Annotated in this window: 97 protein-coding genes and 4 tRNA genes (1 of these 101 running past the window's edge); 71 read left to right on the top strand and 30 right to left on the bottom strand. The window is 63.7% G+C overall.

Going from position 1 to position 113,584, the window contains the following annotated elements:
* The first annotated feature begins 139 nt into the window (after positions 1-139).
* The 3 genes from DSM100688_RS08445 to DSM100688_RS12225 all read left to right on the top strand — a co-directional run bounded on the left by DSM100688_RS08445 (position 140) and on the right by DSM100688_RS12225 (position 2,817).
* Positions 140-703 (top strand): MFS transporter, encoded by a 564-nt coding sequence (locus tag DSM100688_RS08445; protein ID WP_152358642.1) that lies wholly within the window; start codon positions 140-142, stop codon positions 701-703.
* 53 nt (positions 704-756) lie between these two features.
* Positions 757-1,845, top strand: a complete 1,089-nt coding sequence (locus DSM100688_RS08440; RefSeq protein WP_152358641.1) for a glycerol dehydrogenase — start codon at positions 757-759, stop codon at positions 1,843-1,845.
* 339 nt (positions 1,846-2,184) lie between these two features.
* Positions 2,185-2,817, top strand: coding sequence for a sugar O-acetyltransferase (locus tag DSM100688_RS12225; RefSeq protein WP_275575914.1), 633 nt, complete (start codon positions 2,185-2,187; stop codon positions 2,815-2,817).
* Here the strand turns inward: DSM100688_RS12225 and DSM100688_RS08430 are convergent.
* Together DSM100688_RS08430 and DSM100688_RS08425 are read right to left on the bottom strand one after the other, a co-directional pair.
* The gene (locus DSM100688_RS08430; RefSeq protein ID WP_163146905.1) at positions 2,774-3,532 is read right to left on the bottom strand and encodes a MurR/RpiR family transcriptional regulator; all 759 of its coding nucleotides are present in this window, start codon (positions 3,530-3,532) and stop codon (positions 2,774-2,776) included. The genes DSM100688_RS12225 and DSM100688_RS08430 overlap by 44 nt on opposite strands.
* Positions 3,533-3,622: 90 nt before the next feature.
* The gene (locus tag DSM100688_RS08425; protein WP_163146904.1) at positions 3,623-5,134 is read right to left on the bottom strand and encodes an MFS transporter; all 1,512 of its coding nucleotides are present in this window, start codon (positions 5,132-5,134) and stop codon (positions 3,623-3,625) included.
* Positions 5,135-5,281: 147 nt separating this feature from the next.
* Here DSM100688_RS08425 and DSM100688_RS08420 point away from each other — a divergent pair, with 147 nt between their 5' ends.
* From DSM100688_RS08420 to DSM100688_RS08370, 11 genes are all read left to right on the top strand, one after another.
* On the top strand, positions 5,282-5,902 hold the full coding sequence (locus DSM100688_RS08420) for a TetR/AcrR family transcriptional regulator (protein ID WP_152358638.1): 621 nt from the start codon (positions 5,282-5,284) through the stop codon (positions 5,900-5,902).
* A 137-nt stretch (positions 5,903-6,039) separates the two neighbouring features.
* On the top strand, positions 6,040-7,359 hold the full coding sequence (locus DSM100688_RS08415) for an MFS transporter (RefSeq protein WP_204316702.1): 1,320 nt from the start codon (positions 6,040-6,042) through the stop codon (positions 7,357-7,359).
* A gap of 58 nt (positions 7,360-7,417) precedes the next feature.
* The gene (gene dtd, locus DSM100688_RS08410; protein ID WP_152358637.1) at positions 7,418-7,903 is read left to right on the top strand and encodes a D-aminoacyl-tRNA deacylase; all 486 of its coding nucleotides are present in this window, start codon (positions 7,418-7,420) and stop codon (positions 7,901-7,903) included.
* A gap of 112 nt (positions 7,904-8,015) precedes the next feature.
* The gene (locus DSM100688_RS08405) at positions 8,016-9,617 is read left to right on the top strand and encodes a S10 family peptidase (protein ID WP_152358636.1); all 1,602 of its coding nucleotides are present in this window, start codon (positions 8,016-8,018) and stop codon (positions 9,615-9,617) included.
* 127 nt (positions 9,618-9,744) lie between these two features.
* Positions 9,745-10,062: a hypothetical protein gene (locus tag DSM100688_RS08400; protein WP_152358635.1), complete on the top strand. Its 318-nt coding sequence runs from the start codon at positions 9,745-9,747 to the stop codon at positions 10,060-10,062.
* A gap of 122 nt (positions 10,063-10,184) precedes the next feature.
* The gene (locus DSM100688_RS08395) at positions 10,185-10,832 is read left to right on the top strand and encodes an alpha/beta hydrolase (RefSeq protein ID WP_152358634.1); all 648 of its coding nucleotides are present in this window, start codon (positions 10,185-10,187) and stop codon (positions 10,830-10,832) included.
* Between the two features lie 70 nt (positions 10,833-10,902).
* Positions 10,903-11,976: a glycosyltransferase family 2 protein gene (locus tag DSM100688_RS08390; protein WP_152358662.1), complete on the top strand. Its 1,074-nt coding sequence runs from the start codon at positions 10,903-10,905 to the stop codon at positions 11,974-11,976.
* Positions 11,973-12,608: a haloacid dehalogenase-like hydrolase gene (locus tag DSM100688_RS08385; protein ID WP_152358633.1), complete on the top strand. Its 636-nt coding sequence runs from the start codon at positions 11,973-11,975 to the stop codon at positions 12,606-12,608. Before DSM100688_RS08390 ends, DSM100688_RS08385 begins: the two co-directional genes overlap by 4 nt.
* Positions 12,609-12,650: 42 nt before the next feature.
* Complete coding sequence (locus tag DSM100688_RS08380) at positions 12,651-13,400, top strand: helix-turn-helix domain-containing protein (RefSeq protein ID WP_152358632.1); 750 nt, start codon at positions 12,651-12,653, stop codon at positions 13,398-13,400.
* Positions 13,401-13,572: 172 nt separating this feature from the next.
* Positions 13,573-14,385, top strand: a complete 813-nt coding sequence (locus DSM100688_RS08375; RefSeq protein ID WP_152358631.1) for a histidine phosphatase family protein — start codon at positions 13,573-13,575, stop codon at positions 14,383-14,385.
* A gap of 116 nt (positions 14,386-14,501) precedes the next feature.
* A complete protein-coding gene (locus DSM100688_RS08370; protein ID WP_152358630.1) occupies positions 14,502-15,791 on the top strand; it encodes a uracil-xanthine permease family protein in 1,290 nt (429 codons plus the stop codon).
* 120 nt (positions 15,792-15,911) lie between these two features.
* Here DSM100688_RS08370 and DSM100688_RS08365 read toward each other — a convergent pair whose 3' ends face one another.
* Entirely contained in the window at positions 15,912-16,829 is a 918-nt protein-coding gene (locus DSM100688_RS08365; RefSeq protein ID WP_163146903.1) for an AraC family transcriptional regulator, read from the bottom strand.
* Positions 16,830-17,048: 219 nt separating this feature from the next.
* Between DSM100688_RS08365 and DSM100688_RS08360 the strand changes: the two genes are divergently transcribed.
* From DSM100688_RS08360 to DSM100688_RS08340, 5 genes are all read left to right on the top strand, one after another.
* The gene (locus tag DSM100688_RS08360; RefSeq protein WP_152358628.1) at positions 17,049-17,228 is read left to right on the top strand and encodes a hypothetical protein; all 180 of its coding nucleotides are present in this window, start codon (positions 17,049-17,051) and stop codon (positions 17,226-17,228) included.
* Between the two features lie 151 nt (positions 17,229-17,379).
* On the top strand, positions 17,380-18,090 hold the full coding sequence (locus DSM100688_RS08355) for an SDR family oxidoreductase (protein WP_152358627.1): 711 nt from the start codon (positions 17,380-17,382) through the stop codon (positions 18,088-18,090).
* A gap of 149 nt (positions 18,091-18,239) precedes the next feature.
* Positions 18,240-20,384: a DEAD/DEAH box helicase gene (locus DSM100688_RS08350; RefSeq protein ID WP_152358661.1), complete on the top strand. Its 2,145-nt coding sequence runs from the start codon at positions 18,240-18,242 to the stop codon at positions 20,382-20,384.
* Positions 20,385-20,679: 295 nt separating this feature from the next.
* Positions 20,680-21,501, top strand: a complete 822-nt coding sequence (locus DSM100688_RS08345; RefSeq protein WP_152358660.1) for an AzlC family ABC transporter permease — start codon at positions 20,680-20,682, stop codon at positions 21,499-21,501.
* Positions 21,498-21,833 (top strand): branched-chain amino acid transporter permease, encoded by a 336-nt coding sequence (locus DSM100688_RS08340; protein ID WP_152358626.1) that lies wholly within the window; start codon positions 21,498-21,500, stop codon positions 21,831-21,833. Before DSM100688_RS08345 ends, DSM100688_RS08340 begins: the two co-directional genes overlap by 4 nt.
* A gap of 317 nt (positions 21,834-22,150) precedes the next feature.
* Here the strand turns inward: DSM100688_RS08340 and DSM100688_RS08335 are convergent, their stop codons facing one another.
* Entirely contained in the window at positions 22,151-23,419 is a 1,269-nt protein-coding gene (locus DSM100688_RS08335) for a glycoside hydrolase family 3 N-terminal domain-containing protein (protein WP_240811851.1), read from the bottom strand.
* 175 nt (positions 23,420-23,594) lie between these two features.
* On the opposite strand from DSM100688_RS08335, the gene DSM100688_RS08330 reads away from it, so the two are divergent.
* Positions 23,595-26,852 (top strand): UPF0182 family membrane protein, encoded by a 3,258-nt coding sequence (locus DSM100688_RS08330; protein WP_152358625.1) that lies wholly within the window; start codon positions 23,595-23,597, stop codon positions 26,850-26,852.
* A gap of 139 nt (positions 26,853-26,991) precedes the next feature.
* Here the strand turns inward: DSM100688_RS08330 and DSM100688_RS08325 are convergent, their stop codons facing one another.
* Positions 26,992-27,792, bottom strand: a complete 801-nt coding sequence (locus tag DSM100688_RS08325) for an ABC transporter permease (protein ID WP_152358658.1) — start codon at positions 27,790-27,792, stop codon at positions 26,992-26,994.
* Positions 27,793-28,198: 406 nt separating this feature from the next.
* Here DSM100688_RS08325 and DSM100688_RS08320 point away from each other — a divergent pair, with 406 nt between their 5' ends.
* From DSM100688_RS08320 to DSM100688_RS08285, 8 genes are all read left to right on the top strand, one after another.
* Positions 28,199-29,272 carry an ABC transporter substrate-binding protein gene (locus tag DSM100688_RS08320; RefSeq protein WP_152358657.1) on the top strand — a complete coding sequence of 358 codons (1,074 nt, stop codon included), beginning with the start codon at positions 28,199-28,201 and terminating at the stop codon, positions 29,270-29,272.
* Positions 29,273-29,274: 2 nt separating this feature from the next.
* Positions 29,275-30,444 (top strand): nucleoside hydrolase, encoded by a 1,170-nt coding sequence (locus DSM100688_RS08315; RefSeq protein ID WP_152358624.1) that lies wholly within the window; start codon positions 29,275-29,277, stop codon positions 30,442-30,444.
* A gap of 84 nt (positions 30,445-30,528) precedes the next feature.
* Positions 30,529-31,053 carry a GNAT family N-acetyltransferase gene (locus tag DSM100688_RS08310; protein WP_163146902.1) on the top strand — a complete coding sequence of 175 codons (525 nt, stop codon included), beginning with the start codon at positions 30,529-30,531 and terminating at the stop codon, positions 31,051-31,053.
* Between the two features lie 507 nt (positions 31,054-31,560).
* Positions 31,561-32,160, top strand: a complete 600-nt coding sequence (pth, locus tag DSM100688_RS08305) for an aminoacyl-tRNA hydrolase (RefSeq protein ID WP_152358623.1) — start codon at positions 31,561-31,563, stop codon at positions 32,158-32,160.
* On the top strand, positions 32,150-35,728 hold the full coding sequence (mfd, locus tag DSM100688_RS08300) for a transcription-repair coupling factor (RefSeq protein WP_152358622.1): 3,579 nt from the start codon (positions 32,150-32,152) through the stop codon (positions 35,726-35,728). The genes pth and mfd overlap by 11 nt, the downstream gene beginning before the upstream one ends.
* 91 nt (positions 35,729-35,819) lie before the next feature.
* Positions 35,820-38,924, top strand: coding sequence for a type I restriction endonuclease subunit R (locus tag DSM100688_RS08295; protein ID WP_152358621.1), 3,105 nt, complete (start codon positions 35,820-35,822; stop codon positions 38,922-38,924).
* A 3-nt stretch (positions 38,925-38,927) separates the two neighbouring features.
* Entirely contained in the window at positions 38,928-40,433 is a 1,506-nt protein-coding gene (locus DSM100688_RS08290; protein WP_152358620.1) for a class I SAM-dependent DNA methyltransferase, read from the top strand.
* Positions 40,423-41,004: a restriction endonuclease subunit S gene (locus DSM100688_RS08285; RefSeq protein ID WP_152358619.1), complete on the top strand. Its 582-nt coding sequence runs from the start codon at positions 40,423-40,425 to the stop codon at positions 41,002-41,004. The genes DSM100688_RS08290 and DSM100688_RS08285 overlap by 11 nt, the downstream gene beginning before the upstream one ends.
* On the opposite strand, the gene DSM100688_RS08280 is transcribed toward DSM100688_RS08285, so the two are convergent.
* The 5 genes from DSM100688_RS08280 to xerA all read right to left on the bottom strand — a co-directional run bounded on the left by DSM100688_RS08280 (position 40,946) and on the right by xerA (position 43,964).
* Complete coding sequence (locus DSM100688_RS08280) at positions 40,946-42,076, bottom strand: restriction endonuclease subunit S (protein WP_170286284.1); 1,131 nt, start codon at positions 42,074-42,076, stop codon at positions 40,946-40,948. The genes DSM100688_RS08285 and DSM100688_RS08280 overlap by 59 nt on opposite strands.
* A gap of 49 nt (positions 42,077-42,125) precedes the next feature.
* Entirely contained in the window at positions 42,126-42,407 is a 282-nt protein-coding gene (locus DSM100688_RS08275; RefSeq protein ID WP_152358617.1) for a DUF4160 domain-containing protein, read from the bottom strand.
* On the bottom strand, positions 42,400-42,633 hold the full coding sequence (locus tag DSM100688_RS08270; RefSeq protein WP_152358616.1) for a DUF7723 family protein: 234 nt from the start codon (positions 42,631-42,633) through the stop codon (positions 42,400-42,402). The genes DSM100688_RS08275 and DSM100688_RS08270 overlap by 8 nt, the downstream gene beginning before the upstream one ends.
* A complete protein-coding gene (locus DSM100688_RS08265) occupies positions 42,626-42,928 on the bottom strand; it encodes a DUF7724 family protein (RefSeq protein ID WP_152358615.1) in 303 nt (100 codons plus the stop codon). The genes DSM100688_RS08270 and DSM100688_RS08265 overlap by 8 nt, the downstream gene beginning before the upstream one ends.
* Before the next feature lie 67 nt (positions 42,929-42,995).
* On the bottom strand, positions 42,996-43,964 hold the full coding sequence (gene xerA / locus DSM100688_RS08260) for a site-specific tyrosine recombinase/integron integrase (RefSeq protein WP_420837496.1): 969 nt from the start codon (positions 43,962-43,964) through the stop codon (positions 42,996-42,998).
* Between the two features lie 92 nt (positions 43,965-44,056).
* Between xerA and DSM100688_RS08255 the strand changes: the two genes are divergently transcribed.
* Genes DSM100688_RS08255 through DSM100688_RS08245 form a run of 3 tightly spaced genes read left to right on the top strand, consistent with a single transcriptional unit; the run spans position 44,057 to position 47,955 of the window.
* Positions 44,057-44,851, top strand: coding sequence for a restriction endonuclease subunit S domain-containing protein (locus DSM100688_RS08255; RefSeq protein ID WP_240811850.1), 795 nt, complete (start codon positions 44,057-44,059; stop codon positions 44,849-44,851).
* Between the two features lie 47 nt (positions 44,852-44,898).
* The gene (locus DSM100688_RS08250) at positions 44,899-47,373 is read left to right on the top strand and encodes an alkaline phosphatase family protein (RefSeq protein ID WP_204316701.1); all 2,475 of its coding nucleotides are present in this window, start codon (positions 44,899-44,901) and stop codon (positions 47,371-47,373) included.
* Between the two features lie 6 nt (positions 47,374-47,379).
* The gene (locus DSM100688_RS08245; protein WP_152358613.1) at positions 47,380-47,955 is read left to right on the top strand and encodes a hypothetical protein; all 576 of its coding nucleotides are present in this window, start codon (positions 47,380-47,382) and stop codon (positions 47,953-47,955) included.
* 88 nt (positions 47,956-48,043) lie between these two features.
* Here DSM100688_RS08245 and DSM100688_RS08240 read toward each other — a convergent pair whose 3' ends face one another.
* A complete protein-coding gene (locus DSM100688_RS08240; RefSeq protein ID WP_152358612.1) occupies positions 48,044-49,096 on the bottom strand; it encodes a hypothetical protein in 1,053 nt (350 codons plus the stop codon).
* 209 nt (positions 49,097-49,305) lie between these two features.
* On the opposite strand from DSM100688_RS08240, the gene DSM100688_RS08235 reads away from it, so the two are divergent.
* The 9 genes from DSM100688_RS08235 (at position 49,306) to DSM100688_RS08195 (ending at position 55,662) form a co-directional block, all read left to right on the top strand.
* Entirely contained in the window at positions 49,306-49,779 is a 474-nt protein-coding gene (locus DSM100688_RS08235; RefSeq protein ID WP_152358653.1) for a GNAT family N-acetyltransferase, read from the top strand.
* A 241-nt stretch (positions 49,780-50,020) separates the two neighbouring features.
* Positions 50,021-51,319 (top strand): phosphopyruvate hydratase, encoded by a 1,299-nt coding sequence (gene eno, locus DSM100688_RS08230; RefSeq protein ID WP_125979307.1) that lies wholly within the window; start codon positions 50,021-50,023, stop codon positions 51,317-51,319.
* A 103-nt stretch (positions 51,320-51,422) separates the two neighbouring features.
* Positions 51,423-52,121, top strand: a complete 699-nt coding sequence (locus DSM100688_RS08225) for an FtsB family cell division protein (protein WP_239519399.1) — start codon at positions 51,423-51,425, stop codon at positions 52,119-52,121.
* Positions 52,122-52,195: 74 nt separating this feature from the next.
* On the top strand, positions 52,196-52,765 hold the full coding sequence (locus tag DSM100688_RS08220; protein ID WP_152358651.1) for a DUF501 domain-containing protein: 570 nt from the start codon (positions 52,196-52,198) through the stop codon (positions 52,763-52,765).
* Between the two features lie 47 nt (positions 52,766-52,812).
* Positions 52,813-53,820, top strand: a complete 1,008-nt coding sequence (locus tag DSM100688_RS08215; RefSeq protein ID WP_152358611.1) for a Ppx/GppA phosphatase family protein — start codon at positions 52,813-52,815, stop codon at positions 53,818-53,820.
* A gap of 36 nt (positions 53,821-53,856) precedes the next feature.
* A tRNA-Leu gene (locus DSM100688_RS08210) sits at positions 53,857-53,935 on the top strand.
* Positions 53,936-54,030: 95 nt separating this feature from the next.
* Complete coding sequence (locus DSM100688_RS08205) at positions 54,031-54,597, top strand: 4-hydroxybenzoate polyprenyltransferase (protein ID WP_152358610.1); 567 nt, start codon at positions 54,031-54,033, stop codon at positions 54,595-54,597.
* Positions 54,598-54,746: 149 nt separating this feature from the next.
* Positions 54,747-55,151 (top strand): FKBP-type peptidyl-prolyl cis-trans isomerase, encoded by a 405-nt coding sequence (locus DSM100688_RS08200; protein ID WP_152358609.1) that lies wholly within the window; start codon positions 54,747-54,749, stop codon positions 55,149-55,151.
* 31 nt (positions 55,152-55,182) lie between these two features.
* The gene (locus tag DSM100688_RS08195; RefSeq protein ID WP_152358608.1) at positions 55,183-55,662 is read left to right on the top strand and encodes a GreA/GreB family elongation factor; all 480 of its coding nucleotides are present in this window, start codon (positions 55,183-55,185) and stop codon (positions 55,660-55,662) included.
* Positions 55,663-55,773: 111 nt separating this feature from the next.
* Here the strand turns inward: DSM100688_RS08195 and trhA are convergent, their stop codons facing one another.
* Positions 55,774-56,682, bottom strand: a complete 909-nt coding sequence (gene trhA / locus DSM100688_RS08190) for a PAQR family membrane homeostasis protein TrhA (protein ID WP_152358607.1) — start codon at positions 56,680-56,682, stop codon at positions 55,774-55,776.
* Between the two features lie 180 nt (positions 56,683-56,862).
* Here trhA and DSM100688_RS08185 point away from each other — a divergent pair, with 180 nt between their 5' ends.
* Positions 56,863-58,350, top strand: coding sequence for a sensor histidine kinase (locus DSM100688_RS08185; RefSeq protein WP_152358606.1), 1,488 nt, complete (start codon positions 56,863-56,865; stop codon positions 58,348-58,350).
* A 143-nt stretch (positions 58,351-58,493) separates the two neighbouring features.
* On the opposite strand, the gene DSM100688_RS08180 is transcribed toward DSM100688_RS08185, so the two are convergent.
* The 3 genes from DSM100688_RS08180 to DSM100688_RS08170 all read right to left on the bottom strand — a co-directional run bounded on the left by DSM100688_RS08180 (position 58,494) and on the right by DSM100688_RS08170 (position 62,394).
* A complete protein-coding gene (locus DSM100688_RS08180) occupies positions 58,494-58,769 on the bottom strand; it encodes a WhiB family transcriptional regulator (RefSeq protein ID WP_152358605.1) in 276 nt (91 codons plus the stop codon).
* A gap of 83 nt (positions 58,770-58,852) precedes the next feature.
* The gene (locus DSM100688_RS08175) at positions 58,853-60,802 is read right to left on the bottom strand and encodes an FtsK/SpoIIIE domain-containing protein (protein WP_338070088.1); all 1,950 of its coding nucleotides are present in this window, start codon (positions 60,800-60,802) and stop codon (positions 58,853-58,855) included.
* Positions 60,803-60,921: 119 nt separating this feature from the next.
* Complete coding sequence (locus DSM100688_RS08170; RefSeq protein ID WP_152358604.1) at positions 60,922-62,394, bottom strand: LCP family protein; 1,473 nt, start codon at positions 62,392-62,394, stop codon at positions 60,922-60,924.
* A gap of 295 nt (positions 62,395-62,689) precedes the next feature.
* On the opposite strand from DSM100688_RS08170, the gene DSM100688_RS08165 reads away from it, so the two are divergent.
* The 3 genes from DSM100688_RS08165 to DSM100688_RS08155 are packed head-to-tail and all read left to right on the top strand — an operon-like array spanning position 62,690 to position 67,670.
* Positions 62,690-62,989 (top strand): WhiB family transcriptional regulator, encoded by a 300-nt coding sequence (locus DSM100688_RS08165; protein ID WP_152358603.1) that lies wholly within the window; start codon positions 62,690-62,692, stop codon positions 62,987-62,989.
* Between the two features lie 32 nt (positions 62,990-63,021).
* Positions 63,022-66,135: a glycosyltransferase family 2 protein gene (locus tag DSM100688_RS08160; RefSeq protein ID WP_152358602.1), complete on the top strand. Its 3,114-nt coding sequence runs from the start codon at positions 63,022-63,024 to the stop codon at positions 66,133-66,135.
* Complete coding sequence (locus tag DSM100688_RS08155) at positions 66,132-67,670, top strand: DUF5719 family protein (protein WP_152358601.1); 1,539 nt, start codon at positions 66,132-66,134, stop codon at positions 67,668-67,670. Before DSM100688_RS08160 ends, DSM100688_RS08155 begins: the two co-directional genes overlap by 4 nt.
* A 70-nt stretch (positions 67,671-67,740) precedes the next feature.
* Here DSM100688_RS08155 and DSM100688_RS08150 read toward each other — a convergent pair whose 3' ends face one another.
* Complete coding sequence (locus DSM100688_RS08150) at positions 67,741-68,169, bottom strand: metallopeptidase family protein (RefSeq protein WP_152358600.1); 429 nt, start codon at positions 68,167-68,169, stop codon at positions 67,741-67,743.
* A 114-nt stretch (positions 68,170-68,283) separates the two neighbouring features.
* Between DSM100688_RS08150 and DSM100688_RS08145 the strand changes: the two genes are divergently transcribed.
* Together DSM100688_RS08145 and DSM100688_RS11800 are read left to right on the top strand one after the other, a co-directional pair.
* Entirely contained in the window at positions 68,284-69,084 is an 801-nt protein-coding gene (locus DSM100688_RS08145; protein WP_152358599.1) for an HAD-IIB family hydrolase, read from the top strand.
* Positions 69,081-69,917: a ComF family protein gene (locus DSM100688_RS11800; protein WP_163146901.1), complete on the top strand. Its 837-nt coding sequence runs from the start codon at positions 69,081-69,083 to the stop codon at positions 69,915-69,917. The genes DSM100688_RS08145 and DSM100688_RS11800 overlap by 4 nt, the downstream gene beginning before the upstream one ends.
* A 35-nt stretch (positions 69,918-69,952) precedes the next feature.
* Here DSM100688_RS11800 and DSM100688_RS08135 read toward each other — a convergent pair whose 3' ends face one another.
* The 3 genes from DSM100688_RS08135 to glgB all read right to left on the bottom strand — a co-directional run bounded on the left by DSM100688_RS08135 (position 69,953) and on the right by glgB (position 74,147).
* The gene (locus DSM100688_RS08135) at positions 69,953-70,960 is read right to left on the bottom strand and encodes a sensor histidine kinase (protein WP_152358649.1); all 1,008 of its coding nucleotides are present in this window, start codon (positions 70,958-70,960) and stop codon (positions 69,953-69,955) included.
* Positions 70,961-71,151: 191 nt separating this feature from the next.
* A complete protein-coding gene (locus DSM100688_RS08130) occupies positions 71,152-71,877 on the bottom strand; it encodes a response regulator transcription factor (protein WP_152358597.1) in 726 nt (241 codons plus the stop codon).
* Positions 71,878-71,891: 14 nt separating this feature from the next.
* Entirely contained in the window at positions 71,892-74,147 is a 2,256-nt protein-coding gene (glgB, locus tag DSM100688_RS08125) for a 1,4-alpha-glucan branching protein GlgB (protein WP_152358596.1), read from the bottom strand.
* A gap of 147 nt (positions 74,148-74,294) precedes the next feature.
* On the opposite strand from glgB, the gene DSM100688_RS08120 reads away from it, so the two are divergent.
* Together DSM100688_RS08120 and ispF are read left to right on the top strand one after the other, a co-directional pair.
* On the top strand, positions 74,295-74,891 hold the full coding sequence (locus DSM100688_RS08120) for a CarD family transcriptional regulator (RefSeq protein ID WP_152358595.1): 597 nt from the start codon (positions 74,295-74,297) through the stop codon (positions 74,889-74,891).
* Between the two features lie 179 nt (positions 74,892-75,070).
* Positions 75,071-75,550 (top strand): 2-C-methyl-D-erythritol 2,4-cyclodiphosphate synthase, encoded by a 480-nt coding sequence (gene ispF, locus DSM100688_RS08115; RefSeq protein ID WP_152358648.1) that lies wholly within the window; start codon positions 75,071-75,073, stop codon positions 75,548-75,550.
* A 370-nt stretch (positions 75,551-75,920) separates the two neighbouring features.
* On the opposite strand, the gene DSM100688_RS08110 is transcribed toward ispF, so the two are convergent.
* The 4 genes from DSM100688_RS08110 to DSM100688_RS08095 form a co-directional block, all read right to left on the bottom strand.
* Complete coding sequence (locus DSM100688_RS08110; protein WP_152358594.1) at positions 75,921-76,874, bottom strand: hypothetical protein; 954 nt, start codon at positions 76,872-76,874, stop codon at positions 75,921-75,923.
* A 433-nt stretch (positions 76,875-77,307) separates the two neighbouring features.
* The gene (locus tag DSM100688_RS08105; protein WP_152358593.1) at positions 77,308-78,138 is read right to left on the bottom strand and encodes a metal ABC transporter permease; all 831 of its coding nucleotides are present in this window, start codon (positions 78,136-78,138) and stop codon (positions 77,308-77,310) included.
* Entirely contained in the window at positions 78,135-79,061 is a 927-nt protein-coding gene (locus DSM100688_RS08100) for an ABC transporter ATP-binding protein (protein WP_152358592.1), read from the bottom strand. The genes DSM100688_RS08105 and DSM100688_RS08100 overlap by 4 nt, the downstream gene beginning before the upstream one ends.
* Positions 79,062-79,208: 147 nt before the next feature.
* Positions 79,209-80,414, bottom strand: coding sequence for a metal ABC transporter solute-binding protein, Zn/Mn family (locus tag DSM100688_RS08095; RefSeq protein ID WP_152358647.1), 1,206 nt, complete (start codon positions 80,412-80,414; stop codon positions 79,209-79,211).
* A gap of 113 nt (positions 80,415-80,527) precedes the next feature.
* Between DSM100688_RS08095 and DSM100688_RS08090 the strand changes: the two genes are divergently transcribed.
* The 6 genes from DSM100688_RS08090 to pyk all read left to right on the top strand — a co-directional run bounded on the left by DSM100688_RS08090 (position 80,528) and on the right by pyk (position 88,703).
* Positions 80,528-81,406, top strand: a complete 879-nt coding sequence (locus tag DSM100688_RS08090; protein WP_152358591.1) for a bifunctional methylenetetrahydrofolate dehydrogenase/methenyltetrahydrofolate cyclohydrolase — start codon at positions 80,528-80,530, stop codon at positions 81,404-81,406.
* Positions 81,407-81,535: 129 nt separating this feature from the next.
* On the top strand, positions 81,536-83,008 hold the full coding sequence (gene rpsA, locus DSM100688_RS08085; RefSeq protein ID WP_152358590.1) for a 30S ribosomal protein S1: 1,473 nt from the start codon (positions 81,536-81,538) through the stop codon (positions 83,006-83,008).
* A gap of 143 nt (positions 83,009-83,151) precedes the next feature.
* The gene (coaE, locus tag DSM100688_RS08080; protein ID WP_240811849.1) at positions 83,152-83,808 is read left to right on the top strand and encodes a dephospho-CoA kinase; all 657 of its coding nucleotides are present in this window, start codon (positions 83,152-83,154) and stop codon (positions 83,806-83,808) included.
* A 2-nt stretch (positions 83,809-83,810) separates the two neighbouring features.
* The gene (gene uvrB, locus DSM100688_RS08075; protein ID WP_152358645.1) at positions 83,811-85,922 is read left to right on the top strand and encodes an excinuclease ABC subunit UvrB; all 2,112 of its coding nucleotides are present in this window, start codon (positions 83,811-83,813) and stop codon (positions 85,920-85,922) included.
* Positions 85,923-86,055: 133 nt separating this feature from the next.
* Complete coding sequence (locus tag DSM100688_RS08070; RefSeq protein WP_152358589.1) at positions 86,056-87,048, top strand: TerC family protein; 993 nt, start codon at positions 86,056-86,058, stop codon at positions 87,046-87,048.
* Between the two features lie 212 nt (positions 87,049-87,260).
* A complete protein-coding gene (gene pyk / locus DSM100688_RS08065; RefSeq protein ID WP_152358588.1) occupies positions 87,261-88,703 on the top strand; it encodes a pyruvate kinase in 1,443 nt (480 codons plus the stop codon).
* Between the two features lie 238 nt (positions 88,704-88,941).
* Here pyk and DSM100688_RS08060 read toward each other — a convergent pair whose 3' ends face one another.
* Entirely contained in the window at positions 88,942-89,547 is a 606-nt protein-coding gene (locus DSM100688_RS08060) for an NUDIX domain-containing protein (RefSeq protein ID WP_152358587.1), read from the bottom strand.
* Between the two features lie 270 nt (positions 89,548-89,817).
* On the opposite strand from DSM100688_RS08060, the gene DSM100688_RS08055 reads away from it, so the two are divergent.
* From DSM100688_RS08055 to glgX, 6 genes are all read left to right on the top strand, one after another.
* Positions 89,818-89,891, top strand: a tRNA-Leu gene (locus DSM100688_RS08055).
* Positions 89,892-90,028: 137 nt separating this feature from the next.
* The gene (locus DSM100688_RS08050; RefSeq protein ID WP_152358586.1) at positions 90,029-90,820 is read left to right on the top strand and encodes an ANTAR domain-containing response regulator; all 792 of its coding nucleotides are present in this window, start codon (positions 90,029-90,031) and stop codon (positions 90,818-90,820) included.
* Positions 90,813-93,689 (top strand): DNA polymerase I, encoded by a 2,877-nt coding sequence (polA, locus tag DSM100688_RS08045; RefSeq protein WP_152358585.1) that lies wholly within the window; start codon positions 90,813-90,815, stop codon positions 93,687-93,689. The genes DSM100688_RS08050 and polA overlap by 8 nt, the downstream gene beginning before the upstream one ends.
* 175 nt (positions 93,690-93,864) lie before the next feature.
* Positions 93,865-94,758: a Nif3-like dinuclear metal center hexameric protein gene (locus DSM100688_RS08040; RefSeq protein ID WP_152358584.1), complete on the top strand. Its 894-nt coding sequence runs from the start codon at positions 93,865-93,867 to the stop codon at positions 94,756-94,758.
* Between the two features lie 28 nt (positions 94,759-94,786).
* Entirely contained in the window at positions 94,787-95,374 is a 588-nt protein-coding gene (locus tag DSM100688_RS08035; RefSeq protein WP_152358583.1) for an NUDIX hydrolase, read from the top strand.
* A gap of 91 nt (positions 95,375-95,465) precedes the next feature.
* On the top strand, positions 95,466-97,619 hold the full coding sequence (gene glgX, locus DSM100688_RS08030) for a glycogen debranching protein GlgX (RefSeq protein WP_152358582.1): 2,154 nt from the start codon (positions 95,466-95,468) through the stop codon (positions 97,617-97,619).
* Positions 97,620-97,796: 177 nt separating this feature from the next.
* Here glgX and DSM100688_RS08025 read toward each other — a convergent pair whose 3' ends face one another.
* The gene (locus tag DSM100688_RS08025; RefSeq protein WP_152358581.1) at positions 97,797-99,017 is read right to left on the bottom strand and encodes an ABC transporter permease; all 1,221 of its coding nucleotides are present in this window, start codon (positions 99,015-99,017) and stop codon (positions 97,797-97,799) included.
* Positions 99,018-99,258: 241 nt separating this feature from the next.
* Between DSM100688_RS08025 and DSM100688_RS08020 the strand changes: the two genes are divergently transcribed.
* The 10 genes from DSM100688_RS08020 to DSM100688_RS07975 all read left to right on the top strand — a co-directional run bounded on the left by DSM100688_RS08020 (position 99,259) and on the right by DSM100688_RS07975 (position 104,701).
* Positions 99,259-99,332: transfer RNA gene (locus tag DSM100688_RS08020), tRNA-Pro, on the top strand.
* 172 nt (positions 99,333-99,504) lie between these two features.
* Positions 99,505-99,592 (top strand) — tRNA-Leu (locus DSM100688_RS08015).
* A gap of 95 nt (positions 99,593-99,687) precedes the next feature.
* The gene (locus DSM100688_RS08010; protein WP_152358580.1) at positions 99,688-100,077 is read left to right on the top strand and encodes a DUF1304 domain-containing protein; all 390 of its coding nucleotides are present in this window, start codon (positions 99,688-99,690) and stop codon (positions 100,075-100,077) included.
* 70 nt (positions 100,078-100,147) lie between these two features.
* Positions 100,148-100,642, top strand: coding sequence for a GNAT family N-acetyltransferase (locus DSM100688_RS08005; RefSeq protein WP_152358579.1), 495 nt, complete (start codon positions 100,148-100,150; stop codon positions 100,640-100,642).
* A gap of 8 nt (positions 100,643-100,650) precedes the next feature.
* Entirely contained in the window at positions 100,651-101,172 is a 522-nt protein-coding gene (locus tag DSM100688_RS08000) for a P-loop NTPase family protein (protein ID WP_152358578.1), read from the top strand.
* Between the two features lie 171 nt (positions 101,173-101,343).
* Positions 101,344-102,309, top strand: coding sequence for an L-lactate dehydrogenase (locus DSM100688_RS07995; protein WP_152358577.1), 966 nt, complete (start codon positions 101,344-101,346; stop codon positions 102,307-102,309).
* Positions 102,310-102,326: 17 nt separating this feature from the next.
* Positions 102,327-102,701 carry a GNAT family N-acetyltransferase gene (locus DSM100688_RS07990; RefSeq protein WP_204316708.1) on the top strand — a complete coding sequence of 125 codons (375 nt, stop codon included), beginning with the start codon at positions 102,327-102,329 and terminating at the stop codon, positions 102,699-102,701.
* 211 nt (positions 102,702-102,912) lie between these two features.
* Positions 102,913-103,530 (top strand): hypothetical protein, encoded by a 618-nt coding sequence (locus DSM100688_RS07985; RefSeq protein WP_152358575.1) that lies wholly within the window; start codon positions 102,913-102,915, stop codon positions 103,528-103,530.
* Between the two features lie 34 nt (positions 103,531-103,564).
* The gene (locus tag DSM100688_RS07980) at positions 103,565-104,095 is read left to right on the top strand and encodes a hypothetical protein (protein ID WP_152358574.1); all 531 of its coding nucleotides are present in this window, start codon (positions 103,565-103,567) and stop codon (positions 104,093-104,095) included.
* A 57-nt stretch (positions 104,096-104,152) separates the two neighbouring features.
* A complete protein-coding gene (locus DSM100688_RS07975; protein ID WP_152358573.1) occupies positions 104,153-104,701 on the top strand; it encodes a type 1 glutamine amidotransferase domain-containing protein in 549 nt (182 codons plus the stop codon).
* Positions 104,702-104,883: 182 nt separating this feature from the next.
* Here DSM100688_RS07975 and DSM100688_RS07970 read toward each other — a convergent pair whose 3' ends face one another.
* On the bottom strand, positions 104,884-105,768 hold the full coding sequence (locus DSM100688_RS07970) for a hypothetical protein (RefSeq protein WP_152358572.1): 885 nt from the start codon (positions 105,766-105,768) through the stop codon (positions 104,884-104,886).
* A 77-nt stretch (positions 105,769-105,845) separates the two neighbouring features.
* Between DSM100688_RS07970 and aroA the strand changes: the two genes are divergently transcribed.
* On the top strand, positions 105,846-107,222 hold the full coding sequence (gene aroA, locus DSM100688_RS07965; RefSeq protein ID WP_152358571.1) for a 3-phosphoshikimate 1-carboxyvinyltransferase: 1,377 nt from the start codon (positions 105,846-105,848) through the stop codon (positions 107,220-107,222).
* 175 nt (positions 107,223-107,397) lie between these two features.
* Here aroA and DSM100688_RS07960 read toward each other — a convergent pair whose 3' ends face one another.
* The 4 genes from DSM100688_RS07960 to guaA form a co-directional block, all read right to left on the bottom strand.
* Positions 107,398-108,627: an acetate/propionate family kinase gene (locus tag DSM100688_RS07960; protein WP_152358570.1), complete on the bottom strand. Its 1,230-nt coding sequence runs from the start codon at positions 108,625-108,627 to the stop codon at positions 107,398-107,400.
* 129 nt (positions 108,628-108,756) lie between these two features.
* Positions 108,757-110,430: a phosphate acetyltransferase gene (gene pta, locus DSM100688_RS07955; protein WP_152358569.1), complete on the bottom strand. Its 1,674-nt coding sequence runs from the start codon at positions 110,428-110,430 to the stop codon at positions 108,757-108,759.
* Between the two features lie 244 nt (positions 110,431-110,674).
* Positions 110,675-112,156 carry a DUF1846 domain-containing protein gene (locus DSM100688_RS07950; protein ID WP_152358568.1) on the bottom strand — a complete coding sequence of 494 codons (1,482 nt, stop codon included), beginning with the start codon at positions 112,154-112,156 and terminating at the stop codon, positions 110,675-110,677.
* A 121-nt stretch (positions 112,157-112,277) separates the two neighbouring features.
* A protein-coding gene (gene guaA, locus DSM100688_RS07945) for a glutamine-hydrolyzing GMP synthase (protein ID WP_152358567.1) crosses the window boundary here: on the bottom strand, positions 112,278-113,584 show its 3' portion. Its footprint extends 256 nt past the window's final position; the window shows 1,307 of its 1,563 coding nt (coding positions 257-1,563); the start codon falls outside the window, past its right edge — the gene reads right to left on this strand; its stop codon occupies positions 112,278-112,280.

Below are 113,584 nucleotides of genomic sequence, written 5' to 3'. Positions count from 1 at the left end.
CCAGCTCCGGCCAAGAAACAAACCGACAGTTGAATGACACCGACATGACGCATGTGTCAACCATGCCCCAGGACATACCGTCAACCATGCCCCGACACATGCGTCATTTAGGCCCCGAGACATTACAGTCTGGTACGGCATGCTTGTGGTCGTTTTCGGCGCAGCGGCGACATACTCCTTCTATACATATCTTTCCCCTATCCTCACCGAGGAAATTGGCGTCCCCGAGCGGTACTTGAGTCTTGCCCTGACCGCGATTGGTCTTGCGGCGTTGTGGTCCAATCTGTACAGCGGCAAGTTGGCGGCGCACGGCACCGGCTCGCAGCCGATCATCGGTCTGATTCCGCTGTACCTGTTGCAGGCCGTCTGTCTGGCCGTGCTGCCGTTCGCAAGTATGATTCCGGCGCTCGGGGCCGTGGATCTGCTCGCACTGGCCTGTCTCATGTACCTGCAGAATTCGCCGTCGCAGGTACTGCATACCGCCATCGCTGCCGAACGGTTTCCTTCGTCTATGACGTTGGCCTCTTCGATGAACGCGATGGCATTCAACATCGGCATAACCTTGGGTTCCACCATCAGCGGACTGGCCATGACGCATCTGGGACTGCGTTGGCTCGGCCTCTTCGGCGCGGTGCTGGCATTGGGTTCGGCCGGCGTGCTGATGCTGCTCAAGCGCACGGAATCGCGCGGCATCGCGTGCTAGCTTTGGCTGCTGTTTCAACAACACTCAACCCAACAATGAAGTAAGGAGTAACCATGAGAACAGCGCTGTGCTCACCCGGCAGCTACATCCAACAGGAGGGTGCGCTTGGCTCGCTCGCCTCGGAATACGTGGAACTCGGTTCGGCGGGCGCGTATCTGATCGTCGACCCGTTCATCGACCGGATGTACCGCGATCGAATCACTTCGAGTTTCGATGCCTCGAACACTCCATATCATTACGAGGCGTTCGCCGGTGAATGCTCGATGACTGAGGTCCACCGTCATCAGAAACTGCTGGACAAATGCGATGTGGTGCTCGGTATCGGAGGCGGTAAGTCGCTCGATACGGCCAAAGCCGTGGCGCATTTCGCCGAGCTGCCGGTCATCATCGTGCCGACGGCCGCGTCTTCGGACGCGCCGTGTTCGCGGCTTTCGGTGCTGTACACCGACGACGGGCAATTCGACCGGTATCTGCCATTGCCCAGGAACCCGGACAAGGTGATCATGGACACGGACGTCATCGCCAAGGCGCCGGCCAGACTCCTGACGGCCGGTTTCGGTGACGCCTACGCTACCTATTTCGAGGCTCTTGCCTGCATCAAATCGAACGCGGTCACCATGGCCGGCGGCCATGCCACCAATGCCGCCGAAGCGATGGCATGCCTATGCCATGATCTGCTCATTGCCGACGGCGTGAAAGCCTTGGCGGCGGCGCATAAGGGTCTGCGCACCCGTGCCTTGGAACAGGTGGTCGAAGCGAACACGCTGCTCAGCGGCATCGGTTTCGAGTCGAGCGGATTGGCGGCGGCGCACGCCGTGCATAACGGCCTGACCGCGCTGGAAGGCACGCATAAGTATCTGCACGGCGAGAAGGTGGCGTACGGCACCCTCACGCAGTTCGTACTGGAGGACCGGCCGATGGCTGATTTCGAGGAGGCGTTTGGATTCTTCCGCGCGGTCGGCTTACCAACCACCTTGGCCGACATCGGCATTGCAAACGCCACGGACGCCGACCTGCTGCGCGTGGGCAAACTGGCCTGCTCACCGGACGACACGATGGGCAACATGCCGTTCGAGGTCACTCCGTCCGACGTGGCCACCGCCCTGCGTGCAGTGGACTCGCTCGACGCCGTAGTCGGATAGTGGGACTTGTCCGTATGAACGACCTGTTGCTGGAGAAACAGCCTGATGTCGTATAGCGACATCGTCGAGTTCAAATTTAGTCAGCAAGAAGTGATTGCTGCATAGCGCTGAGGGTCTTGGAAGTCCAGTGATTCCAAGGCCCTCGGTCTTTCATTGACATGACTTTCCGGTCAGATGCTGACCGACGTATGGCCGGGGACGAATTGCGCCGCATCCCGTCTTCGTACCGTATGCGGTACATGGCGTGCCGCATACGGCGGGAATTTCGGCCTGAGCGGATCGCCGCCGCTAGCATGGTTGGTGTTGATGTGTAGGCCGCAGCCAGAGGGGATGCATGACATGACGGGCATGAACGAGCTGGACAAGTGCATGGCGGGGGAAATCTACGATTGCCACGATCCGATATTCCTTGAGTACAAGAACACCGCGCGGCGGCTGCTCGCCGAATACAATCGTCTGCCGTACGACGCGAAGACACGCAAGCGGGAGATCCTCGAATCGCTGTTTGGCTCGATCGGCGCGAATGTGTCCGTCGGATTGCCATTCATCTGCGACTACGGGCGCAACATCCGCATCGGCGCGAACGTGTCCGTTAACATGAATTGCACGTTCGTCGACTGCAACACGATCGATATCGGATCGGACACGCTCATCGCGTCGAACGTGCAGCTGTACACGGCCACGCATCCGGTCGAACTTGCTGACCGTCTCGCCGACGGCTGGAAGCCGGGCGATGCGCACTACCGGTGGAACACGTACGCCAGGCCGATCCGCATCGGACGTGGCTGCTGGTTGGGAGGAGGCGTCATCGTGCTGCCGGGTGTGACCATCGGCGATGGCACGGTGATCGGAGCCGGTTCGGTCGTCACGCGCGACATTCCCGCGAACGTGGTCGCCGTCGGCAACCCATGCCGTGTGCTTCGTTCGATCAACGGCTCCGATCGGGCAGATCCGTCCCGGATCTCAGCTTGACAAGACGACGGGCCAGCGATTCGATGACGAACACGGCGGGCAGCTGGCTGGTCGCGTTGTATCCGCCGTTGACGCGTTCCGACGCGAGGCCGGCAGCGAACGACCAATCGCACATCTCCTCCATCGTGCTGCCGGGCGTGTTCGTCAGGGCGAGCAGCGTTGCGCCGCGCGAGGCGAAACCCGCCACCGTCTCCAACAGTTTCGGCATCTCGCCGCTCTCCGACACGGCGATGACCGCCATGCCCGGCCGGGCGAACGTTCCGGACGGGTAGAACGCGTCCGTCAATCCGATGGCGAACAAACCGAGATTCGCGAACAGACGCGCGCCGTAGTCGGCGATCGTGCCGGATGATCCCTCTCCGATGAAGATGATCGGATCCGCTCGTTCCAACAGCGAGGTCGCTTCGCCGAGCATCGCCTCGAACGCAGGGGAGTCGGCGCGGGAGAAGAACAACGACAGTTCGCCCAGATCGGCCTGTGGAACGGGGTCGCGATCCGGGCTGTTGGCGGCGGCGCGTGCTGCATGTCTGAATGCGTCAAACCCGTCGAATCCCATTTTCGCGCACCAGCGCATCACCGTGGACGGCGAGACGTACGTTGCCGTTGCCAATTCGCGAACGGACATATACGCCGCGGACTCGATATGCGCGGAGACGAATCGGCAGATCGCCAACTCGGTACGGTTGCACCGTTTCAACTGCTCGAAGGTGAACATGCCTGCCAGTGTATCGCGGCGCAGCCGTCTTCTTACGGCGGACCTGTTTCGACTTGAGTTCGGGTGCATATGAGACAAGAAGCGTAATCTTCACCGTGGCGTTGTGCGGGAGATCAGTGCGACGATGCCGAGCGTGACGGCGATGATCACAGTCGCCGTGGCGAAGCTGCCGGTCATCGCGGATTCATAGGCGCGGGACGCTACCTGTCGTATCAGGTCGCCCGTCGCGCTGGTGAGCCCGGCCGCCTGTTGGAAGTCCAGCGTCACGGATCCGGAGGATTGCGGGTGCTGCCCGGCGGATTGTGCGAGATCGCGGAATGCCGCCGCATATAATCCGCTTTGTATACTGCCGAAAATTCCCACGCCGATGATGGAACCGAATTGCCGGAACACGGTCAGCAGACTGGAACCGGCGCCGGACTGCTCGACCGGCACCCGGCCCATGGCCCAGGTCAGCATCGCCGGCTGACCGGCGCCCAGTCCGAATCCGGCCATGGCCTGACCGATCAGCGCCGTCGATTGTTTCGCCGCGTCGCCGGGCCACCACATGGCGGCGCCGATCGTCAGCATGCCGACGGCCAGACATCCCAAGGCCAGCAGGCTCGTACCGCGCGAGCCGATGCGGGAGACGACCCAATCGTTCATCCGCGATCCCACGATGGACGCGACGACCAGCGGCATCAGCAGCATTCCCCCGATCAACGCCCCATGACGCAGCACCGTCTCCAGATAGGCCGGCATGATGAAGATAATGCCGTACATCGAGAAATTCAGCATCATCAATGCCGGCGCGCAGGCCGCGAACGAGGGATCCCGCATCAGGTCGAGTGCCATCAATGGATTGCGGGATGCGCGGTCATGCAGCACGAATCCCGTGATCAGCACGGCGCCGATCGCCATCGGAATCCATGCGTCCGCGGCCAACGCTCCATGTTGGGCATTGACCAGACCCGCCGAGAACAGGGTGAATCCGGCGAACATCATCGCCACCGACGCCCATGGCACATGCGGCGACCGGGACTGGTGCGGTCCGCCCATTGGCGGAACGTTCATGTGGATGACCATGATTACGGCGAGGAACACCACGCCGTCGAACCCGAAGATGCCACGCCAGCCCAGTGTGGCGGTGAGCGCGCCGCCGACGAGTGGGCCGAACGGAACGCCCAGCGTGCCGGCTATCGCCCATGCGGTCATGGCGCGGGATAATTCGGAACCGTGAAACAGTATGCCGAGCAGCGCCTGCCCCATTGGGATGACCACGCCGGCGCCGGCACCCATGATCGAGCGCGAGACGAGCAACGCCGGCACGTTCCCGGCCATGAGACCGATCGCGGACGCGACGACGAACATGCCCAATCCGGCAAGCATGGTCTTCAGATGGCCGAGCCGGTCGCCAAGGAATCCCGCCAGCAGCACCACAGCCGCGAAGACGAGATTGTAACTGGAGACGATCCACTGCTGTTCCGCCATGCCCGCGCCGAGTGATTCGGCGATGTTCGGCAGCGCCACGTTGAACGCGGTGGTGTTGACCATCATCACCAGTTCGGCCGCGCATAGGCAGATTAAGGCGAGGCTGAGATTCTTCTCGTTCGTATCATCCATCATTCGACCTTTTAAGATACTGATGAGTTTCTTATAAGCCGCACATGATTATAGAGAGTCGCAAATAAGAAACGCCGTGGTATCTTGTAAAGGATGGCGTGAACGATCTTCGATCGCAACGCCGATGCCCCGTATGGAGATGATCCCATGGAAGAACACAACGCGCCAAAGCAAGCCCGCCGTCGGGGCAAGGCGTTGGAAGAAGCCATTCTCGAAGCTGCGTGGGAACAACTGTCCACATGCAGCGCCGAAGAGTTCACCTTCGACAGCGTGGCCGCCAGGGCGCACACCAGCAAGCCGGTGCTGTACCGCCGATGGCCGAATCGTACGGAACTGTTCGTGGCGGCCATGAAGCAGCATCGCGGCCACGCCGTCATCGAACGCCCGGACACCGGAACACTCAGGGGGGACGTTATCTCCATTCTGCTGCAACTCAACCGCAAACAGTCCGATGCGGTGATGGCGCTGGCCAAGTTCGGCGTCTACGCCGACTGGCTCGGCATCAGCGCGCACGAACTGTACGAACGCACGATGATCAGCGACCAACCCAGCATCATGCTGGCGATCGACAACGCACGGGCGCGCGGCGACATCACCTGCGACTTGCCGGAATCGCTATTGCGTATGCCCGGAGAGCTCGGGCGCGCGATCATATTGCGCGACATGCATCCCTTGTCCGAAGCGGACATCATCGCCACGGTCGACGAGCTGTTCCTTCCGCTCGTCGACCATTACGAACGTCGGGCGCGAGCCGCCGCCGGTGCGTAGTGCGCCGGCAAATACGATGGGTGCGACACGCGAGAGAGTTAACGATAATCTACAAAGGGGAGTATCGTGGCCGCCGTTTTCATCGACGACGATCATCCATGGCGGGTGGTCCCATGACGGAAAAGAGAGGAACCGAAATGACGTCGATCAGTATGCCGCAACAAAGCCAGGCCGGCCGCAAGAAAACGGTCGCGCCGGATACCAAGACTCCACAATCCGGTGGTTCCAGCGTGGCCGACGCGCAGCAGCCGAAACTGCCATATATCCTGTGCGCGGGTCTGTTCTTCGGGCCGCTGACGTGGATGGGGCCGGTCGGTGCGGGCCGCAACATCCTCACCCCGCAGATCTTCAGCAACATCGACCCGGCCGGCAAGGTCGCGGCCGTCGCCATGATGTCATCGTTCGTGTCGCTCGCCGGACTGATCGCCAACTTCGTGTTCGGCGCGCTCTCCGACGTCACCCGCACCCGCTGGGGCAAGCGCAAGCCGTACATCGTCGGCGGCCTGATCGTGCAGGCCCTCATGTTCGTCGTTATCGCCAACGTGACCTCGATCGGCGCGATCATCGCCGGCTGGGTCGTCGTCGCCGTCGCGGAGAACGCCATCGCGGCCACGATGGTCGCCCAGCAGTCCGACCGCATCGCACCGCGCTGGCGCGGCACCGCATCCATGTGCTGGGGCGTCGGCTGGACCTGCTGCCAGATCATCACCATCATCGCCTCGCAGTTCCTCGGCAATCCGCAGGCCGGCATGTATCTGCTCGCCGGCATCTCGCTCGTGCTCGGCCTCGTGCACGTGCTGCTCATGAACGAAGGCTCCAACCTCGACGAGCCGCGCGTTCGCTTCGACGCCGGCGATCTGCTCAGCCACTTCTTCCTGCCGATCCACGGCGCGCGCGACTACTATCTCGCGCTCGGCGGCAAGCTGCTTATGGTCGTCGGCGGCACCTGCGTCAGCCTGTACCAGCTGTACATCTTCACCGACTACATCCACCTGAGCGTCGACGCCACCAAGATCGCGGTCGCCACCATGACCTCCATCTCCATGGTCACCGGCATCGTCTTCGGCGTCATCGCCGGCCCGCTCGCCGACCGGTTCGGCCGGCTCAAGGCGCCGGTCGCGATCTCCGTCATCTTCATCGGCGTCGCCGCGATCTTCCCGTTCGTCTGGCCGCAGGCATGGGCCATGTACGCGTTCGGCGTGATCACCGGCGTGGCGAACGGCGTCTACAACTCCATCGACGGTGCACTCAACCTCGCCGTGCTGCCGAACAAGGACACCGCCGGCAAGGACCTCGGCATCATCAACTTCGCGAACACGCTTTCGCAGATCATCGGCACCGCGATCGCCGGCGGCATCATCACGCTGTTCGGCACCTACCGCGCCGTGTTCCCGGCGTCGTTCGTGATCTCGCTGCTTGGCGCATGCCTGTTCTTCTGCATCCGGAAGGTCAAGTAAGTCAGTCGTACGACGGGCCGGCCGCGCTGACGGCCGGCCTCGTGGCATAATCGTGCGCATGCGTATTGTCGTGCAACGAGTATCACAGGCCAGCGTCGATGTCCTGAACGAATTGGGGACGGTCGATCCGACGTTCGAATTACAGCAGATCGGTCCCGGATACATGATCCTGGTGGGCGTGTCCGACGCGGACGGTGAGGCGGAGGTCTCGTGGCTTGCGCACAAGGTGCTCAACCTACGCGTGTTCGAGGACGGTCAGGGCAAGATGAACCGTTCGATTCAGGACATCGGCGGCGAGATCCTGTCGATCTCGCAGTTCACGCTCTACGCCGACGTGCACAAGGGCAACCGGCCGAGTTTCGTGAAAGCCGGCGCGCCGATGCACGCCGAACTGGTCTGGCGCGATTTCAACGACGCCCTGCGTTCCGGGGGAGTGCCGGTGCGCGAGGGGCGGTTCGGCGCGCACATGCGCGTCGGATTGGTGAACGACGGTCCGGTAACGATCGTGATCGACACCGATGTCGATATGCCTCATAAGGCATAGCGCCGAGCGGTTGTGACGCGGCGTAGATCATGCGACATGCCGATAGAACATCTGTTCGACTCCTCTTGTTATGCTGGTCCTACCGACCTTCACCAAGGACAAGGGGGAATCCATGAACGACAACGAGGTAAACGGTCAGTCGGGGAACGCTGATCCGGCGCAGGGCGCTTCGGTCAAGCAGGCGCCCAAGCAGAACGGCGGCAAGACGCTGCCCGAACCGTACGAGAAGACCACGTGGCACAGCACCACGGTCGACGGTCGCGAACTGCGCTACCAAGCCACCGTCGGCACGATCACCATCGACACGCCCAAGGTCAAACCGGCGGCCAGCATCTTCTTCACCGCATTCAACCTGGCCGACGACGAGGGTCATGTCGACGGCACCCGTCCGGTCACCTTCATCTTCAACGGCGGTCCGGGCTCGTCCACCACGTTCCTGCTCATGGGATCCGTGGCGCCCAAGCGCATCGACGTGCCCGACGCCGCGCCCGTGCCGGCCGCGCCCTATCGGCTGACCGACAACCCGTACACGCTGCTGCCGTCCTCCGACCTCGTGTTCATCGACGCGGCCGGGGCCGGCTTCTCCGAAATCCTAGACGCGGCGAAGCCGGAACTGTGGTCCGTGGACGGTGACGTGGCGGGATTCAGTGCGTTCATCCGCGCGTATTTGTCGAAATACCATCGCTGGAACTCGCCGAAATACGTGCTCGGCGAATCCTACGGCACCACGCGCGGCGCGGCGCTCGCATACCGTCTCCAGCAGGACGGCGTCGCGCTCAACGGCCTCGTGCTGATCTCCAACATCCTCGACTACGCCTTCGTGCTCGACACCTCGGACCAGTTCTACATCGGCTACTTCCCGACCTTCGCTTCCGTGGCGAAATACCACGGCAAGGCCGCGAACGACGTCGAGACCGCGGCCCATCTGCAGGCCGCCCGGGCCTTCGCCAACGGCCCGCTGCGCCAGGCGCTCGCCGCCGGCGCGTCGCTCGACGACGACACCAAGTGGAAGGTCGCCGAACGGTACGCCGAACTGACCGGTCTGGACGCCCGGTACGTCTATGACTCCGACCTGCGCGTGGTGGACATGCGGTTCCGCAAGGCGCTGCTGCGCGACGAAGGCAGGATCGTGGGCCGGTACGACGGCCGTGTGGCGGGCTACGACCTCGACCGCATGAATGACGAGGAGACGTTCGTCGTGGACGACGCGTTCCTCGACCCGGCGTATTCCAGCCTGTGCAACGCGTACCTGCGTGACGAGCTCGGCTGGGACCGCGTGCCGGAACGCCGCGGCTTCGCCGACTTCGACTGGAACGCCACCGAGCCCGGCAAGGGCTGGACATGGTGGCACGAGCAGCCGGGCATGACGAAATCCGCATGGGGATCGAAGATCCCGTTCCCGAACGTCGTGCCCGATCTGGCGGCGGCGATCGCCCATCAGCCGACGCTCAAGGTGCTCATCGGCAACGGCATCTACGACCTGTGCACCCCGTTCTTCCAAACCGAATACGACATCGACCATCTCGGGCTGCCGAAGCCGCTGCAGTCGCACGTGGCATTCACCTATTACCCGGCCGGCCACATGCTGTACTCCGCCGAAACGAGCCTCGCCAAGTTCTCCGATGATCTCCAGCGGTTCTACAGCACGGACGCAGACGGGCTGTCTACCCTGAACGAGCGTCCGGCCCTGCCGGCGCCGCAGATCGCCCTGTAGGAAGGTGTACGGCAGGTCTCGTCGCGCAGCGCGGGCCCGTCGTCCCGTCCATCGTTCCGGCTCCGCCATCCGATGAGGGCGGAGCCGTCCCGATCACTGAACCCAACCGACCGAAAAGGATGAACCCATGACCACGACCGCCAACTGGTCCGACCTTGACCTGAGCACCATCGACCTGTCGCATCTCGACCTGTCGTTCGTGGACCGGATCGTGCTGTGGTACGGCACCTTGCCGTCCGCCGCGCAGACGCTGCTGACCGTCGCCGTCGGCGCGGCCATCGCCTACGTCGTGTTCCGTATCGTCATCAAACTCATCAAAGGCATCATCATGTCGGTCATCGCCGCCGTGCTCGCCTTCCTGCTGACGACGGTGCCCGGCAACCTGCTGCTGTCGCAGGCGTTCGACCGAGTCGAACAACAGATCACCACCAGCATCAACCAATAACCGGCCGACGGAAGGCGCCAGCGGCGCTCGGCTCGTCGCACCGAGGATCTCGTCGTGACCGGCGGCATGTGCCGCAGACGGACTATCCTTGTGCGATGAGGAACCAATCAGGGGAGGAACGCATGGATATCACGCACGCATTGACCTCGATCGCGCACACGGGCAAGGAGCCGGTGTTCCTGCTCCTGCACGGATGGGGCTCGAACGAGCATGACCTGCCGAGTCTACTGACCTATTGCGCGCCGGGAGCCGACTATGCCTCGCTGCGCGCGCCGATCGCCTATGGCATGGGCTACACGTGGTTCGGCAAGTGGGAATACGACGGCGTGCCGACCGGCGAATCGTTGGACGAGCAGGCTCGTGCCGCCGGCGACGCCATCGATGCATGGGTCAAGGCCAACATCCCCGCCGAACGTCCGATCGTGGTCATGGGATTCTCGCAGGGAGGCCTGCTCGCCGGCGAAATGCTGCGGCTCGACCCCGAACGGTACACGGCGGCGGTCAGCTTCTCCGGCTTCCTCGCTCACGGGGCGTTGCCCGGCGACGACACTCTGGCGCAACGGCGTCCGCCGATGTTCTACGGCCGAGGTTCCGCCGACGACATCTTCCCGGCGCAGGAGGTGCGTGACATGGTCGACTTCTACCAGGCGCACACCACGCTCACCGAACGAGTCTACCCGGGCATGACGCACAGCATCTGCATGGACGAGATGCGCGACGTCGCGACGTTCCTCACGGACAACGGTCTGACACGTCCGCGCATCTGGTGATGCGGAGCATGCGGACGCTATAGTGGTGCATGTCGTCGCCACGGAAGGGGTCGGAAGGATGACGATGAACATGGATGACCGCACGCTGGTATCGGTGATCGTGCCGGTATACCGCGTGGAGCAGTACCTGGACGAATGCGTGTCCGGCATCGTTGCGCAGACCCACCGTAACCTCGAGATCATCCTCGTCGACGACGGATCCCCGGACCGTTGCCCTGCCATGTGCGACGCATGGGCCGCCAAAGACCATCGCATCCGGGTCATCCACAAGCCCAACGGCGGTCTGTCGGACGCGCGCAACGCCGGACTAGACGCTGCCGGCGGCGATTGCATCTACTTCGTCGACTCCGACGACACCATCGAGCCGAACCTCGTCGAGCGCGCGCTCGACACCATGAGCCGGTACGACGCCGATCTGGTCATGTTCCAGTTCGACACGATCTCCGAAAACGGCACGCCGCTGGTCTCCGACTACAAGCACAACGACTTCGACGAGGTCATGATCATGACGCCGGAGGAAGGGCTCAAGGCGCAGATCAAGGCCGAAATCGACGGATACTTCTGGTCGTTCCTCGCCGCGGCCCCGATCTACAAGGACCACGGCTTCTCCTTCCCGGTCGGCCGCAAGATCGAAGACATGGCGCGCATCTGCAACGTCATCGGAGAATCGCATCGCATCGTGCGCATCCCCGAGGTGCTTTACCACTACCGTCTGCGCGGCGGATCCATCACCAGCGCATGGTCGCCGCAGCTCATGCGCGACTGGACGAAGGCCGCCGACGACCGCGAGACCTACATCCTCGAACGGTATCCCGAGCTCAAGGGATTCATGCGGCTCCAGCAGCTCAATTTCTTCGCCAATCTCGACTACGAGACGATACGGCAGACCGTCACGGCAAGCCTCAACATCGATCCGGAGGACGCCGACGCCATCCGCCGGCGCATCGACCGGCTGCGGGACGACATCGTCAGCAACGGCGATGAAGTGCCGGAATCCACCCGCTCCCTGCTCGACCTGCTCAAAGCCTCCGTGGGCGACGCCGTCGACGACTTCCGCGAGATGCGCGACGAATGGAAACGCATCGGCCGCGGCTGGAAGGAATACATGCACGAGAAAACCAGCGTCGAAGGCGACCGGCGATGAGGGTATTCGACTTCGACGGCACGATCTACGACGGCGAAAGCCTGTTCGACCTCTACCTGTTCAGCGCACGGTACGATCCCACGGTGTTCCGCCACATCGCACCGGTGCTCCGCTACGCCGTCAAATACAAGCTGGGCAAGGCCACGCTCGAACAGATGGAGCACGGCGTGGGCAAGATCGCACGCAAGTACCTGCGCGACCTGAACGCCTCGCCGACCGTCTCACGACTCGCCGACAACGACGGAACCAAAGCCGACGGCGACGGCCGCCCGTCCGACGGTCTGGACGCGCTGGTCACGGCGTTCTGGGACCGCAACATGCGCCGCATCAAACCGTGGTACCAACCGCAACCCGACGACGTGATCATTACCGCGTCCTTCGACGTGACCGTCGGCGAGGCATGCCGCCGGCTCGGCGTGCGCCACCTCATCGCCTCGACGATCGATCCGGACACCATGGAGGTCACCTACCTCAACTTCAACACCAACAAGCCGAAACGGTTCCGCGAACTGTTCGGCTCGGACGCGACGATCGACGAGTTCTACACCGACAGCCGCTTCGACCAGCCGATGATCGATCTGGCACGCCATGCATTCATGGTCAAAGGCGACACCATCACGCCGGTCAAGTAGGTAACCGACGACCAAAAGAGGCATGACGGAGGGGAGCCGCGTATGGACCAGATCGCCAGCGAAGCGAAACTGCGGTATCTCGACTTCATCTCACGCGAGGACCGCATCCGCCACCACCGGTACGTGGAGGAGATGAAGCAGTACGACCTCATGCGTTCCGGCGACGGCGCGGCCATCGCCGAAAGCGCACGGTTGTGGGACTCCGGCCTGTACGGCCATCTGTCGGACGATCCGGTGCGCAACGCGAAATACCGGTTCGTCACGTCGATCACCCTCGCCACGCGGTTCGCGATCGAAGGCGGCATGGATGAGGAGGACGCCTACAATGCGTCCGACCTGTACATTCAGGACATGGACCGGTGCAAGGACGCGAACGACGTGCGCCGCCTGCACACCGACATGATGACGTTCTTCACCTGGGCCATGGCCGACATGCAACGCTCCGAAATCCATTCGAAGGCGGTGAGCGAATGCATGGACTACATCCACTACCATCTGCACGAGCGCATCACCGTCGCCCAGCTCGCACGGCACGTGAACCTTAACCCCACGTATCTGTCCGAACTGTTCGCCCGCGAAACCGGTACGCCGATCTCCCGGTACATCACGGGCAAACGCATGGAGGCCGCCGAGAACATGCTCAAATACTCCGACTATCCGCTCGGTGAGATCGCGCAGATCCTCGCCTACCGGTCGCAAAGCCACTTCACCAAGGTGTTCTCCAAGCACGCCGGCATGACACCGGGCGACTATCGCAGGAAATACGCCACGACCGGCATCTGGCCGCAGTAGCGGCCGGTGTCCCGTCCGTCATCCGCATCGTCGCGCGGCGGGCGCAGGTGACGGCAGCCTGTACGGCAGGTGAATTGTCGCCGCGCGCATCCGATTCGGCTTCCTCGCGTGCGGCGACGTACGATACGGTAGAACAACGAAGTTACGGACATCGGAAAAGAGGACACGGCCCATGGGAATGCCGCTGGATGTGTATGTGATCCGACACGGCGAGTCGGAGGCGAACGTGATCATCAGCGCCGGCGACCGCGGCGACAATTCGCTGTACACGCAGGACAACGTCACCGTGCCGGACCGTTCATGGCGCCTCACCGCAACCGGCCGCAAGCAGGCCGACTGCATCGGCCGCTGGCTCGTCGACCAGCAGCAGCTCTTCGACCGCTATCTCGTCTCGCCGTACGTGCGCACGCGCGAAACCGCGGCCACGATGGCGCTGCCGAAGGCGAAATGGGAGGAGAATCGCGTGCTGCGCGAACGGTCGTGGGGCGAGATCAACACGATCACCAAGGACGACTTCCGCGACAACTACCCGCGCAACTGGATGTTCAAGAACACCGATCCGCTGTACTGGCGGCCGCCGGCGGGCGAGTCGATCGCCGACGTCGCCGAGAACCGCGTGCACAACCTGCTCACGTCGCTCGACCGCAAGTCGGACGCCCAGTCGGTGGTGATGGTCAGCCACGGCGACCTGATGCTCGCGCTGATGCTCGTGCTTGAGGACCTGTCGGACGAGGAGTTCATGCACCGTGCGGCCGCGCCCGAATGGCAGATCACGAACTGCACCTGCCTGCACTATTCGCGGCGTGACCCGGCCACCGGGCGCACCTACAAGCGGTTCCGCTGGGAGCAGACCGCACGGCCGGTGCTCAACGAGGAGAACGGCAAATGGGAGGTGCAGGTGACCGACTGGCGGTCGTTCAAGAAGCCGACCCTGTCGAACGGCGACCTCGTGGACGTGGTGCGCACCGTCGACCCGCATCTGTGACGGCGGCGCGGCTCCGGGCCGAAACGTGAAGGACCGGTGAACAGGTTACAATGGCTCACGATGCGCGGGCGCATGACGTAACGCGCCCGCTCGGAGAGAACCGAAGGAGTTCATCTATGAAGAACCTGTTCACATGGGCGCTGCACGGCGACGGCAAGACGCTCGCCCCCGGCGAGGTCGTCGAACCCGACGAGCGCCTGACCTGGCCGCGCACCGCCGGCATCGGCGCGCAGCACGTCGTCGCCATGTTCGGCGCGACCTTCCTCGTGCCGATCCTCACCGGCTTCGACCCGTCGACCACGCTGTTCTTCACCGCGCTGTCGACCGCGCTGTTCCTGCTCATCAACAGGAACGTGCTGCCGAGCTACCTCGGCTCGTCGTTCGGTTTCATCGCGCCGATCACCGCCGTCACCACCGCGCACAAGGGCCTCGCGGTCGCCAGTTTCGGCATCATGGTCACCGGCCTGCTGCTCGCGCTCGTCGGCGTGGCCGTCCACTATGCCGGCTCGAAGTGGATCGACATCATCATGCCGCCGGTCGTCAACGGCGCCATTGTCGCGATCATCGGCTTCAACCTCGCGCCGAGCGTGTGGAACAATTTCAAAGCCGCGCCCGACACCGCGCTCGTCACGCTGGTCGCCGTGCTGCTCATCGCCGTGCTGTTCAAGGGACTGACCGGCCGACTCAACATCCTGCTCGGCGTGATCGTCGGCTACGTGTACGCCTGCGCCCGCGGCCAGGTCGACTTCTCCGCCATCGGCAAGGCCGCCTGGATCGGCCTGCCGCACTTCCACACCCCGCAGGTCGACTTCTCCATCCTGCCGATGTTCCTGCCCGTCGTGCTCGTGCTCGTCGCCGAGAACGTCGGCCACGTCAAGTCCGTCGCCCAGATGACCGGCCGCGACTACGACAACCAGATGGGCACCGCCCTGTTCGCCGACGGCCTCGGCACCGCCATCGCCGGCTTCGGCGGCGGCTCCGGCACCACCACGTACGGCGAGAACATCGGTGTGATGGCCGCCACCAAGGTCTACTCGACCGCCGCCTACTGGTGCGCGGCCGGCTTCGCCCTGCTGCTGAGCCTGTGCCCGAAGTTCGGCGCGATCATCAACACCATCCCCGCCGGCGTGCTCGGCGGCGTGACCACGCTGCTCTACGGCATGATCGGCATGATGGGCATCCGCATCTGGGTCGAGAACAAGGTCAACTTCGACAAGCCGCTCAACATCATGGTCGCCGCGATCGTCATGATCATCGCCATCGGCCAGTTCGAGTTCGCGTTCAACGGCATCCAGTTCAACGGCATCGCCATCGGCACGATCGTCATCCTCGTCGCCTACCACGGCCTCAAGGCCATCGGCAAGGCCACCGGCACCATCGCCAAGGACGATCCGGACATCCTGTAGCCGTCCGGTCCCGGCCGTCACGGATATCGAGGCTCCCCGCGCATAACAGGGAGCCTCGATTGCGTATTGGGGCGGCCGAGACGGCGGAATCGATGGGCGGAGGACGGTGGTTGGGAAGCGTTACGGCCGGGACCGGAATGCGCCGGGCGTGACGCCGACCCGTTTGCGGAAGACGTTCACGAAATAGCTCGCCGTGGAGAACCCGCACGCCCGGGCGATCTCCGTGATCGATCCGTTCGTCTCCCTGAGCAGCCGCCGGGCCTCTTCGACGCGGCGTTCGGTCAGATACTCGTTCGGCGTGCGACCCACGTACTTGCGGAACAGGATGCAGCATTGGCTGCGGCTGACGCCTCCTGCCGCCGCGACATCGTCCAATCCGAGCGGATCTCGGAACCGATGCTGGATAAGACCGGTCATGCCCAGAACGCTCATGCGGTTGCGCTGCTCGATGGACTCGTCCTCGCCCGGCCCATCACCGCCATTCGGCCGGAATCGGTCGAGCACCATATCGCACAGCTCGATCGCCGCGGCCACCGCCGGCAGCGGCGACATATCGGTGCGGTTCTCCGAGCCGCGCACCCCGCCTCCCGGAGCCAGCCTCACCACACGCTCGATGCCCATGAGCACGTCCTGCTGCCAGCCGACATCCGGCGTCAGCAACAGACAATCGTCCATATGCTGCGCGAATGCCCGTTCGCAGCGGGCCGTTACGCTCGGCGTCAGATGCTCGAACAGGGACGGGCTGATCACCGCGCACGAGAATCGCACATCCTGTCGCGTAGGGGAGAAGCCATAATGCAGGCGGCTTGAATTGACCACCACTCCTTCGCCGGGATGGAGAACCGTGACCCGTCCGTTGACGAAATGATGCAGATCGCCGTTGATCACATGGATGAATTCAAGGTCGCGATGCCAGTGGCACGGGCACCGGCAATCAGGAAAGATCGACAGCGGATCACAGCGCGCGTAGATCGGCAGTTCGGGAATGTTGTATTCGATGCGCTCCGACAGATCGGAGAGCACGGTGATCCTCTTCATTGGGCGCATGACATCCTTCCATCGTCGCAATCTACTATTTTGATATTACCGTGTCGAGAAATGCAATCGTGACATCCGTGTCGGTGCCTTCGAAAACCTATCATAAAAGCATCTTCCAGCTGCAGAGGAAGAACGCAATACCAACGCCATCGAAACGATGATATGGACGGTTCCGCCATATCGGGCATCTCGATGCATATGTCACAAGGAGTGATCGAAATGCGTAGCCATGCACTGAAGAACAACGCCGTACTGTCCGACCTGGCCTTTGAAGGCAACCGCCTGCTCGACCGGTTCTTCGCCACCTGCCGCGCGTGGGTGGCCCGTCAGCTCGTCCATCCGGACGAGGAGAACTGGTGGGCGATGTGGTATCCGAAGAACGCCGCGCAGATCGGCTGACCCGACCTGAGGGTGGATGCGTCGCCAAGGGTCTGGACGTCTGCCGCCCATGCGCGCCGCCGGGCGAAACGCGGGTCTGACCGGTTCGATATGCTGACCGTGAACTTCGCCGCACGGCACGGCATCCGCACGGAAACGCAAGGAGGCACATATGGCAGCATCGAACGGACGGAAGATCGCGATCGTTACCGGCAGCGCATTGGGACTCGGCTACGAACTGACCCGACAGCTCATCGAGCGCGGCTGGTTCGTCGCCGGCATCGACTTCAACGCCGAACGGCAGGACGCGCTCGCCGAGGAATTCCCGTCCGACGTCTACCGTGGTTATGTGGGCGATGTGTCCGACGAGGCGTTCGTTCGGCAGTCCGTCGCCGAGATCAAGGCGCTCGGCCATATCGATCTGCTCATCAACAACGCCGGCCAGCCGTCGTTCAAGGTCCCGACCGGCTATGAGGCAGCCGACATCGACAAGTGCCTCAAAGGCCTCAAGGGCATGATCCTGTGGTCGGTCGAAACGCTCAAGGCCGACGATGAGACAGACCTTAAGATCGCGAACGTGATGAGCACCGCCGCCACGCGCGGCAACGCGAACGAATCCGTGTACTGCGCGACCAAATGGGGCGAAAAGGGCTACACGCAAAGCCTCAAGGCCGCCTACAAAGGCACGAGCGTGAAGGTCGTCGGCGTCTACCCGGGCGGCATCGACACCGCGTTCTACCGCGACAGCCACGACTACGTCTCCGAGGAAAAGCAGCACACGTTCATGAACCCGGCCGAACTGGCCGAGGTCATCCTGTGCAACCTCGTCAACGACGCGAACCTCACCGTCTCCGACATCCTCATCGAACGCAACTACGTGTGAAAGTAGCGGGCACCGGCTACAGTGATCAGGTTTGCGCACCTTGCGCGAGAATCCTGACATGAAAGGCCGCTGTGCCCAAGAAATTCACCAAGAAGACGTCCAAAGCCAAGAAGAAGACCTTCGTCGACGACCTCGCCGAACCATATGCCGTGACCGAGCCGGCCATCCCCGCCGAGCCCGTGCCGTTCGCCGAACTCGGCGTGCCCGATCCGCTGCTGCGCGTGCTCGCCGCCGACGGCAAGACCACGGCGTTCCCCATCCAGGCCGATACCCTGCCCGACTCCCTGTCCGGCCGTGACATCCTCGGCCGCGGCCGCACCGGCTCGGGCAAGACGCTCGCGTTCTGCATCCCGCTCGCCGCACGCCTGTGCGAGGCTGCGTGGGAGCCGGGTATGCCGATGGCCGACTATCGCCGCAGCATCAAGGCCATCCGCGCCGCGCACCTCGAAGAACGCAAGGCCGACGACTTCATGCCGCACCCGCGCGGCCTCATCCTCGCGCCCACTCGCGAACTCGCCAACCAGATCAACGACGTCGCCCTGCCGCTCGCGCAGATGGCCGGCATGACCACCACCACCGTGTACGGCGGCGTCAAGTACAGCCGTCAGATCCGCGATCTCAAGGCCGGCGCGGACATCGTCGTCGCCTGCCCGGGCCGACTCGAGGATCTGCTGCGTCAGAACGCGCTCACCCTGGCCAGTGTCGAGATCGTCATTATCGACGAGGCCGACGAAATGGCCGATATGGGCTTTCTGCCGCCGGTCCGCCGCATCCTCGAACAGATCCGGCCCGACGCGCAGCACATGCTGTTCTCCGCCACGCTCGACCACGGCATCGACGAGGTCGTCCGCGACTTCCTGCATGATCCGAAGGTGCACAGCGTCGCCGAACCCGAACATGCGGCCGACGCGATGGAACAGCACGTGTTCGAGATCGAGAAGTCCGACAAGAACGACATGGTGCGCACGCTTGCCTCCGGTGTCGGCAAGCGCATCCTGTTCACCCGCACCAAGTTCCAGGCGAAGAACCTCGCCAAGAAACTTACCCAGTCTGGCATCCCCGCATCCGAACTGCACGGCAACCTCTCGCAGAACCAGCGCGACCGCAACCTCGCCGCGTTCGAGGAGGGCGACGTGAACGTGATGGTCGCCACCGACGTGGCCGCGCGTGGCATCGACGTGAGCGACGTGGAGCTCGTCGTGCAGGTCGATCCGCCGGAGGACCCCAAGTCGTTCGTGCACCGGTCCGGCCGCACCGCGCGCGCCGGCAAGTCCGGCGTCGTGGTCACGCTCGTCGCGCCAGACCAGCGGCGTGAGGCCCGGCGCATGCTCAGGGCAGCCGGCATTGAGGCCACGCCGGTTAAGGTGCGGCACGATTCGCCCGAGGTACGTGAACTGGTCGGCGAGACCGCCGCATTGGTGGAGGGTTGGAGCCTCGACCAGACGCAGCCGGCCGGCGGACGCGGACGCAAGGGCCGTGACCGCAAGGGACGCGGCGATCGTTCCGACGACCGGGCCAAGGCGCTCCGGCATCTGCCGGGTGCGGACCTGACGGACGACCGCGATCTGGAGGGTGGCGGCGAGACGCGTGAGCATCGGGCGGAGCGACTGATGCACGAGCGCAACGCGATGAAGAAGGAACGCCGGCGTCGCCGTGCCGCCGAACGACTGGAGCGCGCCGCGCGTGCCGCCGAGCAGATCGCCGCGTCGGCTGCATCGTCGTCTGCGTCCGCGGTCGTATCCGCCGCGTATGACGGCACCGATGACACGACCGTGACTGCGACGGGCGTCCATGACGCACGCCGCAAGCCGCGCGGCAAGGCAGGGGAGCGACGCGCACGTCGCGAACGCGAGGCCGCGCTCGGCATCGTCCGCGACGACACCGCGACCGCTGCTTCGACCGCCGCCGTGCGATCGTCCGACCATGATCGGACGCACGATCGCACCGCCGTGGCGCACGGCCGGTCCACGGCCGCGGATCGCACGGCCCGTCGCAACGGCGATATCGACCGCGACCGCCGACGCTCCGGTGCCGCCTCGTCCGGCGTCGCGTTCAACAAGTATGGCAAGCCGGTCAAGGACCGGTCCTCCGGCACGCGGTCCCGTTCCGCGGACGACCGGTCGCACGGCGGCAAACGCATCCATCGCGACGAAAACCGCATCCTGCACGACGAGCGTGGCGAAGCCGTCAAGCGTCACGAACGCCGCATGATGGCCAAGTACGGCAACGCCGACGGTCCGCGCCGCCGTCACTCCAAGATCAAGCGCGCCCCGTTTCGCAGCATGGGCCGCTGACCGACGCTACGTGCGCCGGTCGTGCGGCGGTTCGTCATGCGCGCCGATCCGTCTATGTGCATGCCGCCGGTCACGCATGTGCCGATGATCGCTGCACGATGAGCCGCCTGCCGCACGTGCCACGTATCGGCCCGTCGTCCCCGTCCCCGCGTGGCAGAAAACGCTCGCTGACGCTCCGCTCAGCGAGCGTTTTCTGCCACGCGGGCATTCTCGGGGTTTCGTCGGCGGCCCGCATAAGATGTTCACCGTGACGAACCAAGACCAGACCACACGCACGCCGACTGCGACGTCGGTTATGCCTCCGGCGCCGGCACCTTCCGGCGACGCGCCCGCACGCCGTCGGCGCGCCTTCGAGGCCGCATTACCGCTGACCCTGCCCATCGCCGCCGGATTTCTGTTCCTTGGCTGCTCCTACGGCCTGCTCATGCATGCCAAGGGCTTCGCGTTCTGGTACCCGGTCTCGATGGCGTTCTTCATCTTCGCCGGTTCGATGGAATTTGTCACGGTGAACCTGCTGCTATCGGCGTTCAATCCGCTCGCCGCGTTCCTGCTGGCGATCATGGTCAACGCGCGGCATCTGTTCTACGGTCTGTCGATGCTTGGCAAATTCCGCAACATGGGCTGGAAGAAGCCGTATCTGATCTTCGCGATGTGCGACGAGACGTTCGCGATCAACTCGTCCGCGACGATTCCGCCGGACGCGGACCGCGGCTGGTTTATGCTGTTCGTTTCGCTGCTCAACCGCTGGTATTGGATCGGCGGTACGGCGCTCGGCTGGCTGGTCGGCGGCCTGCTGCCGTTTTCGACGCGCGGCATCGAATTCGTGCTGACGGCGTTGTTCCTGGTGATCTTTCTCGACCAGTGGATGGGGGAGAGGCGGCACGCGCCCGCGATGATCGGCGTGCTGGCGTCCGCATTGTGCCTGTGCGTGTTCGGTGCGGACCGGTTCATGATTCCCGCGCTGGTATTGATGCTGATATTGTTCGCCGTGCTGCGGCCGTATCTGGATGACATGAAGGCCGACGAAACGGTTGGAACGGTGACGACGGACGGTGAAACGGCGGCCGCCGAGACCGCGGACGATGAACAGGGCGAGCAGAAGGAGAACGGACGATGACGATGAGCCTGTGGCAGGCCGTGGCGACGATCGCCGTGGTCGCGTTCGGTACGATGCTCACCCGGTTCGTGCCGTTTCTGCTGTTTCCCGAGTCGAAGGAGCCGCCGCGGTTCATCCGCTATCTCGGCAAGGTGCTGCCATATGCGATGACCGGTCTGCTGGTGGTGTATTCGCTCAAGGACGTGTCACTGATGTCCGGCAGCCACGGGATTCCCGAGGCGATCGCGATGCTGGCGATCATCGCATTGCACGTGTGGAAGAAGAATATGCTGCTGTCGATCGCCGGCGGCACCATCCTCTACATGCTGCTCGTCCAGCTCGTCTTCGTCTAGCTGGAGTCGTCCATATCCGCGTTCCCTCCCTTCAACGGACATACAGCCGATTACGGGGACAAATCGGCTGTATGTCCGTTGGGGAATTGAGACGGATGAATCGTAATCGATGAATCGTAATCGATGAATCGTAATCGGAGACGTAATCGGGGCTGTAATACTTGCTGTTCCCCTGCCGCGCCTGCTCGTTTCCGTTCCTATTCTCTAACGGACATACAGCCGATTCGGCCACGAAATCGGCTGTATGTCCGTTAGAGAATAGGAACGGCGGATGGGGACGTGGTGCCGGTCGGACGTGGACGCCGCCGTGGCGACGGTCAGACGGCCAGTCCCATGCGGTATTTGAGCGCCATGACACGGCGCGCCGACCGTGTGACCTTGGCGGCGAACCCGGTGTCCGAACGCGCCCGTGCCAGCAACCCGTCGATGATCGGTTGTACGTAGTCGGTCTCGCCGATGCAGGCCAGATCGCCGCCGGCCTCCACAAACCGCACGCCGAGCTGATCGACCGGCACCGCGCCGACCGCGGCGGCCGACAGCGAATCCGACGTCACCACGCCGTCATAACCGTCCGTGCCGCGCAGCAGCCCGTCGATGATCGTGGACGAAAACGCGGCCGGATGATCGGCGTCGATCCGCTCATACGTCGCCAGCGACATCATCACCAGTCCCGGATCGGCCTGCCGAACCACCGTCGCGAACGCGCCGACCTCCGGACCGGCCTCCGTGGTCGTCGTGTCGAGGATGCCGTCGGCGGTGAAATCCGTGTTGCCAGTCACCGCTCCCAGCCCCGGATAATGCTTGACCGCCGACCACACGCCGGCGTCGCGCAACCCTTGTGCAAACGCGACGGCATGCGCCGCATTGCCCGCCGCATCGAGCCCGAAATCACGGTCCAACATGCCGATCGGCGCGTTCGCCGTACGATCGACGGTCACTGTATCCGCCACCGGCGCCAGATCGACGTTGATGCCCGCCTGCGCCAGCTGCGAGCCCCACACGCCCGCGGCCGAACGCAACGCGTCCGCGGTCATCCGCCCCTGCTCGACGGCGGACGGCATCGCATCGAAGCCGGCGCCCTGCAGATGCTGCACCAGACCGCCCTCCTGGTCGGTCGCCATGATCAGCCGGTTGCCGGCCGGCGCATACGATTGCAGCGTATCGGCCGCGGCGCGCACCGACGCGACGCCGTCATTCCAGTTGCCGATGATCAACACCGCGCCGACATGCCGTTCGCCGATCAGCGACTGCATCGTCGCGGGATCGGTACCGGCATACAGCGGCGCCATGATCAGCTGCCCCACCTGCTCTTCGAGACTCATCGACGCGACCGCACGCCGTGCCCGGGCCTGATTCGCGTCCATCGGCGCCGGCACCGCGGCACGGATCAGCGCACGGCGTATCAGCGTCGGCGTATCCGCCGGCGCAATGGTACCGGTATCGCCACTGGCGTTCGCGTCTGTCGTACCGTCCGGCAGCGGCGCGCACGATGTCAGCGCCAACGTCAGCGCCGCGCACAGCAGCGTCGCACACGTCATACGGACACGGCGCAGGATCCGATCGATACGGTCATCAGAACGTTTCACAGTTGTCGATTATCGCACGTTCGCCGTGCCGATGATCGATACCAAGGCGGCTGGTCGACGTCGTTCAGCTGCTCTGGTATTGCACATGCGCCGCGCGTTCGCTGAACGTCAGCTGAAAGCATTCCCGCCAAGCTCTGGGCGTAAGCCCCTCCGCACCTGACGCTACGCTGGGACCATGTCATTTTTCGATGCGTTTGGTCCATTGTTCGACGGTTCCCAGGGCGGCGATCGCCGGGGAGCCGACAACGGCGACGATCCGGTGATCCTCAACGTCCAGACGGACGGCGACACCGCATCCTCGCCATATTCCGGTGCCGCCGGCGGTCCGTCGCAGCCGCCGCGCCGCCCGACGGGCCCGCGCATCACGCAGCGTCCCAGCCGTCCGTCCTCGAATCGGGGCAGCAAGATCCTCATCGGCGTCGTGCTTGCGCTCGTCGTCATCGTCGGCCTGTTCTTCGGTCTCGCCCAGTTCATCACCGATCTCATGTGGTACGGTCAGCTCGGCTTCCAGAGCGTCGTATGGACGCAGCTGGGCACTAAGGTCGGTCTGTGGATCGCGTACGCGCTGCTTATGGCCCTGACCGGTTTCGTCTCCGCCGTGCTGGCGATCCGTGCACGCCCCGATTCGGACGACGGCTCCACGATCCGCATCAACGGCGACGTGATCGAGATCGGCAAGGGTGTCGCCTCGAAGACCGCCCGCCGTGTCGCCGTCGTGGTCTCGTTGCTGGTCGGCGCCGTGTTCGGCGCGCAGTTCAACGCGAACTGGGCCGACGTGCTGCTCATGTTCAATGCGCAGTCCTTCGGCACCACCGACCCGCAGTTCGGACTTGACAACGGCTTCTACGTGTTCGTGCTGCCCGGCCTCAAGCTCGTGGTCGCGGCCGTGTCCATGCTCCTCGGCGTCGGCCTCGTGTTCTCCGTCGTCTCCCACGTGCTCATGGGCGGCATCCGCTTCACCATGCCCGTGCACGGCCGCGGCATCCTCGCCGTCACCAAGCGCGCCCGCCGTCAGATCGCCATCTGGCTCATCCTCAACATGCTCGCATGGTCCGCACGTCAGATCATCGGCGTGTTCACCCATCTGACCGAGCAGGGCAGCCGCATCACCGGCGCCACCTACACCACCGTCAACGCCACCATCCCGGTCACGTTCATCATGGCCGCGATCACCGCCGTCCTCGGCGTGTTCCTCGGCATCTGGCTCATGCGTTCACACGCGCTCGAAGGCCCGGCCAAGCCGACCGTGCGCGCCGTCGCCGCGCTCAAGGCGTGGCGCACGCCGGTCGTGGCCATCGCCGCCGCGCTCGTCGTCTCCATGGTCCTCACCGTCGTCTGGCCGATGCTGTTGCAGCGCTTCAAGGTCAACCCGAACGCGCAGGAGATGGAATCGACGTACATCCAGCGCAACATCAAGGCCACGCAGCAGGCGTACGGCCTCGACAACGTGAAGGTCGAACAGTATCAGGCCACCACCAAGGGCGAGTCCGGTGCGCTGTCCGGCGAGGCCGACACCACCGCGCAGATCCGCCTGCTCGACCCGCAGATCGTCTCGCCGACGTTCAAGCAGCTGCAGCAGTCCAAGCAGTACTACACCTTCGCCGACACGCTCGCCGTCGACAAGTACGACATCGACGGCGAAAGCCAGGACACCGTGATCGCCGCCCGCGAACTCGACCTCGACGGACTCGACAACCGCAACTGGGTCAACGACCACACCGTGTACACGCACGGTTACGGCGTCGTCGCCGCATACGGCAACAAGGTGACCGCCGATGGCCAGCCGAAGTTCTTCGAATCCGGCATCCCCACCCAGGGCAAGCTCACGGATTCCGAGCAGTACGAGCCGCGCATCTACTTCTCGCCGAACGCGACCGAATACTCGATCGTCGGCGCGCCGGAAGGCACCAAGTCGTGGGAATTCGACTATCCGACCGGTTCGGAGGGCGCGACCACCACGTTCACGGGCGACGGCGGCCCGTCGGTTGGCAACATCTTCTCCCGTCTGCTGTATGCGATCCGCTTCGGCTCCGACCAGATCCTGTTCTCCGACCGCGTGACCAGTGCCTCGCAGATTCTCTACGATCGCTCGCCGAAGGAGCGCGTCGCCAAGGTCGCGCCGTACCTGACGCTCGACGGCCGCGTGTATCCGGCCGTGGTGGACGGCCGTGTCAAGTGGATCGTCGACGGCTACACGACCTCCGACGCGTACCCGTACTCGCAGATGACCGATCTGGGCGCGGCGACCGCCGACTCGACCACCGAAACGTCCGACACCGTGCAGGGCCTCGGCTCGCAGCAGGCCAACTACATCCGCAACTCGGTCAAGGCCACCGTCGACGCATACGACGGCTCGGTCGACCTGTACGTGTGGGACGAGAACGACCCGGTCATCAAGGCCTGGCAGCAGATCTTCCCGGGCCAGTACCATTCCGTCTCCGAGATCTCCGGTGACCTCATGAGCCACCTGCGCTACCCCGAAAATCTGTTCAAGGTGCAGCGCGAACTGCTCGCCAAGTACCACGTGACCTCCGCAAACCAGTTCTTCTCCGGCGAGGACTTCTGGCAGACGCCGGTCGACCCGACTGAATCCGAGGCCGATCAGGCCAAGGATATCCTGCAGCCGCCGTACTACCTGACGCTGCAGACCGGTGGCACGAACGAGCCGATCTTCTCGCTGACCTCCTCGTACATCCCCGCCGGCACGTCGACGCGCGAGATCCTGACCGGCTTCCTGTCGGTCGACTCCGACGCGGGGGGCGAGAAGGGCGTGATCGGCAAGAACTACGGCACGATCCGCCTGCAGGAGCTACCCAAGGACTCCAACGTACCCGGCCCCGGCCAAGCGCAGAACAACTTCAACGCCGACGCCGACGTGTCCAAAGAACTCAACCTGCTGCAATCCGGCTCCACGAACGTGGTGCGCGGCAACCTGCTCACCCTGCCGCTCGGCGGCGGCCTTGTGTACGTGCAGCCGGTGTACGTCAAGTCGAGCGGCTCGACCTCGTTCCCGCTGCTCAAGAAGGTGCTCGTCGCGTTCGGCGATCAGGTCGGGTTCGCCGATACGTTGGACGAGGCGCTCGACCAAGTGTTCGGCGGCGACTCCGGTGCGGCCGCGGGCGACGCGGAGAACGCGGCCGGCGGAACGGGCGGAAACGGTTCCGGCAACGGGTCGTCCGATCAGAACGGTTCCGGCACGACCGGCGGCGGCAAGGGCAACGACACGTCCGGCAATCAGTCGAACGGCTCAGACCAGAACGGCTCCGGCTCAGCCTCCACGAACGCCGACCTCAAGGCCGCGCTCGAGGATGCCGCACAGGCCATGAAGGACGCGGACTCCGCCATGAAGAACGGCGACTGGTCCGCCTACGGCGACGCCCAGAAACAGCTGCAGGAGGCGATCAACAAGGCCCTCGAGCTCGAGCAGCAGTAGCAGGGGGCGCCTGCGGTTCGGACATCACCGTCCGAGTACCAGCGAGGGGTCGCGGTTCATCAATCCATAACGGGATGAACCGCGACCCCCTCTCGTCATATCGCATGCCATCGTCGACGCATACGCGGCAGCCGAACGATCACTCGTCGGGATTCTCATCGTTCTCGACCGGTCCGAGCAGCACACGCTCGCACACGTTCACGATGGCCATAAGCAGTACGGTCAGCGCCACGATCACGATCGTCGCGGAGAAGATCAGCGGTGTGCGGAACGAGTTGTACGCGGCCTGCAGCCAGATGCCGAGGCCCTTGCGCGCGCCCAGATACTCGGCCGTCGTGGCCGTGGCGAAGATATAGGCGGCGCTGATGCGCACACCGCCGAAGATCTGCCGAGCCGCCACGCGCAGCTTCACATGCCACAGCGTCCACACCGGCGTCGCGCCGCAGGTGAGCGCCACATCCGAATAGAACTGCGGCACCGCCTTCAATCCACGGATCGTCTGCACGGCGATCGGGAACAATCCCCAGAACGCGGTGATGACGATCTTGCCGGAGATCTCAAACCCGAACCAGATCAGAAACAGCGGGGCGATCGTGATCAGCGGCATCGTCTGCGCCGCATACAGCAGCGGGTACAGGGCCGCGTTCAGCGTACGGAAGCAGTAGAACGCGATACCGACCAGTATGCCGGCCAATACGGCGAACGCGAAACCGACGAATCCCTCGAACGCGGTCACCTGCGTCGCCGGCCACAGCGTAGGCCACGCGTCGATCGTCGCCTGCACGATCTGCGTGGGGGAGGAGAACATGCTCGCCGGTATATGCGCGAGCCGCACCCAACCCTCCCATACGGCCAGCAGGATGATCACGGCCGTCGTCGTCGCGATCCGATCCTTGATACGTTCGCGGCGTTCCTCCAGATCGTCGTGCCGAGTATCCATCATCGTCACCTTCCCCTTTCCGTGGGGTATCCCATGCTCCACCAACGAAAGGCGACCTGCGGTAAGGTGAGGAGCCCGCGCGCCGTTTCGTCCGAAACCCGACAGGCCGTACGCATACGGCCCATACGGCCATGACCCATTATGAACGGTTCGCGGACTTTCCCCGAACTGTGGCGGCGGTTGTCAACCGTGCAGGTACAATGGCAGTGCTTCAGCGCCAATGTGTGGCAAACCGGACGGCATGGATATCGATGGCAGCGTCCGGGGGCATTGGGCAAGCGGAATCAGGCCCTCCGGTCGTGCTCTGTCGAACTCCGCTTGAAAGCGTCCCAGAGCGCGACGCGCGGTATCACCGCGTTTACGAGAAGAACTGATTTAGGGAATCATCATGACGTTCATGTCAACCATGCGTACCACCATCACCCGCGTGTTCGCGGCCGGCGCGGCCGCGGCCATGGCATTCGCCGTCGCAGGCTGTGGCAACACCGCCAACAACGCCTCCGACACCTCGTCGAACAAGCTCACCAAGGTCACGTTCATGCTCGCGTGGACGGCCGACACCAACCACATCGGCGTCTACGTGGCCAAGAACAAGGGCTACTTCAAGAACGCCGGCCTCGACGTCGACATCGTCGCCGTCGCACAGGCGGGCGCCGAGCAGGCCGTGAACAACGGCGTCGCCGAATTCGCGCTGTCCAACCTGTACAACGCGGCCAGCTACACCGACCTGAAGGGCGCGCACATCAAGCAGGTCCTGCAGGTCCAGCAGAAGCCGAGCGCCATCTGGTGCGCGCTCGCCAGCAACACCGCCATCAAGTCCCCGAAGGACTTCGACGGCAAGACGTTCGCCACGTTCGGCGGCAACGAGTCCGACATCGTCATCAAGCGCATGATCCAGAACGACGGCGGCAAAGGCGAGTTCGACAAGGTGACCGTCGGCACGTCCACGTTCAAGACGCTCGAATCCGGCAAGGCCGACTTCGGCGGCTTCTACTCGACGTGGGAGGGCGTGCAGGCCGAAATGTACGGCCCGCAGCTCAACTGCTTCAGCGAGCCCGACTACGGCGTGCCCGGCAACGGCGACGCGATCGGCATCATCACCAGCGACAAGATGATCAAGGAACAGCCGGACGTCGTACGTAAGTTCGTGCAGGCTGCCCAGCAGGGCTACGAGTACGCGTACTCGAACCCGGACGACGCCGCGGCCATCCTCGCCAAGGACGCCGCCGACTACAACCTCGAGGAGGCGTTCGTCAAGAAGAGCATGCACGTGATCGTCGACGGCCAGTACTGGGGCGACCCGGCCAAGATCAAGGACGGCTCGTTCGTGCTCGGCACCAACGACTTCGTCGAAACGCAGAAGCGCTTCGACTTCCTTGGCGAAGGCCACGCCTACACCGACGCCAACGGCAACCCGACCGACAAGGTGCCGCAGGCCAAGGACGGCGCCACCAACGAATTCCTGAAGGGAGCCAAGTAACCATGACCCGCCTCGTGCTCGACGTCGACACCGGCATCGACGACACCCTCGCCCTGTGCTATCTGCTCGCCTCGCCCGAGGCCGAGCTTCTGGGCGTCGTCGGTACCTACGGCAACGTGACCGCGCGCGACTCCGTGTGCAACAACCACGCCGTGCTGCGACTGTTCGGGCGCGAGGACATTCCGGTCATGCTCGGATGCGAGGCGCCATCCTGGGCCGACCTGTTCGAGGTCGACGCGGGATGCGCCCGTTTCCATGGCTCCAACGGGCTCGGCAACGTCGATCCGGCCGATTATCTGGACGGCCGGACGGACGATGCGGCCACGGACGATGTGGCCATAGACGGCGATGCCGATGACATCGCCGGCACCGCAGCGAGCATGGACACGACAGTCGCCCGTCCATCCGTCGCCGCATTCCGCACGCGACTGACCAAGTCGGTCGGCGGCGAGCGTATCGACGTCGATGCGGCGGCCGAATCCACTGCGCTCGCCGATGCGGCCGCCGCATCCCGCGACGGCGCAGGCGTGCGGTTCATCGTGGACTCGGTGCGCGCATACGGCCGTGACGTGACGGTCGTCGCGACCGGCCCGCTCACCGACGTGGACGCGGCCATCCGGCTCGCGCCCGACATCGTGCCGCACCTGCGGCTCGTCATCATGGGCGGCTCGCTCACGCAGGAGGGCAACTGCTACGACCTGATCTGCGAAACCAACATCTTCCAGGATCCCGAGGCCGCGAACCGCGTGTTCCGCTCCGGCGCGGATGTGACCATGATCAGCCTCGACGTGACGCACCAGTGCCTGATGACGCGCGACGACGCCGACCTGTGGCGGGCGACCGGCACGCGGCGCGGCGCGTTCCTCGCCGACATGGTCCGTTTCTACATCGACGCGAACGAGGCCAGCGACCCGATCTTCCTCGCCGGCAGCCCCCTGCACGACCCGCTCGCCGCGGCCGTCGCGCTCGACCCGACGCTCGTCGGCCTGTTCGACGTCAACATGATGACCGAAACGGCCACCGGCAACGGCCACGGGTTCCGCGGCCGCACCATCGGCGACCCGACCCGGCTGCGCGACCCGCACAAGACCGCGCACGTCGCGCTCACCGTCGACGCGCCGTGCTTCACCGCGCGGTTCCGTGACCGGCTCGCCGGACTGTGCGCGGCGTAACGCCGTCCGGCCTGCCGCATGCCCGGTCGCGCGCGTGATACGGTGCCGTGCGGCCCGCGTGTCCGGGTGCTATGGTCGGTAGACATGCTGAACTATGAGATTCGTCCCGCTGAGGACGCCGATCTGCAGGCCATCACCGACATCTACAACGAAGCGGTCATCCGAGGCGGCGCGTCCGCCGATCTCGAACCGGTGTCGCTGGAGATGCGTCGCGCATGGGTCGACTCGCACAGCCCGCGGACGAAGTATCCGGTCGTCGTCATCGACGCGATCGATACGGCGACCGGCGAACGCACGACCGCCGGCTTCGGCTCGCTGTCGAAGTTCCATCAGCGCGCCGGCTACGACGGCGTCACCGAACTGAGCTACTACATCGCCGGCGAATATCACCGGCAGGGACTCGGCACGGCGATGGTCTCCTGGCTGCTCGACGCCGCCGTCGCGCGCGGGTTCCGCCACGCTGCGGCCATCATCTACGCCGACAACGCCGGCTCGGTCGCGCTCATGCGCAGGTTCGGCTTCACCCGGTTCGGCCTGTTGCCGGCCGCCGTGACTACCGCCGGCGACGATACGCTCCACGACATGAGCTACTGGTACAAGAAGCTGTGACAGGTTCGGTCCTGTGCGGCCGTCCTGATACGTCTGGTGAGTGGGGTCACGTGACGGTCCTGTTCCTCGGCTGGCTGGTCGGGCCTGATCTGGCCGGTGCGGGGGAGGGGAGGCCACGCGATGGAAATGACGCTGTTTTTCCATCGCGTGATCGGCTGTGAGTCACGGGATGGCAAAACGGGGACGATCTTCCATCGTGTGACCTCAATACACGGTCACGCGACGGCAGAGTATCGTGTCAATGCCGTCGCGTGACGATATCGCTGGTCACGCGATGGCAAACGCGCCGGAATTACCATCGTGTGACCCAGATATACGGTCACGCGATGGGAAAACGACGCCGATATGCCATCGCGTGACCTCGCCGGGCCGGTGATCTCACCGCGGATGCCGCCGATGACGGCGGGAACGGGTATGATTCGTGTGTTTGCGTACGGTCGAACACCGTGACGGCAATGCCGTGATGGACGGTGGAACGATGACAAGGGAACACGAAGGAACAGGGCAATGGCATCTGATTTTTGGCTGATCGTAGGACTGGGCAATCCGGGCAAGAAGTACGAGGACACGCGGCACAACATGGGCTTCATGACCGCCGATGTACTCGCCGAACGCTGGTCCGTCGCGTTCTCCGACCATAAGGGGCTCGCCATGCTCGGGAAGGGCGCGATGAACCTGCAGGGCCGCACCGTCAAGTTCTTCCTCGCCAAGCCGCTCACCTACATGAACGATTCGGGCAACGCGGTCGCCTCGATCAGCGCCTACTATCAGATCCAGCCCGACCACATTGTCGTCATCCATGACGACATGGACCTCGAATTCGGCCGCATCAAGGTCAAGGCCGGCGGATCGGCCGGCGGCCACAACGGCATCAAATCCATCGACAAGGCGCTGAACACGCCGAAGTACGCGCGCGTGCGCATGGGCGTCGGCCACGCGAAGCGCGGCGCCAACGCGCACGACAACACCATCAACTGGGTGCTCGGCGGCTTCGGCCCCGACCAGCGCAAACAACTGCCCGAATTCCTCATGGACGGTGCGGACGCCGCCGAGGACATTATCTTCAACGGACTCGCGAAGACCCAGGAGAAGTTCAATGGCCGCTGACGCAGCGCAGACGCGCGGGACATCGAACGGCGTCATGCCGACCGACGGATCGCTGACCGGCATCCTCGACGCGCTCGGCAGCGACCCTCAGTTCCACGGACTGATCGTCGGCGACATCGACGCCGTGACCGGCAAGGACATCGACCCCGCCATCACCATCGGCATACCGGAAGGCCTACGCCCGGCACTGGCCGCCGCAGTGGCCGCGCGCCGCGCGCCGGTCGTACTCGTCGTCGCCTCCGGGCGTGAAGCCGAAGAGACCGTGAACGCGTTGCGCTCCTGGTATGACGGCGATCCGAACGAGATCGCCCAGCTCGAGGCATGGGAGACCCTGCCGCACGAGCGTCTGAGCCCGCGCGCCGACACTGTTGCCAGCCGCATGGCCGTCTTCCGCCGGCTTACGCACCCGAGCGACACCGATCCGATGTTCGGGCCGATCCGCATCCTCGTCATGCCGGTGCGTTCGCTCATCCAGCCGGTCGTCAAGGGACTCGGCGACGTTGAGCCGCTCGTGTTCACGCAAGGTGAGGAACTGTCGCTCGACGAGGCGTCCCGGCGGCTCGTCGAAAACGCGTATACGCGCGTCGATCTCGTCATGGACCGCGGCGAATTCGCCGTGCGCGGTGGCATCATCGACGTCTTCCCGCCCACCGCGCCACACCCGGTGCGCATCGAGTTCTTCGGCGACGAAATCGACACGATCAGGGAGTTCCACGCCTCCGACCAGCGCACGTACGGCAACGGCATGCACACCATCTGGGCGACGCCCTGCCGCGAACTGCAGCTCACACAGGCCGTGCGCGATCGCGCGAAGAGCCTCATCGGGCAAATTCCGAACGCCGACGACATGTTCGAATCCATTGCCAACGCGATCCCCGTCGAAGGCATGGAATCGCTCATGCCCGCGCTCATCGACGACATGGAGCCGATCGCCGGCATGATCGACCGGCATGCGATCGTCATGCTGTCCGATCCCGAGAAACTACGCCGCGCCGCCGAGGACCTCGCGAAAACCGCGAACGAATTCCTCGCCGCCAGTTGGCATGTCGCCGCCGCCGGACACGGCGCCGGCGCGCCGATCACGTTTGACCAGGCCAGTTTCCTCGACTTCGAAGAGACGATCAACGGGCTTGAGTATTCGGATCACGACGTGTGGAAGCTGTCCAGCTTCGGCGTGGACACGACCATGCCGAACCATGTGCAGCTCGCCGCGCAGAACCCCGGCGAATACCGCGGCGACGAGGCGAAGGCCGCCGCCGGCATCGAAGGCCTCATCGACGCCGGATACCACGTCACCGTCACCGCCGCCGCGCAGGGCACGCTCGCACGACTCAAGCGCGCGATCAACGAGACCGGCATCGCCAGCTTCGACACGATCCGGTCGCAGGCCGTCGACGGCTTCGTCGACACCGCCGCGAAAACCGCGCTGCTCACCGAACGCGACCTGACCGGCCGCTCGTCCGCCGCCGGCGTCGCGAAAACACCGAAACGCCGCCGCAAGGCCATCGACCTGATGGAACTGAAGCCCGGCGATTTCGTCGTGCACGAACAGCACGGCATCGGCCGGTTCGTCGGCATGAAACAGCGCGAGATCGGCTCCGGCACGAACAAGACCACACGCGAATACCTCGTCATCGAATACGCGCCGAGCAAACGCGGCGCCCCGGCCGACAAACTGTTCATCCCCACCGACCAGCTCGACCTCGTCAGCAAGTACATCGGCGCGGAGGTCCCCAAACTCAACAAGCTCGGCGGCTCCGACTGGGCCGAAACCAAGGCGAAGGCGCGCAAGCACGTGCACGAGATCGCCGAGGATCTGGTCAAACTGTATTCGGCGCGACAGCGCACGCCCGGCTTCGCGTTCAGCCCGGACACCCCGTGGCAGAAGGAGCTGGAGGACGCGTTCCCGTATCAGGAGACGGCCGATCAGCTCACCACGATCGACGAGGTCAAGGCCGACATGGAGAAGCCGGTGCCGATGGACCGTCTGATCTGCGGCGACGTCGGCTTCGGCAAGACCGAGATCGCCGTACGCGCCGCGTTCAAGGCGATCCAGGACGGCAAGCAGGTGGCCGTGCTCGTGCCGACCACGCTGCTCGTCCAACAGCATTACGAGACGTTCTCCGAACGGTATGAGGGTTTCCCGGTCACGGTCGCGGCGATGAGCCGTTTCCAGACGACCAAGGAGATCAACGAGACGATCGAAGGGCTCGAATCCGGCGCGGTCGACGTGGTGATCGGCACGCACAAGCTGTTGAACCCGAAGATCAAGTTCAAGGATCTTGGCCTCGTCATCATCGACGAGGAGCAGCGCTTCGGCGTCGAACACAAGGAGACGCTCAAGGCGCTGCGCACGAACGTGGACGTGCTGAGCCTGTCCGCGACGCCTATCCCACGCACGCTCGAGATGGCCGTGACCGGCATCCGCGAGATGTCGACGCTCGCGACCCCGCCCGAGGACCGTCTGCCGGTGCTCACGTACGTCGGCGCGTACGAGGACGCACAGGTCACTGCGGCCGTACGGCGCGAGCTGCTGCGCGGCGGTCAGGTGTTCTTCGTGCACAACCGCGTGCAGGACATTTCCAAGACCGCGGCGAAGATCCACGAGCTCGTGCCCGAGGCGCGCGTCGGCATCGCGCACGGCAAGATGGGGGAGAAGCAGCTCGACCAGATCATCCGCGATTTCTGGCACCGCGACATCGACGTGCTCGTGTGCACGACGATCATCGAAACCGGTTTGGATATCTCGAACGCGAACACGCTCATCGTCGATCATGCCGACAAGTTCGGTCTGTCGCAGCTGCACCAGCTGCGCGGACGCGTCGGCCGCGGCCGGGAGCGCGCGTACGCGTACTTCCTCTATGATCCGACCAAGCCGATGACTCAGCAGTCGCACGACCGTCTCGCCACCATCGCGCAGAACACGGCGCTCGGTTCCGGCTTCGACGTGGCCATGAAGGATCTCGAGCTGCGCGGCACCGGCAACCTGCTCGGCGACGAGCAGTCCGGTCACATCGAAGGCGTCGGCTTCGACCTGTACATCCGCATGGTCTCCGAGGCCGTCGAGGCGTACAAGGCGCCCGAGGAGAGCGTCGAGCCGCTGGCCGTGACCATCGACCTGCCGATCGAGGCGTCGATTCCGGTGGACTACATCGACTCCGACAAGCTGCGGCTCGAGGCGTACCGTAAGCTCGCCGCCGCCCACACCGAGGACGACCTGCACGATCTGGCCGAGGAGCTCACGGACCGCTACGGCAAGCTGCCGGAGGAGTTCGAGATGCTGTTCGGCGTGGCGCGGCTGCGTATGAGGGCGCGCAAACTCGGCATCTCGGAGATCATCGCGCAAGGGCGCAACGTGCGCGTCGGCAGGATCGACCCGCCCGAATCCATCCAGATGCGCATCAACCGCATCTACAAGGGCGCCCAGTATCGGCCGGTCACGCACACGTACCTGATCCCGTCGCCGTTCGCCGGCTCGCTCGGCTCCGGCCCCATGAGCGGCGACCTGGTCATGGACTGGACCAACGACCTGCTCAACGACTTCGCGTGGACGCCGAAGAAGAAGTAAAACTCTGCAGCTGATACCTGCTCGTGCCATTATCGATTGGCGTGAGCAGGTATCATATTGGTCGTGTGTGAGAACGATGAAGGAGTCTGCAATGACTAACAATGGTGTTGCATATGTAGATGATGGCAGTAGCAGTCGCTCTTTATTTGATGAAAACGTATTCGAACGGGCAATTATCGGTCATCTCAAAACCTTGGGATATGACTATCTGTATGGTCCGGATGTCAGTCGTACCGATGACTCATATCGGGACGTGATGTTGCCTGGTGTCCTTGAATCATCTCTTCAACGAATCAATCCTCAAGCCCATCCGGCCGCCATCGAGGAAGCGTTGCGCAGGGTTGCCAATGTCGAAGGTATTGATCTGTTATCCCGCAACGTAGAGTTCACGGACTACATGCAGTCCGGCATTGATGTCTCGTATTTTGATGGAGAGAACACCGTATCTGACCATATCAAAATCGTAGATTTCGATCATCCTGAGCGGAACACGTTCACGGTGGTCAATCAGTGGACCTACGTCGAGTATGAAGAGAAACGTCCTGATCTGATCATCTTCATCAACGGCATGCCGATGGTGATATTCGAACTGAAATCACCGTCGAGGGAAAACGTTGATGCGTCAGACGCCTATCGACAGTTGCGTAATTACATGAAGGTCATTCCGACGTTGTTCGTATACAACGCGTTTTGCGTAATGACCGATATGGCCGACACTCGTGTGGGCACCATCACCGCCAACGAAGACCGGTTCATGCAATGGAAGACGGCTGATGGAGATTATTCGAAGATCAGCACCGGGAAACCTGTCCGATGGACGACCATGCTTGACGGCATGCTTCCCAAGGAACGACTGCTTGACATCCTCCGTAATTTCATCTGCTTCTCGAAATCCGAGGATGGAACCGCGAAGATTCTCGCGGCGTATCATCAGTATTTCGGTGTGCACAAGGCCATCGAAAGCACATTGCATGCCATGAGCACCGATGGCAAAGCCGGTGTGTTCTGGCATACCCAAGGCTCCGGCAAGTCGCTATCGATGGTGTTCTACGCTCATCTTTTGCGGGAACAGGTGGGTAGCCCCACCATTGTGGTGACTACCGATCGTACTGATCTTGATGGCCAACTTTATGGCCAGTTCGCGAAATGTAAAGATTTCCTACGCCAGACTCCACAGCAGGCGACTAGCCGGTCCAACCTTATCGAATTGCTGAACAATCGGGAAGCCAACGGCATCGTATTCACTACGATGCAGAAATTCAGCGAATCGGACGAATCGCTCTCCGATCGTAGGGACATCGTGGTGATGGCGGATGAGGCCCATCGCAGTCAGTATGGCCTCCAAGTAAAATTGCATGCGGACGGCAGCCATTCGATAGGTGATGCTCTGAAAGTTCGTCAGGCGTTGCCGAACGCCTCGTACATCGGATTCACCGGCACGCCGATTGAAACGCAGGACAAATCCACACGCGAGATATTCGGCGATTATGTGGATGTCTACGACATGACGCAATCGGTCGAAGATGGTGCCACGCGTCCGGTGTTTTACGAGAGCCGTGTCGTGGCCCTCAAACTGGATGAAAACGTACTGCAGAAGCTGGATGAGGAATACGCGAACATCGCCGACGATGTTGATGAACTGGCCATTGACCGCAGCAAGCATGATCTGGCGACCTTGGACAGCGTATTGGGTGCGTCGGAGACCATCGATTCACTGTGCCGCGATATTGTGCACCATTATGAGGAAAACCGCGCGGATGAACTGACCGGTAAAGCGCTGGTGGTCGCATATTCCAGAACGACCGCCATGAAGATGTATGACAAGTTCCTCGAGCTGCGACCGCAGTGGAAGGACAAAGTGCATGTTGTGATGACCTCATCCAATCAGGACCCGGAGGAATGGCATACCATCATCGGTAACAAGGCGCATAAGCTTGCGCTCGCCAAGCGGTTCAAGGATGACGACGATCCGTTCAAAATCGCCATCGTGGTGGATATGTGGCTGACCGGTTTCGATGTGCCGTCACTGTCCACAATGTACGTATACAAGCCTATGAAGGGCCATAATCTTATGCAGGCCGTCGCGCGAGTGAACCGCGTCTACAAGGGCAAGGAAGGCGGACTGATCGTTGATTACATCGGTATCGCCGGGGCATTGAAGCGCGCGATGCATGATTATACCAAGCGAGACCGCGAACGCTATGGCGATATGAACGTGGCCGATACCGCCTACCCGTTGTTTCTCGACAAACTCGGTGCCTGTCGTGATTTCCTGCATGGATTGGACTATCAACAGCGCATCCATACCGATTCCGCGGAACAGATGGCCGAGGTCATCGCCGATGGCGCGGATTATCTGCTTGATCCCGAGCGTGAGAAGGATCGCAAGGACTTTGTGAAATGCGCCAAGGAGATGGCTCAGGCGTTCGGCCTGTGCAGAAGCATGGTGCCCGACGATCTCAAACTTGAGGAAGCCTACATCGATGTGTTGCGCACTCAGCTGCTCAAAGTACTGAACACGAATCCCGGCAATCCTCGTATGTCGCTAGGCGAAGTCAACAAGCGCATCGCCGCCATCATGGAACAGGGCGTGCATAATGAAGGCGTCATCGATCTGTTTGAAGATCGGAACGTCGAAGTGTCGCTGTTTGATGAGTCGTTCCTTGCCGAAGTAGCGCAGATGAAGCAGAAGAATCTCGCCGTCGAGTTGCTGCACAAGCTCATTGACGATCAGGTCAAGGCATATCGTAAGAAGAGCGTCGTCAAGGCCGGCAAATTCTCCGAAATGCTGCAGCAGTCGGTCAACGCGTATCTCAACGGCATGCTCACCAACGCTGAAGTCATCCAGCAACTGCTTGACATGGCCAAGGAGATCATGGCCGCTCGACAAGAAGGCAAGACGCTCGGCCTAGATGATGAAGAACTTGCCTTCTATGATGCGCTTACCAAACCACAGGCCATCAAGGACTTCTACGACAACGACGAGTTGGTCGCCATCACCCGGGAACTGACCGACACGCTGCGCAAGAACCGCACGATAGACTGGCAGAAGAAAGAGGACGCCCGCGCCCGCATGCGCCGTTCGATCAAACGATTGCTGAAAAAGCATAAGTATCCGCCGGACGAGGTGCCGGACGCGATCGACACGGTCATGCAGCAGTGCGAATTGTGGGCTGACTACGGAGAGGGAAACTGATTCATGGCGAAGAAAACAAGCACCAAAGCTCTCGGATTCGAGGAACAGATCTGGGATGCGGCCTGCAAATTACGTGGCAACATCGACGCATCCGAGTACAAGAACGTTGTGCTGGGGCTGATCTTCCTCAAGTACATTTCGGACAACTTCGAAGCCAAGCACGCCGAACTGGTGGCCGAAGGAGAAGGATTCGAGGAGGATCGCGACGAATACACATCCGAGAACATCTTCTGGGTGCCGAAGGAAGCTCGATGGGAAGTCGTGGCAGCGGCTGCTCATACGCCCGAAGTTGGCAAGATCATTGATGAGTCGATGAGGCTGATCGAGCAGGAGAACAAGAAGCTCAAGGGCGTGCTGCCCAAGAATTTCGCGCGTCCCGAACTGGACAAGCGCCGGCTTGGGGAAGTGGTCGACCTGTTCACCAATGTGAAGATGGCCGAGAACGGCGACACCCACGATCTGCTTGGCCGTACCTACGAGTATTGCCTGTCTCAGTTCGCATCTCAGGAAGGTAAGAACGCCGGCGAGTTCTACACGCCGAAATGCGTAGTGAAGACGCTGGTGAACGTGCTTGAACCGTTCAAGGGGCGTGTCTACGATCCTGCGTGCGGTTCCGGCGGCATGTTCGTGCAGTCCGCCGAGTTCGTGCGTAACCACCAGGGCAACATCAACAACATCTCCGTTTATGGTCAGGAGTCCAACCCGACCACATGGAAGATGGCCACGATGAACCTTGCCATTCGTGGAATCGACGCTGACCTTGGCCCGAAGAACGACGATACGTTCTTCAACGATCTGCACCGCACCGAACGGTTCGACTATATTCTCGCCAACCCGCCGTTCAACCTGTCCGACTGGGGCGGAGACAAGCTCAAGGATGACCCGCGCTGGGAATACGGTGTGCCACCCGAGAGCAATGCGAACTTCGCGTGGATGCAGCATATGATTCACCACCTATCGCAGTCCGGCCGTATCGGCTTGGTGCTCGCCAATGGCTCGTTGTCATCCCAGACGAACAACGAGGGCGAGATTCGCAAGAACATCGTCAACGCCGGGCTGGTGGAAGGCATCGTTGCCATGCCGACGCAGCTGTTCTTCTCCACGCAGATTCCGGTATGCCTGTGGTTCTTGCGCAAAGGGCGCCCTGTCGATTCCAAGACATTGTTCGTGGACGCGCGCAACATGGGCACGATGATCAGTCGTTCGCAGCGGACGCTGACCGATGAGGACATTCAGAAGATCGCCTCCACATTTGATGCATTCCGTGACGGAACATTGGAAGAGGAGAAAGGCTTCTCCGCGGCGGTGTCTATCGAGGATATCGCCAAACAGGATTTCATTCTTACGCCGGGCCGCTATGTCGGCATCGCCGAACAGGAAGAGGACGATGAGCCATTCGATGAGAAGATGAAACGTCTGACCGGTGAACTCGCCAAATGCTTCGAGGAATCCAACCGACTGCAAGCCGAAATCAAAAAGAACCTGGAGGCGATTGGGTATGAGCTTTGAATGTGCCTTAGAAGAAATATGTGACCTCATTACGGATGGTTCTCACTATAGTCCGAAAGCGCTTCCGGGTTCAGGCTTCTACATGGCATCTGTTCGTGATATGAATCAAGATGGTTTTATCTTTGATGGATGTAAAGAGATTTCCGAGAACGATTACAATGCTTTGCAAAAGAATGGATGTTGTCCGGAGCCTGGAGACATACTTATCGGCAAAGATGGTGTCCGGTTCTTTGAAGATATGTTTATCTATAGGCAAAGTCAAAAACCTGCGTTGCTGTCTTCAATCGCAATAGTAAGACCTAATACAACGCTTGTGGACACGAGCTACCTATTCAACTATTTACGTCAGCCGGCTGTAATAGCCGATGTGAAGTTAAACTATGGTTCAGGTTCTGCAATTCCGCGAATTGTTCTTAAAGATTTTCGTCGTTTGCCTGTTGTTTGTCCTTCGATGGAAAGACAGCGAAAAATAGGAGCGGTTATTTCGGCTTTCGATAACGCAATTAATAACTTCAATCGGACAAACGGCCATTTGCGTGAACGGTTTGATATGGCGGCGTATACAGTTTGATCTTCGATACGTCAATCTCGCCTGACATAAGTTTGGGCAACAGGGCACTACGAAGTGTTTCCAATCTTTTTAATTCGATGCTCGTGTTTCTGATTTGCTTGATTACAGGATCTGCGAACATGCAGTAATCTCGAATCTCTGATGCGCACGGGTTTGGCACAGCATATGCAAGAGTGTCGCCAGGATGGACTCGCTGACGTGAACCTGTGGAACCAGTCACGTGTCCTTCAAGATAACCAAAAAATCTATCCTGCATCAGAGCTGAGCAATAGAAGCTATAGTCCTTTTTATTGCTAGGAACATATTCGATAAATTCCGTGGAACATATCGCGCTATCGGCGTTTATCAACTGCGGCAGCCATAGGCGTTGTGTTGTTGGATTAAGCTTCGACACCAAAACAGAATTTGGTACGACTTCATATTTGTTGCTTTTGATTGTGTTCCCCAAGTCGAAAGAAGGGTATTGTTCGGCATCAAATGCTGGGATACTGTAATGTTCCCAATACTTATCCGGATCATTAGCAGGTTTCACTGACTTTTTCCAGATGGAAGCGACGTCTCCTAACTTGATAACAGGCGTATCTTCATTCTCAAATCTATTGGCGAATTCAATCTTAAGTAACTCACGCAAATGGCCGTTTGTCCGAGTAAGACAGTCAATCTGTTGATCGTATGTTCCTAGAACATAGGCGATCTTATGCTGCGTCGTGAGATCGGGAATGGTGACTACACAATGGTGAACGTGGTTTCGGTTGATGCCCGGAACTGCGCTCGCTGTTGTGTAATTGTTCCAATTGATAGTTTTCAGTAGGTAGTAAATAAAGTGTGGGTAATTCCCCTTGAAATCGGAGACATACAGAGTGGTGTTTAGCGGCCAATAGTTATCTGTCGCATAGAAAACCTCACCGATGGTGCCGTATCGTCCGGTGATTACTCCTGGCCCGTGTACTGCGGCCTCATTGTGAACCCCAGAACGTCCTGAAGACGAATAAACAGGGACCTTACCTTTGACTCGTTTCTTTGAAGGCAGATCGTATCCACGCTTGAGTGTGATTGCCTCGCCAAGCGCCATGCTTCGCCATGTCATTGATTGCATACCTATCGTTATTTGTGTGTTGTAATCAAGCCTGTCCGTAGAAGTCCTCGGTGCTGTATTCCTTCCACCTGAGGTACATCTCCCGATAGTTCTTCTTGATGAATTTCTGGATAGTGGCGGCTTCCTTTGCGGTGAGTCTGCCTTGCCTCTCGAGCGTGGTGTCGCCGTTGGCTTTGACAAAGAATTTCGCGGAACCCGATTCGGTGAGCTTGGTGTCGCTGGCATGCACATGCATACATTCGATGACACAGAACGACGTGAAATACAGGTAATACCCGGCGACCATGAACTGGAAGTACTTAGGCATGGTCAGTCTCCAGAAACTCCTTGTTGTTTCGATAGTATTCTTGCACGATACCGACTTCCATGTCGTCCATGCTGGTTTCCAGCACGTTGCCGTCATGATCGAGCACCAGGGCTGATTCGGGCGCATTGAGGTTCAACACTTTGACATGTCCGTCATCCGTGTTGGTGAATGCATAGCCGTTCACGATCATTCCTGCGCTACCGGCAATCGAAGCAATGTCAGGCATGGGCTATCTCGACTTTCTGAATCGGCTGTAGGAAATGGTTGGCGTCGATGTAGAGATCTGTGAGCACCGGTTCCAGGTCGATGTATTCTTCTTCTGGCGCGGTATTGTGCCGGTATTTCGCATCCACCACGAGGTACCCGTTGTCCCATTGCTTGACATTGGTATACCGTTCCAACGAGTAAGGTGCGCGGAATCGTATGCGTGTCTTGCCGTACTCAAACACGGTGAAACCGTTCTCTGCACTCAGATATGCGGTATGGTTTGTCTGCTGAGTGGCGCTTTCTGTTGCGTTCAAACTATCTCCTTCCGCTAATAATGAGTGTTGGCCAGTGCTGATTCCGATTATAAGAGGAAGTGGATGATTATCCCAGATATCGTCGGTGTGATGCCTTCACGTTGCTCTGGCTGACGAGAGCGTATTGCATGGTGGTATCTATCTTGACGTGTCCGAGCAGTTTTTGCACCTGCTCGACTGGCATACCGCGGTTAATGGCATTAGTGGCCATAGTGCGACGGAACTTATGCGGGTGGATACGGGGGAGTCGAAGCTTCCTGCCAAGGGCACGAAGCCGGCTTTCCACAGAACAGATGGCAATGCGATCGTGATCTCCGCTGAGACTGACGAATAATGCAGGGTTGTCGTCACTGCGACTTTGCAGGTATTCCTCAAGATGCAGTTTGGCTCGGGCATCGAAATAGGCTCTTCGCTCCTTGTTGCCCTTGCCTTGTACGATGCATTCGCGTTCGTTGAGATCGATGCTGTCTCGGTTGAGCTTTACCAGTTCACCTACGCGCATGCCGGTGGAGGACAGCAGATCGATTATCGCAAGGTCGCGTGATGTCTCGCAGCCGTCGCGAAGACGCTCCATATCCTCGTCCGATATGGTTTCCTTGACGCGAATCGGCGCCTTTACTCGTCGAATTTTTCTTGCCGGACTTTTGACGATGTAGTCCTCATCTTCCAGCCATGCGAAGAACGTCGCGAGTATGCGCCGGATATTGTCGACCGTGACTTTACTCACATTGTGTGTCTCTTGATACTCGGTAAGGTATGAGCGAAGTTGCTCGGTATCTATTTGGGGCAGTGGCCTATCGATCTTCTTGATGTAGTGCGTAAGCGTTGATTCGTAGTATTTCAACGTGCGTTCGCTGCATCCTTCAAGTTCTTTGGCGGTAAGGAAGGAGTCCAAAAGGGTCGCTGATTCGTTCCCAGTGTCCTGCACGTCTGTGGCCAGACTGGTTGTCAATACATGCTTCAGTTGCCTAAGCTGGCGGGAGTTCAGTGTGTCCTGCATGGCTTTCAATATTGAGTCAATCGTTGCATCGCCAATCATTATGTTCGCTTCCGTGATGGGTGGAGATGGATTACTGGTATCCATAATGCGGAAGTTCAACGAGTTTACCGTCTCAGATAAACGGCCATTTGTTGGAATTAGCAAGAAGTCTATTTCTGCAGGAAATAGTCAATGCGCAAAATGGTTGGGGAAAAGGATCACTGACTGATATTGCAAATTATCGTAATGGTCTTGCCATGCAGAAATTCCGTCCTGAAGGGCATGACAAAGGCCTTCCGGTATTGAAGATACGTGAGTTGCGAGAAGGGAAATGTAGTATAGATAGCGAACGTTGTAAAACAGATATCGCCGAAGATGTCCTTGCACATGATGGCGATGTAATCTTTTCTTGGTCTGGCTCATTGTTGATTGACTTATGGGCTGGTGGAGATGCTGGCTTAAATCAACATCTTTTCAAAGTCACTTCGGCTAAATATCCGAAATGGTTTTATTACCTTTGGACAGATTATTATTTGCCAAGGTTTATATCGATGGCGGCGGATAAGGCTACAACGATGGGGCATATTAAGCGTTCTGCACTTGAAAATACTTCTGTCGCCATTCCATCTTCAAAAGATTTTCAGTTACTAAATGCACTATTTACGCCGATAGTGGATAAAATCATCTCATCAAAAGTCGAAACTATAAAACTTGCGCAACTTCGTGATGCTTTGCTACCCAAACTCATGTCGGGCGAGATTGATGTGTCGAAGGTTGAATTGCCTACGCCGCCAGCACAAACCATTCACGCAAATGGCCGTTTGCTGGTAATCAGGATCAACGCATATCGTGATGAATCATCGAGAGAACGCTGTTCCACTACGGAGGCGGCTCCCAGTGTTCTCCGAGTGTTTCCCAATGTTTACCTCAACATCGACGTGTGAGCGTTCACTGAACCTACCTTGGAAGTATGCAAACAGCATATTCCATCATGAAACGAGCGGGTATCGCCGCTCTGGTGGCCGCCAGCTGCTTTGCGATGACTGCCCCGACAGCCTTTGCGAACGACAACCCGTCGACCAGTCCTTCCGAAACCACCATCACGCAGACCGGACTCAAGCCCGGCCAGATCAAGCACGTGTGGACCATCATCCTCGAGAACAAGTCGTATGACGCCACATTCACGGGCCTGAACCAGAACAGCTACCTGTGGAAGACGCTGCCCTCCCAGGGCGCGCTGCTCACCAACTACTACGGCACCGGCCATTACAGCATGGACAACTACATCACGCTGGTGTCCGGCCAGGCCACGTCCAAGGACCTGCAGGAGGACTGCGGCGTCAAGAACTTCGACTTCGGCAAGAACTCCGACATCATCACCGAGCACACCGGCAAGACGGCGTTCGACCAGAATGACAACTACGGCCAGGTGAAGTCCCCGGCCGGCCCGAACGCGGCGAACGGCGAGAACGGCTGCACGCTGCCGAAGGACGCGCCGACGCTGTTCAACCAGCTCGATGCCGCCGGCCTGACGTGGAAGGGCTACGCGCAGGATCTCGGCAACCAGCCCGGCCGTGAGGACGGCCTCGGCGGCGCTCCGGGCAAGCGCGAGAACAACCCGACCACCAACCCGAAGGTGATGAAGCCGAGCGACGAGGACAAGCAGGCCGGCATCACCTCGTTCACCGGAGCGCAGGAGAACGACCAGTATGTCGCCAAGCACTTCCCGTTCCCGTGGTTCCACGCGATCACCGGCGACGACAACACCGGCACCGATTCGCTGACCAAGCCGGCCAACGGCGGCACGATGACCGACAAGAACCACATCGCCAACCTTGACGACCAGACCTACGGCCTGATCGCCGATCTCAAGAAGCCGGCCGATCAGGTGCCGGCGTTCAACTGGATCACGCCGAACAACTGCTCCGACGCGCATGACGCCGTCTGCAAGGGCAACAACCTGTCCGGCCTGTTCGACGACAACCTCAACCCGAACTACAACCTTCCTCTCGACACCGCGCCGAAGAACCACACCGGCGGCCTGTACGCGGCCGACCTGTGGCTGCGCTACTACATCCCGCTGATCGAACGCTCCGCGGCGTTCAAGGACGGCGGCCTGATCGACATCACGTTCGATGAAGCGAACCCGCCGTTCTACGGCATGTCGTTCAACAACGCGACCGACGACACGAAGGTCGCCAACGACGCGAAGGCCAACGAGAAGTACCAGTACGCCGCACCGACCATGAAGGACTTCCAGGAGGGGTACAAGCAGTACTCCGCCGGCACGTTCCCGCAGGCCGGTCCGATGGCCAAGAACTACATCAACGCCGACCTCGCCGGTCAGAACATCAACGGTCAGGACGTCAACTGGGAGCCTGAGGGTCCGAACACGCCGCTTGCCACGGACAAGAACGGCAACCAGCTGTACCCGGGCTCCGGCGACAACGGCTACATCACCCGTCCGCCGTCCTGCGATGACCCGCAGGATGCGGATCTCGTGAACGCCGACAAGAGCAATTGCGTGCCCGGCGCCCGCAACACCGGCTCCGGCTTCTCCGAGGCCGAGGATCTCGACGCGACCGCCAAGGCCGGCACCGACACGATCCAGGGTTCGGTGAGCGTCACCGACATCGGCCGCAAGGTCACCGGCGAAGGCATCCCGGACGGCGCCTACGTCGGCTCCGTCGTCAACGAAGGCCCGAACATGGTCGCCACCAGCAAGGACCCGGTCACCAGCGCCTCCTTCAAGATCGTCGACATGCAGGGCAACCCGCTGAAGACGACCGGCGACGTCACCGAGGTCACGCTGTCTGCGACCGGCATCCCGGGCCACCTCAACGACGGCGAGACCCCGCTGTCCACGTTCGACGCGCAGGACGCCACCCCCGGCGGCGGCGACACCGGCTCCGTGCTCATCTCCCCGCTCATCAAGCCCGGCACCGTGGTCTCCAAGTACTACAACCACTATTCGTGGCTGCGCACGATGGAGGACATCTTCCAGGTCTCGAAGGGCAACGACAACCGCAAGCTGACCGCCGGCACGGTCAGCGGCGGCCTTGACGGCCAGGGCCACCTCGGCTTCGCCGCGCAGGCCGGCCTCGCCCCGTTCGGTTCCGACGTGTTCACCGCCGCCGCGACCAACGGCAACGATGGCCATCAGACCGGCAACAACGCGAACCCCGGCAACAACGGTCAGAACAACAATGGCCAGAACGGTGGAAGCCAGAACGGCAACACCCAGAACAACGCTAACGGCAGCCAACAGAACATTGGCAAGACCAACAGCCAGAACAAGTCCAACGCCACCCAGCCCAAGTCCAACGCCCAGGCGAACAACGCTTCGCAGAACACGAAGCCGCTGTCCAGCACCGGCGTCGCCGTGGCCGGATTCGTCGCGCTCGCAGCGGTCCTGTTCGCCGCCGGTCTGGTGATGTTCATGCGTCGCCGTCAGCACGAGGCGTGATCGACCATGCGCAACGCAATCCGTAAGACAGTCGGACTGACACTCGGTGCGATCGCCGTCGTGAGCATGCTGGCCGCATGCGGCTCCACCCCGTCATCCACGTCGGTGGCCGACAGCATCGGCAGCATGCCCGGCTACCTCGCCAAATACAGCGGAAACTCGTCGATCGCGAACGGCAGCGTCGGCAATCCAGCGCTGTCATTCCCGGGCAGCCCGGTGAACGTTTCGATGGGCAAGGACAAGGGCGAGGTGCGCATCGACATCGACGGCCCGTCCTATCCGAGCACCGGCAAGGTGAGCGACGACGCGGTTCCGGCGACGTTCACCGCCACCATCACCAACACCGCGAAACAGGGCGGCGCCACGGTCTCGCTGTCGAAGAGCGTCTTCGACGTGCTCGACAACGGCGGCGCCACTCATGTGCTCATCCCGTCGCCGGCCCTGCCCAAGGAGCTTGCTCCGGGGCAGCAGGTGAAGGTCGAGCTGCGCACCACGGCACCGAGCGGCGAAGGCCTGCTGCGGTTCCGTCCTGACGGTGGCAACTCCGCCGCGGGGTGGGATTATGTGATGGAAATCGACTGACGCGCCGGCGTCGGTCGTCGTCATGACCCATGCGAAAGGGCCGTCTCTCGATAGGGGAGGCGGCCCTTTCGTCGTATGCGCTCAGCTGTCAGCCGACCTTGTCGAACCGGAATCCGCCGGCCGCCTTGGTGCTGTCGGTCGGTGTGAAGCGAATCCAGCTCTTCTCGCCGGCGTCGGCGACGGTCATGTCGATGACGCCGCTCGCCACGCCGTCCGGCGTGCAGCTGATCGTCCGGTGCTGCGTGTGTGCTTCGTCGATGGTCAGTTCGGCGTCGAAGCTGCCGGTGCCGGAGCAGACCATCGTCAGCCGGTACTTGCCGACCGGCACCGGGGCCAGCGACATGGTGGCGGTCGCGGCCGGCGGCACGGCGTTGCCGTCCTGGTCCACGGTGGCCGTCGACCACCACGACGCCTTCGACGAATTGACCACATCGGCATCGTCGTCGTGCATCATGTCGTCGTCGAATCCGACCGCCCGGTTGACGGCGGCCATGCGTCTGACGTCGTCGTCGCTGACCGGCTCGGACACGGTCAATTTGTGCTCATCCGCGACGCCGAGCTTGACGGCGATCGCTGCGGACAGCGGGAACGATCCGTCCGCGTTGCGGATGTTCGTCGGCGTGTTCCGGTTGGCGTCCTTCACCTCGAACGTGCTGAGCGCGGGCGTCAGCTGTGCGTACGTGCCGTCGTGATAGGAGAGGAAGAACACGTACTCGCCGCCGACGGCGAGCTTGCCTGCGTCGGAGCCGGAGGCGGTATAGCCGTGCATGCTGATGACGTCTCCGGATTGCGGCAGCCCGTCCGTGGAGTCCTCGTCATTGCCGTTGACGGCGCCGAGCACTTCGGCCGTGATCGTGGTGTCATAGCCGGTGTCCTGCTTGGGTGGCTGGGTGCATGAGGTGATGCGTGCGTAGACGATCCGGTCGGACGACGCCGTCAGGTCCTCGATCGAGTCGTACCACGGCCAGTCGTATTGCGCCTGCGAATCGCGGCCCTGGCATGCGGTGCCGGTGGCCGTGCCGGTCCGCGACGGTGTGGCGGACGGCGTGCCGCAGCCGGCAAGCCCGGCGCACAGCAGCGTCACGGTCAGTGCGGCGATGGTACGGACGATATGCGACGAACGTGCGGTGAGGTTGTTCATGACGACTCCTTCGTCCCGCGGAACCCGGTATGGGTCCCTTCCTGTCTTCCATTGTCCGCCGACCACGGTGCCGGGGCGAGCGTCCGTAATGCCACGCATTACACTGGACGGTTATGAGCAACGAACCCGATGCGATCAACGAGACCGACGAGATCAACGAAGCCGGCGACAACGGCGGAAACGTCGAGCCGCGGCCAGTCGCGGCCGGCATGCACATCCGCCGCGCCGAGCCGCGCGACATCCCGCAGCTGCACAGGCTGCTGCGCGAGGTGCTGGAGGTCCACCACCGTGGCCGCCCGGACCTGTTCAACACCGGCGTCACCAAGTACACGGACGACGAACTGGCCAGCATCCTCGCCAATGACGACACCCCGGTGTTCGGCATGTTCGCCGCCGACGACGCGACGCTGTACGGCTACGCGTTCTGCATCTTCGAGCGGCATGAGCACAGCCATATCCTCACCGACATCACGACGCTGTACATCGACGACATCTGCGTGGACGAGGCGGCCCGCGGCCGGCACGTCGGCACCGCGCTGTACTGGCATGTGCTCGATGTCGCGCGAGACTCCGGCTGCTACAACGTGACGCTCAACGTGTGGTCGTGCAATCCGGGCGCGCAGGCGTTCTACGAGCGGATGGGACTGACGCCGTATAAGATCGGCATGGAACAGATCCTGTGACGTGGTCCGTGCGACCGGGCGAGACTTGCGGATGACGTAGTCCGCGCGGTGTGAAACGTAGGCGCACGGCGGCGCACGGACGGCGAACATGAACGGGACGTGAATGGCGGATGGCCGGCAGGATGGCGGCACGCCAATGATGTGAGCGCTCACATATTCGTGTCGCGCGATCTTGCGCGTCGTCCATCAATCCCGGTATTCTTAAGGCTGTCATCACAACCTATACGTTAAAGGAGTAGTTGTGGCAGCAATTGAAAGCGTGTACGCGCGTCAGATTCTCGATTCCCGTGGCAACCCGACCGTGCAGGTCGTGCTGGACACCGAGGACGGCGCCCAGGGTCTGGGCCTCGTTCCGTCCGGTGCCTCCACCGGCGAGGCCGAGGCTTGGGAGCGTCGTGACGGCGACAAGTCCGTCTACGGCGGCAAGGGCGTTCTGAACGCGGTCAAGGCCGTGAACGAAGAGATCGCTCCGAAGGTCATCGGCATGGATGCCTCCGACCAGCGCGCTCTCGACGACCTGATGATCGAGCTCGACGGCACCCCGAACAAGGGCCGTCTCGGCGCCAACGCCATCCTCGGTGTCTCCCTGGCTGCTCTGTACGCCGCCGCCGAGTCCGCCGAAGAGCCGCTGTACCGCTACATCGGCGGCACCAACGGCCACATCCTGCCGGTTCCGAACATGAACATCATGAACGGCGGCGCCCACGCCGACTTCGCGACCGACATCCAGGAGTACATGATCTCCCCGTACGGCTTCGACACCTACTCCGAGGCCCTGCAGGCCGGCGTCGAGGTCTACCACACCCTCAAGAACGTCCTGAAGAAGGAAGGCCTGAACACCGGCCTCGGCGACGAGGGCGGCTTCGCGCCGAAGATGAAGTCCAACAAGGACTCCCTGAACTACATCATGGACGCCATCTCCGCCGCCGGCTACGAGCCGGGCAAGCAGATCGGCATCTCCCTCGACGTCGCCTCCTCCGAGTTCTACAACAAGGAGACCGGCAAGTACCACTTCGAGGGCGACGACCGCGACTCCCAGTACATGCTCGACTTCTACGAGCAGCTCATCGAGGAGTACCCGATCGTCTCCATCGAGGATCCGTTCCAGGAAGAGGGCTGGGAAGACTGGACCGCCATCACCAAGCTGCTCGGCGATCGTCTGCAGTTCGTCGGCGACGACCTGCTGGTCACCAACCCGGCTCGTCTGGCCAAGGCCATCGAGCTCGGCGCCGCCAACTCCCTGCTGGTCAAGCTGAACCAGATCGGCACCGTCACCGAGACCCTCGACGCCATCGAGCTGGCCACCGCCAACGGCTACACCTCCATGGTCTCCCACCGTTCCGGCGAGACCCCGGACACCACCATCTCCGACCTCGCGGTTGCCAAGAACACCCGCCAGATCAAGACCGGTGCCCCGGCCCGTGGCGAGCGCGTCGCCAAGTACAACCGCCTGCTGGAGATCGAGGAGGAGCTCGGCTCCACCGCGAAGTACGCCGGCTACAGCGCGTTCAAGGCCTGCAAGAAGTACCTGGCCAAGTGAGTCGGCATCGCGAGGCCATGACGCGTCGCGTGTCGTGACCATCGCGTAGCGATCATCGCCCGCCGCATTCGTCCGTCGAATGCGGCGGGTATTTTTATTGCCTATGGGCGTACGATCAGGCAAGGGAACATCGACGGGAACCGGCGGCAAACGCAACCGTATGACGCACACGTCGCGCGCTGCGCGCGACAGGGCATCGGACCGGCATGCCGCGGACCGTTCGTCGGCGTCGCGGTCGGCATCCAAGACCGCCGCCCCGCGCCGCCCGTCGGCATCCGCGCGCGGCTCCGCCCGCACCACGAAGGCCCGCACGCGCAGCAGCGGGCCGATCGTCTTCTTCATCGCGCTGTTCATCGTCGCGCTCGGCTCCATCCAACTGCTGTCCACGTTCTACACGTACGCGATCAACCTGTCCGAACTCAACGGGCTCAAACGCGAGGAGGCCTCGCTGATCGCGCAGAAGCGGGAACTCGAGAACAGCATCGCCCGCTGGAACGACAAGGCGTACGTCGCCGCGCAGGCGCGCGAGAAACTCGGCTTCGTGTTCCCGGGGGAGCAGGTCGTGCATGTCGAACATCCCGAAGCCGTCACCGGCTCCACAACCGACTCGGCCGACGGCGAAGCCACGGCCGGCGATGACAAAAAGGCGTTGCCTTGGTACAGTGAGCTGGCATATTCGTTCGAAAAGGCGGACGGCGACAACGATACGAGCTCGTCGAACTCGTCCAAGGACAACGACGACGCGTCCACGTCCACGACCAATGGCGCCGACGGCGCCGACAGCACGGAGGATCAGCAGTGACACAGCAGGAGACGCCCACGGCAACGGCCGAGCAGGTCCGGCGACCGGCCACGGAGACCAGCGGGACGCAGGCCATCGACCAGACGATCATCGATCAGGCCAGACGGCTGGTCGACCGGTGTCTGGAATACCCGGCGACCGACGACGACATCGCGATCGTCGAACGGCAGCTCGGTCGCTACCCGCGCGGCATGGTCGCGGTCGGTGCGCGGTGCGTCTGCGGCCGCCCGCTCGCCGTGGTCACGCGTCCGGTGCTGCCGGGCGGCGTCCCGTTCCCGACCACGTGCTACCTGACCGGCCCGGAGGCCGTCAAGGCCGTGTCCCACGTCGAGGCCGACGGCGTGATGCGCGAGTACAACGAGCTGCTGGCCTCGGACGCCGACGTGCGCGCCGCCTACGAGCGCGCCCACCTGCTGTACCTGGCGTTCCGCCACGAACTCGCCGTGCGGCTCGGCGACGGCGAGGAGCACATCGCCGGCACCAGCGCCGGCGGCATGCCCGTGCGCGTCAAATGCCTCCACGCGCTGCTCGCGCAGACCTTGGTGATGGGCGAGGGCGCCAACCCGATCGGCGACCTGACGCTGGCGCGCATCGCCGGCGAATTCAGCCCGTCCGTGTGCCGGTGCACGGTGGACGGCGAGTGACCGGCGACAGGCGGCGAAAGATACCACAGGCAAGGGGAGTGATTGCCATGAGCGACGACAAACGTGCGGTGACCGTGGCCGGCATCGACTGCGGCACCAATTCGATCCGACTGAAGATCGCCCGCGTCGACGCGGACGGCATGCACGACATCGTGCCGCGCACGCTGCGCGTGATCCGGCTCGGCCAGGACGTCGACAAGACGCACCGGTTCGCCGACGAGGCGCTGGAGCGCGCCTACGCGGCGGCCCGCGAGTTCGCCGGCATCCTCGCCGAGCATCCGGTGGACGGCCTGCGGTTCGTCGCCACGTCCGCCACGCGCGACGCCGCCAACCGCGAGGAGTTCGAGGACGGGATCGAGCAGATCCTCGGCGTGCGCCCCGAAGTCATCCCCGGCACCGAAGAGGCCGACCTGAGCTTCCTCGGTGCCACCAGCGTCGTGCCGCGCCACGACCTCGCCGCGCCATATCTGGTGGTCGACCTCGGCGGCGGCTCCACCGAACTCGTGCTCGGCGGCGACGGCGTGCACGCGCCCGACACGCGCGTCGAGGCCGCGTATTCCATGAACATCGGATCGGTGCGCATGACCGAACGGCACCTGCACACCGATCCGCCCACGCAGGCCGAGATCGACGCGGCCGTCGCCGACATCGACGCGCACATCGACGAGGCGTTCCGCACGGTGCCGGCCGGCAGGACGCGCACGATCATCGGCGTGTCGGGCACCGTCACCACCATGACCGCCCTTGCTCTGGGACTCAAGGAATACGACCACCGCGCCGTGGACGGAGTGCGGCTGAGCTACGCGGACGCCTACGCCGTCGACGACCGGTTCCTGCGCATGACGCGCGCGGAACGGCGCGAATACAAGACCATCCACCCCGGGCGCATCGACGTCGTCGGCGGCGGCGCGCTGGTGTGGAACCGCGTGCTCGCCAAGGTGTCGGCGGCCGCCGAAGCCGACCACGGCGAGGCCATCGACACGTTCGTCTCCAGCGAACACGGGCTGCTCGACGGCATCGTCCTCGACTATGGGCGCCGTCTGCTCGCGCGATAGCGTACAATAAAACGGTTGGCCGTTCGCGCGGCCGACGCCCCTGTGGCGAAATGGTATACGCAGTCGACTTAAAATCGATCGCTTCGGCTTGCGGGTTCGAGTCCCGCCAGGGGCACCTTGAAACATTCGGTTTTCTTTTGGCCGATAGACTGGCCCGCGTTGTTGCGGAAGGCCGCGCATGCGGCCACATGAGGTAAAGGAACGAACAGCATGGCCGGTTGGATGGACGTAAGCCGTGAATCGAAGGACAGCCTGCCCACGATGCTCGTGCAGGCGATCGTCATCGCCGCGGCGATGTGCGTGTGCGAGCTGGTGAGCACGCCGATCTATGTGATGATGTCCGGCAACGCGTTCACCGCGCTGCCGTGGTTCCTCGTCGCGGACCTGTTCGCGGTCGCGTTCACGTACACGGTCGGATTCGTGCTGCTGTGGGCCGTCGAGTCGCTCACCGCGAGGCTGGACATTCCCAAGTTGCTGCCGTTCGTCTACGCGTTGGCGGGCCTGATCGGGTTCGCCGCGTGGGGGTGCGCCGTCTACCCGGCGGTGATCGACTCGATCATCGTGCCGGCCCACGGCGTGGCGCTGACCGGTGCCGCCAGGTTCGGCATCGGCGTCAACTGCGCGGCCGCGGGATTCGTCGCGTTCTTCTTCGGTGCGATCCTGCCGCAGCGCGTGGCGGAGCGCCGCACGGCGGTGATCGCCGTGGGCGTCGCCACGCTGGTGTTCGCCGTGCTCGGCGGCATCGTGTACGGGATGACGCTGTCCGCGCTGTCGTGACCGGCGACGCCGCCGCGTGACGGACGAGACGCCGCGCCGCGCACGTCGGAACCGTGTCCGGCGACGTGTGCGAACGCTTGCGCGGCCGGGCATCACCGAGTATCCTGATGCACATTGTGCGTTCAATCGGTCCAATCAGGAGGGAACATATGGCAGCGAACATGCCCAAGGTCAACGCCGAATTCGGCGCGACGCCGGTCATCGAATTCGAGGGCGACGCCCCGGCCGGCCTCAAGTCCGTGGAGCTCGTCGAGGGCGACGGCCCGATCGTGCGCCGCGGCGACACCGTCACCGTGAACTACCACGGCGTCGTGTGGGGCAAGAGCGAGCCGTTCGATTCGAGCTTCGACCGTCACCAGCCGGCCAGCTTCGGCATCGGCGTCGGCCAGGTCATCAAGGGCTGGGACCAGACTGTGCCGGGCCATAACGTCGGCTCTCGTCTGGTCGTGTCCATCCCGCCGGAGTACGGCTACGGTTCGCGCGGCGTCCCGCAGGCCGGCATCGGCGGCGGTGATACGCTCGTGTTCGTGATCGACATCATTTCGACCCGTTGACCGACGATATCGACGATATTAAGGAGGAATCATGGGTGAAGAAAAAGTCGTGCCGTTGACGCAGGACGCGTTCGACAAGCTGAAGGACGAGCTCGCCTATCGTGAGGGCCAGTATCGCGACGAGATCACCAAGCGCATCGCCGCGGCCCGCGCCGAAGGCGATCTGTCCGAAAACGGCGGATATCAGGCCGCGCGCGAGGAGCAGAGCAAGAACGAGGGCCGTATCAACGAGCTCATCGTCAAGCTGCGCAACGCGAAGATCGTCGAGGCGCCGAAGGCCGGCACCGTCGGCAACGGTTCGCTGGTGACCATCGAACTGGCCGGCAACGAGATGACGTACGTGCTCGGCGCGCGCGACATGGCCGCCGTCACCGACTACGACGTGCTGAGCGAGGATTCGCCGATCGGCAAGGCCATCATGGGCGCCAAGGTCGGCGATGCCGTGAGCTATCAGGCTCCGAACGGCCGCACCATCAGCGTGACCATCAAGGAAGCCAAGCCGGTCGAATAACGACCGTTCCGTCTTCCGACGATGTTGAGGCCCTCTCTCGCGAGATGCGGGGGAGGGCCTCAACGTATCCACGGCATGTGAGATCGCGCCGGTCAGTGCCGTCGGTGCCGATTAGTGCCACAGCGACACGATCACCATGTAGATGGCGACCATGTGGCAGGCGTATCCGGCGACGGTGCCGGTGTGGAAGATCTCGTGAAAGCCGAACACGCGCGGCCATGGGTCCGGCCTGCGCAGACCGTACACGATCGCGCCGGCGATGTAGCACGCGCCGCCGGCCGCCAACAGGATCACCACGGTGGGGCCGGCGTACGGCGACGTCCAGAACAGGCGCATGAACGCCACGCCGGACACGCCGAACACGATGTAGACGATCACGTACAGCCAGCGGGGCGCGCCGATCCAGATCACGTGGATGATGAGCGCGACGAGCGTGCACGCCCACATGCCCGTGATGATCGAGTTGCGCCAGAACGGCGTGAGCGCGAACGAGACGGGCGTGTAGGTGCCGGCGATGAGCAGGAAGATGTTCATGTGGTCGATGCGGCGGAGCACATCGGTGACGCGAGGCGACCAGTCGCCCAGATGGTAGGCGGCCGAGTTGCCGAACAGGACCAGTGAGCAGGTCATGAACACGGCGCACGCCCACTTGAGCCCTGCGCCCTGCGCGAGACAGATCAGCACGATGCCGGCCGCCAGGGCGAGCGGCGCGGCGACCGCGTGGATCCAGCCGCGCAGCAGCGGCTTCGGCCTGCCGTGCACGTCGAGCCGGATCTTGCGTTCGACCTCGGCGGGGGAGATGCCCTCGAGTTTCGCGGCGCGGGCCTCGGCCTTGGCGATGACCGACAGCGCATGCTCCTCGCCGTGTCGGCGGATGCGTTCCGCCTTGGCTTGCGCCTTGACACGCACCGCGTCGGCCTTGGCCTGCAGCGCGGCCTCGCGCGCCTGCGTCGCGGCGTCGCGTGCCGCGGCCACGGCCGCGCGTTTGCGGGCGATCTCATCCTCGGATATCGTCGCCATCATATCCTCCCAACCAGTAGGTTCCGGTAGGTTACGCTACCGTAACCTACGATAACGTAACCAAATGATTTGTCAAGATCGACGTGGTGAGAAACGCCGCACGCGACGCCGGGCCGGTGCCGCCGCCGTTCGCCCCGCGAAAAGCGCGTGCGGACACGCGTATTGCGTATCATGGTAACCATGGCAGATTTCACACAGATATTGGCGACACGACCCGACTTCGACGAGAGCGACCGCGAATGGCTGCATCATCTGGTGGCCGACTGGCAGGTGATCGCCGATCTGAGTTTCGCCGACCTGCTGCTCATCCTGCAGGACGGCAACGGCGACTATCTGGTCGCCGAACAATGCCGCCCGTCGACGGTCGCGACGCTGCGCGCCGAAGACGTGGTCGGCAAACCCGTGCCCGAGGACATGATCGGCGAACTCGACGCCGCGATGCGCTCCAGCGTCGTCTTCCGGTCCACGGTGCTGCGCAACGTCGGCAAATCCACCGTATGCAACGTGTACGCGCCCGTGCGCCACAACGGCAAGACCCTCGGCCTGGTCGTGCGCGAGACCAACATGGCCACCCGCGAATCCAACGGACGCAACGAATCCGAAAGCATCAACGCCGGCAAGCAGCTGTACGAGATGATTCCGCGCGGCCAGTTCCCGTACCTCGATTCGGTCATGAGCCAGCGCCACAACGCGCGCGTGGCCGACGGCTTCATCATCCTCACCGAAGAGGGCGTGGTGCGTTACGCCTCGCCGAACGCGATCAGCTGCTTCCGCCGTCTCGGCTCGCTCGACCTCATGCAGGGCAAGTTCCTCAGCGAGATCGGCACGCAGCTGCTCCACGAGAACGACCCGCTGCCCGAATCGCTGCCGCTGGTCCTCAGCGGCAAGGCCGCCGTCGACTCCGAACTCAACGCGAACAGCTCCGCCGTCTCCATGCGTTCCATGCCGCTGTACGACACCAACGGCCGCACCGGAGCGATCGTGCTGTGCCGCGACGTGACCGAGCTGCGCCGCCGCGAGCAGGAGCTGCAGACCAAGGACGCGACGATCTCCGAGATCCACCACCGCGTCAAGAACAACCTGCAGGCCGTGTCCGCGCTGCTGCGCCTGCAGGCGCGCAAGACCAAGTCCGAAGAGGTCAAGAAGGAGCTCGAGGAGGCGCAGCGCCGCGTACAGACCATCGCCATGGTGCACGAGGGACTGAGCCAGACCGCCGACGAGATCGTCGATTTCGACAAGGTGATCTCCAACCTGCTCAAGATGAGCGTCGACCTCGCCACGATGCGCGACCAGCACATCAGCATCGAATACGTCGGCCAGTTCGGCATGATGCCCGCGCAGGACGCCACGCCGCTGTCGCTCGTGCTCACCGAGCTCATCACCAACGCCGTCGAACACGGCTTCGAAGGGCGCAAGGAAGGGCACATCATCATCTCCGTGGGCCGTTCCGGCAGCAACCTCAACGTGGTGGTCGAGGACGACGGCTCCGGTCTGGCCAACGAGGAAAGCCACGGCATGGCGCGCTCATCCGGTTCGGGACTGGGCACACAGATCATCAACACGTTCGTCACCAACGACTTCGGCGGCAGCGTGCACTGGGAGCCGCGCCGCGAGGGCGGCACGCGCGTCGTGCTCGACATGAAGCTGCGCGCCGCGCAGAACCAGTAACGAACGGTCGCCGTCGGCGGTAATGCGCCGGCGGCGGCGTGTCGGCACGTTACCGCAACAACGGAAAAGGGCCGGGATTCGTTCCCGGCCCTTGCCATATGCTGTATGTCTTGTCTGCCCCGGCGGATGTTGCCGCCGCGCGGTCACAGGTTCTGCAACGCCTGCGAGCGACGGGCTCGCATGGCGCGACGCTTGAGCGCGCGACGCTCGTCCTCGCTCAGACCGCCCCACACGCCATAGTCCTGATTGGTGTCGAGCGCGCACTTCAGGCACGCGTCGATGACCTTGCACGTGCGGCACACGGCCTTGGCCTCCTCGATCTGCTGGAACGCCGCACCGGTGTTACCGACCGGGAAGAACAGTTCGGGATCCTTGTCGCGGCATGCGGCCTTGGCCCTCCAGTCAAAAGCACTGCTCATATCGGTTCGCCTTCCTCAATCACATTGTTTGGTTGCCTATGCATCAAACCCAGTACACAGATAACCACGAAACCATCGACTTTTCAAGGGGTTTCGCTGACGGATTTGAAAACCGCGCATTGCACGGGCATGGCGGAGCCCCGGTCGAGCAGCACGGCGCGTCCCGGCGTGCGCGGGGCGTCGGGGCCCATGCGGGCCAGCACATCGGCGGGAATGCCGCTCATCAGGTCGGCGGATCGGTCGCCGGAGGGGAACACGATGCGCGTCGTGCCGTGTTCGGGCACGCGCACATGGCGCGCGTCGCGGACGGCGAAGATCACCGTGACACCGGGATTCGCCAGCGCGTCGTGGAATCGCGGCGCCTCGGGATCCGTGCCGAGCGGGTCGAACAGGGCGTCGGCGTCGTCGGCCAGCCATATCAGCCGAGGCGGTACGCACGGCGGTGTGTGCGGCTGACCGGGCGATGCCGTGGATGATGTCGGTCTCGATGATGCCGGTTTGATCGGTGGCGTGACGTCCGGTGAAGACGCGACGCCATTGCCGCGTCGGTGCACGGTGACGACGTTCGTGCCGTGCGACGTCGTACGGCTGCGACGCAGCTGATAGCCGTGCCGTTCTCGCAGACCGTCCGCGATCAGGTCGAGCAGCGTCGTCCTGCCGCGGCCATGCGGGCCGATGATCGCGATGTTGCCGTGCGTCAATGGCAGCGACGCGACGTCCAGCGTCACGCCATCGTCGCGCAGACCGAACGGCACGGTGTCGGCCGCGGTGTCGGCCGTCGTGCCCGGACCGGGGGAGTGCCCGTCGTATTTCACGATCATGCCATGCAGCCGTGCGCCGTCCACGATGGCCGGCAGCGGGGCGCTGAACAGCGACGGTGCGGCGCGCAACCCGCTGAACCGTGCGGCGCGCCGCACGTCGGCGATCACCGCATCGAGGTCCCCGGCCGCCGCGCACCGGAACGGCGTGAGCGCATCCCCGTCGCAGCAGTAGGCCGCGCCGGGCGTTGACGGGCGGATGAACGCCGCCGCCGGCGATGCGAGCAGTTCCTGCGACTGTAGCGGGTCGCGCACGCGTAGACAGAGGTTCACCGCGATGTTCGCCTTCATGTCGGCGCTGATCTGGCCGAGTGGATTCTGCGTGCAGGCCACCAGATGCATGCCCAGCGACCGGCCGAGCGACGCGACGCGCACCAGACGGTCGACGTAATCCGGCAACTGGCCGTGCAGCGCATGGAATTCGTCGACCACGACGACCAGCCGCGCCGGCTCGTCCGGCACCTGTCCGATGGCGGACGCATGATGGTCGGCCACCAGCCGTTCACGGCGTTTGAGCTCACGTTCCAACGCCTCCAAGGCGCGCGTCGCATGCGCCAGATCGAGATCGCACACGTTGCCGACGACATGCGGCAGCTGGGCCAGTCGATTGAACGCCGAACCTCCCTTGAAATCCAGAAACACGAAATTGAGCCGGTGCGGCGGATTGCGGCACGCCAACGCCAGACACCACGTCTGCAACAGCACGGACTTGCCCGAACCGGTGGTGCCCGCCACCAGTGCATGCGGTCCCTGCCGCGCGAGATCAAGACGGAACACGCCGCTGTCGGCCATGCCCAGCGGCACGTCCAGACCCGGTTCGCCCAGCCAGACGCGCACGATATGCCGCCACGGCAACGGCTCACGTTCGGGGGAGGGCAGCCCCAACGACTCCCACGCCGGGCAATCGATGCGTGCGAAGACCGTGGCTGCTTCGTCGCCGGTGTCATGTGACCGCGCGGCGTTCGTGCCTGCCCGGCCATTGGCCGACGCGACGCCATGCGGCGGCTGCGACTGCAACGACGACAGCGCCGCCGAAGCGGCGCACCCCACCAGTCCGGGCACGACCATCATCGCGAACAGCCATCGTCCCTCGACCATCATGGCGATGAACATCATCAGCTGGGCGGCGATCGGCGCCGCCAGTGCGGTGGCGGTCAACACGGCGTGACGGTTGCGCGTCACGCGTCGCGGAGAGGTCATGTCGGCGGTGCCCATACCTCGAGTCTGGAAGAGGAGCGCACGTGGACGCAAGCCGAACCGGACCATGTGGTCGAATGGTCCGGGTTATCCACACTTTCGGCGTGTCACGGACACGGCGGTCCTGCCGCCGCCCGTCAGCTCTCGGCGAGCGTGCCGACCTCGCCGGCCGGCTGCGTGCCCGTCGACAGCTTCTCGAACAATGCGGTGTTCTTGTCGTTGTCGAGCAGCACGGACGAACCCACGCCGTCCACGTAATAATCGGGATCGGACCAGTACAGACTGCCGTTCACCCCGTTGGAGCCGGTCGCGTCGCGGAAGGCCAGCGCCATGGTCAGCAGCGTGTACGGGCTGGTGTCCTCGTCCGCGCCGACGGCCGCCAGCGACGCGCTCGCCAGCTTGCCGATCTTGCCCGGGTTCGTCAGCGTGGAGGCGCTCAGCGCCTTCTTCATCACCGCGCCGATGACCTGCCGCTGTCGTGCCGCGCGGCCGAAATCACCTTGCGCGTCGGAGTATCGCATGCGCGAGAACGCGAGCGCCGTCGTGCCGTCGGCCATATGGCATCCCTTGGTCCACTTGAGGCCGGAATAGCCGTCGTCCACATCCTGGTCGTAGCACAGTTCGACGCCGCCGATCGCGTCGACGACGTTCTTGAGGCCGCCGAACTGGATCTCGGCGACGTGGTCGATCTTCTGGCCGGTGATCTGTTCGACTTCGCCGACCAGCGCCTTGTTGCCATAGATCTGCGCGACCGCGTTGATCTTGAGATACTGGCCGTCGATCTCCACCAGCGAGTCGCGGGGGATGGAGATCAGCGAGCTCGCACCGGACTTCGGTTTGGTGAGCACCAGCAGCGTGTCGGTGCGGAATCCGGTGACGGTGCCGTCGTCCGCTCCGGCCACGCCTTCCGTACCGTCGCGTTTGTCCGATCCGACGAGCAGCCAACTGGTGGCGCCGGACTTGTCCTTGGCGTCGGTGAGCCAGTCGCTGCGGGTCAGATTGCCGGTCACCCAGTTCCAGCCGCCGAACACGCCCAGCGCCAGCAGCACGACGAGCAGGATGAGCGCGCCCAGCACGATGCGCAGCGGATGATGACGGCGACGACCCGCGCCCATGGTACGTGCGGCGGTCGCGGTGGCGGCCGCCGTGCCGCCGGCATTGGTTGTGTGATGATTCGTACGGTTCATGCCGTTCATGCCGCTCGTCGGCCGGCCTGTCGGCCGTGTCGTGCCTGCGGTGCGGCCGACGGCCTGCGGCATGACCGACTGCGGCCGGATGGATTGCGGTGGGATCGACTGCGGTATGGCATGTGCGGCGGATGGGCGGGCCTGCGACGAGGACGATGATGCGGCGTGCGGGGCGGCGTTGCCGGAACGGCGCGGCTGCCGGGGCACGGTCGGCGCGAAGCTCTGCGGCGTGGCGGCAGCGGGGCGCGCGACGGCGTCGCCGCCGTTGCCGGATGCCTGCCCCGCCGCACCGGCATGGGGGGTGAACGACGGAGGCGCCGCCGGTTCCTCACGACGCGGCGTCTGCGACGAACGCCGACGGGAACCTGCGGGCGTGAAGCTCGGGGGCGTCGCCGGAGTCATGCCGTCATGTCCTTCGCCCATTGCTGCTCTCCTCCAATACCGGGTCGGGTGCCGTGGCACCGCATGCGTCTGGTGGCCATAATTCGGCATCACCACTTTGGCACAGCGTCCGTATGGCGTCGCCGCGGCCGCGCATACCTGCGCAGGAATGGCACATACGATGGTGGGTATGCGACGCGCGGCCACGAGTGTCCCTCTTTAGCACACCATGCCCCGAAGCGATGGTAATGACACGGTGCAGACTTGACAAATCTCAAATCGCATGTGTGTAATTTAACCGCTATACAACTGGTTATTCGGTAGGAAGGGGACACGGATGTGGGGTGTCGTCGATGATTCCGCCGAAGAGCCGCTGAACATGCTATGGGGGCTGTTTGCCCCCGATGAGGACCTGTCGTGGCAGCACAAGGCGCTGTGCTCGCAGACCGATCCCGAGGCGTTCTTCCCCGAAAAAGGCGGCTCCACCAAGGACGCCAAGCGTGTGTGCGCCGCATGCGAGGTCCGTCAGCAATGCCTGCAGTGGGCCATCGACCATGACGAACGATTCGGCATCTGGGGCGGCATGAGCGAACGCGAACGGCGTCGGTATAAGAAGGAACATAAGGAGCGGGCGTGATGGCCGCGCGCCCCGCGCGTACACTGGAGAGCATGGATTCCACAGGCAGCAGCGAAATTCAACGAATACTGGCCGAGGCGTTGGCCGATCGACCGTATTCCCATAGGCAGGACGTCGATCCGACCGTGGCGGCGGTCATCACCGTCGAATCCGACCGTCGGTTTCTTCCCGACACCGTGGAGGCGGTGCTGCGGCAGACCGTCCTGCCCTGCACGATCGTCATCGTCGACTGCGCCGGCGACCTCACCCAGCCGATGACCACGGGATTCGAGGTGATCCCCTCGCCGTCCGGTCCGCTGGAGATCGTTCCCGAATCCAAAACCGTCGACATCCGGCTCATCCCGGTCACCGGCGCCGCCTCGTTCGCGGACGCTGTCGCCAGAGGCATGGTCCGTGCCCGGCTGCCGCACACCGTACGCGCCTGGTGGATGCTCCACGACGACTCCCGACCGGCCGACGCCGACTGTCTGGCACATCTGCTGGACGCATGGCGCAACAATCCCACCGCATCCCTGCTCGGCGCCAAACAACTCGACTGGGACGCCACACGGCTGCACGACGTCGGCCGGTACGCCGGCCATCACCGGCTCGAATCGCTGGTGGTCGACGGCGAGGAGGACCAGGAGCAATACGATTCACGGCAGGACGTGTTCGCCGTGTCCCTCGCCGGCGCGCTGCTGCCCACCGACACGGTGCGCGCGGTCGAAGGCGTCAACCGCTGGTTCACCACCTTCGGCGAATCCGCCGACTTCTGCCGCCGCATCTGCCTCGACGGCGGACGCGTGGTCGTCGTGCCCGCGGCGCGCATCGCCCACCGTCGCGCGCGCTTCGACGGCATCCGCACCCGCAACGGCCATCCGGTCGCGGACGACGAGCGGACCAATCCGGCATTGGCCGTCATGGTCGCCGAGCAACGTTACCTGTACACCGACTACGGCATGCCGCTGTGGATCTGGCTGTGGCTGTGGCGGTGGATCCGCTCCTTCGGCATGGCCGTGGCCCAGCTGTTCTCCAAACGCCCGTACGCCGCCGGCTGCGAACTGCTGCTGCCGTGGCTGGCCTTGGGATCGCTGCCGCGCGCCGTCCGCGCGCGCCGGCTCGTGGCACGCCACGCCAACGTGCCGATGAGCCGGCTGTCGATGCTCAGCGTCAACCGCCAGCAACTCGCCCAATGGAAGGATCGTGCGCAGGCCCTCGAAGACCAGCGCCACACCATCCTGCTCAGCCCCCTGGCCAAGGCGCACCTGCGCGCCCGCCGGCTCAAACGCTGGGGGCTCGCCTGCGCGATGGCCTTGGCCGCGTTCATCGTGGTCGCGGTCACCTATCGTGGCTCGCTCGCCGCCATCTTCGCCGGCGGATCCCTGTATTCCGACCAGCTGTTGCCCACGGCGGCGACCATGCGCCAGCTCGCCGACGCGGCCACGACCCCATGGGTGTTCGGTGTCGGCACCGGCATCCCCGCACCGCCCGCGCCGTGGCTGATGGTCTGGCTCGTCGTCTCCGTGTTCACCGCCGGTCACACCGCGGCCGCACTGTCGCTCATGTTCCTCGCCGCCGCGCCGTTGGCAGCGTTCTCGTTCTGGGCGCTCGCCGGCATCTTCACCCGTTCGGATGGCGTGCGCGTCTCCACAAGCCTGCTGTGGGTGGCGTTCGGCATGGCGATGGGCCTGTTCGACACGGCCGACCTGCCGATGCTCACCGTCATGGTGTTCCTGCCCGCCGCGTTCGCCTTCGCGTTCCGCGCCGTCGCCATGTACCGCACCGAGGATCAGCTCCATCCGCATCGCTCGGTCCAGTCCGCCGCGCTCGCCTCGCTGTGCTTCATCCCCGTGGTCGCGGCCGAACCGCAGCTGCTGCTGCCGCTGGTCGGCGTGTTCCTCGTCTTTCTCACGTTCGTGCGTCGCCACCGGGTCATGCTGCTGCTTATGCCCGTGCCCGCCGCGTTCGTCATTGCCCCCACGCTCGTCAACAGCGTCCGGTACGCGTCCGAAGGCGCCTGGCGGCAGCTGTTCGGCGACGTGACCATGCCGTCGGGCGTGCTTGACGGCCAGCCCGGCGCGACGAATCTGCTGGACGTGATCGACCGTGCGTTCGGCGGCCGACTGTCCGCGGTGACGGCCATGCGCTGGCCGGACGGTGTCGCGGCCGGACTGATCATCATCGTCCTCGCCGTCGTGTCGCTGCTCGCCGTCATCGCGTTGTTCCTGCCGTTCGTGCTGCGCGTGTCGCGCATGATGTGGATCACCGCCATCGCCGGCGGTTTGCTCGCGATGTGCTGCACGCGCATCGTCGTCGCCACCGACGCCAGCGGCGACGTGGCCGCCTCCGTCCTGCCCGGCGTCATGCTGATGATGCTGGGACTGTGCTCCTGCGTCTGCATGGTGGCCGGCGCCGCCGTGAAACGGTTCGTGCCGTTGCGCGTCGCCGCCGACGAGCCGGAGACGCGCGTGCGCAAATCGGCGTCCCGTCGCGCCGGGCTTGCCCGCGCCGGTCGCGTGCTGCTCGTCGTCATGATCTCCGCCTGCACCGTGGCCGTCGCCGGTATCGCGCTGCATGTCAACGACCATCGCAGCGTGGGCGCGTCCGACGCGGGTCTGCCGATGGTGGCCGTCGATTATCTGCAGCAGAGTCCCGACCATCGTGTGCTGGCTTTGCGCGCCGGTGCGAACAACAGCATCGAATACACCGTCATGCGCACCCGGCGTGGCGATCTGGTCGACAGTTCGCCGGCCCAACGTGTCCGTCTCGCCTTGGGCGAGAGCACCGACGTTGATGCGGTCATTGCGAAGGCCGCGGCGAGCCTGCTGGCCGGCACCGACGCACAGGCCATCCAGGACATCAGCAGACTCGGCTTCGGCGGATTGTACGTGGCCGCCGACCAATCCGACGCGGTATCGCAGCGGCTGATCAGCAACATCACCGCCTCCGACGGCACCCAGTCGGTCGTCGCCTCCGCAGCCGGCACCTACTATCGGCTGACCATCACCAGCGCCGACAGCCAGAACATCGACACGTCGTGGCAGCGGCGCACGCAGTCCAGTCCGTGGCGGTACGCATGGCTGTGGTGTGCCGGCGTGATCATCGCCCTGTACTGCCTGGTGGCGCTGCCGCACCGCACCTACCGTTACCTCGAGGAGGAATCATGACGGACCGGACTTCACGGCGGCATGCGGCCGCCCGCAAGGGGATCACCATCACGGCAGGCGCGCTCACCATGCTGGTGATCGTCGCCGTGTTCTGCGCGATGACGGCGATGCGTCCACTGCCCGGTCTCGTGGACGCCTCGCACGGCACGAATGCCGGCGACACGCAGACCGTCAGCCAGCTGCAGCTCGAATCCTATTGCCCGGCGCGCATGACGCTGGCCGACACCGGCTCGTACGGCGACAGCGCGTTCCAGGTCACCGCCGGCGACATCGCCTCCACGTCGCGCTACGCGGCGTTCGGCTCGGTCTATCGATCGGTCGCCGGCAGCCTGACCCAGGAGTCCGGCACCACGTTGAAGACGTCCGACGCCGCCGATGGCATCGCTGTGGCATCCGGCGACGTCGACGACGCCCCCGCCCTGCTGCGCACCCGTCTGCTCGATTCCGCGTCCGGCACCGGTGCCGCGGCCGCCGTGGCCTCCGTCGCCACCGACGGCGACCTGCGCGGCGTGTCCGCCGCCTCCTGCATCACGCCCGCGCTCAGCCACGGATTCCTGCTGTCGGGCACGCAGACCGGCACCACGCAGCAGCTCGTCGTGGCCAACCCGTCGAACAAGGCCACCACCGTGCGCGTGCGCGCGTGGGGCACGACCGGCACCACCGCGATCACGCTGTCCATCGGCGAGAACGTGACCGTCAAGGCGGGCGGCGAGACCGTCGTCGACCTGTCGGCCGCCGCCGCGGGACAGGACGGGCTGTACGTGTCGGTCGACAGCCGGCAGACGCCCGTCGCGGCCGTGGTACGTACGGTCGTCATGGACGGTCTGACACCGCTCGGTTCCGATTACGTCGTGTCGTCGGGGGAGGCGAATCGTACGGCCGTCATGCCCGGCATAGCCGGGGGAGACGCGGTGCGGGTCCTGCTGTTTTCCCGCACGGATACGAACGTCGTACTGTCATGGGTCGGCGATCATGGACGGCAGCGTGCGACGACGGCCGAACTTACGGCCGGCAAGGTCGCCGTGGTCGATCTCAAGAAGGCGCCCAAGACCGCGTTGGCGGTGCGTGCCGACGCCGACGGCGACGCCGCGATCTATGCCGCCGCGCAGGCCACGGTGTCCGCGAACGACGGCCAGTCGGACTTCGCGTCGATCAATGCCGCCACGGCGGCCGGCAAGGCATCGGCGATCGCCGTGCCCGACGGCACGCAGGCGCGACTTGTGTTGGCCAATACGGGCGATGGCGACCAGTCCGGCACCCTGACCGGCTATGACGACGCCGGCAACCCGGTCGGATCCAAACGGATCACCGTATCCGACGGTACGGCGGTCGACATCGACGCCGCCGACATCGCCGACGATGCGGTCGTCTGGCGTTGGGACGGCGACGGCACGGCGATCGCATGGGGCGCGCGGCTCACCGCGCCGGCCGTCGACAAGGCCAAGCAGGCCGGCCTCGCGTATCTGACGCCGAACGCGCTCGAGCCGCTCAAGACGCGGATCTGGGTCAGTCAGAACCCGTCGATCGTGCGTTGACGGGGTCGGGATCCGTGTGCTGCCGGTCGGCAGGTTCCGACTGATCCCGCGTTGAGCGGCGTGCCGACGATCACAGCCCCCAGTCGGGGTCGATCTCCTCGGGTCGGCGGCCGTACAGCTCCGCCAGCCGCGCGACCATCTCGTCGCGGATGATCAGCTGCATGTCCATGCGGTTCTGCGCCATGCCCTGAATCGGCATGCGATACAGCACCACGCGCGCCGGCACGCCATGCGCGGCGGGGAAGCTGCGCGAATTGAGATTCGGCTCGCCCTCCCACGGCGCCGGCTCGTACGGCGGCACGTCCTCGACCGCGAACTGCACCGGCTGCACCAGCTGCGGCCACGCGCCGTTCAACCGACGCAACTGCGCCGCGACCATGTCGTCAAACATGCCGCTGCGCGTCCGATACCGCGGCAGGCGCGTGCCGAACATCGGCGTACGCGTGCCACGTCCGTGCCGGTTGCGGTAGACGCGCGCGTTCCAAGGAGCTTCGATCATGGTTCCCACCATAGGCCAAGGCGACGGCAACCGGCCGCAGGGACACGGATCGGCTCGGCCGGCGCGGCGTGCGTTAGGATACTGCTATCGGCAGCGACCACAAGGAGGACATGCATGGATACGGTGACATGGTGGTCCGACGTCGACTGGGATGCGATGGCGCGGCGTGCGCGGCTCGCCGCGTTCGATCTCGACAATACGCTGGCCACCTCCAAGCAGCCGATGGTTCCGGCCATGGTGCAACGATTCACCCGGTTGACCCGGGCCATCGACGTGGCGGTCGTCACTGGCGGCCGGTACGAACTGGTCGTCAGCCAGATCCTCGACGTGCTGGGATCGGATACGGGCCGCGAACGGCTGCATCTGATGCCCACCAGCGGTTCCCGTTACTACCGGTGGGATGGCCGGAACTGGGCCTGCGTGTATGCGCACGACCTGAGCGACGACGCACGCCGGCGGATCGTCGCCTCGCTGGAACGCCGCGCGAAGCAGCTCGGCCTGTGGGAGGAGACGGCGTGGGGCGGGCACATCGAGGACCGTGGCAGTCAGATCACATTCTCCGCGCTCGGCCAGCAGGCGCCGGCCGATGCCAAGCAGGCGTGGGATCCGGACGACGTCAAGAAGCGCCGTCTCGTGGCGGCCGTGGCGGCCGACCTGCCCGAATACAAAGTGCGTGCGGGCGGATACACCAGCGTGGACGTCTCGCTGCCCGGCATGGACAAATCGTATGCGATCCGCGAACTGAGCGAACGGCTCGGCATCGGCCCGGGCGAGATCATGTTCGTCGGCGACCGCATGGCTCCCGGCGGCAACGACTATCCGGCCGCGCTCGCCGGCGCGATGGCGGTGGCCGTCTCCGGGCCGCAGGATACGCTGCGGCTGATCGACCGTCTGCTGGAACGGCTGCCGGCATGACGGCACCGCCGCGACGGACGACATGGCCGGTGAATCGCGCCGCATCGCGATCGGGCGTGCCACTGGGGATACGCCCGGATTCGTGGCGTGCCGCGGCGGTCGATGCATTCGCGATGCTGCGCGATCTGATCCTGCCGCGCGGCTGCGCCGGCTGCGACATGCCCGACGCCGTGTTATGCCCCTCCTGCACGGACGATTTCGACCATGATCTGGCCCGGCCGATGCCCGGCACCGTCACCGGCCTCGCCCACGCCTGCGCGGTGTACACGGGAGCGGCGCGACGGGCGATCCTCTCATGGAAGGATCACGGCGACGAGGAGTGCGACGAACCGTTCGCGCGTCGGTTGGCCAATACGGCGATGCGCAGCGGCATGATGAGCGACGATGAGACGAGCGGACGGGAATCACGGCCGCTCGTCTCATCGTCGTCGCGAAACCGGCCGTCGCAGCCGATCGTATTGGTGCCGGCGCCGTCGTCACGCGCGTCGATGACGCGTCGCGGACGCTGGCATATGCGCGCGGTCGCCGAACGCACCGCCGCGATACTGCGCGGCCACGGGATCGCCGTCGAAGTCCGCCCGTGGTGCCGTACGGTCAACGTCGCGGCCAAATCGGTCGAGACCATGTCGTCGGCGCAGCGCAACGCCCGCATCCGCGGCAACATCGTCGTCACCGATCCGGCCGCATGCCACAATCGCACGGCGATCGTCGTCGACGACATCATCACCACCGGCGCGACGATGCGCCAATGCGTCGGCGCGCTGACCGACCAAGGCGCACGGGTCGTGGGCGCGCTGGCATTGGCCTCGGTGCAACGCGACGACGCGGCATGACCGACGCCGGTGCCGAATGACGTACGGAAGACGCGTCAGGATTCGGCGATGTGGTATTTCGGCAGACACACCTCGAAATCGACGCCGCGCGGATCGTCGACCACGCGTACGGTGCCGCCGTGCAGCTGCGCCGCCCACCGGGCGATCGACAGCCCCAGACCGGTGCCTCCCGATTCGGTGCCGGGTCCGGTGCGTCCGCGCACGAACCGGCGGAAGATGTCGGAACGTTCCGCGAGGGGGATCTGCGAGCCGAAATTCACCACATTGGTGACGACCATGCCCTGATTGGTGCGCTCGTGCACTTCCACCAATACGGTGGTGCCGTCCGCGGAATGCTTGATCGCATTGGCGATGATGTTGGTGAACAGCTGGCGAAGGCGATCCTGGTCGCCCTCGATGCGGATGCCCTCGTCGGCCTGCAGCAGGATGTCGTGCGCGTGGCCGGCATCCGCGATCTCCAACGGCTTGATGGTCTCGTCGAGAAACTCGCGGAAGTCGAACTCCTCGACGTTCAGGCTCGCCGCGCCGGCCTCCATGCGCGACAGGTCGAGCAGGAACGCGATGAGGTCGCTCAACCGGTGCGTCTGGTCGAGGATGCTTTCGAGATTGGCGGGGGAGGGCTCGGTGACGCCATCCGCCATGTTCTCGACCATCGCCTGTAATGCGGAGACGGGGGTGCGCAGTTCGTGGCTGACGTTGGCGATCATGTCGAGACGCATCTGATCCGCGTGCTGCAGTTCCTCGGCCATCTCGTTGAAAGCGCGCGCAAGGCGTCCGATCTCGTCGCTGCTGTCGGTGGCCAGATTCACGCGGACCGTGTAGTCGCCGTCCGCCATCGCGTTCGCCGCGTCGCGCATCTGGCGCAGCGGCGCGATCAGACCGCGCGAGAAGAAGTAGGTGATGCCCAATGCCACGACCAAGGTCAGCGGCATGGCGATCCAACCGTTCCACCCGAACTTGAGCAGCAGCCACGCCATGCCGAACGCGATGGCCGTGGCAGCCGCGATGATGACGCACAGCTCGACCTTGAGCGACGACAGCATGCCGATCGGGCGTACGATGCGGTCCTGTATGCCCTTGCGCGTATGGGAGGTCCGATTACCGCCCCGAACGGCAGCAAGCTGCCGATCCGGCGTATGCCGTTTCGGCAGCTTGTCTGTTGGCCGTGCGCCGGGACGCCCCGACGTCGTGTTCTTCGATGGCTGCGGTGATGCCGATCGCTTCATGCGTCCGCTCACTCGGTGTCGGCCGGCGGTTCGAACGCGTAGCCCACGCCGTGCACGGTGCGGATCATCTCCGAGCCGAGCTTGTGACGCAGCGCCTTGACATGCGAATCGACGGTGCGGGTGCCCGACGCGTCGACCCAGTCCCATACCTCCTCGAGCAGCTTCTCGCGCGTCAGCACGGAACGCGGCTTGCGGGCGAGCGTGGCCAGCAGGTCGAATTCCGTGGGCGTCAGGTGCACCTGTTCGCCGTTCAGCGTGACGATGCGCTGCGCCGGATCGATCACCAAGGATCCGAAGTCGAGGATCTTCTCGTTCTCCGAGTTCTTGGCGATGACCTTCGCCCGCTCCACACGCCGCAGCAACGCCTTGCACCGGGCGATGAGCTCGCGCATGGAGAACGGCTTGGTCATGTAGTCGTCCGCGCCCGCGCCCAGTCCGATCACCTTGTCGCTCTCGTCGTCGCGCGCGGTGAGGATGAGCACCGGCACCGGACGCTCGGCCACGATCCGCTTGGTCGCCTCCAGCCCGTCCATCACCGGCAGCATGATGTCCATGATCACCAGATCCGGCTTGAGCTGCTTCGCGGCCTGCACGGCGCTCGCCCCGTCGGAGGCGACGCGGGCCGCCCAGCCCTCGGCCGTGATACGCTGCGCGACGGCGGTGGCGAGGGTGGGTTCATCCTCCACCACCAATACCGTGTACGGCGTCGCGGAGCGCGTGGGAGTGTTCAGCATAAAGGAACCGCCTTTCAGTCTGTCGGTTCCAAGAATACCGCTCCCAGCGCCGGAATGGTGAGCCTCGCCGACCAGTCGCGGGAGTGGTACTCCTCGGGTTCGGCCTCGAAGGTGCCGTTGTGGATGTCGGATCCGCCGTACTTGGCGTCGTCCGTGGTGAGCACCTCGCGCCACTTGCCGCCCTGCGGCAGCGCCACCTGGTAGTTCTCCCACGCTTCACCGGAGAAGTTGACGACCACGACCATCTGCTCGCCGTTCTTGCCGATGCGCACGAAGCTCAGCGTGTTATGGTCGGCGTCGTCGCTGGTGAGCCACTGGAAGCCGGCCGGATCGAAGTCCTGGCTCCACAGCGCGGGGGAGGCCTTGTACAGCGCGTTGAGGTCGGCCACGAGCTTCTGCACGCCGCGGTGGTCGGCCCAGTCGAGCGCCGCCCAGTCGACGGAGCCGTTGTGGTCCCACTCGCCCCACTGCGCGATCTCGTTGCCCATGAACGTCAGGTTCTTGCCCGGATGCGCCCACTGGTACGCGAAGAGCGAACGCACGCCGGCGTACTTCTGCCAGTCGTCGCCCGGCATCTTGCCGTACAGCGAGCCCTTGCCGTACACAACCTCGTCGTGGCTGATCGGCAGCACGTAATGCTCGGAGTACGCGTATACCATCGAGAACGTGATCTCGCCGTGGTGCCACTTGCGGTTGATCGGCGTCTCGTGCAGGTACTGCAGCGTGTCGTGCATCCAGCCCATGTTCCACTTGAGGCCGAAGCCGAGGCCGCCCTCGTCGGTCGGGGCGGTGATGCCCGGGTAGGCGGTGGACTCCTCGGCGATCATCATCACGCCGGGGTTGTTCTTGTACGCGGTGGCGTTGGCCTCCTTGAGGAAGTCGATCGCCTCGAGGTTCTCGCGGCCGCCGTAGATGTTCGGACGCCACTGGCCGGGCTGGCGGCTGTAGTCGAGGTAGAGCATCGAGGAGACGGCATCCACGCGCAGCGCGTCGACATGGTACTCGTCGAGCCAGAAGCTCGCGTTGGCCACGAGGAAGTTGCGCACCTCGCGGCGGCCGAAGTTGAACACGTAGGTGCCCCAGTCCGGGTGCTCGCCGCGCAGCGGGTCCGGATCCTCGTACAGCGGCGTGCCGTCGAAGCGGCCGAGCGCGAACGCGTCCTTCGGGAAGTGCGCCGGCACCCAGTCCATGATCACGCCGATGCCGGCCTGATGCAGCTTGTCGACGAGGTACTTGAAGTCGTCGGGGGAGCCGAGACGGGAGTCGACCGCATAGTAGCCGGTGACCTGATAGCCCCACGAGCCGGAGAACGGGTGCTCGGCCAGCGGCATGAACTCCACGTGCGTGAAGCCCTCCTGCTCGACGTACGGCACCAGCTTGTCGGCCAGCTCGCGGTAGTTGGCGACGTCCTTGCGCCAGCTGCCGGCGTGCACCTCGTAGATGCTGACCGGGCCGTCGTGCGGGTTCGTCTTGCGGCGCTTGTCCATCCACGCCTTGTCGTCCCATGTGTGGTCGGAGTCCACGACGATCGAGCCGGTCGCCGGCGGGATCTCGTGCGAGCGTTCCATCGGGTCGGCCTTCATGACCCAGTCGTAGTTGGCGTTGAGGATCTCGTACTTGTAGACCTCCCCGGCCTCGACGCCCGGGACGAACAGCTCCCACACGCCCGAGGAGCCGAGCTCGCGCATCGCGTGGCGGCGGCCGTCCCAGCCGTTGAAGTTGCCGACGACGCGCACGGCATGCGCGTTCGGGGCCCACACGGCGAACGCGGTGCCGACCAGCGGCTTGCCCGGCGTGCCGTCCGCGGCGCCCATCGGGTCGTCGAAGCGGCGCACGTGCGCGCCCAGCGCCTCCCAGAGGCGTTCGTGGCGGCCCTCGCCGAACAGATAGGTGTCCATGTCGCCGACGGTGGGCAGGTAGCGGTAGGGGTCGTCCTCGACGACGCTGTTGGCCAGGCCGTAGACCGCGCGCACGCGGTAGTCGGGCACCGCGTAGCCGTCGTCGGTCTTCTCGGCCGGCATGACGGTCACGAACACGCCGTTGTGCTCATGGAGGGCCTCGTATTCGCCGTGCTGGGTGAGGATGGTCACGGCCTTGGCCAGCGGGCGGAGGACGCGCACCGTCACCTCCCCGGCATGCTCGCCCTGCCCGAGATGCCCGCCGAGCACCTCGTGGGGGTTGTAGAAAGTGGCGTTGCTGACCGCGTCCAGGTCTCCCTGGCTCACCGGCACGGCAACGGTATCGTCGTTGATGTTCGTATGTGTAGCCATACTGGAAAGTGTAAAACCATACCGGCGATTTTTGCGCATTCTGGTGTGTCGTACCGGTTCGACGGCGCGTCGCGTGGGACAGGCTGCCGTCGTCCAAGCCATATGACACACTTGTTCGGGTTTGTTATAGGCTTTCACGGAGGATTCATGGCTTACAAGGTCGGCGATATGGTTGTCTATCCGCGTCACGGCGCGGCGAAGGTGGAAGCCATCACCGAGCGGACGGTGAAGGGTGTGACGAGGGAATATCTTCAGCTGTCCGTGCTGTCCTCCGACGGTCTGGTCATCAACGTGCCGGTGGACAACGCCAAGAAGGTCGGCGTGCGCGACATCGTCGATGCCAATGAGGTCGCCAAGGTCTTCGAGATCCTGCGCACCCCGATCGTCGAGAAGGAAATGAACTGGTCGCGTCGGTACAAGCTGAACGTCGAGAAGATCGCCACCGGCGACGTCAACAAGATCGCCGAGGTCGTGCGTGACCTCGCGCAGCGCGACGTGGACGACCACGGCCTGTCCGCCGGCGAGAAGCGCATGCTCACCAAGGCGCGCAGCATCCTGACCTCCGAGATCGCGCTGAGCGAGAAGCTTGACGACGAGGACGCGCAACGTCTGCTCGACGTCAATCTGGGCTACGCCGATCCGCAGCCGGGCGACGAGAAGCACCACACGTTTGCGCCGGAGGAGCCGGCCGCCGAGACGCTGGCGCGCATCGAGTCCGAAAAGAAGAAGTCCAAGAAGAAGTAATAGCCGACGCGGTATGTTTGGGGGTGCGGATTGATCCGCACCCCTTTACTGTATGCGGACGTGTGCGCCGGGCATGTTGCCGGCGGCCTCCGGTCGGATCGTCGCTGAGTCGGCATGGCATCCGCCGAAATGGCCGTGTGATCGGCACGTCCCAGGGCAATGGATGAGAGGAACGGATGATGTTCATCGGTCAGGGATTCGACGCGCATCGGTTCGCGCCGGCCGGTTCCGGGAAGGAACTGTGGCTGGCCGGACTGCGGTGGGACGGCGACGGCATCGAGGGTGATTCCGACGGCGACGTCGCCGCGCACGCGCTGATCGACGCGCTGCTGTCCGCCGCTCATCTGGGCGATATCGGCACGTTGTTCGGCGTGGGCCGTGACTCGGTCGGGGCCGGCCGGCACGGTGCCGATATGCTGCGCACGACCGTAGCACATCTCGCCGAACATGGGTTCGTGCCGTGCAGCGCCAGCGTTGCGCTGGTCGGCAACCGTCCCAAGATTGGCCCGCGCCGTGCCGAGGCCGAGGCCGTGCTGTCCGACGCCGTCGGATGCCGGGTGTCCCTGACCGCCACCACCACCGACGGCATGGGGTTCACCGGCCATGGCGAAGGTGTTGCGGCCATCGCCACCGCGTTGGTCGAGCGGTGCCATGGCTGAACACGGCCGTCACGGCCGTGCTTCGGCCGACGTGCCTTCTGGGCGCCATCACGGCTTCGATTGATGCCATCATCGTCAGCCACGATTGGCTTCCTCCCGCCGTCTTCGATCCCCGCGCGGGAAATTCGGGAAATCATCCCCATTGTCCCGAAATCCTCGCGCTGAGCCGGCGTCAGTGCAAGTTTTTCGGGAGAATAGCCCTATCGTCCCGAAATCCGTGCGCTGGCCGGTTCTCAGCGCAAGATTTTCGGGAGAACACCCCTGTCGTCCCGAAATTGTTGCACTGAGCCGTCGCCAGCGCAAGAAATTCGGGACGATAAGGATGATTCCCTGAATTCCTTGCGCCGAAGGTAACTTTCTGAGAACGACGTCAACGGAGTCTCGGCACTCCGGCTTCGGACAGCTTGTCATCCAGTCGCGTGGGATCCTTCACATCCTCGAAGAACAGGTGCACGATGGCGGTGACACCCTGCGCTTTGAGATCCCGCTCCCTGCGCCGCTCGTAGTCCAGTTTCGCCTGAAGGCTGGCCCGACCCGGGAGGCTGGCATCGGCGTATTTGGCCATGCCGTCATACTCGACCACGATGATGCGGCCGTCGGCAAGCCGCCAGCAGAAATCGACCCGGTACGGCATCTCCGGATTGCCGGGATTGTCGAATTCGACCTGCAGCAACGGTTCGGCGTATCCGAGCCCGATGATATGGGCGTAGACCCAGGACTCGCCGCCGTTTTCCCGCCGCGCATCGGCATGGCGCAGAAGCCGTTTCACCGCGGGTTCGTCGCAGTTGACTCGGACCATCAGCGTCTCGACGTCGCCGACGGTCACATGGCCGGAACGCAGTGCCGAATCATAGACCGCCAACGCATTGGCGAATGGCATGCCGGCGCAGTCGATGAGCGTTCGCGCCGGAGACGTGACCCGGATGCCGCGGCATTGCCAACGCGGAATGTCGTGCATGTAGATGCGGCGCAGCTGCCTGGCGTCCTTGCGGTTGGAGCCTTTGGCGGAGGCGATGTTTACCGATCCGTCGTGCAGCGCATAGGCGTGCTGATACCCGTAGACGCAGGCGGCGCTCAGCCCGGCGAACGTCCATCGCGGGTGCAGTATCATCAGCGCACGGATCATGTGCAGCGATCGCTCCTCTGCGTTAAGCGAGTCCCAATACTCCACACCCGCGAACAGGTTCGGATATGGCGAGACGACTTCCAACGCCCGCACCCGTCGCCGCAGGGCGTGGGAGAGCGCGCCACCGTCTCCGAGAGCGCAGCGTCGTTCCTGTTCGGCGGTCCGCAGCAATGCGGTGACTCCTTTATGCTCTTTCATGGTTCGACGCTAGGCAGATGTCGATCGCCGACGCAAGCCCAAACGACCAATGTGGATAAACGGTGCCGCCCCGGGCGTGTTGTGGATAACTCGCCGCCTTGAGATGCACAGGACGATGCGATTGTATGGTGATCGTCTCCCGAATTTCTTGCGCTGAGTGACTGTCAGTGCAAGAAATTCGGGACGAGTGCCTGTATTTCCCGAAAAACTTGCACTGGAAGTCGGTCAGTGACCCTTTTTCGGGACAATGAGGATGATTTCCCGAATTTCCTGCGCCCCATCGAAGGGAGGGGCCAAGACCACGCCGCCGTCGTAAACGCCATCCGATTCGCAGTCACAAGCAGCCAAGCGGTGGCCGGAACCCCGGGAACCAGCGCTGATCCGCCGCAAGAGGCCGGAACGAAGGAAGGAGCGAACAACGGTCGCGCGTTACCTACCGCCGCAGCGACGCCACGCCCTTGGCGACCGCCCAGAACAGCGTCGACAGGGTCACGATGATGAAGCTCGGGGGAGCGGGGAACATCGCGGCCAGCACCAGTCCACCCCAGATCGCCACGAGGCACAGCACGCTCGCCAGTACCATGGCCCGCAGCGGGGAACCGGCGAGAATGTTCGCGGTCGCCGCCGGCGTGATCACCAGCGCGAAGATCAGCAGCGTTCCCACGGCCGGCACCGCGATCGTGATCACCCCGGCCATGATCGCCATGAACGCGACGTTCATCGCGCCGATCGGCACGCCTTTGGCCTGCGCGACCTGCTCGTCCACCGAACTGAACAGCAGTGGTCGGTAGATCACCGCCAACACCGCCAGCAGCAGCACGTCGAAGATCGCAAAGCCAATGATCTGATCGGTCGTGATCGTCAGGATCGACCCGAACAGGATCGACTGCATCTGTTGTGACGCGGAGCTGGACAGTCGCGCGAAGAACAAGCCCAAGCCGGTGGCGAACGCGAGCACCGTACCGGTCGCGATCTCACGCTGCGACGCGCGCTTGCCGAGCGCGCCGATCACCAACGCGCCGCCCAGCGCGAAGACGCCGAGACCGAGCGAGACCGGCAGTCCCAGCAGCACCGCGCCGGTCGCGCCCGGCAGCCCGATATGCGCCAGCGCGTGTGCGGCGAACGTCGATTGGCGGGCGATCGTGAAGTAGCCCATCACGCCCGCGGCCAGCGCGATGCACAGGCCGGCGAGGAACGCGTTGGTCATGAACGGCGCGGTGAGCGTGTCCATCCAATCGGGGTCGAACGTGAAGCTGACGGTCATCGTGCGCCTCCTGCGTCGTTGCGAACAGCGGGGGTACGGGCGCCGGCGTCATGGCCGGCATCACCTGCCCCGTGGTGGTGATGGAACTGCGCGATCTCCGCGGTGGCGTGCGTGTCCGGCACCACGTCCTCGGGCTCGTCCGGGCTGGGGGTGACGAACATATCGCCCTGCGGCGTGGTCACCACCTGCACGGTGGTGCCGTACAGGTGCGTGAGCAGGCTGGAGTCGAGCACTTGGTTCATGGCCGCGTAGTGCGGGTGCCCGTCGAGCAGGTACACGGCGCCGGTGAGGATCGGCAGCAGCATGTTGAGGTCATGCGCGACCACTTGGATGGTCATGCCGAGTTCCTTATTGAGGCGGGCGAGCACGTGCACGACGGCGCGTTGGCTGGCGAGGTCGAGATTGGCGAGCGGCTCGTCAAGCATGAGCAGTTTGGGATCCGATACGAGCGCCTGCGCGATGGCGACGCGTTGACGCAGACCGCCCGACAACTCCGACAGCCGCAGGTGTGCCTTGTCTTCGATGCCGGTGAACGCGAGCGCCTGACGGACCTTGGCCTTCTGCGCCTTGGTGACGACGTGGATGCCGAATTGCGTGCCGGTGAGTCCCAGCAGCACCGACTGTTCGGCGGTGAGGTTCGAGTCGATGTCCGACGTGTAGCTTTGCGGCACGTAGCCGATCTGTCGGTTCGCCGATCCGGCCGGCCGGCCCAGAATGGTGATCGATCCCGCGGCAAGGGGGAGCAGACCGAGCTCGGCCTTCATCATCGTGGTCTTGCCGGTGCCGTTGGTGCCGACGATCGCGGTGACCGATCCGTTGGGGATGGCGAAGCTGCCGTGCTGCCAGATCGTGCGTCCGCCACGGCTTACCGCCGCGTCATGGAACACGATGCATGCGTCGTGTTGCGTACTGTCGTTTGTCATGATGCCCGTTTCCGATCCGTGCGCCGTGTATGGCGCCATCATTGCGGATTATGGCAAATGACGTTGACAATCATTCTCAATAACGTGCGTACGACGGCGTACGACGATCATGCCGCGATGTCGTGGTCGTCCCCGTGCGTTGTGTGACTACTTGCCCGGATCCGGCTGCTTGGCGTCGTCGGATGACGTATTTTCCGACGACGAGCTGGAGTCCGACGACGAATCGGTAGTGCCGGAGCCCTCGGCATCGTCGTCGGAGTCATCGTCGGTGGACGATGAGGTCCCCGCCTTGCAGGACGTCGTCGTGTCCGTATCGTCCGAATCATCGTCTGACGTGCCGTCCGTTGCGGCATCGTCGCCCGTCTTCTTGCCGTCGGACGAGTTGGTGCCGTTGTCGTCGCCGGACTGATTTGATGTGTCGTCGGATCCGCAGACGTCGAAGTATCCGGTGATCGTATCGACCAGCGACCCGATCCATTCGGTCAGCGACGTCATGTCCTTGGGCATCTGCTCGCTCACGTCGAAGACCGGCACGTCGGCGCGGCCGGCCGTTCCGGTGATCATGTTGGTCGCGTCCGACGCTTCCTGCGTGTTGTTGACCAGCAGGTCGACGCCCTTGTCCTCGAGCAGCTTCTGGAACTCCTGCAGGTCGGCGGGGGCGGCCTCGCCCTCGGCCGCGGCGGACGCCGCATACCCCTTCGGCGTCTTGTCGGTGAAGCCCATGTCGGACATGAGGTAATAGGCCACGGCCTCCGTGGCCGCATACGTCACGTCCTTATGCGCCGCGGAGAAATCGTCCATCGCCTGTTCGACGGTCTTCTCCTTCTTCTGCCACGCCTTATACCGTTCGTTGAACGCCTTCTTTTTGCTCGGCAGCACCTTGGAGAACGCGTTGACGAGCTCCTGCGCCATGCCGTTGCGCGCATCCTTCGAGAACCACAGGTGCGGGTTGTCGCCCTCCATCGCGCCCACGATCTGGGCCGCCGACACGGTCTGCGCGTCCTTCGCGACGTTCTTGGTCGCCCAGGAGTCGTAGCCGGCGCCGTTCGCGACGACAACCTGCGCCTTCGCCAGTTTGGCCACGTCCGAAGTCTGCGGTTCGAAGTCGTGCGCGTCCACGTTCGTGGAGCTCAGGATCGACGTGACCGACACGTCGTCGCCGCCGATCTGCTCGGCCAGCGAACCCCACTGGTTGATGGAGGCGACCACGGCGATCGGGCCGGACTGTTCGGTCGTGTCCTCGCCAGGCGTCTGGGCCTGCGTCGACGAGCCGCATCCGCCCGTCACGGCCAACAAGGCGACGGCGGCGAATCCGGCGATCGCCTTCACCACGCGAGATCCATGAATGTCCATGTTGCCCAGCCTCTCGATCATGCTGTCCGAATATCGCAGCGGACGCCACCATTGACTGCAATCCACGATAGCCTAACGCTAAGGCAACGAACCGACGACATGAGGAGCGGTATATGACCATCAGACTCGACGGCAAGCAGACGGCGGCGACCATCAAGGCGAATCTGGCCGAGCGTGTCGCACGGCTCAAGGAACACGGTATCGAACCGGGTCTCGGCACCCTGCTCGTCGGGCAGGACGCCGGCTCGGTCAAATACGTGGCCGGCAAGCACGCCGACTGCGCCGAGATCGGCGTGCGGTCCATCAAGCACGAGCTGCCGGCCGACGCGAGCTTCGACGACATCGCGGCCGTCGTGCGCGAGATGAACGACGATCCGACGTGCACCGGCTACATTGTCCAGCTGCCGCTGCCCAAGGGCATCGACGAGAATGTGATCATCGACCTGATCGACCCGGCCAAGGACGCGGACGGCATGCACCCGTACAACCTCGGCGAACTCGTGCTGCACGTGCGCGGCGAGATCACGACCCCGCTGCCGTGCACCCCGCGCGGCGTCATCGAGCTGCTCGGCGCGTACGACATCGACCTCAACGGCAAGGAGGTGTGCGTGCTCGGCCGCGGCATCACCATCGGACGCACGATCGGCCTCATGCTCACGCGTCGCGCCGTCAACGCGACCGTCACGCTGTGCCACACCGGCACGCGCGACGTGGCCGACCACATGCGCCGCGCCGACGTGATCGTCGCCGCGATGGGCTCGGCCGGATTCGTCAAGCCGGACATGATCAAGGACGGCGCGATCCTGCTCGACGTCGGCGTCTCGCGCGTCTTCGACGAGGAGGCCGGCCGCTGGCGTGTCAAGGGCGACGTGGACAAGGCGTGCTACGACAAGGCATACGCCTACTCGCCCAACCCGGGCGGTGTCGGCCCCATGACCCGTGCCATGCTCCTCGCCAACGTCGTCGAAATGGCCGAACGCCAGCTGGGCTGACGGCTTGCGACACGCCCGAAATATATGGGCAGGGCTACCGGTATTGTTGAGAATTGCGCGTGCGCCAGCATGCGCGGAATAACTGAAGAACGATTTTATCCACCAACTAGTTATTAAGAAACCACATTAATGGCAGAGAACAATAACGAAGTCGCCAAGGTCGCCATCAACGACATCGGCACCGAAGAGGACTTCATCAAGGCAGTCGATTCCACCATCAAGAACTTCGATGATGGTGATCTGGTCGAGGGTACCGTCGTCAAGGTCGATCGTGACGAGGTCCTGGTCGACATCGGCTACAAGACCGAGGGTGTGATCCCCTCCCGCGAACTTTCCATCAAGAAGGATGTCGATCCGGACGAGGTCGTCGAGGTCGGCGATCCGATCGAGGCCCTTGTCGTCACCAAGGAAGACAAGGAAGGCCGTCTGATCCTGTCCAAGAAGCGTGCTCAGTACGAGCGTGCCTGGGGCGACATCGAGAAGATCAAGGAAGCTGACGGCGTTGTTGAGGGCACCGTCATCGAAGCCGTCAAGGGCGGCCTCATCGTGGACATCGGCCTGCGCGGCTTCCTGCCGGCGTCGCTGGTCGAAATGCGCCGCGTCCGTGATCTTTCCCCGTACATCGGCCAGAAGATCAAGGCCAAGATCCTGGAGCTCGACAAGAACCGCAACAACGTGGTCCTGTCCCGCCGCCAGTACCTCGAGGAGACCCAGTCCGAAGTGCGCGAGACCTTCCTCTCGCAGCTCAAGAAGGGCCAGATCCGCGAGGGTGTTGTCTCCTCCATCGTCAACTTCGGCGCGTTTGTCGATCTCGGTGGTGTTGACGGCCTGATTCACGTCTCCGAGCTGTCCTGGAAGCACATCGACCACCCGTCCGAGGTCGTCAAGGTCGGCGACAAGGTTACCGTCGAGGTCCTCGACGTCGATCTGGACCGCGAGCGCATCTCCCTGTCGCTCAAGGCCACCCAGGAGGATCCGTGGCAGCGCTTCGCTCGCACCCACGTCCCCGGCCAGATCGTCAAGGGCAAGGTCACCAAGATCGTCCAGTTCGGCGTGTTCATCTCCGTTGAGGACGGCATCGAGGGCCTGGTGCACATCTCCGAGCTCGCGAACCGTCACGTCGAGAACCCGGAGACCGTCGTCAAGCCGGGCGAAGAGGTGTTCGTCAAGGTGATCGACGTCGATCTCGATCGTCGCCGCATCTCCCTGTCCCTCAAGCAGGCCAACGACTCCGTCGATCCGAACTCCGAGGACTTCGATCCGGCGCTGTACGGCATGCCGGCCGAGTACGACGAGGAAGGCAACTACAAGTATCCGGAAGGCTTCGACCCGAACACCAACGAGTGGATCGCCGGCTACGAGAAGCAGCGCGAGGAGTGGGAGGCCCAGTACGCAGCCGCCCACGACCTGTGGGAGCAGCACAAGGCGTTCGTCGCCAAGGAGCTGGAGAACGCCGCCGCTTCGGCCGCCGAGGATGGTCAGGCTCCGAAGGAGGAGAAGGTCGAGGAGACCTCCAACTACTCTTCCGAGTCCACCTCCACCGGCACCCTCGCCGACTCCGATCAGCTCGCCGCCCTGCGCGACCAGCTGCTCGGCAAGTGAGCATCGCCTGAACGAGAAGAAGTGATTCAGTACTGATCCATCGGTCTGAATGAGAAGCCCGATCCCTATGGGGTCGGGCTTCTTGCGTATATGCCGAGGCGCGTGGCCGTCACGGTGGTTCGTCTCGCGCTACCATGTGAGACGTGATAGTGAGGATCGGACTGACCGGTGGGATTGCGGCCGGCAAAAGCACGGTGGCACGACGGTTGCGCGAGCTTGGCGCGGCGGTGATCGACTATGATGCGTTGGCTCGACTGGTCGTCGCCCCCGGCGGGGATGGTCTGCGCAGGATCGTCGACGAGTTCGGCCCGGACGCGTTGACCGATGATGGCGAACTGAACCGTGCATGGATGGCGGCACATGTGTTTGGGACACATGCGCCGGCAGGTGCGCGGGAGCGTCTCGATGCGATCGAACATCCGTTGATCTATGACGAAGCGGCGAGGGCGGAACGCGAGGCGATTGCCGCGTTCGATCGTGCCGGTGCCGGTGCCGACAACGGTGACGGGACGCTGGTCGTCGTGCATGATGTGCCGCTGCTGGCCGAGGTGATCGGGACGATTCCGTTCCGGTTCGACCATATCGTGACGGTCGAGGCGCCGGTCGACGTACGCATCGCGCGCATGATGGGGGAGCGCGGCATGAGCCGCGAACAGGCCGAAGGACGCATTCGGCATCAGAGCGATGAGGCGACGCGCCGAGGAATCGCCGATATCGTAGTGGATTCCACACAATCTATAGAACAAATGTTCGATATTGTTGATAGGCTGTATGTCAATTGGACCAGCCGGAAGGAGTAATGATGGGCTTCAATATCGAACGATCGAACAAGCTGTTCGTCGTCAAGTCGCCGTACAAGCCATCCGGCGACCAGCCGCAGGCCATCGAGGAACTGGCCACACGCATCGAGAACGGCGAGAACGACGTGGTGCTCATGGGCGCGACCGGCACCGGCAAGACCGCGACGACCGCATGGCTGATCGAACGGTTGCAGCGGCCGACGCTCATCATCGAACCGAACAAGACGCTGGCCGCGCAGCTGTGCGCCGAGTTCCGCGAACTCATGCCGGACAACGCGGTGAGCTACTTCGTGAGCTACTACGACTACTATCAGCCCGAGGCATACATTCCGCAGACCGACACGTACATCGAGAAGGACTCCAACATCAACGACGATGTGGAACGCCTGCGCCACGCCGCCACCGCGAACCTGCTGACCCGGCGCGACTGCGTGGTCGTCGCCACCGTGTCTTGCATCTATGGCCTCGGCACGCCGGAGGAATACGCCGGGCGCATGCTGTTCCTCAAGGAGGGGCAGGAGATCAACCGCGACGATCTGCTGCGCCAGTTCGTCGCCATGCAGTATAAACGCAACGACATCGCGTTCACGCGCGGCACGTTCCGCGTGCGCGGCGACACCGTCGAGATCATTCCCGTCTACGAGGAGCTGGCCATCCGCATCGAGTTCTTCGGCGACGAGATCGACCGCATCTCCACCCTGCACCCGCTGACCGGCGACGTGATCGATCACGAGAGCGAAGTGCACATCTTCCCGGCCTCGCATTACGTGGCCGGCCCCGAGCGCATGGAACGGGCACTCAAGACCATCCAGCAGGAGCTGGACGAGCGCACCGCTCAGCTGCGCAAACAGGGCAAGGAGCTCGAGGCGCAACGGCTCACCATGCGCACCACCTATGACCTCGAGATGCTCGCACAGGTGGGTGTATGCTCCGGCGTGGAGAACTATTCACGGCATTTCGACGGCCGCGCTCCCGGCACGCCGCCGCACACGCTGCTCGACTTCTTCCCCGACGACTTCCTGCTCGTCATCGACGAATCCCACGTGACCGTGCCGCAGATCGGCGCGATGTACGAAGGCGACGCCTCGCGCAAGCGCACGCTCGTGGACTTCGGGTTCCGTCTGCCGTCGGCGATGGACAACCGGCCGCTCAAATGGCCGGAGTTCCTCGAACGCGTCGGCCAGACCGTCTACCTGTCCGCCACGCCGGGCGACTATGAGCTGGGATTGTCCGACGGCGTGGTCGAGCAGATCATCCGACCGACCGGCCTGCTGGACCCGAAGGTAGAGGTTCGCCCCACCAAGGGGCAGATCGACGACCTGCTCGCCGAGATCAAAGACCGTGTGGCCAAACACGAGCGAGCGCTCGTGACGACCCTGACCAAGAAGATGGCCGAGGACCTGACCGACTACCTGCTCGAACGGGGCATCAAGGTCGAATACCTGCATTCCGACGTGGACACGCTGCGCCGCGTCGAACTGCTGCGCGAACTGCGCGAAGGCAAGATCGACGTGATTGTCGGCATCAACCTGCTGCGCGAGGGCCTCGATCTGCCGGAGGTGTCGCTGGTCGCGATCCTCGACGCCGACAAGGAAGGCTTCCTGCGCTCGTACCGTTCGCTCATCCAGACGATCGGCCGCGCCGCGCGAAACGTGTCCGGCACGGTCATCATGTACGCCGACGAGACGACCGACGCGATGCACAAGGCCATCGATGAGACCGAACGCCGCCGCGCCAAGCAGATCGCGTACAACAAGGAACATCACATCGACCCGAAGCCGCTGATCAAGAAGATCAGCGACGTCAACGACATGCTTGCCAAGGAGGACGTGGATACGCAGACGTTGCTGGCCGGCGGATACCGCAACGCCGGCAAGGCCGGCAACACGCATCTCGGCGTGCCGACGCTCGACAAGGACGAGGCCGACAAGCGGCATGAGGAGATCCTCAAGGCCGGGCTGCCGGCGCAGGATCTCGCCGACCTGATCCGTCAGCTGAGCGAACAGATGCACACCGCCGCCGAACAGCTCCAGTTCGAGCTGGCCGCCCGCCTACGCGACGAGATCCGCGATCTCAAAAAAGAACTGAGGGGGATGACCGAGGCAAATAAGTGAACTTCGGCCCCGGCTCGGGACCGGGTGCACGCTCCCTCAGTCAGCCTGCGGCTGCCAGCTCCCTCAGCCGAGGGAGCCGAGGCTCGCTATGCTCGCTGAAGTAGCGTCAGCGCCTGTTCATATGCTGGGAGTCATGTCTGAAACCCCTGTAGTGTTTATGGTCGCCACGTTCGTGGTGCTCGCGGCGTTCTTCGTCGTGGATCTGTTCGTCATCGGGCGCAAACCGCACGTGCCGTCCACCAAGGAGTGCCTGCAGCATATCGCGTTCTTCGTGGTCGCCGCCCTGATCTTCGGCGGCATCATGTGGGCCGTCGCCGGTTCCAAGCCGGCCATCGAGTTCTATTCCGGCTGGCTTACCGAATACTCGCTGAGCATCGATAACCTGTTCGTATTCGTCATCATCATGTCGAACTTCGCTGTGCCGAAAGTCCTGCAGAAGTACGTGCTGTCGGTCGGCATCACCGTCGCTCTGATCCTGCGCGGCATCTTCATCCTCATCGGCGCCGCGCTCATCGAACGGTTCACCTGGATCTTCTTCCTCTTCGGCGCGTTCCTCATCGTCACCGCGATCAAGCTCGTCACCGGCGGCGACGATGACGAGGAATACCATGAGAACGGCATCATCAAGGCCTTGCGCAAGGTCATGAGGATCTCCGACGAATACGACGGCGAGAAGCTGCGCACCGAAAAGAACGGCGTCAAGTACTTCACCCCGATGCTCGTCGTGTTCCTCGCCATCGGTACCACCGACGTCATGTTCGCCTTCGACTCGATCCCCGCGATCTTCGGCCTGACCAAGGACCCGTTCATCGTGTTCACCTCCAACGTGTTCGCCCTGCTCGGCCTGCAGCAGCTTTACTTCCTGCTTGGCGCGCTGCTCGACAAGCTCGTCTACCTGCCGCTTGGTCTGTCCATCGTGCTCGGCTTCATCGGCATCAAGCTCATCATGGAGGCGCTGCACGGCAATTCGCTGCCGTTCCTCAACGGCGGACAGCCCATCGCATGGGTGCCGGAGGTGCCGACGTGGTTGTCGCTCGCGGTTATCATCCTGGCGATCGGCGGGGCCGCCGTGGCCAGCGTGCTCAAGATGAAGTCGCTGGAAACCGCGGACGCCAAGAACGCGTGATGAACTGTTGCTGAACAGTGCGGAACCCGTTGCATGAACCCTTGTCGTGCAACGGGTTTTGCATTATCCGGTGGCTTTGCGTTACAATATTGTGAGCGCTCACAACACACCGCAAAAAACAGTGGCCGTGTTCGTCGTGTGCTAGTAGACTGAACCTCGGCAGCCGGGCCATCCCGGGTCCGGCAAAACAAGATAGGAATAGGCAGGCATTCATGCGTAAAGCCAAGATCGTTGACACCATCGGTCCCGCGACCGAATCTCTCGAGGGCATCACCAAGCTCGTCGAAGCGGGTATGGACGTCGCTCGTCTGAACCGCTCCCACGGCACCCCGGAGGATCACCTTCGCGTCTACAACAACGTGCGCGAAGCCTCCAAGGCCACCGGTCGCAACGTCGCTGCGCTGGTCGACCTTCAGGGCCCGAAGATCCGCTGCGGCTGGTTCAAGAAGAACGCCGAGGGCGAGGACAAGGTCCAGCTCCAGCTTGGCCAGGAGTTCATCATCACCACCGATGATGTCGAAGGCGACGAGCACATCACCTCCACCACCTTCAAGGGCCTGCCGGGCGATTGCCACCCGGGCGACCCGATCCTGATCGACGACGGCAAGGTCCGCCTCGAGGTCACCAAGGTCGAGGGCAACAACGTGTACACCAAGGTCGTCGTGGCCGGTCCGGTGTCCTCCCACAAGGGCATCAACCTGCCGGGTGTTGCCGTTTCCCTGCCGGCCCTGACCGAGAAGGACGAGGCCGATCTGCGTTGGGCCATCCGCACCGGCGCCGACATCATCGCCATGTCCTTCGTGCGCTTCGCGACCGACATCGACCGTGCCCACGAGATCATGGACGAGGAAGGCCGCCGCATCCCGATCGTCGCCAAGATCGAGAAGCCGCAGGCCCTCGAGAACCTCGAGGAGATCGTCAAGACCTTCGACGGCGTCATGGCCGCCCGTGGCGACATGGCCGTCGAGTGCCCGCTCGAAGAGGTCCCGCTGGCCACCAAGCGCATCATCGAGCTGGCCCGCCAGTATGCCAAGCCGGTCATCGTGGCCACCGAAGTCCTCGGCTCCATGGTCCACTCCCCGGTGCCGTCTCGCGCTGAGGCCTCCGACTGCGCCAACGCCGTCCTCGACGGCGCCGACGCGACCATGACCTCCAACGAGACCGCCGTCGGCGAGTACCCGACCGAGACCGTCGCCACCATGTCCCGCATCTCCGGCTTCGCCACCGAGCACGGCTTCGACCGCATCCCGGAGCTAAAGAACCTCGACATGTCCTCCACCGGTGCCGTCTCCTCCGCCGCCGTCGACCTGGCCGACAAGCTCAACGCCAAGGCCATCGTCGCCTACACCCAGACCGGCAACACCGTGCACCGCGTCTCCCGCGAGCGCCCGGCCGCCCCGATCTACGGCATCACCAACAACGAGCACACCTACCACTGGCTCGCGCTGTCCTGGGGCACCGAGGCGTTCTACGTCCCGGAGGACTACCACGATAAGTCCCGCAAGGACCTCATGGCCTACACCGACACCATCCTCAAGAAGGCCGGTAAGGTCTCCGATGGCGACAAGATCGTCGTGCTGAGCTCCGCCCAGGGTGAGCACTCCGCCGGCTCCACCGACACCATCTACGTGCACACCGTCGGCAACGCCGAGTGAGCGTAGCGGTATCGCGGCAGCGGCAGTCGCTGTAATGACATGAACGAAGGGTCCCGATCGGATTGCGGTCGGGACCCTTCGTTCATATGGAGGCGATGGTATCTATGCCTTGACGTACATGCGGCCGATTTCCCTAAGGAAATCGGCCGCATGTACGTCAGTTAGTTAAGAAGGCAATGCACAAGGGCGGCGAAGAACGTGGCATTGGCCGTGAAGGAGCGGCTGGCCCGATGCCGGCTCACTGTCCGAGGTTGTGATCCGGTGCAGTGTACAGACGCAGGATCGCGATGATCGTCTTCGCGTCGACGATCGTGCCGTTCACCACCATCTGATACGCCTCGTCGAGCGTGTACAGACGCACGTCCGGGCGCGGGGTCTCCGGGCCGAAGCTGGCGCGGTCGGCCGGCGACAGGTGCGTGGCGAAGAACAGCGCCGTATGATGCGCCGCGAAGCTCGGCATGTTGAGGAACCGCGAGAACTGCACGTAACTGGTCGCCGTGTAGCCCGCCTCCTCGTGCAGCTTGCGCTTGGCGACGTCGAGCGCCGTCTCCTTCGGATCCTCGGCATGGCCGCCGGGGATCTCCAATGTCCAGCGGTGGGTCGGGATGCGGTACTGTTCGACCAGCGGGATGCGGCCGTCGTCCGTCAGGGCGAGTACGCCGACCCCGTCGCCGTTGTTCCCCTGCAGCACGAACCGGTCGAACTGGCCGGCCTTCGGCGTCGACAACGACACCTGATCGACGTTGAAGTAGTGGGTCGCGACGATCTGTTTGCGGCTCTCCTCCTTGACCGGCGAGGTGCGCCACGGATCGAATGGACGATAAGTTTCGGAACTGCTCATCATAACCTCCTTGTATATGTCGTATGAGATACTCCTACCTTTAATTGTATGGCAATATGACGTTTTTGCGCGGATTATCTATGACGTGTCTGCGGATGGCGGAATGCCAGCGGATGCTGATGCAATGTCGGCGGGAGAGTCGCGGATTTCTTGCGGCATGCTCGCGAAGGCGTCGGGGGAGCGGTCGCGGCGCATGTCCTCGCGCCACGCGGAGCATCGGATATGGTCGCTTCGGTCGTAAACGTGTGCTATTCTTCCGTAGGTGCGCTAAACGCCCTCGTATCCCAATTGGTAGAGGAAGCAGCCTCAAAATCTGCGCAGTGTGGGTTCGAGTCCCACCGAGGGCACGCGATTTCGGAACGAGCGCACGTTTTCTGGGATGCCATAAGACGTGGCGCATATATTCGGTGATCGCCGCATAATTGTTTTTCTCGGCCGGGCACAGGGCGATGAACGGGCCCGACCACGGATGAAAGAGGTTGGCATGGTCGCAAGGGATAAAACCTCGGAAACACCTGAATCGCTGGGAGTGGTGTTGACGGATGACGAGCTGAAGGCGGCCGCGCAGGCCAGCGACGCCGCGGCGGAGCCGGAGGAGGTCCCCGCCGACGAGAACCGTCAGCGCACCGTCGTGGTGGCCGAGGACGAGTCCGTCAACCGCATGGATCTCGTGGCCATGCTCGAGGACAACGGCTACAAGGTCGTCGGCGAAGCCGCCAACGGCGAAGAGGCCGTCGAACTGACCCGCAAGTTCCGTCCGGACGTCGTGTGCATGGACGTCAAGATGCCGCGTATGGACGGCATCGCCGCGGCCGGCGTGATCTGCGACGAGAACATCGCCCCGGTCGTCATGCTCACCGCGTTCTCCCAGCCCGATCTGGTGCGTCAGGCCACCGGCGCCGGCGCCATGGCATACGTGACCAAGCCGTACGAGGAGTCCAAGCTGCTGCCGGCCCTTGAGGTCGCGATGGGCCGCTTCGCCGAGATCAACGATCTGCTCGACACCGTCGAGCGCGGCGAGAACAAGCTCAAGAGCGCCCAGGAAGAGCTCAAGAAGATGGAGGCCCAGCTCAAGAAGGCCGAGGACACGCTGGAGGAACGCAAGCTCGTCGACCGCGCCAAGGGCCTGCTCATGGACAAGGCCGACTTCTCCGAGCAGGGCGCCTTCCGCTGGATCCAGAAGACCTCGATGGACCAGCGCATCCCCAAGAAGCGTCTGGCTATGGCCATCATCGCCAAGTACGGCGATCCCAAGCCGGAAAGCAACGATGACTGAGGCATCGCAAGCCACACTCGATACGCGCGGAACGCTCCTGGTCGTTGACGGCCATTCGCTGGCGTTCCGCGCGTTTTTCGCTCTACCGGTCGAGAACTTCAGCACGCAGGACGGCCAGGCCACCAACGCCGTGTGGGGGTTCGCCACGATGCTGTCGCAGGTCGTCGACGCCGAACGGCCCGACCACCTCGCCGTCGCGTTCGACGTCAAGGGCGGCACGTTCCGCAACACCCTGCTGCCGCAGTACAAGGGCACCCGCGATGCGGCCCCCGAGGAACTGCTCACCCAGCTGCCGCTCATCCAGAAGATGCTCACCGCGCTTGGCGTCACGTACATCGAAAAGCCCGGGTATGAGGGCGACGACGTGATCGGCACGCTCGCCACCATGGGCGCCGACGCCGGCTACCATACGCTGGTGCTGTCCGGCGACCGCGACGCCTTCCAGCTCATCAGCGACCGGATCACCGTGCTGTACCCCGGCCACCACTTCAAGGACCTCAAGCACATGACGCCCGAGGCCGTCGAGGAGAAATACCACGTGCGTCCGGACCAGTACCCCGATCTGGCGGCGCTGCGCGGCGAGACGGCCGACAACATTCCCGGCGTGCCGGGCGTGGGCGACGGGTTCGCCGCCAAATGGATCAACCAGTACGGCGGACTCGACGGCATCATCGAACATGCCGACGAGATCAAAGGCAAGAAGGGCGAGGCGCTGCGCGACAGCATCGATCAGGTACGCCTCAACCGCAAGGTCAACGCGCTGGTGCGCGACCTCGACCTCGGCGTCGGCCTCGACGACCTCACCTTCGGCAAGTCCGACGTCAACGCCGTGGACGCGCTGTTCAAGACCCTTGAATTCGGTTCGCGCACGCGCAGCAAGGTGCTCAAGTCGTTCAACGGCGGCAGCACCGTGCATGGCGGCGAATCCTCGGCCGATGCCGGTGATCCCACCGCGGAACAGGTACTCACCGTCCCCGAGCGTGTCGACATCCACGACGTCGGCATGCTGAATGACTGGATGGACGCGCAACTGCAGGCCCATCTTGACGACGATGCGGCCAACGCGTCCGCAGACGTCATCGCCGACCGGGCGCGTGCCGCCGCGGTCCTTGACGTCAGGGGGTCGGCGAAGCCGGGGCGCACGCGTTGCGACGGCATCGCGCTGACCATAGGCGGGCAGGCGGTCATGCTCGACGTGCCGGCGGCCGACGACGAGTCCGCATCCGCCAAAGCGCTGCGGTCCGCACTGCAGACGTTCCTGAATCGCCATGCGGATCATCTGCTCGTCTACGGCTACAAGGAGCAGCTGCACATGCTCGCCGCGGTCGGACTGACCCTGCCGCAGCCGCTGTTCGACGCGAAGCTGGCCGGCTATCTGGTCGATCCGGACTTTCACGCGGAATCCGTCGAACAGGCCGCCGAACATTTCCTCGACATCCATCCGGACGACGGCGACACGCCCAGCCAAGGACAGCTTGACTTCGACGTGACCGACGATGCGGCGGCTGATGCAGACGGGGCCTCGGACGATACGCGTGAGGCCGAACGCCGCGAGCTTACCCGGCTCGCCGTGATGCAGACCCTCGCATGGCATCTGGCGGTGGTGCTTGATGGATACCACCAGTACCGGCTGCTGGCGTCCATCGAAATGCCGGCGTCCCGCGTGCTGTACGGCATGGAGTCCGCCGGCGCGTGCGTCGACATGAACCGCCTGACGACCATGCGCGACCAGTTCGCCGCCGATGCCCGGCAGGCGCAGGAGATGGCATGGGACTGCGCCGGCAGCCGCGTCAACCTGCAAAGCCCCAAGCAGCTGCAGAAGGTGCTGTTCGAGGACATGGGCCTCAAAGGCACCAAACGCACCAAGTCCGGCACCTACACGACCAGCGCGTCCGTGCTGCAGGACCTGTACGTCAAGTACGCGGGCGACGAGCGGGCCAGCGGCTTCCTCGGCGCGCTGCTGCGGCATCGTGAGACCAACAAGCTCAAGCAGATCGTGCAGACGCTCATCGATGCGGTGAACCCCGCCGACGGCCGCATCCACACCACGTTCGAACAGACCGTGGCGGCGACGGGCCGTTTGAGCTCGGTCGACCCGAACCTGCAGAACATCCCGAACCGCAATGCGGCCGGCCGTGAGATCCGTTCCGCGTTCGTGCCCGGCGACGGCTATGCGTCGCTGCTCAGCTGCGACTACTCGCAGGTCGAGCTGCGCATCATGGCCGACCGTTCCGGCGATGAGGCGCTTATCGAGGCGTTCCGTTCCGGCGCCGACTTCCACAAGTACGTCGCGTCGCTCGTCTATGGTGTGCCGGTCGATCAGATCACCGCCGACCAGCGCAGCCACGTCAAGGCGATGAGCTACGGCCTCGCCTACGGGCTGAGCACATACGGTCTCGCGCAGCAGCTCAAAATCCGTCCGGCCCACGCCGAGGAGCTCAAACAGAAGTACTTCGCCACGTTCGGCAAGGTGCACGACTATCTCGAATCGCTCGTCGCCGACGCCCGCGCGAACGGGTACACCGAGACGATGTTCGGCCGCAGACGGTATTTCCCCGGACTGTCGTCGACGAACCGCAACCTGCGCGAGGCGGCCGAACGCGCCGCGCTCAACGCGCCGATTCAGGGATCGGCCGCCGACATCATGAAGATCGCCATGATTCATGCCGATCAGGCGTTGCGTGGCGCCGGGGTGAAGAGCCGCATCATCCTGCAGATCCACGACGAACTCGTCGTCGAGGTCGCGCCCGGCGAGGCCGAGCGGGTGCGTGCGCTGGTCGCCGACGCGATGGAGCACGCGGTCACGCTGTCCGTGCCTCTGGACGTGTCCACCGGCATCGGCGACGACTGGCAGCTCGCCGCGCACTGACGAACCGATGGCGAGAGGCGAGGCCGGCCGGAATGCTCCCCTCAGTCATCCTGCGGATGACAGCTCCCCTCAGCGAGGGGAGCTAGCGGACGGACAGTGGCTCCCCTCGCTGAGGGGAGCTGTCGGCGCAGCCGACTGAGGGGAGCATACACGACTCCCGCATAAGGAGGAAATCATGCCCACGCTGGCACAGGTCGTCAACGTACTGGAAACGTTGTATCCGCTGCGATACGCGGAAAGCTGGGACGCGCCCGGGCTGATCGTCGGCGACCCGTCCGCATCGGTCACCCGCATCGCGTTCGCGGCCGACCCGACCGCCGCCGTCATCGACACCGCGATCGAACACGGCGCTGATGTGTTGGTGACCCATCACCCGTTGCTGTTCCGTTCGGTGCATCAGGTGTCCGGATTGGGCACGCGCGGTGACATCGTCCGCAAACTCTACCAGTCCGGCTGCGCGTTGTGGGTCGGTCATACCAACGCCGATGCGGCGTATCGCGGCGTGGGGCAGGCCGCCGCCGACCTGTTTGGACTGGTCGACCAGCACCCGCTGGTGCCGATCCATGACGACGAGGCCGCCGCGGCCGGCCATGAGGTCGGTCTCGGCCGCGTCGGCCGACTCGAACGGCCGATGACCTTCGCGGCATTCGCGCAGCGTGTCGCCGGCGTGCTGCCGCACACCGAACTCGGCGTGCAGGCGTGCGGTCCGCTCGATCAGATGGTCGAGACCGTAGCCGTGCTGCCCGGTTCCGGCGACTCGCTGTTCGACGAGGTGCGCGCCAGCGGCGCGGACGTGTACGTGACCAGCGACCTGCGCCATCATCCCGCCACCGACGCGATCGAACAGGCGCGCTACGAGGCGGGCCTGCGCGCGCAGGGCATCGCCGTCGGGCACGGCGACGACCGTATCCGGCCGTTGATGATCAACACGCCGCATTCCGCCATAGAATCATTGTGGTTCCGCTATGCGGTCGACGACGTGCCGGCCGCGGTCGCGCAGGCGACCGGCACGCGGCCGGAGTCGGAATGGCTGCGCATGAGCACCGATCCATGGACGCTGCGGCTGTAGCGGGTCTGCGACAGGGGAGAGGATACGCATGCATGACATCATCGATATGGACGCGCCGGTCGAAGTACGCTCGCGCGCGACCGTCTACCGCGGGGCGATCTTCTCCGTCGAGGACATGACCATCGCCCTGCGCCGTCGCGACGGCGGCACCGTCGACATCCGTCGGCAGGTGTTGCGACACGCGCCCTGCGTCGTCATGCTCGTCCACGACGCAACCGCCGACCGATACCTCATCGAACGCGAATACCGCGTCGGCTCCGACCGATTCGCCTACGGTATCCCCGCCGGACTCATGAACCCCGGCGAGGACCCACGTACCGCCGCGCTGCGCGAACTCGCCGAGGAAACCGGCGTTGTACCGGCCGATCCCGACGCGCTGACCGTCGACCACGTCGGCGACTACTACTCGTCCGAAGGCATGACCGACGAACTCGCACATATCATGGTGCTGCATCTGACGCGCATCGCGCAGGTCCCACGCCATCTCGACGCGGACGAACACGTGGACTCCGCATGGGTCGGCTGGGACGAGCTGCTCGCCCTGCCGGTCACCGCATCGAACTCGATCATCGCGATCCAGCACGAGCAGATACGCCGGTTGCGAAACGGCCGGTGAGCCGCCGAATACCAGGGCATGTCACCCACGCATTCGGCAAAGTTCACCGGAAACGCCGTCTTCCGTTGCTTTGGCGTGAGATACTTGGGATATGCAAGTCAGACCAGGTTTGATGTACCCGCTCGGCGCCAGCTACGACGGTGCCGGCGTCAATTTCGCATTGTTCTCCCAAGTTGCCGACAAAGTCGAACTGTGCCTGTTCGATGACGACGATCACGAGACGCGTATCGAAATGACCGAACAGAACTCGTACGTATGGCACAACTACATCTCCGGCATCCAGCCGGGACAACGCTACGGCTACCGCGTCTACGGTCCGTATGATCCGAACCAGGGCCTACGCTGCAATCCGAGCAAACTGCTGCTCGACCCGTACGCCAAGGCCATCGAAGGCAACATCGACGGCGATGAAAGTCTGTTCTCCTACTGGTTCGCTTCGCCCGGCGACGTCACCAAGCGCAACGACCTCGACTCGGCCGAGCACACCATGAAATCCGTCGTCGTCAACCCGTACTTCGACTGGAGCAACGACCAGCATCCGAACATCCCGTACCACGACTCGGTCATCTACGAGGCGCACGTGCGCGGCCTGACCAACCTCAACCGCGACGTGCCGCCGGACATTCGCGGCACCTACGCGGGCCTCGCGTATCCGACCGTCATCGAATACCTCAAGAAGCTCGGCGTCACCGCCATCGAGCTCATGCCGATCCACCAGTTCGTCAACGACACGTTTCTGCAGGAAAAAGGTCTGTCGAACTACTGGGGATACAACACGATCGGCTTCTTCGCACCGCACAACGCATACTCGTCGTCCGGCGAACGCGGCCAGCAGGTCAACGAATTCAAGTCGATGGTCAAGGCCTACCACCGCGCCGGCATGGAAGTCATCCTCGATGTCGTGTACAACCACACCGCCGAAGGCAACCACATGGGCCCGACCCTGAGCTTCAAGGGCATCGACAACCGGGCGTACTACCGTCTCGTCGACAACGACCAGCGGCACTACTTCGACACCACCGGCACCGGCAACTCGCTGCTCATGCGCTCGCCGCACGCGTTGCGCCTCATCACCGATTCGCTGCGCTACTGGGTGTCCGAAATGCACGTCGACGGCTTCCGCTTTGATCTGGCGGCCACGCTCGCCCGCCAGTTCCAGGAGGTCGACAAACTGTCCGCGTTCTTCGACATCGTCGAACAGGATCCGATCATCAGCCGCGTCAAGCTCATCGCCGAACCGTGGGACCTTGGCTCCGGCGGTTATCAGGTCGGCGGCTTCCCGTCCAGCTGGTCCGAATGGAACGGCCGGTACCGCGATTGCGTGCGCGACTTCTGGCGCTCGCAGCCGTCCACGCTGCCCGAGTTCGCATCACGCCTCATGGGTAGCTCCGACCTGTACCAGATGAACGGCCGACGCCCGGTCGCCTCCGTCAACTTCATCACCGCGCACGACGGCTTCACCATGAACGACCTCGTGAGCTACAACGAGAAGCACAACGAGGCCAACGGCGAAGGCAACCGCGACGGCGAATCCAACAACCGCTCGTGGAACTGCGGCGTCGAAGGACCGACCACGATCCCGGACGTGGTCGACCTGCGCGAACGGCAGATGCGCAACATGTTCGCCACGCTGCTCGTCAGCCAGGGCATCCCGATGATCTGCGGCGGCGACGAAGTGGCCCGCACCCAGCAGGGCAACAACAACGCGTACTGCCAGGACAACGAGATCTCGTGGACCAACTGGGACCTCAACGATTCACAGAAGGACCTGTTCGAGTTCGTGTCCAAGCTCATCCACCTGCGGCTCGAGCATCCGGTGCTGCACCGGCGCCGCTTCTTCTCCGGACGCGAGCAGGGCGACGCGCCCGACAAGCTGCCGCAGGTCGAATGGTTCGACCACACCGGGTCGATCATGGACATGGAGGACTGGCAGAACACGCACGCGTTCTCGGTGATGATCTTCCTCAACGGGTCGAACATCCCCGAAATGGACTACTACGGCAACCAGCTCGTCGACAACGACTTCATCCTCATCTTCAACGCGCACTACGAGCCGATCATGTTCACGCTGCCCGACGAGAAATACGGGCGCAAGTGGCAGCTCATCGTGGACACGCACAACCCGAAAGGGCCGGAACTGAGCTACGAGGCAGGTTTTGTGATCACCGCGCAATCGCGCAGCTTCCTGCTGCTCAAGAGCGCAAAGGATCCGAGGAAGCGGCAAAACCATCTGTTCCGCGCGTAAGGCGCGGTTGACCGTGATTGGTTAGTGGCTCCCCTCTCTGTGGGGAGCCACGTTCAAATGATTGGACGGCATCGGTAGTGGCTCCCCTCGCTGAGGGGAGCTGTCAGCTGTGCTGACTGAGGGGAGCCGACGGTACGTACCTCTCGCAGTCATCCCGTCAGTCCTGCCCATCGCCGCTCAGCGATCCGCGGCCAGTCGCGACTCGATCTTCTCGGCTGGCTGCTGCACCGTGGTCGCATGGGCGACCGCCTGCGCATCCGCCACGCCGCTCGCCGCCGCGGATGCCGCGATATCGAGCCGGTCGGCCTGGATGCGCACCAGCTGCATCTGCACGCGGTCGGCTTCGATCGCCGCGATCTGCCGCGAGAACACGATGAACCAGCCGAGGAAGAACGCGCACGCCAACGCTTCGAGGTTGGTGAGCGTATCGTAGCCGCGCAGCATGTAGATGCCGAAACCCGCGCAGATCGCGATCGCGAGGTCGGAGATCGCGTACATGGCCTTCGGCATGCGCGGCGCCAGCCACGGCAGGGCGAGCAGCAGCACGCCCATGATGAGCGGCAGTCCCTTTGCGCACACATTGTGCATGATGTAGTGCGGCGTGTAGCGGAACACGCCGATGCCGATGAACGCCAGACCGGAGACGGTGAGCAGCAGCGACAGGATCACGATGCGCACCTTGAAATGCCTGATCTCGGCATGGTCGACCTCGTCGCCGTATTGTTCGTGCCACAGTCGTTCGAGCCGTTGCGTGGTGATGAGCTCGGACACGGCGAAGTAGCTGACGATGATGACGCAGGTGCCGGCGAGGATGAGCGTCGCGTTGAACATGGTCGCCGCGAACGTGGTGCGGTCGCCGAGTTGCGAGAAGTTGTTGTGGTACCAGTACGGGTCGTCGGTGGTGAGCCCAGCGGTGCTTACGCCGGAGATCACGAAGAACGGCAACAGCGAGGCGAGCGTCTTCGCGTTCATGAGCTCGGCCTGTACGAACGTCATATAACCCGCCACGCCCGCGAATCCGGCGCAGGCGGCCGGCATGTAGCCGGCGAGCAGATGCATGCCCATCACCGTGTTCACCACGCTGAACAGCGCGAACGACGACAGGAAGATCGTGGCTGCGTACACGACCGACAGGGCGAGGATCTCGAAGATGCGGCGGACCGGCACCCACCAGCCGTGCTTGAGCGTGAACGAGCGGGAATTGCTCGAATATCCTACCGCGAATGAAATCACGCCGCATGCCGCGATGATGGCCGCCGCTACGGTGAATCGGCGCTGCGTGACCTGCCAGATGGCGGGCGCGAGATCGAGATACAGCTTCATGCCGAAGAACGCGATGATCGCGCAGATGAGGAACGACACCAATCCCAACGTCTCCGCCCGCTGATGCCGTCCCATCGGTGAACCTCCCTGCTGCGCCGCGCCGTGTTGCGCTCCGCCCTCATTGTAGTAGGAACGTACGTCCGCGGCGGGGCCGGCTTCGTCGGCTGCCTCGGGATAATCGCTGGTTATACACGCTCAGACGACGCTCAGCGTGTATAACCAGCGATTATCCCGAGTGGTTGGGCCGTCCGGTCCAGACGTCCGGTACAATGGGTGATTGTCGTTTTCGCGTGGGTGCGCTCGCGTATGGCGGCATCGGGGCGTAGCGCAGCTTGGTAGCGCGCCTGCTTTGGGAGCAGGATGTCGCAGGTTCGAATCCTGTCGCCCCGACCGGTGAGGCCTTATTCCCGCAATGGAATAGGGCCTTGTTGTTTCGCCGGCGCGGTGCTCCTGCCATGTCGGCGGCTGCGGAGCGTCGATCGGGGCATCTGTCGCGTGTCGCGATTTGACGGAATCGCGATCGGCCTATACAGTACCTACCTGTTGTCTGATGACGGCACTCGTCCGGGTGGCGGAATGGTAGACGCGCTAGCTTGAGGTGCTAGTGCCTATGTTATACAGGCGTGTGGGTTCAAGTCCCATCTCGGACACTGGAACAACCCCGTGGAAACACGGGGTTTTCTTGTATCTGTCGCTGATCGTGGCGGCATATGCCATATGCTTGCCTGATAAGGAAGGACCTCACATGCTCGTGGCGTCATGCGTGTTTGCGATACTTGCCGGACTGCTTCATGTGCTGATCTTCGTACTGGAATCGTTCCGGTGGACCGACTCGAAGACGATGAAGATCTTCTCCATTGCCTCGGCCAAGGAGGCCGAAGCGACGAAGGAGATGGCCTACAATCAGGGATTCTACAATTTGTTCCTCGGTGTCATGGCTTTGGTGGGTGCCGTGACCGTTCTGGCCGGTCACCATACCGTCGGCATCACGCTGATGGCCGCCGGCACGCTGTCCATGGCGCTCGCCGCCATGGTGCTGTTCGCGGGCAGCCCCGACAAGCGCGGGGCGGCCGCCAAGCAGTTCGCGTTCCCCGCACTCGCGCTGGTGTTCCTGCTGATCTCCTTCGTCCTGTAGACGGCTTGTATCGCGTCGCACTGGCGACTGTCCTCGATCGACTGGCGTAGACAATCGCAAGGTGAATCATATGAAGCATCCGATATCGTTACATATCCGTGCATACCGATCGGATGACGCCGCCGCGACGATGGATGTGTTCCGCCGCGCCGTCACCGAGACCTCGTCATGCGATTACGACGACGAGCAAGTTCGCACGTGGGCCGGCAATACGGGAACGCCGACGCAATGGAATACGCGGCGGTCGGCAGCGCGTACGTGGGTCGCGGAGACGGCGGATCACCGGCCATCGATCGTCGGCTTCATCGACATCGACGACACCGGCTATATCGACATGCTGTTCGTCGACCCGTCGATCGCACGTCGCGGCGTCGCCTCGCAACTGCTCGACCAAGTGGAGCGGTACGCGGCCGCCAACGATATCGCACGGCTCTCCGTCCACGCCAGCATCACCGCGCAGCCGTTCTTCCACCGTCACGGGTTCCGTGCGGTCGAAACGCGGCATCCGCAGATCGGCGACGTGACGTTCGTCAACTATCTCATGATCAAACCGATGCCGGTATGATCGATGCCATGCGCATTGCGATCATCGGATACAGCGGCAGCGGCAAATCGACGTTGGCGAGGAAGCTCGGCGAACGGTTGGCCATCCCGGTCATGTACCTTGACCAAGTACACTGGCTGCCCGGATGGAAAGAACGTGATGACGATGACGCTCGTGCCGTCGTCGCCACGTTCATGAACGATCACGAATCGTGGGTCATTGAAGGCAACTATACGAATCTGCTGTATGACGAACGCATGACGCAAGCCGACGTCATCATCGTCATGCTGTTCGGCCGATTCCGATGCTGCGCGCGGGCCGTTCGCCGCTGGCTGCGCTACCGCGGCGCCAGTCGGCCGGATATGACGCCGGGCTGTCCGGAGAAGATCGATGCCGAATTCGCATGGTGGCTGCTCATCAAGGGACGCAATGCCGCCCGTCGGCAACGATTCGTCGACACGGCGTATGCACATCCCGACACGGCGATCATCGTACGCAATCCCGCGCAACTTGCCCACGTGCGAACCATCATCGAACGATCCCAGAAATAACCGGCAGACGGACGTTGCGCCGGCTGTACGATCGCATTAGGCGTCGCCGTTGATGCCGGTGTTCGTCATGCGATGGGCGTATTGCCGGTATGCGGTATACGTAGCATCATGATCGCCAGTCATATGTGAGACGTACGGTCGAAACAGTCAGAAAAGAGGAGAGAACGGCATATGGTCACATCGCATCGCAGTCGTGTGGTGATCGTCGGCACGGGTAGCGTCGGTGCGGCGACCGCCGGCGCCATCGTCCTGCAGGGATTGTGCGACGAACTGGTGCTTATCAACCACAATCCCGATAAGGCGTCCGGACTGGCCATGGATCTCATGGACGGTTCCGACTACACAGGCCGGTTCGTGTCCATTCGCCGCGGCGACTGGGCCGACTGCCGCGACGCCGACATCGTGATCGTCACGGCCGGACCAAAACCGAAACCCGGCGAGACGCGGTTCCAGGAGCTCGGTGCGGCCGTCGACATCGTCGACCCGATCCTGTGCGCCATCCGCGACTCCGGATTCGACGGCATCCTTATCATGGTCTCCAATCCGGTCGACGTGCTCAGCTGGTTCGCATGGAAGCGCACCGGGCTGCCACGTGCGCAGGTCATCGGTTCCGGTACGGCGCTCGACACATCCCGCATGAAGGCGATCATCGGCGACATCACCAGACTCGACCCGCGTATGGTGTCCGGCTATGTGATCGGCGAGCATGGCGACTCCCAGTTCGTGCCGTGGTCCACGGTCTCGTTCGTTGGCAAAAGCTTCACCCGATATCTGCAGGACAACCGGTCCCGCTATGTGGATATCACATTGGACGGCATCGAGGAACGGACGCGGCGGCGCGGGCTGCTCATCAAGTCGCTGCGCGGCGGCACCAGTCAGGGCATCGCCGCCACCGTGGCCGGACTGGCACGCACGATCCTGTGGGACGAGCGGCGCGTGGTTCCCGTTTCCACGCTGATCGACGGCGAATACGAATACGACGAGCACGACGTGTTCCTGAGTCTGCCGGTCGCGTTGAACGCCGACGGCGTGGGTGATTTCGTCGACCTGCATCTCGACGAGAGCGAGCTGGCCAAGTTCCATCGGTCCGCGCGCATCGTGCGTGAGCATTGCGCGATGATCGCGGATCGTCTGTAGAGGAGTGCTTGACTGTGATGGTGCCGGTACGCATCCGCGCATACCGATCGGAGGACGCCGTCGCGACGATGGCGGGTGATATGCCGTCGGTCGTCGGTTTCATCGACATCGACGACACCGGATACATGGATATGCTGTTCGTCGATCCGACGGTCGCACGTCACGGCGTCGCGTCGCGACTGCTTGATCACGTGGAACGGTACGCAGCCGGCGGCGGCATCGCGCGGCTGTCCGTCCACGCCAGCATCACCGCACGGCCGTTCTTCCTGCGTCACGGGTTTCGCACGGTCGCCGCACGGCATCCGCATATCGGCGAGGTGACGTTCGTCAACTATCTCATGGCGCGGGAGACGCGGTTCCCGGGATTACGCTCGGAAAATCCCGGGAACTGAAGCATGTTCACATGAACAAGCCCATGCACGTCATATCGCGGTTGGCTACTGACGTGATGTTCATTATTGTGCGTCTGCCGGTTCCCGGGATGGAATGCGGTAATCCCGGGAACCGGACCCATACAGAAATCCTGTATCGCGCGTTGCCGTGCCGTGGCGGTTGCCGAATAATCAAGGCAACAATATCCGGACATAGAGAAACGAGCACATCATGGAACGTCCGTCACGCATCCGCATCGTCGGCAGGCCGCCGCGTAGGGTCATCGCTATCGCCGCGGCCATCGTCCTCGCGGCACTGCTGATCCCGCTGGGGCGGGCGCTGGTCGTACGCGCGGCCTACGCGAACGTCATCGTCACATCATCCGATCGGTGGACTGATCATTGCAGCGACATCGCAACAAATGACGACTCGCTCGCGATCGACCGCACGCGTGCCGTCACGGTCAACGGCGAGGCCAATCCGCTGATGTGCACGTTCCGTGATCCTGCCGCCGCATTGCGCGCCCTTCGCGACACCGCCGACCTGTCCGACCTTCAACGGCACTGCATCCTGCCGCTCAACGCGCTGACGTGGCGCTGCTACGCCGGCTGGGTCGCCGGCAACGCACCGTACGACGATCCGCAGGTCGCTGCGTTCTTCGACATCTACGAGAACACGGCCGACAACGATCGCATCGTCACGACGCTCGCCGCCATGCAACGACGTGCCAAGAACGGCACGCTCACCGATGGTCAGCTCGGCGAACTGGCCATGCTGTTCCCCGACTACGCACCCGTCAGCCGGTACGTACGTACGTATGCGGACGATGCGGCGACGGCCGACGAGTGATATCGATATGACCGGTCGATCAAGGGAGGCTGATATGACGGACATCATGGAACGGATGACGGACGAGCGCAATGACCACGAACGGGCGTTGCCGACGATCATGACGATACTCGCCGTCGCGGTGCCGATACTGGTCCTCGTCGGCGGACTGGGACTGAGCCACTGGTACACGCACCGCACGGCCGACACATCGCACATCGTCTATGAATATTCGCGGTCCACGAAATTCACCAAGGCACAGCTCGACGCGGCCGGACGGAAGACCGCTGACGTGTTCTCCGGTTTCGGCGGGTGCACAATCGAACGGATCTCCTATGACGAGACGCAGGCCGACAGACTCCTTGATCTGGAGGACGAATCCAAGGCCGCATCGCCGTCCTATTGGTCGAGGATCTACGATGCCTACCACCGGTACGGACGCAACCGCATCTTCATCGCCACCGTCGACTTCACCTGCGACGGCGGCGACGCATCGCTCGGTTCCGGCGAACAATCGATGACTGACTACCTGTATCTCAACGACGACGGCAGAACCTGGACCGAAATCGATCACGGCAACGGCTGACGGACGGACGCGCGGCATAATGGATGACGAAACCATCTATGCCGTCAAGGAGGAACCATGGCCATAGAGAATGCCAAGGCGCTGATCATCGTGAACAACTGGGGCATCGAGGAGACAGAACTGACCCGTCCGCTGCGCGACCTCAAGGCCGCAGGCGCGAAGGTCACGCTCGCGGCGACCGAACTGGAGCCGTGCGAAACCGTGCAGCATGATCGCTACGAAGGCGAGACGCTCACGCCGGACACCAAGCTGTCCGACGTGCAGGCCGCCGATTACGACCTGCTCGTTGTGCCGGGCGGCACCTGCAACGTCGATCGTCTGCGCGTGAACGAGGATGCGATCACGCTCGCGCAGGAGTTCGCGCATGAAGGCAAGCCGATCGCCGCGATCTGCCACGGCGCATGGCTGCTCGTCAATGCCGGTCTGATGGAAGGCAAGACCGCGTCCCCGTGCCGCTACATCGCGGCCGATATTGAGAACGCGGGCGGCCACTACGTCAACGAGGAAGTGACCGTCGACGATGCGAACGGCTGGCGATTCATCACCTCGCGCACGCCCGCCGACCTTGACGCGTTCGTCGACGCGATCAAGAACACGCTTGCCTGATCGCCGCAGATTGATGCCGACGGCGATGCTGTATTGCGCCGCACGATGAAGCCATGTGTGATGATCATGTGTGATGCGTGGCGGTTTTCGCTCGCTGAGCCCCGTGCCAGCGAGCGAAAACCGCCACGTTACGTTGTATGGGTATGTGGAACCGTTCCGCGTGATACGTGCCGCGAAAAACGCTAGGCGATGAAGCGCAGGTAGGTGCGGTCGTCGAACGAATCCCGACCGGGTGTGAAGCCCTTGGTGGTGCGGTAGTCGCGGATGAGCTGTGGGTCGTCGCGATGCAGCCGGCTCAGTTCGCGTTCCGACTCGGCGAGCGTCGGACGCAACAGGGGATAGCCGTCCGAGGCGAGCGCCACCTCATCACCGGGGTTGACCGGAACCGTGCGAATCGGATATGTCGGGTCGGTGAATCCGTCGAAGACGAAATAGCCGTATTCGCCGCGACGGTTCGCGAACCGCGACTGCAATCGCAGAAACGGCAGGATCATGTCACGGGCGGGATCGTCCGTGTCGCGCGTCTTTGTATGACTGCCACTTGCCACGGATGCCGATGCCGATGTCATGTCATCATCCTGCCCACGATACGATTCGTCGTCGCCCAACGTTAATGCCTGCGCGGCGAACGATCGCAGTTCGCTCAGCAGCTCGTCCACACGTTTCAGGGTCGGCGTCTGCACGCCGTTCACCATGATCTGGCAGTCGCCGAACAGCCATGCCTCATGCCGGTATGCACTGTAGATCACCGCGTTCGCCTGCAACCGTTCCCACGGCTCACGCTCGAACAACGTCGCATCGGCGTCGACCGTCGCATATCGTGCTCGCAAACAGTCATCCAGCACCGTCTGCGCCTGCCGCATCGTCGCTTTCGCAGACAAACCGACGATCGCATTCAGCAGCAGATTCTTCGCGACGACCCCGCCGCTCGGCTGCCACAAACGACGCACGCTCTTGCTCGTCACCCCATCCACCACGGCCGCAAAACCGTCCGTGACGGCCAAGCCATCCTCGTTCAACGACTGGTCGGCACGTTTGCCCCGACAACACCGTTCGATCACACGCATGCCATCCACCATAGTCACGGCATGCGAATGCGGACGCCCGCCCGCCGTTTTTCACTGGAACCGATACGATAAGGCACATGAGCGAAACGAACCATCCCGAACTGTGGCCCGCCCCGACGGCGCACGGGCCGATCAACGCCACCGTCATCATCCCCGGCAGCAAATCGCTGTCCAACCGGTATCTCATCCTCGCCGCGCTCGGCTCCCGGCCGGTCACGCTGGTCGGACTGCTGCGCTCGCGCGACACCGAACTCATGATGGGCGCGCTCGCCGCGCTCGGCGTACGCTGCGACGTCGACCCGAACGTCGAGACCACCGTGACCGTCACGCCACCGGCTTCCGGACGGTTCCGCGGCAACGTCGACGTGTACTGCGGTCTCGCCGGCACGGTCATGCGCTTCGTGCCCGGACTCGCGTTGTTCGCCGACGGGCCGGTACGGTTCGACGGCGACGAACAGGCATACGCGCGGCCCATGAAGCCCGTACTCGACGGCCTCGAACAGCTCGGCGCGACCATCGACTACCACGGCGAAACCGGACGCCTGCCGTTCACGATCACGCCGCCGGCGGAGTTGCTGGGTACCGACGGTGGCAGTGGTACCGGTATTGGTGCCGGTACCGCGCATGTCGCGATCGACTCGTCCGGTTCGTCGCAGTTCATCTCCGGACTGCTGCTCATCGGCTCGCGGCTGTCCGGGGGTCTCACGCTCACACATACCGGCGAGAAGACGCCGAGCCTGCCGCACATCCGCATGACCATCGCCGACGTGAACGGGGCCGGCGGGCATGCGCTCGCCGACGAGGCCGCCCGCGTGTGGACGGTGCGGCCTGGTGCGTTGCAGCTGCCGGACCGCGTGGTCGTGGAACCCGATCTGTCGAACGCCGCGCCGTTCCTTGGTGCCGCGCTGATCGCCGGCGGCACGGTGCGCGTGCCGCATTGGCCGGTCGAGACGACCCAGCCGGGCGGGCTGCTGCCGGGATATCTCGAGCGCATGGGCGCGGCCGTCACGTTCCCGGAACGTGACGGCATCCGGTATTGCGAGGTGACGGCTGCGACTGGCGGTGCGGTTCGCGGCCTTGGTGACTTCGACCTGACCGCGGCGGGGGAGATCGCGCCGTCGCTGGCGGCGATCCTCGTGTTCGCCGACGCGCCGACGCGCATGATCGGCATCGGCCATCTGCGCGGGCATGAGACGAACCGTCTCGAAGCGCTGGTACGTGAGATTCGACGTGTCGGGGGAGCGGCGCGCGAACTGCCGGACGGCATCGAGATCACGCCGGTGCCGCGCGCCGACCTGCACGGCGCGGTGATGGAATCGTACGCCGATCACCGCATGGCCACGTTCGCCGCGATGATCGGGCTCGCGGTGCCGGGCGTCGAGATCGTGAACGTGGCGACCACGCGCAAGACCCTGCCCGACTTCGTGGGCATGTGGACGGGCATGCTGGCGTAACCTGGCGGCCTTATCGTGTGGCGGAAAACGCTCGCTGAGACCGCGCTCAGCGAGCGTTTTCCGCCACACGGGAACGGGTTGCCGTACATACGACGAGGGGTGCTGTAGCGATTCCCGTGTCAGGAATCGCTACAGCACCCCTCGTGACGTTTCAGCCGTCCAGCTGTTCAGTGGCTCACTTGGCGAACTTGTTGCCGTAGGTGTCCTCGCCGGCTTCCGCGATGGCGGCGGACTTGCGGGCGATGGCCAGCTCCTCGTTGGTCGGGATCACGGCGATGACCACGGACGAATCCGGGGTGGAGATGACGCGCGGCTCCTTGGAGCGCTTCGCGTTCTTCTCCTCGTCGAGCTTGACGCCGAACGGGGCGAGCTTCTCGCACACCATCTTGCGCACGATGTCGTCGTTCTCGCCGACGCCGGCGGTGAAGGTGATCACGTCCACGCCGCCCATCTGCGCGGTGTAGTTGCCGATGTAGCCGACAATACGGTGCACGTACACATCGAGCGCCAGCTTGGCGTCCTCGTTGCCCTCGGCCACCAGACGGTGCACCTCGCGCAGATCGCCGAAGCCGGTCATGCCCATCATGCCGGAGCGCTTGTTGAACAGGGCGTCCAGCTCGTCCACGTTCATGTGGGCGTTGCGGATGAGGTGGAACACGACGGCCGGGTCGATGTCGCCGGTGCGACCGCCCATGACGAGGCCCTCGAGCGGGGTCAGGCCCATCGAGGTCTCGACCGGCTTGCCGGAGATCTCGGCGGAGGCGGAGGCGCCGTTGCCGATGTGCAGGACGATCTGCTTGAGGCCTTCGGCCGGCTTGCCGATGACTTCCGGCACCACGGAGGAGATGAACTCGTGGGAGGTGCCGTGGGCGCCGTAGCGGCGGATGTGGTACTGGTCGGCGATCTCCTTGTTCAGCGCGTAGGTGCTGGACGCCTTCGGCAGCTGGAAGAAGAAGGAGGAGTCGAACACGAAGATCTGCGGCACGTCCGGCAGCAGCGCGCGCATGACCTCGGCGCCCTTGGCCTCCGGGCCGTTGTGCAGCGGGGCGAGCACGGCCAGATCCTTGACCTGGTTGATGGTCTTGTCGTTGACCAGCGCCGGCTTCGGGAAGAGGGAGCCGCCCTGGACCACGCGGTGACCGACGGCGACGATGTTCGCGTCGGCGAGCTTCGGGCCGTACTCCTCGAAGAAGCCGAGCACGCGCTTCAGGCCCTGCTCGTGATCGTGGATCGGCTCCTCGAGCTCGTGCTTCTCGCCGTTGTACTCGTGCTTGTAGTGGCCGTCGATCGGCTCGCCGATCTTCTCGACCAGGCCGGACGCGATACCTTCGCCGGACTCGAGATCAACCAGCTGGTACTTGATCGAGCTGGAACCGGAATTGATGACAAGGACGGTTTTCGCCATTGTGGGCATCCTCCATATTGTTTGCCGTGCCGCGAAACGCGACTTTCCAAATCTTCAGACTACTCGTTGCTTGCTACAAAACGTCCGCCGGGAAGGTCGCCGCACGCCCGGCGGACGGATGTCATGACGTCACTGCTGCGCTTCGATGGCGGTGAGCGCGACGGTGTTGATGATGTCCTGCACCAGCGCGCCGCGGGACAGGTCGTTGACGGGTTTGTTGAGGCCCTGCAGCACCGGGCCGATGGCCAGCGCCCCGGAGGAGCGCTGCACGGCCTTGTAGCCGATGTTGCCGGCGCACAGATCGGGGAACACGAACACGTTCACATGGCCGGCGATGTCGTTGCCCTTGGCCTTGGTGGCGGCCACGGTCGGCGACCATGCGGCGTCGAACTGGATGGAGCCGACCACCGGCAGGTCCGGGGCCTTCTCGCGGACGATGCGCGTCGCCTCCTCGACCACGTCGACGTCCGGGCCCTTGCCCGAGCCGAGCGTGGAGTAGGAGAGCATGCCGACCTTCGGGTCGAGGCCGAAGGTGCGTGCCGTCTCGGCGGACTGGATGGCGATGTCGGCCAGCTGCTCGGCGTTCGGGTTGAGGTTGATCGCGCAGTCGGAGAACACGGCCACGTGATCCTTGAAGCACATGAGGAACGCGCCGGAGACGAGCGACTGGCCGGGCTTGGTCTTGATGACCTGCAAAGCCGGGCGCACGGTGTTCGCGGTGGAGTTGACCGAACCGGACACGAGGCCGTCCGCGTAGCCGAGCACGACGAGCATCGTGCCGAAGTAGCTGGCGTCCTTGAGCTGCTGGCGCGCCTGCTCCTCGGTCATGCCCTTCTTGGCGCGCAGCTCGCACAGTTTGGCGACCATGGGCTTGAGGATGTTCTCGTCGTCCATCGACTGGAAACGAGCCTTGTCGAGCGCGTGCAGGCCGAGTTCGGCGCCGCGTGCGAGGATCGCGTCGCGGTCGCCCACGATGATGAGGTTCACGACCTCGCGTTCGAGCAGGTAGTCGGCGGCCTTGAGGATGCGGTCCTCCTCGCCCTCGGGCAGTACGATCGTCTTCTTGTTGACCTTCGCACGGCCGAGCAGGCTGTGCTGGAACGCGTACGAGGTGACGGGGAAGTCGAGGTCGACGTCGAGCGCCTTGAGCACCTCCTCGGTGGGCACGTTGTCCTGGAACGCCTTGAGCGCGGCGTCGGCCTGCGACTCCTCGACGAACGGCGTCTGCGGAATGGTCCACACCGGCAGTCCGAATCCGGCGAGCGTCTCCTTGACGGACACGGCGTGGCGCGGCTCGCAGCCGGTCACGAAGATGCCGAGCACCTTGTTGCCGGCCGCCTCCATGCCTTCGATCGACAGCTGCACGGTCTCGCGCAGCTCGTCGGGCCAGCGGTCGATGGTGCACACGGCGAGGAACACGCCGGCCTGCAGGTCGGCGGCGATGTTCGCGTTGAACTCGTACGTGGTCGGATCGTTGACGTGAGACTTGTCGGTGCCGACGATGAGCGCGGCGTCGGCGCGCGAGACGGTCATCGCGTCGTCGAAAGCGGCCACGATGTCGCCGCGCGCGGCCTCCTTGTCGCGGCGCACGACATGGATGTCGAGACCGGTGGACAGCGCCACGCCGAGGCCGGCGTTCGACGCGCCCAGCAGGATCGGCGTGAAGTGGTCGTGGTTGGACACGGCAGGACGGAACACCGCGGTCTTGTACTTGGTGGTCAACGCCTTGAGCACGCCGTAGGCGACGACGTTGCGGCCGTTGGCTCCCTCGGGACTGGCGATGTAGATGTTGGTAACTGCCACAGTGGACTCCTTGCTTGGGAATGATGCTGCCGTGTGACCACGCTGTTCACACTTACCGATCATTCTAGTACGCGGAGGTCGCGAAAGCGGTTTGCCCCGCGATGTGACCTACGTCACATCGTCGCGTTGCGTCGGCACTCCTCCGGGCGGACCGGATTGCGTAAAGCACAACGGACATACAGCCGATCGATGGAGCGGAATCGGCCGTATGTCCGTTGAAGAGAGGGGCGAAGATGGGAAGCGTCTACTTGTGGTAGAGGCTCACGCGTTCGTACTTCGGCTCGCAGCATACGTTGATGCCGAGCTTGCGGTACAGCGCCTCGTCGGTCGGGGAGAGAATGACCGAAAAGAACGCGTCGCAGCCGCGCAGTTGTTCCAGTCCGGCAATCACCTTTGCGGCGAGCGGGCTGACCGAGCTGGTGATCGACAGCGCGATCAGCGTTTCATCGGAGTGCAGGCGGCGGTTCGTGCTGTGCAGGTGCTCGGTCTTGAGCCGGCAGATCGGCTCGATCGTGTTGTCGTCGATCACCGGCAGTTCGGCGTCCACGCCGGTCACGGCCTTGAGCGCGTTCATGAGCAGCGCGCTGGCCGCGCCCATGAGCACGCCGGTCTTGCCGGTGACCACGCGGCCGTCAGGCAGCACCATCGCACCGGCTGGGGCGCCGGTCATCTCCTCCTTGCGCAGCGCGGCATTGCGTGCCGGCGACAGGTTTTCGTCCACGCCGGCGCGCTGCATGATCGAACGGAGACGCTCGACCTGCTCCTCGCCGGTGCCGGTTCGTTTGAGCTGTTCGGCGGCCGTGAAGTACCGTCGCACGATCTCCATCTTCGCGGCATCGCGGCACGCATCGTCGTCCGCGATCGCATAGCCGGCCATGTTCACGCCCATATCGGTGGGGCTTTGGTAGGGGCTGGATCCCATGATCCGCTCCATCATGGCCTTGAGCACCGGGAACGCCTCGACGTCGCGGTTGTAGTTGACCGTCGTCGTGCCGTATGCCTCGAGGTGGAACGGGTCGATGATGTTCGCGTCGTCGAGATCGACGGTCGCCGCCTCGTATGCGATATTGACCGGATGGTTGAGCGGCAGGTTCCAGATCGGGAACGTCTCGTATTTCGCATAGCCGGCCGTGACACCGCGCTGGTGCTCGTGGTAGAGCTGCGACAGGCAGGTGGCGAGCTTGCCCGAGCCGGGTCCGGGCGCGGTGACGACGACGAGCGGACGGCTGGTTTCGATGTAGTCATTGCGCCCGTAACCTTCGGCCGACACGATGCGTTCGATGTCGTGCGGATAACCGGCGATGGGGTAGTGCAGGTAGCAGGTGATGCCGAGCTGCGCGAGACGGCGACGGTAGACGTCGGCGGCCGGCTGGCCCGCGTATTGCGTGAGCACGACCGAACCGACATGGAAGCCGCGGGAGCGGAACACGTCGATCAGCCGCAGCACGTCCTCGTCGTAGGTGATGCCGAGATCGCCGCGCATCTTGGCCTTTTCGATGTGGTTGGCATTGATCGCGATGACGATCTCCACGTCCTGCTTCATGCTGTCGAGCATGCGGAACTTGGTGTCGGGTTGGAATCCGGGCAGTACGCGCGACGCATGGTAGTCGTCGAACAGTTTGCCACCGAATTCCAGATACAGTTTGCCGCCGAACTGCGCTATGCGTTTGCGAATGTTCTCGGCCTGCAGTCTGATGTACTTGTCGTTGTCGAATCCCTGTCGCATGGGCGCCCATCCTTTTCGAACGTCGTCGTAAACGCAAGGATTATACCGGAAAACCGATCCCGCCGCGACATACAAAAGCGGGTCGGAACCATTACGATTCCGACCCGCTTTCGTTGCTTCATCACTCCCATTCGATGGTTGCCGGGGGCTTGGAGGTGCAGTCGAGCACGACGCGGTTGATCTGGCGGCATTCGTTGGTGATGCGCGTGGAGATCGTGGCGAGGACGTCGTAGGGCAGGCGAGACCAGTCGGCGGTCATGGCGTCTTCGGAGGAGACGGGGCGCAGGACGATGGGGGAGCCGTAGGTGCGCTCGTCGCCCTGGACGCCGACGGAGTGGACGTCGGCGAGGAGCACGACGGGGCACTGCCAGATGTCGCGGTCGAGGCCGGCCTTGGTGAGCTCCTCGCGGGCGATGGCGTCGGCTTCGCGCAGCAGGTCGAGGCGTTCCTTGGTGATCTCGCCGATGATGCGGATGCCGAGGCCCGGGCCGGGGAACGGCTGACGCCAGACGATTTCGTCGGGCAGGCCGAGTTCGGTGCCGATGGCGCGCACCTCGTCCTTGAAGAGGGTGCGCAGCGGTTCGACGAGTTGGAACTTGAGGTCCTTGGGCAGGCCGCCGACGTTGTGGTGGCTCTTGATGTTGGCCGCGCCGTCGCCGCCGCCGGACTCGACGACGTCGGGGTAGAGGGTGCCCTGCACGAGGAACTTGACTTCCTTGCCGCGGGCGCCGGCCTCTTCGAGGACCTGGCGCTGGGCCTTTTCGAAGGTGCGGATGAACTTCTCGCCGATGATCTTGCGCTTCTTCTCCGGTTCGGAGACGCCCTTCAGGGCGGTGAGGAAGTCGTCGGCGGCGTCGACGGTGATGAGGCGGATGCCGGTGGCCGCGACGAAGTCGTGCTTGACCTGCTCGACCTCGCCCTTCCTGAGCAGGCCGTGGTCGACGAACACGCAGGTGAGCTGGTCGCCGACGGCCTTGTGCACGAGGGCCGCGGCGACGGCGGAATCGACGCCGCCGGACAGCCCGCAGATCACCTCGGCGTCGCCGACCTGTTCGCGGATCTTCCTGACCTGGTCCTCGATGATGCTGGAGGCGTCCCAGTCGTTGGGCAGGCCGGCGCACTGATGGAGGAAGGTTTCGATGAGCTGCTGGCCCATCGGGGTGTGCTTGACTTCGGGGTGCCACTGCACGCCGTAGAGCTTGCGGGATTCGTCCTGCATGGCGGCGACGGGGGCACCTTCGGTGTGGGCGAGGACCTCGAAACCGGCGGGGGCGGTCTTGACGGCGACGCCGTGGCTCATCCACGTGTTCTGTTCGGCCGGGGAGCCGGCGAGGATGCCGTCCGCGTGGTCGATCGTGGTTTCGGTCTTGCCGTATTCGCCGAGCGCGGCCTTGTCGACGTCCGCGCCGAGCGCGTAGGCCATGGCCT

It is taken from the genome of Bifidobacterium ramosum, from assembly GCF_009299505.1.
Classification (GTDB): domain Bacteria; phylum Actinomycetota; class Actinomycetes; order Actinomycetales; family Bifidobacteriaceae; genus Bifidobacterium; species Bifidobacterium ramosum.
Note: the sequence above shows the minus strand (reverse complement) of the source record. Positions and strands in the feature narration are given on the sequence as shown.

Coding starts and splice junctions, on each gene's coding strand:
- DSM100688_RS08445 (WP_152358642.1), top strand. CDS start 140: ATGCTTGTGGTCGTTTTCGGCGCAGCGGCGACATACTCCTTCTATACA.
- DSM100688_RS08440 (WP_152358641.1), top strand. CDS start 757: ATGAGAACAGCGCTGTGCTCACCCGGCAGCTACATCCAACAGGAGGGT.
- DSM100688_RS12225 (WP_275575914.1), top strand. CDS start 2,185: ATGACGGGCATGAACGAGCTGGACAAGTGCATGGCGGGGGAAATCTAC.
- DSM100688_RS08430 (WP_163146905.1), bottom strand. CDS start 3,532: ATGTTCACCTTCGAGCAGTTGAAACGGTGCAACCGTACCGAGTTGGCG.
- DSM100688_RS08425 (WP_163146904.1), bottom strand. CDS start 5,134: ATGGATGATACGAACGAGAAGAATCTCAGCCTCGCCTTAATCTGCCTA.
- DSM100688_RS08420 (WP_152358638.1), top strand. CDS start 5,282: ATGGAAGAACACAACGCGCCAAAGCAAGCCCGCCGTCGGGGCAAGGCG.
- DSM100688_RS08415 (WP_204316702.1), top strand. CDS start 6,040: ATGACGTCGATCAGTATGCCGCAACAAAGCCAGGCCGGCCGCAAGAAA.
- dtd (WP_152358637.1), top strand. CDS start 7,418: ATGCGTATTGTCGTGCAACGAGTATCACAGGCCAGCGTCGATGTCCTG.
- DSM100688_RS08405 (WP_152358636.1), top strand. CDS start 8,016: ATGAACGACAACGAGGTAAACGGTCAGTCGGGGAACGCTGATCCGGCG.
- DSM100688_RS08400 (WP_152358635.1), top strand. CDS start 9,745: ATGACCACGACCGCCAACTGGTCCGACCTTGACCTGAGCACCATCGAC.
- DSM100688_RS08395 (WP_152358634.1), top strand. CDS start 10,185: ATGGATATCACGCACGCATTGACCTCGATCGCGCACACGGGCAAGGAG.
- DSM100688_RS08390 (WP_152358662.1), top strand. CDS start 10,903: ATGGATGACCGCACGCTGGTATCGGTGATCGTGCCGGTATACCGCGTG.
- DSM100688_RS08385 (WP_152358633.1), top strand. CDS start 11,973: ATGAGGGTATTCGACTTCGACGGCACGATCTACGACGGCGAAAGCCTG.
- DSM100688_RS08380 (WP_152358632.1), top strand. CDS start 12,651: ATGGACCAGATCGCCAGCGAAGCGAAACTGCGGTATCTCGACTTCATC.
- DSM100688_RS08375 (WP_152358631.1), top strand. CDS start 13,573: ATGGGAATGCCGCTGGATGTGTATGTGATCCGACACGGCGAGTCGGAG.
- DSM100688_RS08370 (WP_152358630.1), top strand. CDS start 14,502: ATGAAGAACCTGTTCACATGGGCGCTGCACGGCGACGGCAAGACGCTC.
- DSM100688_RS08365 (WP_163146903.1), bottom strand. CDS start 16,829: ATGAAGAGGATCACCGTGCTCTCCGATCTGTCGGAGCGCATCGAATAC.
- DSM100688_RS08360 (WP_152358628.1), top strand. CDS start 17,049: ATGCGTAGCCATGCACTGAAGAACAACGCCGTACTGTCCGACCTGGCC.
- DSM100688_RS08355 (WP_152358627.1), top strand. CDS start 17,380: ATGGCAGCATCGAACGGACGGAAGATCGCGATCGTTACCGGCAGCGCA.
- DSM100688_RS08345 (WP_152358660.1), top strand. CDS start 20,680: ATGCCTCCGGCGCCGGCACCTTCCGGCGACGCGCCCGCACGCCGTCGG.
- DSM100688_RS08340 (WP_152358626.1), top strand. CDS start 21,498: ATGACGATGAGCCTGTGGCAGGCCGTGGCGACGATCGCCGTGGTCGCG.
- DSM100688_RS08330 (WP_152358625.1), top strand. CDS start 23,595: ATGTCATTTTTCGATGCGTTTGGTCCATTGTTCGACGGTTCCCAGGGC.
- DSM100688_RS08325 (WP_152358658.1), bottom strand. CDS start 27,792: ATGGATACTCGGCACGACGATCTGGAGGAACGCCGCGAACGTATCAAG.
- DSM100688_RS08320 (WP_152358657.1), top strand. CDS start 28,199: ATGCGTACCACCATCACCCGCGTGTTCGCGGCCGGCGCGGCCGCGGCC.
- DSM100688_RS08315 (WP_152358624.1), top strand. CDS start 29,275: ATGACCCGCCTCGTGCTCGACGTCGACACCGGCATCGACGACACCCTC.
- DSM100688_RS08310 (WP_163146902.1), top strand. CDS start 30,529: ATGCTGAACTATGAGATTCGTCCCGCTGAGGACGCCGATCTGCAGGCC.
- pth (WP_152358623.1), top strand. CDS start 31,561: ATGGCATCTGATTTTTGGCTGATCGTAGGACTGGGCAATCCGGGCAAG.
- mfd (WP_152358622.1), top strand. CDS start 32,150: ATGGCCGCTGACGCAGCGCAGACGCGCGGGACATCGAACGGCGTCATG.
- DSM100688_RS08295 (WP_152358621.1), top strand. CDS start 35,820: ATGACTAACAATGGTGTTGCATATGTAGATGATGGCAGTAGCAGTCGC.
- DSM100688_RS08290 (WP_152358620.1), top strand. CDS start 38,928: ATGGCGAAGAAAACAAGCACCAAAGCTCTCGGATTCGAGGAACAGATC.
- DSM100688_RS08285 (WP_152358619.1), top strand. CDS start 40,423: ATGAGCTTTGAATGTGCCTTAGAAGAAATATGTGACCTCATTACGGAT.
- DSM100688_RS08280 (WP_170286284.1), bottom strand. CDS start 42,076: ATGGCGCTTGGCGAGGCAATCACACTCAAGCGTGGATACGATCTGCCT.
- DSM100688_RS08275 (WP_152358617.1), bottom strand. CDS start 42,407: ATGCCTAAGTACTTCCAGTTCATGGTCGCCGGGTATTACCTGTATTTC.
- DSM100688_RS08270 (WP_152358616.1), bottom strand. CDS start 42,633: ATGCCTGACATTGCTTCGATTGCCGGTAGCGCAGGAATGATCGTGAAC.
- DSM100688_RS08250 (WP_204316701.1), top strand. CDS start 44,899: ATGAAACGAGCGGGTATCGCCGCTCTGGTGGCCGCCAGCTGCTTTGCG.
- DSM100688_RS08245 (WP_152358613.1), top strand. CDS start 47,380: ATGCGCAACGCAATCCGTAAGACAGTCGGACTGACACTCGGTGCGATC.
- DSM100688_RS08240 (WP_152358612.1), bottom strand. CDS start 49,096: ATGAACAACCTCACCGCACGTTCGTCGCATATCGTCCGTACCATCGCC.
- DSM100688_RS08235 (WP_152358653.1), top strand. CDS start 49,306: ATGCACATCCGCCGCGCCGAGCCGCGCGACATCCCGCAGCTGCACAGG.
- DSM100688_RS08225 (WP_239519399.1), top strand. CDS start 51,423: ATGGGCGTACGATCAGGCAAGGGAACATCGACGGGAACCGGCGGCAAA.
- DSM100688_RS08215 (WP_152358611.1), top strand. CDS start 52,813: ATGAGCGACGACAAACGTGCGGTGACCGTGGCCGGCATCGACTGCGGC.
- DSM100688_RS08205 (WP_152358610.1), top strand. CDS start 54,031: ATGGCCGGTTGGATGGACGTAAGCCGTGAATCGAAGGACAGCCTGCCC.
- DSM100688_RS08200 (WP_152358609.1), top strand. CDS start 54,747: ATGGCAGCGAACATGCCCAAGGTCAACGCCGAATTCGGCGCGACGCCG.
- DSM100688_RS08195 (WP_152358608.1), top strand. CDS start 55,183: ATGGGTGAAGAAAAAGTCGTGCCGTTGACGCAGGACGCGTTCGACAAG.
- trhA (WP_152358607.1), bottom strand. CDS start 56,682: ATGGCGACGATATCCGAGGATGAGATCGCCCGCAAACGCGCGGCCGTG.
- DSM100688_RS08185 (WP_152358606.1), top strand. CDS start 56,863: ATGGCAGATTTCACACAGATATTGGCGACACGACCCGACTTCGACGAG.
- DSM100688_RS08180 (WP_152358605.1), bottom strand. CDS start 58,769: ATGAGCAGTGCTTTTGACTGGAGGGCCAAGGCCGCATGCCGCGACAAG.
- DSM100688_RS08175 (WP_338070088.1), bottom strand. CDS start 60,802: ATGGGCACCGCCGACATGACCTCTCCGCGACGCGTGACGCGCAACCGT.
- DSM100688_RS08170 (WP_152358604.1), bottom strand. CDS start 62,394: ATGGGCGAAGGACATGACGGCATGACTCCGGCGACGCCCCCGAGCTTC.
- DSM100688_RS08165 (WP_152358603.1), top strand. CDS start 62,690: ATGTGGGGTGTCGTCGATGATTCCGCCGAAGAGCCGCTGAACATGCTA.
- DSM100688_RS08160 (WP_152358602.1), top strand. CDS start 63,022: ATGGATTCCACAGGCAGCAGCGAAATTCAACGAATACTGGCCGAGGCG.
- DSM100688_RS08155 (WP_152358601.1), top strand. CDS start 66,132: ATGACGGACCGGACTTCACGGCGGCATGCGGCCGCCCGCAAGGGGATC.
- DSM100688_RS08150 (WP_152358600.1), bottom strand. CDS start 68,169: ATGATCGAAGCTCCTTGGAACGCGCGCGTCTACCGCAACCGGCACGGA.
- DSM100688_RS08145 (WP_152358599.1), top strand. CDS start 68,284: ATGGATACGGTGACATGGTGGTCCGACGTCGACTGGGATGCGATGGCG.
- DSM100688_RS11800 (WP_163146901.1), top strand. CDS start 69,081: ATGACGGCACCGCCGCGACGGACGACATGGCCGGTGAATCGCGCCGCA.
- DSM100688_RS08135 (WP_152358649.1), bottom strand. CDS start 70,960: ATGCTGTCGTCGCTCAAGGTCGAGCTGTGCGTCATCATCGCGGCTGCC.
- DSM100688_RS08130 (WP_152358597.1), bottom strand. CDS start 71,877: ATGCTGAACACTCCCACGCGCTCCGCGACGCCGTACACGGTATTGGTG.
- glgB (WP_152358596.1), bottom strand. CDS start 74,147: ATGGCTACACATACGAACATCAACGACGATACCGTTGCCGTGCCGGTG.
- DSM100688_RS08120 (WP_152358595.1), top strand. CDS start 74,295: ATGGCTTACAAGGTCGGCGATATGGTTGTCTATCCGCGTCACGGCGCG.
- ispF (WP_152358648.1), top strand. CDS start 75,071: ATGTTCATCGGTCAGGGATTCGACGCGCATCGGTTCGCGCCGGCCGGT.
- DSM100688_RS08110 (WP_152358594.1), bottom strand. CDS start 76,874: ATGAAAGAGCATAAAGGAGTCACCGCATTGCTGCGGACCGCCGAACAG.
- DSM100688_RS08105 (WP_152358593.1), bottom strand. CDS start 78,138: ATGACCGTCAGCTTCACGTTCGACCCCGATTGGATGGACACGCTCACC.
- DSM100688_RS08100 (WP_152358592.1), bottom strand. CDS start 79,061: ATGACAAACGACAGTACGCAACACGACGCATGCATCGTGTTCCATGAC.
- DSM100688_RS08095 (WP_152358647.1), bottom strand. CDS start 80,414: ATGGACATTCATGGATCTCGCGTGGTGAAGGCGATCGCCGGATTCGCC.
- DSM100688_RS08090 (WP_152358591.1), top strand. CDS start 80,528: ATGACCATCAGACTCGACGGCAAGCAGACGGCGGCGACCATCAAGGCG.
- rpsA (WP_152358590.1), top strand. CDS start 81,536: ATGGCAGAGAACAATAACGAAGTCGCCAAGGTCGCCATCAACGACATC.
- uvrB (WP_152358645.1), top strand. CDS start 83,811: ATGGGCTTCAATATCGAACGATCGAACAAGCTGTTCGTCGTCAAGTCG.
- DSM100688_RS08070 (WP_152358589.1), top strand. CDS start 86,056: ATGTCTGAAACCCCTGTAGTGTTTATGGTCGCCACGTTCGTGGTGCTC.
- pyk (WP_152358588.1), top strand. CDS start 87,261: ATGCGTAAAGCCAAGATCGTTGACACCATCGGTCCCGCGACCGAATCT.
- DSM100688_RS08060 (WP_152358587.1), bottom strand. CDS start 89,547: ATGATGAGCAGTTCCGAAACTTATCGTCCATTCGATCCGTGGCGCACC.
- DSM100688_RS08050 (WP_152358586.1), top strand. CDS start 90,029: ATGGTCGCAAGGGATAAAACCTCGGAAACACCTGAATCGCTGGGAGTG.
- polA (WP_152358585.1), top strand. CDS start 90,813: ATGACTGAGGCATCGCAAGCCACACTCGATACGCGCGGAACGCTCCTG.
- DSM100688_RS08040 (WP_152358584.1), top strand. CDS start 93,865: ATGCCCACGCTGGCACAGGTCGTCAACGTACTGGAAACGTTGTATCCG.
- DSM100688_RS08035 (WP_152358583.1), top strand. CDS start 94,787: ATGCATGACATCATCGATATGGACGCGCCGGTCGAAGTACGCTCGCGC.
- glgX (WP_152358582.1), top strand. CDS start 95,466: ATGCAAGTCAGACCAGGTTTGATGTACCCGCTCGGCGCCAGCTACGAC.
- DSM100688_RS08025 (WP_152358581.1), bottom strand. CDS start 99,017: ATGGGACGGCATCAGCGGGCGGAGACGTTGGGATTGGTGTCGTTCCTC.
- DSM100688_RS08010 (WP_152358580.1), top strand. CDS start 99,688: ATGCTCGTGGCGTCATGCGTGTTTGCGATACTTGCCGGACTGCTTCAT.
- DSM100688_RS08005 (WP_152358579.1), top strand. CDS start 100,148: ATGAAGCATCCGATATCGTTACATATCCGTGCATACCGATCGGATGAC.
- DSM100688_RS08000 (WP_152358578.1), top strand. CDS start 100,651: ATGCGCATTGCGATCATCGGATACAGCGGCAGCGGCAAATCGACGTTG.
- DSM100688_RS07995 (WP_152358577.1), top strand. CDS start 101,344: ATGGTCACATCGCATCGCAGTCGTGTGGTGATCGTCGGCACGGGTAGC.
- DSM100688_RS07990 (WP_204316708.1), top strand. CDS start 102,327: ATGGTGCCGGTACGCATCCGCGCATACCGATCGGAGGACGCCGTCGCG.
- DSM100688_RS07985 (WP_152358575.1), top strand. CDS start 102,913: ATGGAACGTCCGTCACGCATCCGCATCGTCGGCAGGCCGCCGCGTAGG.
- DSM100688_RS07980 (WP_152358574.1), top strand. CDS start 103,565: ATGACGGACATCATGGAACGGATGACGGACGAGCGCAATGACCACGAA.
- DSM100688_RS07975 (WP_152358573.1), top strand. CDS start 104,153: ATGGCCATAGAGAATGCCAAGGCGCTGATCATCGTGAACAACTGGGGC.
- DSM100688_RS07970 (WP_152358572.1), bottom strand. CDS start 105,768: ATGCGTGTGATCGAACGGTGTTGTCGGGGCAAACGTGCCGACCAGTCG.
- aroA (WP_152358571.1), top strand. CDS start 105,846: ATGAGCGAAACGAACCATCCCGAACTGTGGCCCGCCCCGACGGCGCAC.
- DSM100688_RS07960 (WP_152358570.1), bottom strand. CDS start 108,627: ATGGCGAAAACCGTCCTTGTCATCAATTCCGGTTCCAGCTCGATCAAG.
- DSM100688_RS07950 (WP_152358568.1), bottom strand. CDS start 112,156: ATGCGACAGGGATTCGACAACGACAAGTACATCAGACTGCAGGCCGAG.